The 115,343-nt window shown below is 43.0% G+C and carries 111 protein-coding genes, 1 pseudogene and 1 other annotated feature (2 of these 113 cut by a window edge); of the genes and pseudogenes, 90 read left to right on the plus strand and 22 right to left on the minus strand.

The window, feature by feature from the left end:
- From CSV76_RS07580 to CSV76_RS07620, 9 genes are all read left to right on the plus strand, one after another.
- Window positions 1-686: the 3' portion of a polyprenyl synthetase family protein gene (locus CSV76_RS07580; protein ID WP_099625172.1), read on the plus strand. The gene continues 199 nt to the left of window position 1, outside the view; only the last 686 of its 885 coding nucleotides appear in the window; the start codon falls outside the window, past its left edge; it ends in the stop codon at window positions 684-686.
- A 137-nt stretch (window positions 687-823) separates the two neighbouring features.
- Complete coding sequence (gene dxs, locus CSV76_RS07585) at window positions 824-2,722, plus strand: 1-deoxy-D-xylulose-5-phosphate synthase (protein WP_099625313.1); 1,899 nt, start codon at window positions 824-826, stop codon at window positions 2,720-2,722.
- Entirely contained in the window at window positions 2,719-3,543 is an 825-nt protein-coding gene (locus CSV76_RS07590) for a TlyA family RNA methyltransferase (RefSeq protein ID WP_099625173.1), read from the plus strand. The genes dxs and CSV76_RS07590 overlap by 4 nt, the downstream gene beginning before the upstream one ends.
- A gap of 77 nt (window positions 3,544-3,620) precedes the next feature.
- The gene (gene ahrC / locus CSV76_RS07595) at window positions 3,621-4,070 is read left to right on the plus strand and encodes a transcriptional regulator AhrC/ArgR (RefSeq protein WP_085428934.1); all 450 of its coding nucleotides are present in this window, start codon (window positions 3,621-3,623) and stop codon (window positions 4,068-4,070) included.
- 17 nt (window positions 4,071-4,087) lie between these two features.
- On the plus strand, window positions 4,088-5,788 hold the full coding sequence (gene recN, locus CSV76_RS07600; protein WP_085426113.1) for a DNA repair protein RecN: 1,701 nt from the start codon (window positions 4,088-4,090) through the stop codon (window positions 5,786-5,788).
- A 109-nt stretch (window positions 5,789-5,897) separates the two neighbouring features.
- Window positions 5,898-6,851, plus strand: a complete 954-nt coding sequence (locus CSV76_RS07605) for a SpoIVB peptidase S55 domain-containing protein (RefSeq protein WP_085426114.1) — start codon at window positions 5,898-5,900, stop codon at window positions 6,849-6,851.
- A 229-nt stretch (window positions 6,852-7,080) separates the two neighbouring features.
- The gene (gene spo0A, locus CSV76_RS07610; RefSeq protein ID WP_085426115.1) at window positions 7,081-7,875 is read left to right on the plus strand and encodes a sporulation transcription factor Spo0A; all 795 of its coding nucleotides are present in this window, start codon (window positions 7,081-7,083) and stop codon (window positions 7,873-7,875) included.
- 799 nt (window positions 7,876-8,674) lie between these two features.
- Entirely contained in the window at window positions 8,675-10,228 is a 1,554-nt protein-coding gene (locus CSV76_RS07615; RefSeq protein WP_158232759.1) for a flagellar assembly protein A, read from the plus strand.
- Window positions 10,221-10,940: a glycerophosphodiester phosphodiesterase gene (locus CSV76_RS07620; protein WP_099625174.1), complete on the plus strand. Its 720-nt coding sequence runs from the start codon at window positions 10,221-10,223 to the stop codon at window positions 10,938-10,940. Before CSV76_RS07615 ends, CSV76_RS07620 begins: the two co-directional genes overlap by 8 nt.
- Window positions 10,941-10,959: 19 nt before the next feature.
- Here CSV76_RS07620 and CSV76_RS07625 read toward each other — a convergent pair whose 3' ends face one another.
- Window positions 10,960-11,202: a DUF2627 domain-containing protein gene (locus CSV76_RS07625; protein ID WP_085426118.1), complete on the minus strand. Its 243-nt coding sequence runs from the start codon at window positions 11,200-11,202 to the stop codon at window positions 10,960-10,962.
- A gap of 211 nt (window positions 11,203-11,413) precedes the next feature.
- Here CSV76_RS07625 and CSV76_RS07630 point away from each other — a divergent pair, with 211 nt between their 5' ends.
- The 9 genes from CSV76_RS07630 (at window position 11,414) to CSV76_RS07670 (ending at window position 23,306) form a co-directional block, all read left to right on the plus strand.
- Window positions 11,414-12,508 carry a Leu/Phe/Val dehydrogenase gene (locus CSV76_RS07630; RefSeq protein WP_099625175.1) on the plus strand — a complete coding sequence of 365 codons (1,095 nt, stop codon included), beginning with the start codon at window positions 11,414-11,416 and terminating at the stop codon, window positions 12,506-12,508.
- Between the two features lie 102 nt (window positions 12,509-12,610).
- Window positions 12,611-14,038 (plus strand): dihydrolipoyl dehydrogenase, encoded by a 1,428-nt coding sequence (lpdA, locus tag CSV76_RS07635; protein ID WP_099625176.1) that lies wholly within the window; start codon window positions 12,611-12,613, stop codon window positions 14,036-14,038.
- Window positions 14,039-14,051: 13 nt separating this feature from the next.
- Window positions 14,052-15,056 (plus strand): thiamine pyrophosphate-dependent dehydrogenase E1 component subunit alpha, encoded by a 1,005-nt coding sequence (locus tag CSV76_RS07640; protein ID WP_085426121.1) that lies wholly within the window; start codon window positions 14,052-14,054, stop codon window positions 15,054-15,056.
- On the plus strand, window positions 15,056-16,039 hold the full coding sequence (locus tag CSV76_RS07645; RefSeq protein WP_085426122.1) for an alpha-ketoacid dehydrogenase subunit beta: 984 nt from the start codon (window positions 15,056-15,058) through the stop codon (window positions 16,037-16,039). Before CSV76_RS07640 ends, CSV76_RS07645 begins: the two co-directional genes overlap by 1 nt.
- Window positions 16,040-16,057: 18 nt before the next feature.
- Window positions 16,058-17,380 carry a dihydrolipoamide acetyltransferase family protein gene (locus tag CSV76_RS07650; RefSeq protein WP_099625177.1) on the plus strand — a complete coding sequence of 441 codons (1,323 nt, stop codon included), beginning with the start codon at window positions 16,058-16,060 and terminating at the stop codon, window positions 17,378-17,380.
- A 479-nt stretch (window positions 17,381-17,859) separates the two neighbouring features.
- Window positions 17,860-19,518, plus strand: a complete 1,659-nt coding sequence (locus tag CSV76_RS07655; protein WP_158232760.1) for a methylmalonyl-CoA mutase family protein — start codon at window positions 17,860-17,862, stop codon at window positions 19,516-19,518.
- Complete coding sequence (scpA, locus tag CSV76_RS07660) at window positions 19,511-21,667, plus strand: methylmalonyl-CoA mutase (RefSeq protein WP_099625179.1); 2,157 nt, start codon at window positions 19,511-19,513, stop codon at window positions 21,665-21,667. Before CSV76_RS07655 ends, scpA begins: the two co-directional genes overlap by 8 nt.
- A gap of 32 nt (window positions 21,668-21,699) precedes the next feature.
- A complete protein-coding gene (meaB, locus tag CSV76_RS07665) occupies window positions 21,700-22,749 on the plus strand; it encodes a methylmalonyl Co-A mutase-associated GTPase MeaB (RefSeq protein ID WP_099625314.1) in 1,050 nt (349 codons plus the stop codon).
- A gap of 116 nt (window positions 22,750-22,865) precedes the next feature.
- Entirely contained in the window at window positions 22,866-23,306 is a 441-nt protein-coding gene (locus tag CSV76_RS07670) for a BrxA/BrxB family bacilliredoxin (protein WP_085426126.1), read from the plus strand.
- Window positions 23,307-23,562: 256 nt separating this feature from the next.
- On the opposite strand, the gene prli42 is transcribed toward CSV76_RS07670, so the two are convergent.
- Window positions 23,563-23,658, minus strand: a complete 96-nt coding sequence (prli42, locus tag CSV76_RS17265; protein ID WP_158232612.1) for a stressosome-associated protein Prli42 — start codon at window positions 23,656-23,658, stop codon at window positions 23,563-23,565.
- A gap of 123 nt (window positions 23,659-23,781) precedes the next feature.
- Between prli42 and mce the strand changes: the two genes are divergently transcribed.
- The 6 genes from mce to rnz all read left to right on the plus strand — a co-directional run bounded on the left by mce (window position 23,782) and on the right by rnz (window position 29,646).
- Window positions 23,782-24,189 carry a methylmalonyl-CoA epimerase gene (mce, locus tag CSV76_RS07675; RefSeq protein ID WP_085426127.1) on the plus strand — a complete coding sequence of 136 codons (408 nt, stop codon included), beginning with the start codon at window positions 23,782-23,784 and terminating at the stop codon, window positions 24,187-24,189.
- Window positions 24,190-24,192: 3 nt separating this feature from the next.
- Entirely contained in the window at window positions 24,193-25,740 is a 1,548-nt protein-coding gene (locus tag CSV76_RS07680) for an acyl-CoA carboxylase subunit beta (protein WP_085426128.1), read from the plus strand.
- 18 nt (window positions 25,741-25,758) lie between these two features.
- Window positions 25,759-26,883, plus strand: coding sequence for a M20/M25/M40 family metallo-hydrolase (locus CSV76_RS07685; RefSeq protein WP_099625180.1), 1,125 nt, complete (start codon window positions 25,759-25,761; stop codon window positions 26,881-26,883).
- 36 nt (window positions 26,884-26,919) lie between these two features.
- A complete protein-coding gene (locus tag CSV76_RS07690) occupies window positions 26,920-27,384 on the plus strand; it encodes a chemotaxis protein CheW (RefSeq protein WP_085426130.1) in 465 nt (154 codons plus the stop codon).
- A 107-nt stretch (window positions 27,385-27,491) separates the two neighbouring features.
- On the plus strand, window positions 27,492-28,682 hold the full coding sequence (locus CSV76_RS07695; RefSeq protein ID WP_085426131.1) for a DNA polymerase IV: 1,191 nt from the start codon (window positions 27,492-27,494) through the stop codon (window positions 28,680-28,682).
- A gap of 16 nt (window positions 28,683-28,698) precedes the next feature.
- Window positions 28,699-29,646 carry a ribonuclease Z gene (rnz, locus tag CSV76_RS07700; protein WP_099625181.1) on the plus strand — a complete coding sequence of 316 codons (948 nt, stop codon included), beginning with the start codon at window positions 28,699-28,701 and terminating at the stop codon, window positions 29,644-29,646.
- A 272-nt stretch (window positions 29,647-29,918) separates the two neighbouring features.
- Here the strand turns inward: rnz and proC are convergent, their stop codons facing one another.
- Complete coding sequence (gene proC, locus CSV76_RS07705) at window positions 29,919-30,728, minus strand: pyrroline-5-carboxylate reductase (protein WP_099625315.1); 810 nt, start codon at window positions 30,726-30,728, stop codon at window positions 29,919-29,921.
- 72 nt (window positions 30,729-30,800) lie between these two features.
- On the opposite strand from proC, the gene CSV76_RS17270 reads away from it, so the two are divergent.
- Window positions 30,801-30,944, plus strand: a complete 144-nt coding sequence (locus tag CSV76_RS17270; protein WP_158232761.1) for a hypothetical protein — start codon at window positions 30,801-30,803, stop codon at window positions 30,942-30,944.
- A 90-nt stretch (window positions 30,945-31,034) separates the two neighbouring features.
- On the opposite strand, the gene CSV76_RS07710 is transcribed toward CSV76_RS17270, so the two are convergent.
- Both CSV76_RS07710 and CSV76_RS07715 read right to left on the minus strand, forming a co-directional pair.
- Window positions 31,035-32,141: a TFIIB-type zinc ribbon-containing protein gene (locus CSV76_RS07710; protein ID WP_099625182.1), complete on the minus strand. Its 1,107-nt coding sequence runs from the start codon at window positions 32,139-32,141 to the stop codon at window positions 31,035-31,037.
- Window positions 32,142-32,151: 10 nt separating this feature from the next.
- A complete protein-coding gene (locus CSV76_RS07715) occupies window positions 32,152-33,291 on the minus strand; it encodes an SPFH domain-containing protein (RefSeq protein ID WP_085426134.1) in 1,140 nt (379 codons plus the stop codon).
- A 191-nt stretch (window positions 33,292-33,482) separates the two neighbouring features.
- On the opposite strand from CSV76_RS07715, the gene CSV76_RS07720 reads away from it, so the two are divergent.
- The 3 genes from CSV76_RS07720 (at window position 33,483) to CSV76_RS07735 (ending at window position 36,928) form a co-directional block, all read left to right on the plus strand.
- Window positions 33,483-34,424, plus strand: a complete 942-nt coding sequence (locus tag CSV76_RS07720) for an MBL fold metallo-hydrolase (protein ID WP_085426135.1) — start codon at window positions 33,483-33,485, stop codon at window positions 34,422-34,424.
- The gene (locus tag CSV76_RS07725) at window positions 34,411-35,166 is read left to right on the plus strand and encodes an SDR family NAD(P)-dependent oxidoreductase (RefSeq protein ID WP_099625183.1); all 756 of its coding nucleotides are present in this window, start codon (window positions 34,411-34,413) and stop codon (window positions 35,164-35,166) included. Before CSV76_RS07720 ends, CSV76_RS07725 begins: the two co-directional genes overlap by 14 nt.
- A gap of 496 nt (window positions 35,167-35,662) precedes the next feature.
- Entirely contained in the window at window positions 35,663-36,928 is a 1,266-nt protein-coding gene (locus tag CSV76_RS07735) for a YbfB/YjiJ family MFS transporter (RefSeq protein WP_099625184.1), read from the plus strand.
- A 120-nt stretch (window positions 36,929-37,048) separates the two neighbouring features.
- On the opposite strand, the gene CSV76_RS07740 is transcribed toward CSV76_RS07735, so the two are convergent.
- Complete coding sequence (locus CSV76_RS07740; RefSeq protein WP_099625185.1) at window positions 37,049-37,798, minus strand: MerR family transcriptional regulator; 750 nt, start codon at window positions 37,796-37,798, stop codon at window positions 37,049-37,051.
- A 149-nt stretch (window positions 37,799-37,947) separates the two neighbouring features.
- Here CSV76_RS07740 and CSV76_RS07745 point away from each other — a divergent pair, with 149 nt between their 5' ends.
- From CSV76_RS07745 to CSV76_RS07755, 3 genes are all read left to right on the plus strand, one after another.
- Entirely contained in the window at window positions 37,948-39,627 is a 1,680-nt protein-coding gene (locus CSV76_RS07745; protein WP_099625186.1) for a hypothetical protein, read from the plus strand.
- Window positions 39,628-40,290: 663 nt separating this feature from the next.
- Window positions 40,291-41,085 (plus strand): gluconate 2-dehydrogenase subunit 3 family protein, encoded by a 795-nt coding sequence (locus tag CSV76_RS07750; RefSeq protein ID WP_158232770.1) that lies wholly within the window; start codon window positions 40,291-40,293, stop codon window positions 41,083-41,085.
- 28 nt (window positions 41,086-41,113) lie between these two features.
- A complete protein-coding gene (locus tag CSV76_RS07755) occupies window positions 41,114-42,871 on the plus strand; it encodes a GMC family oxidoreductase (RefSeq protein WP_099625187.1) in 1,758 nt (585 codons plus the stop codon).
- Between the two features lie 133 nt (window positions 42,872-43,004).
- Here CSV76_RS07755 and CSV76_RS07760 read toward each other — a convergent pair whose 3' ends face one another.
- Window positions 43,005-43,700 carry a pseudouridine synthase gene (locus CSV76_RS07760; protein WP_099625188.1) on the minus strand — a complete coding sequence of 232 codons (696 nt, stop codon included), beginning with the start codon at window positions 43,698-43,700 and terminating at the stop codon, window positions 43,005-43,007.
- Between the two features lie 184 nt (window positions 43,701-43,884).
- On the opposite strand from CSV76_RS07760, the gene CSV76_RS07765 reads away from it, so the two are divergent.
- The 3 genes from CSV76_RS07765 (at window position 43,885) to CSV76_RS07775 (ending at window position 46,959) form a co-directional block, all read left to right on the plus strand.
- Window positions 43,885-44,406: a GNAT family N-acetyltransferase gene (locus CSV76_RS07765; RefSeq protein WP_099625189.1), complete on the plus strand. Its 522-nt coding sequence runs from the start codon at window positions 43,885-43,887 to the stop codon at window positions 44,404-44,406.
- Window positions 44,407-44,679: 273 nt separating this feature from the next.
- Window positions 44,680-44,880 carry a cold-shock protein gene (locus tag CSV76_RS07770; protein ID WP_085130578.1) on the plus strand — a complete coding sequence of 67 codons (201 nt, stop codon included), beginning with the start codon at window positions 44,680-44,682 and terminating at the stop codon, window positions 44,878-44,880.
- Window positions 44,881-45,150: 270 nt separating this feature from the next.
- A complete protein-coding gene (locus CSV76_RS07775; RefSeq protein WP_099625190.1) occupies window positions 45,151-46,959 on the plus strand; it encodes a M3 family oligoendopeptidase in 1,809 nt (602 codons plus the stop codon).
- A gap of 160 nt (window positions 46,960-47,119) precedes the next feature.
- Here CSV76_RS07775 and brnQ read toward each other — a convergent pair whose 3' ends face one another.
- From brnQ to CSV76_RS07790, 3 genes are all read right to left on the minus strand, one after another.
- Window positions 47,120-48,421 carry a branched-chain amino acid transport system II carrier protein gene (gene brnQ, locus CSV76_RS07780; protein ID WP_099625191.1) on the minus strand — a complete coding sequence of 434 codons (1,302 nt, stop codon included), beginning with the start codon at window positions 48,419-48,421 and terminating at the stop codon, window positions 47,120-47,122.
- A 250-nt stretch (window positions 48,422-48,671) separates the two neighbouring features.
- Window positions 48,672-48,924 (minus strand) — a binding site (T-box leader).
- A 193-nt stretch (window positions 48,925-49,117) separates the two neighbouring features.
- Window positions 49,118-49,822: an anthrone oxygenase family protein gene (locus CSV76_RS07785; RefSeq protein WP_233204433.1), complete on the minus strand. Its 705-nt coding sequence runs from the start codon at window positions 49,820-49,822 to the stop codon at window positions 49,118-49,120.
- A gap of 42 nt (window positions 49,823-49,864) precedes the next feature.
- A complete protein-coding gene (locus tag CSV76_RS07790) occupies window positions 49,865-50,422 on the minus strand; it encodes a TetR/AcrR family transcriptional regulator (protein ID WP_085426146.1) in 558 nt (185 codons plus the stop codon).
- Between the two features lie 263 nt (window positions 50,423-50,685).
- On the opposite strand from CSV76_RS07790, the gene CSV76_RS07795 reads away from it, so the two are divergent.
- From CSV76_RS07795 to CSV76_RS07845, 11 genes and pseudogenes are all read left to right on the plus strand, one after another.
- Entirely contained in the window at window positions 50,686-51,597 is a 912-nt protein-coding gene (locus CSV76_RS07795) for a DsbA family oxidoreductase (RefSeq protein ID WP_099625317.1), read from the plus strand.
- A gap of 14 nt (window positions 51,598-51,611) precedes the next feature.
- Window positions 51,612-51,917, plus strand: a complete 306-nt coding sequence (locus CSV76_RS07800; RefSeq protein ID WP_085426147.1) for a monooxygenase — start codon at window positions 51,612-51,614, stop codon at window positions 51,915-51,917.
- A gap of 101 nt (window positions 51,918-52,018) precedes the next feature.
- Window positions 52,019-52,756: a pirin family protein gene (locus CSV76_RS07805; protein WP_158232762.1), complete on the plus strand. Its 738-nt coding sequence runs from the start codon at window positions 52,019-52,021 to the stop codon at window positions 52,754-52,756.
- Between the two features lie 193 nt (window positions 52,757-52,949).
- Window positions 52,950-53,933: pseudogene (locus tag CSV76_RS07810) on the plus strand (ring-cleaving dioxygenase).
- A gap of 16 nt (window positions 53,934-53,949) precedes the next feature.
- The gene (locus tag CSV76_RS07815; RefSeq protein WP_198166196.1) at window positions 53,950-54,546 is read left to right on the plus strand and encodes an NADPH-dependent FMN reductase; all 597 of its coding nucleotides are present in this window, start codon (window positions 53,950-53,952) and stop codon (window positions 54,544-54,546) included.
- 154 nt (window positions 54,547-54,700) lie between these two features.
- Window positions 54,701-55,225, plus strand: a complete 525-nt coding sequence (locus tag CSV76_RS07820; protein ID WP_085426150.1) for a YceI family protein — start codon at window positions 54,701-54,703, stop codon at window positions 55,223-55,225.
- A gap of 96 nt (window positions 55,226-55,321) precedes the next feature.
- The gene (locus tag CSV76_RS07825) at window positions 55,322-55,771 is read left to right on the plus strand and encodes a MarR family winged helix-turn-helix transcriptional regulator (RefSeq protein ID WP_085426151.1); all 450 of its coding nucleotides are present in this window, start codon (window positions 55,322-55,324) and stop codon (window positions 55,769-55,771) included.
- Window positions 55,772-55,849: 78 nt separating this feature from the next.
- Window positions 55,850-56,785 (plus strand): ring-cleaving dioxygenase, encoded by a 936-nt coding sequence (locus CSV76_RS07830; RefSeq protein WP_099625193.1) that lies wholly within the window; start codon window positions 55,850-55,852, stop codon window positions 56,783-56,785.
- Window positions 56,786-57,015: 230 nt separating this feature from the next.
- Window positions 57,016-57,369 carry a hypothetical protein gene (locus CSV76_RS07835; protein ID WP_099625194.1) on the plus strand — a complete coding sequence of 118 codons (354 nt, stop codon included), beginning with the start codon at window positions 57,016-57,018 and terminating at the stop codon, window positions 57,367-57,369.
- 166 nt (window positions 57,370-57,535) lie between these two features.
- Window positions 57,536-58,405, plus strand: a complete 870-nt coding sequence (locus tag CSV76_RS07840; protein WP_099625195.1) for a conserved phage C-terminal domain-containing protein — start codon at window positions 57,536-57,538, stop codon at window positions 58,403-58,405.
- 152 nt (window positions 58,406-58,557) lie between these two features.
- Window positions 58,558-60,021 carry an MDR family MFS transporter gene (locus CSV76_RS07845; RefSeq protein WP_085426156.1) on the plus strand — a complete coding sequence of 488 codons (1,464 nt, stop codon included), beginning with the start codon at window positions 58,558-58,560 and terminating at the stop codon, window positions 60,019-60,021.
- A 65-nt stretch (window positions 60,022-60,086) separates the two neighbouring features.
- Here CSV76_RS07845 and CSV76_RS07850 read toward each other — a convergent pair whose 3' ends face one another.
- Window positions 60,087-60,926, minus strand: coding sequence for a pyridoxamine kinase (locus tag CSV76_RS07850; protein ID WP_099625196.1), 840 nt, complete (start codon window positions 60,924-60,926; stop codon window positions 60,087-60,089).
- Window positions 60,927-61,095: 169 nt separating this feature from the next.
- On the opposite strand from CSV76_RS07850, the gene bluB reads away from it, so the two are divergent.
- Complete coding sequence (gene bluB, locus CSV76_RS07855; RefSeq protein ID WP_099625197.1) at window positions 61,096-61,758, plus strand: 5,6-dimethylbenzimidazole synthase; 663 nt, start codon at window positions 61,096-61,098, stop codon at window positions 61,756-61,758.
- A gap of 238 nt (window positions 61,759-61,996) precedes the next feature.
- Here bluB and adhP read toward each other — a convergent pair whose 3' ends face one another.
- Window positions 61,997-63,010 (minus strand): alcohol dehydrogenase AdhP, encoded by a 1,014-nt coding sequence (adhP, locus tag CSV76_RS07860; protein ID WP_099625318.1) that lies wholly within the window; start codon window positions 63,008-63,010, stop codon window positions 61,997-61,999.
- 477 nt (window positions 63,011-63,487) lie between these two features.
- On the opposite strand from adhP, the gene CSV76_RS07865 reads away from it, so the two are divergent.
- From CSV76_RS07865 to CSV76_RS07895, 7 genes are all read left to right on the plus strand, one after another.
- Window positions 63,488-64,072 (plus strand): uracil-DNA glycosylase, encoded by a 585-nt coding sequence (locus CSV76_RS07865; protein ID WP_085426159.1) that lies wholly within the window; start codon window positions 63,488-63,490, stop codon window positions 64,070-64,072.
- A gap of 589 nt (window positions 64,073-64,661) precedes the next feature.
- Window positions 64,662-65,486, plus strand: coding sequence for a transporter substrate-binding domain-containing protein (locus CSV76_RS07870; protein ID WP_085426160.1), 825 nt, complete (start codon window positions 64,662-64,664; stop codon window positions 65,484-65,486).
- Between the two features lie 63 nt (window positions 65,487-65,549).
- Window positions 65,550-66,191 (plus strand): amino acid ABC transporter permease, encoded by a 642-nt coding sequence (locus tag CSV76_RS07875; protein ID WP_085428940.1) that lies wholly within the window; start codon window positions 65,550-65,552, stop codon window positions 66,189-66,191.
- Window positions 66,192-66,205: 14 nt separating this feature from the next.
- Window positions 66,206-66,931 carry an amino acid ABC transporter ATP-binding protein gene (locus CSV76_RS07880; protein WP_085426161.1) on the plus strand — a complete coding sequence of 242 codons (726 nt, stop codon included), beginning with the start codon at window positions 66,206-66,208 and terminating at the stop codon, window positions 66,929-66,931.
- 462 nt (window positions 66,932-67,393) lie between these two features.
- Entirely contained in the window at window positions 67,394-69,004 is a 1,611-nt protein-coding gene (locus tag CSV76_RS07885) for a catalase (protein WP_099625319.1), read from the plus strand.
- A gap of 267 nt (window positions 69,005-69,271) precedes the next feature.
- Window positions 69,272-69,562, plus strand: a complete 291-nt coding sequence (locus tag CSV76_RS07890; protein WP_233204434.1) for a hypothetical protein — start codon at window positions 69,272-69,274, stop codon at window positions 69,560-69,562.
- 80 nt (window positions 69,563-69,642) lie between these two features.
- On the plus strand, window positions 69,643-70,092 hold the full coding sequence (locus tag CSV76_RS07895; protein ID WP_099625198.1) for an SgcJ/EcaC family oxidoreductase: 450 nt from the start codon (window positions 69,643-69,645) through the stop codon (window positions 70,090-70,092).
- A 73-nt stretch (window positions 70,093-70,165) separates the two neighbouring features.
- Here CSV76_RS07895 and CSV76_RS07900 read toward each other — a convergent pair whose 3' ends face one another.
- Both CSV76_RS07900 and CSV76_RS07905 read right to left on the minus strand, forming a co-directional pair.
- Window positions 70,166-70,489, minus strand: a complete 324-nt coding sequence (locus tag CSV76_RS07900; protein ID WP_099625199.1) for an ArsR/SmtB family transcription factor — start codon at window positions 70,487-70,489, stop codon at window positions 70,166-70,168.
- 2 nt (window positions 70,490-70,491) lie between these two features.
- Window positions 70,492-70,917, minus strand: coding sequence for an SRPBCC family protein (locus CSV76_RS07905; RefSeq protein ID WP_099625200.1), 426 nt, complete (start codon window positions 70,915-70,917; stop codon window positions 70,492-70,494).
- 443 nt (window positions 70,918-71,360) lie between these two features.
- On the opposite strand from CSV76_RS07905, the gene CSV76_RS07910 reads away from it, so the two are divergent.
- Together CSV76_RS07910 and CSV76_RS07915 are read left to right on the plus strand one after the other, a co-directional pair.
- Window positions 71,361-71,588, plus strand: a complete 228-nt coding sequence (locus CSV76_RS07910) for a helix-turn-helix domain-containing protein (RefSeq protein ID WP_143560359.1) — start codon at window positions 71,361-71,363, stop codon at window positions 71,586-71,588.
- Window positions 71,589-71,951: 363 nt separating this feature from the next.
- On the plus strand, window positions 71,952-72,182 hold the full coding sequence (locus CSV76_RS07915) for a hypothetical protein (RefSeq protein WP_099625201.1): 231 nt from the start codon (window positions 71,952-71,954) through the stop codon (window positions 72,180-72,182).
- Between the two features lie 274 nt (window positions 72,183-72,456).
- Here CSV76_RS07915 and CSV76_RS07920 read toward each other — a convergent pair whose 3' ends face one another.
- A complete protein-coding gene (locus CSV76_RS07920; RefSeq protein ID WP_099625202.1) occupies window positions 72,457-73,140 on the minus strand; it encodes an MOSC domain-containing protein in 684 nt (227 codons plus the stop codon).
- 287 nt (window positions 73,141-73,427) lie between these two features.
- Here CSV76_RS07920 and CSV76_RS07925 point away from each other — a divergent pair, with 287 nt between their 5' ends.
- From CSV76_RS07925 to CSV76_RS07945, 5 genes are all read left to right on the plus strand, one after another.
- Complete coding sequence (locus CSV76_RS07925) at window positions 73,428-74,261, plus strand: squalene/phytoene synthase family protein (protein WP_099625203.1); 834 nt, start codon at window positions 73,428-73,430, stop codon at window positions 74,259-74,261.
- 27 nt (window positions 74,262-74,288) lie between these two features.
- Window positions 74,289-76,049 (plus strand): sensor histidine kinase, encoded by a 1,761-nt coding sequence (locus CSV76_RS07930; protein ID WP_099625204.1) that lies wholly within the window; start codon window positions 74,289-74,291, stop codon window positions 76,047-76,049.
- The gene (locus tag CSV76_RS07935) at window positions 76,018-76,743 is read left to right on the plus strand and encodes a LytR/AlgR family response regulator transcription factor (RefSeq protein ID WP_085426171.1); all 726 of its coding nucleotides are present in this window, start codon (window positions 76,018-76,020) and stop codon (window positions 76,741-76,743) included. The genes CSV76_RS07930 and CSV76_RS07935 overlap by 32 nt, the downstream gene beginning before the upstream one ends.
- A 137-nt stretch (window positions 76,744-76,880) precedes the next feature.
- Entirely contained in the window at window positions 76,881-78,335 is a 1,455-nt protein-coding gene (locus tag CSV76_RS07940) for a carbon starvation CstA family protein (protein ID WP_099625205.1), read from the plus strand.
- A 190-nt stretch (window positions 78,336-78,525) separates the two neighbouring features.
- Entirely contained in the window at window positions 78,526-78,981 is a 456-nt protein-coding gene (locus CSV76_RS07945) for a helix-turn-helix transcriptional regulator (protein ID WP_099625206.1), read from the plus strand.
- Between the two features lie 52 nt (window positions 78,982-79,033).
- Here the strand turns inward: CSV76_RS07945 and CSV76_RS07950 are convergent, their stop codons facing one another.
- On the minus strand, window positions 79,034-79,813 hold the full coding sequence (locus CSV76_RS07950) for an NRDE family protein (protein ID WP_085426174.1): 780 nt from the start codon (window positions 79,811-79,813) through the stop codon (window positions 79,034-79,036).
- A 220-nt stretch (window positions 79,814-80,033) separates the two neighbouring features.
- On the opposite strand from CSV76_RS07950, the gene CSV76_RS07955 reads away from it, so the two are divergent.
- The 8 genes from CSV76_RS07955 to CSV76_RS07990 all read left to right on the plus strand — a co-directional run bounded on the left by CSV76_RS07955 (window position 80,034) and on the right by CSV76_RS07990 (window position 88,157).
- Entirely contained in the window at window positions 80,034-80,786 is a 753-nt protein-coding gene (locus CSV76_RS07955) for a DUF2087 domain-containing protein (RefSeq protein ID WP_099625207.1), read from the plus strand.
- 79 nt (window positions 80,787-80,865) lie between these two features.
- Window positions 80,866-81,279: a pyridoxamine 5'-phosphate oxidase family protein gene (locus CSV76_RS07960; protein ID WP_085426176.1), complete on the plus strand. Its 414-nt coding sequence runs from the start codon at window positions 80,866-80,868 to the stop codon at window positions 81,277-81,279.
- A 201-nt stretch (window positions 81,280-81,480) separates the two neighbouring features.
- Window positions 81,481-82,731: a Y-family DNA polymerase gene (locus tag CSV76_RS07965; protein WP_099625208.1), complete on the plus strand. Its 1,251-nt coding sequence runs from the start codon at window positions 81,481-81,483 to the stop codon at window positions 82,729-82,731.
- Between the two features lie 172 nt (window positions 82,732-82,903).
- Window positions 82,904-84,664 carry an ABC transporter ATP-binding protein gene (locus CSV76_RS07970; protein WP_099625209.1) on the plus strand — a complete coding sequence of 587 codons (1,761 nt, stop codon included), beginning with the start codon at window positions 82,904-82,906 and terminating at the stop codon, window positions 84,662-84,664.
- A complete protein-coding gene (locus tag CSV76_RS07975) occupies window positions 84,657-86,429 on the plus strand; it encodes an ABC transporter ATP-binding protein (protein WP_085426179.1) in 1,773 nt (590 codons plus the stop codon). Before CSV76_RS07970 ends, CSV76_RS07975 begins: the two co-directional genes overlap by 8 nt.
- Before the next feature lie 130 nt (window positions 86,430-86,559).
- On the plus strand, window positions 86,560-87,270 hold the full coding sequence (locus CSV76_RS07980) for a cytochrome c biogenesis CcdA family protein (RefSeq protein ID WP_085426180.1): 711 nt from the start codon (window positions 86,560-86,562) through the stop codon (window positions 87,268-87,270).
- Window positions 87,271-87,301: 31 nt separating this feature from the next.
- On the plus strand, window positions 87,302-87,631 hold the full coding sequence (locus CSV76_RS07985) for a thioredoxin family protein (RefSeq protein ID WP_085426181.1): 330 nt from the start codon (window positions 87,302-87,304) through the stop codon (window positions 87,629-87,631).
- Window positions 87,624-88,157: a CcdC family protein gene (locus tag CSV76_RS07990; RefSeq protein ID WP_099625210.1), complete on the plus strand. Its 534-nt coding sequence runs from the start codon at window positions 87,624-87,626 to the stop codon at window positions 88,155-88,157. The genes CSV76_RS07985 and CSV76_RS07990 overlap by 8 nt, the downstream gene beginning before the upstream one ends.
- Before the next feature lie 535 nt (window positions 88,158-88,692).
- On the opposite strand, the gene CSV76_RS08000 is transcribed toward CSV76_RS07990, so the two are convergent.
- A complete protein-coding gene (locus CSV76_RS08000; protein WP_085133516.1) occupies window positions 88,693-89,103 on the minus strand; it encodes a DUF2621 domain-containing protein in 411 nt (136 codons plus the stop codon).
- A 133-nt stretch (window positions 89,104-89,236) separates the two neighbouring features.
- On the opposite strand from CSV76_RS08000, the gene CSV76_RS08005 reads away from it, so the two are divergent.
- From CSV76_RS08005 to CSV76_RS08025, 5 genes are all read left to right on the plus strand, one after another.
- The gene (locus CSV76_RS08005; RefSeq protein WP_085426183.1) at window positions 89,237-89,458 is read left to right on the plus strand and encodes a DUF1659 domain-containing protein; all 222 of its coding nucleotides are present in this window, start codon (window positions 89,237-89,239) and stop codon (window positions 89,456-89,458) included.
- Window positions 89,459-89,481: 23 nt separating this feature from the next.
- Entirely contained in the window at window positions 89,482-89,700 is a 219-nt protein-coding gene (locus tag CSV76_RS08010; protein ID WP_085426184.1) for a DUF2922 domain-containing protein, read from the plus strand.
- A 67-nt stretch (window positions 89,701-89,767) separates the two neighbouring features.
- Window positions 89,768-89,896: a YvrJ family protein gene (locus CSV76_RS08015; protein ID WP_085426185.1), complete on the plus strand. Its 129-nt coding sequence runs from the start codon at window positions 89,768-89,770 to the stop codon at window positions 89,894-89,896.
- A 119-nt stretch (window positions 89,897-90,015) separates the two neighbouring features.
- Complete coding sequence (locus tag CSV76_RS08020) at window positions 90,016-90,606, plus strand: SCO family protein (RefSeq protein WP_085426186.1); 591 nt, start codon at window positions 90,016-90,018, stop codon at window positions 90,604-90,606.
- A gap of 20 nt (window positions 90,607-90,626) precedes the next feature.
- Window positions 90,627-91,310, plus strand: coding sequence for a lytic transglycosylase domain-containing protein (locus CSV76_RS08025; protein ID WP_085428942.1), 684 nt, complete (start codon window positions 90,627-90,629; stop codon window positions 91,308-91,310).
- A 181-nt stretch (window positions 91,311-91,491) separates the two neighbouring features.
- Here CSV76_RS08025 and CSV76_RS17275 read toward each other — a convergent pair whose 3' ends face one another.
- The 3 genes from CSV76_RS17275 to CSV76_RS08035 all read right to left on the minus strand — a co-directional run bounded on the left by CSV76_RS17275 (window position 91,492) and on the right by CSV76_RS08035 (window position 92,592).
- On the minus strand, window positions 91,492-91,635 hold the full coding sequence (locus CSV76_RS17275; RefSeq protein WP_158232763.1) for a hypothetical protein: 144 nt from the start codon (window positions 91,633-91,635) through the stop codon (window positions 91,492-91,494).
- Window positions 91,636-91,649: 14 nt separating this feature from the next.
- Window positions 91,650-91,904 carry a GlsB/YeaQ/YmgE family stress response membrane protein gene (locus tag CSV76_RS08030; RefSeq protein WP_085426187.1) on the minus strand — a complete coding sequence of 85 codons (255 nt, stop codon included), beginning with the start codon at window positions 91,902-91,904 and terminating at the stop codon, window positions 91,650-91,652.
- A 139-nt stretch (window positions 91,905-92,043) separates the two neighbouring features.
- Complete coding sequence (locus tag CSV76_RS08035; protein ID WP_099625212.1) at window positions 92,044-92,592, minus strand: cysteine hydrolase family protein; 549 nt, start codon at window positions 92,590-92,592, stop codon at window positions 92,044-92,046.
- Window positions 92,593-92,947: 355 nt separating this feature from the next.
- Here CSV76_RS08035 and acnA point away from each other — a divergent pair, with 355 nt between their 5' ends.
- From acnA to CSV76_RS08050, 3 genes are all read left to right on the plus strand, one after another.
- Window positions 92,948-95,662, plus strand: a complete 2,715-nt coding sequence (gene acnA / locus CSV76_RS08040) for an aconitate hydratase AcnA (protein ID WP_099625213.1) — start codon at window positions 92,948-92,950, stop codon at window positions 95,660-95,662.
- A 367-nt stretch (window positions 95,663-96,029) separates the two neighbouring features.
- Complete coding sequence (locus CSV76_RS08045) at window positions 96,030-96,455, plus strand: acyl-CoA thioesterase (protein WP_099625214.1); 426 nt, start codon at window positions 96,030-96,032, stop codon at window positions 96,453-96,455.
- The gene (locus CSV76_RS08050; RefSeq protein WP_085426190.1) at window positions 96,455-96,772 is read left to right on the plus strand and encodes a hypothetical protein; all 318 of its coding nucleotides are present in this window, start codon (window positions 96,455-96,457) and stop codon (window positions 96,770-96,772) included. The genes CSV76_RS08045 and CSV76_RS08050 overlap by 1 nt, the downstream gene beginning before the upstream one ends.
- Window positions 96,773-96,793: 21 nt before the next feature.
- Here CSV76_RS08050 and CSV76_RS08055 read toward each other — a convergent pair whose 3' ends face one another.
- Both CSV76_RS08055 and plsY read right to left on the minus strand, forming a co-directional pair.
- Window positions 96,794-97,087, minus strand: coding sequence for a HesB/YadR/YfhF family protein (locus CSV76_RS08055; RefSeq protein WP_099625215.1), 294 nt, complete (start codon window positions 97,085-97,087; stop codon window positions 96,794-96,796).
- Between the two features lie 28 nt (window positions 97,088-97,115).
- On the minus strand, window positions 97,116-97,718 hold the full coding sequence (gene plsY / locus CSV76_RS08060) for a glycerol-3-phosphate 1-O-acyltransferase PlsY (protein WP_099625216.1): 603 nt from the start codon (window positions 97,716-97,718) through the stop codon (window positions 97,116-97,118).
- A gap of 231 nt (window positions 97,719-97,949) precedes the next feature.
- Between plsY and parE the strand changes: the two genes are divergently transcribed.
- From parE to CSV76_RS08130, 14 genes are all read left to right on the plus strand, one after another.
- Window positions 97,950-99,965 carry a DNA topoisomerase IV subunit B gene (gene parE / locus CSV76_RS08065; protein WP_233204436.1) on the plus strand — a complete coding sequence of 672 codons (2,016 nt, stop codon included), beginning with the start codon at window positions 97,950-97,952 and terminating at the stop codon, window positions 99,963-99,965.
- Window positions 99,962-102,388 carry a DNA topoisomerase IV subunit A gene (gene parC, locus CSV76_RS08070; RefSeq protein WP_099625218.1) on the plus strand — a complete coding sequence of 809 codons (2,427 nt, stop codon included), beginning with the start codon at window positions 99,962-99,964 and terminating at the stop codon, window positions 102,386-102,388. Before parE ends, parC begins: the two co-directional genes overlap by 4 nt.
- 335 nt (window positions 102,389-102,723) lie before the next feature.
- Entirely contained in the window at window positions 102,724-104,874 is a 2,151-nt protein-coding gene (locus CSV76_RS08075; protein ID WP_099625219.1) for an acetate--CoA ligase family protein, read from the plus strand.
- 19 nt (window positions 104,875-104,893) lie between these two features.
- Window positions 104,894-105,337, plus strand: a complete 444-nt coding sequence (locus CSV76_RS08080) for a MaoC family dehydratase N-terminal domain-containing protein (RefSeq protein ID WP_099625220.1) — start codon at window positions 104,894-104,896, stop codon at window positions 105,335-105,337.
- Window positions 105,338-105,351: 14 nt separating this feature from the next.
- On the plus strand, window positions 105,352-105,777 hold the full coding sequence (locus CSV76_RS08085) for a MaoC/PaaZ C-terminal domain-containing protein (protein WP_099625221.1): 426 nt from the start codon (window positions 105,352-105,354) through the stop codon (window positions 105,775-105,777).
- Window positions 105,778-105,807: 30 nt separating this feature from the next.
- Window positions 105,808-106,968 (plus strand): thiolase C-terminal domain-containing protein, encoded by a 1,161-nt coding sequence (locus tag CSV76_RS08090; protein ID WP_085426198.1) that lies wholly within the window; start codon window positions 105,808-105,810, stop codon window positions 106,966-106,968.
- 11 nt (window positions 106,969-106,979) lie between these two features.
- Window positions 106,980-107,417, plus strand: coding sequence for a Zn-ribbon domain-containing OB-fold protein (locus CSV76_RS08095; protein ID WP_085426199.1), 438 nt, complete (start codon window positions 106,980-106,982; stop codon window positions 107,415-107,417).
- 31 nt (window positions 107,418-107,448) lie between these two features.
- The gene (locus CSV76_RS08100; protein ID WP_085426200.1) at window positions 107,449-108,645 is read left to right on the plus strand and encodes an acyl-CoA dehydrogenase family protein; all 1,197 of its coding nucleotides are present in this window, start codon (window positions 107,449-107,451) and stop codon (window positions 108,643-108,645) included.
- Between the two features lie 20 nt (window positions 108,646-108,665).
- Window positions 108,666-109,799 carry an acyl-CoA dehydrogenase family protein gene (locus CSV76_RS08105; RefSeq protein WP_085426201.1) on the plus strand — a complete coding sequence of 378 codons (1,134 nt, stop codon included), beginning with the start codon at window positions 108,666-108,668 and terminating at the stop codon, window positions 109,797-109,799.
- A gap of 18 nt (window positions 109,800-109,817) precedes the next feature.
- Window positions 109,818-111,305, plus strand: a complete 1,488-nt coding sequence (locus CSV76_RS08110) for an aldehyde dehydrogenase family protein (protein WP_099625222.1) — start codon at window positions 109,818-109,820, stop codon at window positions 111,303-111,305.
- A gap of 148 nt (window positions 111,306-111,453) precedes the next feature.
- Window positions 111,454-112,896 carry an MFS transporter gene (locus CSV76_RS08115; RefSeq protein WP_099625223.1) on the plus strand — a complete coding sequence of 481 codons (1,443 nt, stop codon included), beginning with the start codon at window positions 111,454-111,456 and terminating at the stop codon, window positions 112,894-112,896.
- A 33-nt stretch (window positions 112,897-112,929) separates the two neighbouring features.
- A complete protein-coding gene (locus CSV76_RS08120; RefSeq protein ID WP_099625224.1) occupies window positions 112,930-113,703 on the plus strand; it encodes an electron transfer flavoprotein subunit beta/FixA family protein in 774 nt (257 codons plus the stop codon).
- Window positions 113,704-113,733: 30 nt separating this feature from the next.
- Window positions 113,734-114,720, plus strand: coding sequence for an electron transfer flavoprotein subunit alpha/FixB family protein (locus CSV76_RS08125; protein WP_099625225.1), 987 nt, complete (start codon window positions 113,734-113,736; stop codon window positions 114,718-114,720).
- Window positions 114,721-114,863: 143 nt separating this feature from the next.
- Window positions 114,864-115,343, plus strand: partial view of a helix-turn-helix domain-containing protein gene (locus CSV76_RS08130; protein ID WP_099625226.1) — the start only. The gene runs 1,515 nt beyond the window's last position; 480 of the gene's 1,995 nt are visible here — the first part of the coding sequence; its start codon is at window positions 114,864-114,866; the stop codon falls past the right edge of the window.

Genomic DNA, 115,343 nt, shown 5'->3' on the forward strand with positions numbered 1-115,343 from the left:
CATTGAAAGTGGCAGCTTCTGTCGAATTGATACATACATATTCATTGATCCATGATGATCTACCTTGCATGGATGACGATGATTTCAGAAGAGGAAAACCTACGAACCATAAAGTGTATGGAGAAGATGTGGCGACACTTTCTGGAGACGCTATGCAAGCAATGGCATTTCAGGCGCTCGCGGACCTTCGTGAAACACCACCTTCTGCTGCGATTGAACTCGTTGGGTTACTCGCGAAAGCTTCAGGTGCACAAGGGATGGTCAAAGGACAGGTCCTTGACATGAAAGGTGAACATCAATTATTACCTTTAGCTGAATTAGAGGAAGTTCATATTCATAAAACAGGCGCATTACTCTCATACTGTATTGAAGCAGGCGCTGTACTAGCACAAGCTTCAGCAGAACAACGCGAGCAACTAAACCGTTTTTCTCGCAACATTGGATTAGCTTTCCAAATACAAGACGATATTTTGGATGTTACCGCTACGACCGAGCAATTAGGTAAGCCGGCAAATAGTGATACATCAAGCGAAAAGTCGACGTATCCTTCATTACTTGGACTAGACGGAGCGCGTGAACAATTAAAAGCGCGTCATGAAGAAGCCCTAGATGCGTTACAGTCTATTGGATTAGAAGAGTCAGTTTTGCGTTTGTTAGCGGATTACATCATTGAGCGAAATATGTAATTTGAAACCGTTATATTTGTGTCGTACGTTGTTACTGTTATAATGTAGAAACAAACTACAGCTACTTGATTTGATGAACAATAAATAGCGCGTACGAATGGAAAGACCTACTTACTAGATGAAGGTGTGTGATCATGATGGATCTAACAACGATTACCAATCCATCTTTTATAAAAGAGCTCGATAAAGAACAATTGGAAGCATTGGCGGCAGATATTCGTCATTTTTTGATTGAGAATTTATCGGTGACTGGCGGGCATATCGGGCCGAATCTGGGTGTTGTCGAATTAACGATTGCATTGCATAAAATATTCGACAGTCCAACCGACAAGTTTTTATGGGATGTAGGACATCAGTCATATGTCCATAAAATTCTGACGGGCCGAGCTGGCGAGTTTGATACTCTTAGAAAATATAAAGGATTGAGCGGATTCCCTAAAATGGCGGAGAGCATACATGATGTATGGGAAACCGGCCATAGTTCAACATCTTTGTCAGCGGCTATGGGAATGGCGGTTGCACGAGATATTAAAAAGGAAAATAGTTTTGTCATCCCGATCATTGGTGATGGAGCTTTGACTGGCGGTATGGCGCTTGAAGCATTGAACCATATCGGTCACGAAAAGACGAATCTCACGGTCATTCTAAATGACAATGAAATGTCTATTGCTCCAAACGTTGGTGCATTGCATTCGATACTTGGAAAATTACGTACGGCTGGAAAGTATAATAACGTTAAAGACGAACTGGAATTCTTGTTGCGTAAAATCCCAGCAGTAGGCGGCAGAGTCGCGACAGCTGCGGAACGTGTGAAAGACAGTTTGAAATATTTGGTAGTTAACGGAGTCTTCTTTGAGGAGCTTGGATTCACGTATTTAGGACCGATTGATGGCCATGACTTTGTGGAATTGGAGCGTTCTCTTCAATATGCGAAGAAAATGGAAGGACCGGTATTACTTCATGTGATTACGAAAAAAGGTAAAGGGTATAGCCCAGCTGAGTTAGATAAAATCGGTACATGGCATGGTACGGGGCCTTATAAGATCGAAACGGGAGATTTTGTGAAATCCCCTGTAAAAGGTCCTGCTTGGAGTGCGTTGATTTCTGAAACAGTGCGTAAATTGGCGAGAAAAGATCGACGCATTGTCGCGATTACGCCTGCAATGCCTGTCGGATCAAAACTTGAATCTTTCGCTGCAGAATTCCCAGATCGATTCTTCGATGTAGGAATTGCCGAGCAACATGCGACGACGATGGCAGCAGGACTTGCCGCGACTGGAATGAAACCGTTCCTAGCGATTTATTCGACATTCTTACAGCGAGCATACGATCAAATGTTGCATGATGTGACACGTCAGAAGCTCAATGTCTTTATAGGTATTGACCGTTCGGGACTTGTTGGTGCGGATGGAGAAACACATCACGGTGTATTTGACATTGCGTTCTTGCGTCATTTGCCAAACTTGGTCATCATGATGCCAAAAGACGAGAATGAAGGTCAACATATGGTGAAGACCGCTATCGATTATGATGAGGGCCCAATCGCTCTTCGTTTCCCACGTGGAAATGGTTATGGTGTACCGATGGATGAAGAGCTTCATACGATTTCAATTGGTACGTGGGAAGTTTTGCAAGAAGGTGAAGACGCGACGATCTTGACATTTGGAACTACAATTCCAATGGCGTTCGCTGCGGCTGAACAACTAAAAGCACAAGGCAAACATGTCGCGGTTGTGAATGCGCGTTTCATTAAGCCTATGGATACGGATTTACTAGATGAGCTATTTTCGAAAGGTAAACCGATCATTACGATTGAAGAAGCTGTACTTGCTGGAGGATTCGGCAGTGGTGTAATGGAATATGCAGAACAAGTCGGTCATACAGGTACGATCTTTGAGAGAATCGGAATTCCGGATGAATTCATTGAACACGGCGGTGTGGATAAATTATTAATTGAAGTCCATATGACACCAGATCATGTGGCGGAAGTAACTGCAGCGGCTATTAAGCAGGCAGCGGAAAGAGAAAGAGTATGAGTGGTGCACCTGTGAAAAAAGAGAGAGTGGATGTATTGCTTGTGGAGCGTGGTTTGACAGAATCACGTGAGCAAGCAAAACGTTCCATCATGGCGGGACTTGTATACACTGATACGTCTAGAATTGAAAAAGCAGGAGAGAAAATCGCGGTTGATGCGCCATTGACTGTAAAGGGTCCTGCGATTAAATATGTAAGTCGTGGTGGCTTGAAATTGGAAAAGGCATTGGTGTCTTTTCCTATTTCCGTGAAGGAAAAGATTGTTCTCGATATCGGTGCTTCGACAGGCGGCTTTACAGATTGCGCACTACAAAACGGAGCGAAACATTGTTACGCGCTAGATGTAGGGTATAATCAGCTCGCTTGGAAGATCCGACAGCATGATCAAGTGACCGTGATGGAGAGACAGAACTTCCGTCATGCGACTGTAGATATGTTTACAGAAGGGTTACCGGAAGCTGCGACAATCGACGTTTCATTCATTTCGTTATCACTAATTTTGCCTGCTCTAAAGAAAATTATTGTACCAGGCGGACAAGTTGCGGCGCTCGTAAAACCACAATTTGAAGCGGGTAAAGATAAAGTCGGTAAAAAAGGGATTGTCCGTGATCCTGCTATCCATCTTGAAGTCTTGGAAAAGATTGCTAAGATGGCGGTGGCGGAAGGATTTTCAGTAAAAGGGGCTACCTATTCGCCTGTTACAGGTGGAGAAGGCAATATAGAGTTCTTGTATTATTTAGTAGCTGAAGACGAAGCGACAACTGATTTCACGACAGATGACTTTAAAAATTTAGTCAAACAGGCTCATAATGATTTAACATAACGCGCAATGAGTTGCGCGTTTTTTATATGATTAGTATACTTTTGTTTATGAACCCAAGACGATCGGAGTGAATGAAATTGAATAAAGGACAACGGCATCTACGTATTAGAGAGATTATTACAAATCATGAAATCGAGACACAGGATCAATTGGTCGAAAGTCTGAAAGATGCTGGAGCAGATGTCACGCAAGCTACAGTTTCGCGTGATATTAAAGAAATGCACTTGATTAAAGTACCTTCTCCGTCAGGGAATTATAAATATAGCCTACCGCCGATCCACCGCTATAATACGGAAGAGAAATTGAAGCGTATGCTAGAAGACGCGTTTGTCGGAATCGATAGTGCAAGTCACTTCATCATGCTGAAAACGCTTCCCGGTAATGCGCAGGCAGTAGGGTCGCTTGTCGACAACTTGGACTGGGATGAAATGCTTGGAACGATTTGCGGCGACGATACATGCTTGATCATTTGCCGTGAAGAATCTCAAACAGAGTATGTAAAAGATAAACTATTATCAATGCTATAAGTGAGGTGAGGATTTCTTTGTTAAGCGAACTTTCGATTAAAAACTTTGCTATTATTGAACAACTTGAAATCGCATTTGACGACGGATTAACGGTGTTGACCGGTGAAACAGGTGCCGGGAAGTCAATTATCATCGATGCTGTCCAACTACTCGCTGGTGGCCGTGGATCACAAGAATTCATTCGTCATGGTGCAAAAAAAGCTGAGCTTCAAGGACTTTTCACTATCGATCAAAATATCAAAGCCGTGTCAGAGAAATTGACGGAATTTGGCATCGATACAGAAGAAGGTATTGTAATTTTACGTCGAGATATTAGTGCTAGCGGGAAATCCGCTTGCCGTGTCAATGGTAAACTCGTAACGATTGCTATATTGCGTGAGATTGGTTCTTTGCTAATCGATATTCACGGACAGCATGAAAATCAAGAATTGATGAATGAAAAGCGCCATATTCATTTGCTGGATTTCTTTATTGGTGAGCCAATTGAGCGAGCTATGTCGACCTATACCGAACTTTATGATAAATATAAAAAACTTCAGCAACTTATTGCTACGAAAACGCAAGACGAACAACAAATCGCACAAAAAATTGATCTGTACAAGTTCCAATTGGAAGAAATCGACGCGGCTAATTTAATCGTCGGCGAAGAAGAAGCACTGGAGTCTGAACGTGTGAAGCTCCAGCACTTTAACCGTCTATTTGATCGCTTGAACACATCATATGAAGCATTATCGCTGGAATCGCACGGTCTTGACTGGGTTGGTAATTCGATGAGTGATCTTGAAGAAGCTGCGTCAATTGATGAAGAGCTAAAAACTATATCTGAAACGGTCAATTCGTCATTTTATGCGCTACAAGATGTCTCGCATGATTTAAAACGAATGATTGATGGCATGGAATTCCAGCCGGATCGATTGGAATTTGTCGATGATCGATTGGCATTATTTTTGACATTGAAGCGTAAATACGGCAAATCGTTAGAAGATATTTTGATTTATCGCGATAAGATTGCTGATGCACTCGATCAACTTGTCAATCGTGACGAAAGATTGCATCAAAATCAGGAATTGTTGGCACAATACGTAGAAGATCTCGAAATTGAAGCGAATGAATTATCTATTATTCGTAAAAAAGCGGCGCTGTCTCTCGAAAAAGGGATTGAAGAGCAACTAAAACAATTATATATGGAAAAAGCGACATTCAAAGTACAAATTAGTCAAAAACAGCCGCATCAATTTGACGCCAATGGATTTGACGAAGTGGTGTTTATGATTTCCACGAACTTGGGTGAACCACTCAAACCGTTAGTACGAGTGGCGTCGGGTGGCGAATTATCTCGAATGATGTTAGCGTTAAAAACTATTTTTTCTCAACATCAAGGTGTGACATCGATTATTTTCGATGAAGTGGATACGGGTGTGAGCGGACGTGTAGCACAATCCATTGCTGAAAAAATTTCCATGATCTCTAGCCATTCACAAGTGTTATGTATTTCGCATTTACCACAAGTAGCTGCAATGGCCGATCATCACTATTTGATTAAAAAAGATGTGCATGATGGTCGGACAACTACGGCAATTCATGATGTTATGCAAAGAGAACGTACGGAAGAATTATCGCGTATGCTTTCAGGTGCAGAAATTACGACTTTAACGCTTCAGCATGCAGAAGAATTATTAGTATTAGCTGAACAGCGCAAACAGGAATTTCGTAAATAAAGTGTAATGTACAAGGTTTTCCATGGGAATGGGTACTGTTTATTTTACCCTTTCATACTTTCCCGACGAAAGGACATACCAAAGGTATATTTCGTTGAGGAGGTGAAACATGGGATGGAATAAATCTTTCAAAACACTTTTAGCTCTTGTCTTGATGCTCTGCCTTGTGCCTGGAATTTCATTAGCCGAAGAAGAAACGCTCATTCCAATGGGAGACTCCATTGGTATTCAAATGGATTTGAGCGGGATTTATGTAACGAGTGACGTTAAGATTGATCAGCAGGAATGGCTGAAAAAAGGCGATATTATTCGCCAATTGAACGGTAACGATATGAAGCAACTTGTTAATTTTGAACGTGCTGTGCAAAAGGACAGCGCTACGATGATGCTCGACATTTTGCGAAATGGTAAACACGAAACCATTCAAGCAGATCGGTCGCTCATTAAGCGCGCCACACCCTTCCTTAAGGACCGAACGGAAGGTACCGGAACATTAACTTACGTCGACCCGAAAAGTGGAACATACGGAGCGCTGGGACACCAGATCATTGATAGTACGTTACAGTCTGCTCCGCCGTTTGAAAAAGGCGCCATTTATTTATCGGAAATTAGTCAGATTAAGAAAAGTTCTCCAGGATTTCCGGGATATAAAATTTCCTCCATTATTGATCAGAATAAGTTCCTCGGAAATATTCAAATCAATAATGTGTATGGAATATTTGGTAATTGGAAAAATGCATACAATAAAGTATTGGCTGAACCCCTTGAAATTATGCAGCCGTTTGAATTGATGATCGGTCCAGCAGAAATATTTACTACGGTGGAAGGTTCTACTGTAGAGAAATTCACCATCCAAATTACGAAGATAGAAGAAGAACAATTCCAAATCCAAGTAACTGACAAAAAATTACTGAGTAAGACGGGTGGGATCTTGCAAGGAATGAGCGGGAGCCCCATTATCCAAAGCGGTAAATTTGTCGGAGCCATTACGCATATGTTTGTGGACGAGCCGGAAAAAGGGGCCGCGCTTTTCCTGAAAACGATGCGAACAAATGAAAAGTAAAAAAAAGCAGCCTGTGCGTAAAAATGCACAGGCTGTTTTTTCGTATATGTGTTCGATACGAAGAAAAGCGAAGAAAGTCGAAATAGGTAGAAAGCATCGTTCATAAGTAACATTTCATCCAAATTTTTAAGATAAAGTAGTAATTACCAAAAATATGACTTACGATAATAAGAGAAAAACAGCGGGAAAACGAAATGTATCGCCGATCTTAAATCAGGGGGAATGGGTAATGGAAAAAGTGAAAGTGGCAATTGCTGACGATAATAAAGAACTTGTGAAAACGATGATGTCTTATTTTGAAAAGCACGACGAAATAGAGGTAATTTGGACAGCGAATAATGGGCAAGTGTGCTTGACAATGTTAGAAGAAGAGCGTCCTGACATTTTATTGTTGGATATTATCATGCCACATCTTGACGGTATTGGGGTGCTGGAGACGTTGAATGAGACGAATAAAATGGGGGATATGCAAATCATGATGTTGACGGCATTTGGACAGGAAAATGTCATGTCACAAGCCGCAACTCTTGGTGCTTCGTATTTCATGTTAAAGCCTTTCGAATTCGACCGACTGATCGGGCAAATCTTCAAGGCAGCCGGGAAGCCGAAGAATACTATGCCTACGTTTGTCGTGCAGGAATCTCCACAGCAAACAGGTGTCGTGACGCAAAAGGTGCTCGATACTGCGATTACGTCGATGATCAAAGAAATCGGCGTGCCCGCCCATATTAAAGGTTACGCGTTTTTACGCGAAGGCATACAGATGGTGTATAGTGATGTGGAATTGCTTGGTTCCGTCACGAAGATTCTGTATCCGGATATCGCGAAGAAGTACAATACGACACCGTCTCGCGTCGAACGGGCGATTCGCCATGCGATTGAAGTGGCGTGGAACCGTGGAAATTATGACTTGATTTCGAAGACGTTCGGTTATACGGTGCATCATTTGAAGAGCAAGCCGACGAATAGCGAGTTCATTGCAATGATTGCGGATAAGATCCGTTTGGAGCATATGGTGAGCTAACGTAGTGAAAAAATAAATAAGGAATGACGTAAACCAACTAATCGGGTGTGTTAGTTGGTTTTCATTTGTTGAGGTTGAGGAGTGTAATGTGTTGGGGTAGGGGATTTGCGCTTCGGAGGGGACGCGTTCCGGAGGGCGGGCGGTGAACCACACCCCTGCGCTGCGCTCCGGCGGGTGTTTCACCTGTCCCGCTGATCCTCTCGGAGTCGCCCCTCCTACGCTACAATCCCTTGCATTGTAAGTAGAAGATACTTTTTGTTGCGCATTAAAATAAGTGTTGTAATCGATTTTGAACTGTAGGACTTGGATCTAAAGAAGTTAAAACAGAACAATAATTCACATACTACCTACAGTGAGTTATATAAGTACTACCACTATCAATGTAGGATGGAAGCGGAAGCTGGCGGCGAAGTGCAAGGATGTGCTCCTAACGCTTCGCTTGTACTCGCAAAAGCCGTCCTTCGTTACGGCTCTTCCCGCAGGATCAGCTCGAAAGGAGAGACAACCAAAAGGGAGCTTGCGACCTGTTTGGCTCACCGAGAGCCTATGGGAAAGCGTCCGCCAGCTGGAGCTTCTATCCCATCGTACTTACTAAGTAACTCACCTCTTTTAAGTATTTGATCTTGACCTAAACTATGCAATAAGCGAATCTAGGAATAAAGTCAGTATTTTTATATAGCACAATGAAAAAGAGCGAATGCTGTGAGGAATGGCTTATTTACATGGGTTAAACGCAAAAAGTGCTATCTCTAGCGCGCTGGTATCTTCTATACTAGTAAATAAAGAGGGAGGGATTTCGTTGTTAGTAGAGAATGATTACTTTGATCTTCTAGAAGTGAACAATACTATCATGATGAACACCAAAAAAGCGGGATATCCACTAAAGTCATTTGACGCGCTGGCTGCCGATATTCCTAGGCTGAAACTGAACTCATTCAAGGAGCTGATGAAAGCTCTTCAAACGGTGGGCGTGCATGAGATCGGCACGTATTCCGCTCCTTGTGAAGTATATATATCACCAAGCAAAATGAAGGTGGAACTGTATATTCATGCAACAAACGAAGAGTTTCTTAAAGATAAGGAACAATTTTTGAAACAAGCTGAAGAATTGCTTGACCAAAAAGAAGTAAACTATGACAAAGAGAGTCTGCTTGGCTTGGCGTATCTACCAAGTAATCCGATGGTTATTGCAGTAGGCAAAGAACCCGTTAAAGGGGAGAGCGCACAAGTCGAGTATATCGCGATGCCGGACCGTAAACCGAATCTTCGTGAGGACGGTTCTGTCGATCACTATGAACTGAACTTCGTGACATCGATTGCGAAAGATGAATGGTTAGGGGAAAAGACGCCTGCTAAAGAAGGATTTGAAGGTCATAACGTTTTTGGTGAACCGATAGCGGCTAAAAAAGGCGAGGACATTAAATTGGTCTATGACCGTAAATCGGTCGGAGAGTTTGAAGAAGACGGAAAGATCGTCTTGCGTGCTTTACATGGCGGTGCCTTGGAAGAACTGAACGGTGCAATCAGTGTCGGTAAGCAACTAATCATTCCGGATGATGTAGGTACCAAAACGGGTTCAATTACATTTGACGGATCTGTGCGTGTAATGGGAACGGTCTCAGCTGGCTTTTCTGTCAATGCGACAGGGGATATTTCCATCGAAGGAAAAGAAGGCGTGACAAACGCCAAGGAAATCTATTCTGAAGAGGGCGATGTCTATATTAAAGGCGGCGTGTTCGGTGGAGGAGAAACGATTATCAAGGCAAAGAAAAACGTATTCGTGAAACATGCGAATAATTGTAAAATCTATGGAGAGCAAGTCAATGTCGGTCTCTATTCACTTGGCTCTGAACTATACGGGAACCATATTTGTGTCGATAAACATAAAGGCCGCATCATCGGTGGTCTTGCGGAGGCACTATTTTCTATCGAATGTGCAACGGTCGGAAATAACTCTGAGCGTTTGACGAAACTGATTGTCAAAGGGGTTAATAAAGAACTGGAGCTCGAAGAAATTCAACAATTGGCAGAAAAGCTAAAAACTGAGCACGAAGAACTGAAGAAAATCCGGCTGACGCTTGATAAAATGTCAAGTATCAAAGCAAGTCTTCCGGAAGGCCAGTTTGACATGCTAGAAAAGACCTTGCAAGCAAAGCAACAACAAATTATGTCGCTCGATCAAACAGTTAAAAATAAGTTGCAGCTCGTGCAAGTAGCTAGCACACCTAAAATAGAAATCACACGCGAGGCACATCCGGGCGTGCAGATAGTAATAGGTGGTAAAGTTAGTATGTTGAATCGTATAACGAAAGGCGTTTTCGAATTAACGAGCGAAGGAGTATTGAATGTCTGACAGTCAAATTTTTGCCCACCGCGGTGCTTCTGGAAATTATTTTGAAAATACGATGCGTGCATTTTGGGGAGCCGTACAAAAAGGTGCGGATGGAATTGAATTGGATGTTCAACAGACGAAGGACGGACAACTGGTCGTTATTCACGATAATGAGTTATTGCGTCTTGCTGGGATTGACCAGCGCATTGATCAATTGACATCGCAGGAACTGCAACACATCAAAATTGGCAAAAGCGGATATCGCCGAATGTTTGGCCATTCCATCCCTGCGTTATTTGATGTGGTTTCTTTCTGTGCGGAGCATAACTTAGCACTAAATGTCGAATTAAAGGAAACGGTGTACGGGCAAGCTGCTGTACTAGAACAAATACTTCATTACGTAGAACCGTTATCAGCCGTACATCTTTCATCCTTCGATTATGAAACAGTGCGTTTAGTAAAAGAGCTGGATCGTATCGTGGAGACTGCTTTATTACTCCGAAAAAAATCGGTCGACTGGCAGAATCTTGCTTCGTATGATGTCGATGCATTTCATTTTCATAAGCGATTATGGAAAGACCCGTATAAAAGTCACTTGATTGAAAGTGGAAAGACGTTGCGGATGTATGGAATAACGGGGACGGAATCGTTTTTATCCGAGACACCTGAAGTAACGGGTTGGATTACAGATTATCCTAAACGTGTCCGCAAAAAAATAAAAGGGCCAAGGTAACTGCTGTACCTTGGTCCTTTTATTTCAAGTCCTTTTTAAATCTGTCAGCTGCTCGTCCACTTCTACGATCGCGGCGCAATAAGAAGCCTGCAAAAAATCCAAGACCCGCGGCAAATAGTATGAATCCGCCTAAAAATTGCATCCAAATGAATGGGAATGGCGAAAATAAATGGCCGAACAAGGAATCACGCATTAGTTTTATTCCCAGAGCCGCTGCAATCCCTGGAATTAACAGCACAATAAACGCAGCAAGACGCACCATATGATTCAACCCCTTACTTATTTAATTTTACCGTGTGGTCATAGATTGTCAAGGACTCTGCCATCATGTACGATATAGGTAGATGGTTTATAAACACCCCGTGAGAATGATGTCCAAAATGTGTCAGAGTTGCATTCTCGCCACAAGAAATTTAGAATCAGTACCATACGCACGAATCTTTAAAGTCTTTTACTAGCCTGGAGGGATATTGATGGAATTATTTACGTACATGGAAGATCACGACTATGAGCAACTGGTACTTTGTTACGACAAGACATCCGGATTGAAAGCAGTAATCGCGATTCACGATACGACGCTTGGACCAGCACTTGGTGGCGCACGCATGTGGACATATGCAAGCGAAGACGCAGCTATTGAAGATGCATTGCGTTTAGCTAAAGGCATGACGTACAAGAACGCTGCGGCTGGTTTGAACCTTGGTGGTGGAAAGACAGTTATTATTGGAGATCCTAAAACAGATAAAAACGATGAGCTTTTCCGTGCATTGGGTCGTTACATAGAAGGTCTAAACGGACGATATATTACAGCAGAAGACGTAGGGACAACTGAATACGATATGGACATGATCTACTTGGAAACAAATTTTGTTACAGGTATCTCTTCAGGAGAAGGTACTTCAGGAAATCCATCCCCCGTTACTGCACTCGGTATCTACAAAGGAATGAAAGCCGCTGCGAAAGAAGCATTTGGCGATGATTCACTTGAAGGCAAGACGATCGCAGTTCAAGGCGTTGGAAACGTAGCTTACACAATGTGTGAGTACTTGCATGCTGAAGGCGCGAAGTTAATCGTTACGGACATCAATGAAGCAGCAATACAGCGTGCAGTAGACGCATTTGGTGCAACAGCTGTTGCGCCGGACGATATTTATTCACAAGAAGCTGATATTTTTGCTCCATGTGCTCTCGGTGCAGTCATCAATGACGAAACGATTCCACAACTGAAAGTAAAAGTAGTTGCAGGTTCTGCCAATAACCAATTGAAAGAGCCAGAGCACGGTGATCGCTTGCATGAAATGGGGATCGTCTATGCTCCAGATTACGTTATCAACTCAGGCGGCGTGATCAACGTAGCGGACGAATTGATCGGCTACAATAAAGCTCGGGCACTAAAGCGTGTAGAAGGAATTTACGACACAATCTTAAAGATTTTTGCTATCTCTAAACGCGACGGTATTCCATCCTATCAGGCTGCTGATCGTTTGGCAGAAGAGAGAATTGCAAGAGTTGGTGCAACAAGAAGCACATTCTTGCGCAGTGAAAAAAGTATTATATCAAATAAGTAAGTTACAGTAAGAGTCATAGCGGTAGGCGGGAGATACCTGCCCACCGCTTCACTCGCCTGTTCATTTTTATGTGAATGCTGTAAGCGAAAGGAGTCCTTTGCGTTGAGTAAAGAATATGATGTAGTAATTTTAGGCGGGGGAACTGGCGGATATGTTGCGGCCATTCGCGCGGCTCAACTAGGTTTGACAACAGCCATTGTAGAAAAATCCAAGCTCGGCGGTACGTGTTTGCACAGCGGGTGTATTCCGAGTAAAGCGATGCTGAAAAGTGCGGAAGTCTATCGCGTGACACGTGAAGAGGCGAATGAATTTGGCGTGAATACTGGTGACGTTTCACTGGACTTCTCACAAGTACAAAAACGTAAAGGTAAAATCGTTGATCAATTGCATGCAGGAATTGAAGGCTTAATGAAAAAAGGAAAGATCGATGTCTATCACGGAACGGGTAGAATACTAGGGGCTTCTATTTTCTCTCCAATGCCTGGAACTATTTCCGTGGAAATGGACGACGGTGAAGAGAATGAGATTTTAATTCTTAAAAACCTCATAATTGCAACTGGATCGAAACCAAGATCATTACCAGGACTCGAAGTGGACGAGAAATCCGTAATGACATCCGACGGAGCTTTATTAATGAATGCGCTTCCATCTTCAATTACGATCATCGGCGGGGGCGTCATCGGTATTGAATGGGCGTCTATGCTAGTGGATTTCGGTGTGGATGTAACGGTGCTCGATCGTCTTGACGAGATACTAGCGACAGAGGATAAAGAAGTTGCGGTTGCTATGCATAAAGCGCTCAAAAAGCGTGGTGTGAAATTCATTTTAGGTGCAGAGATTTTAACAGATTCATTGCAGAAAAATGATAGTGACGTGACGATTTCCTATAAACTTGGTGATGAAGAGCAATCTATCACGAGTGAGAAAATGATGGTGTCTGTTGGACGCGCTCCAGTTATCCAAGATATTGGTTTGCAAAACACAGATATTCAAGTCGATAAGGGCTCGATTCAAACGAATACACATTATCAAACAAAAGATGACCATATATATGCAATCGGTGACGTGATTGGTGGACTTCAACTGGCACATGTGGCAGAACACGAAGGATTGCACGCAATCGAACATATTGCTGGAAAACGACTAGATCCGATGAATTATGATCTGGTACCACGCTGTGTTTATTCGTATCCTGAAACGGCGGCAGTTGGCTTGACGGAGCAACAAGCGAAAGATCAAGGGTTCGATGTAAAAATCGGCAAGTTCCCGTTCAAAGCAAACGGCAAAGCATTGGTTAACGGTCATGCAGATGGTTTCGTCAAAATTATTGTGGACGAGCAGACAGATGATATTATCGGTGTCCATATGATGGGTTCGCATGTAACGGATCTAATTTCTGAAGCGGGCTTGGCGATGGTGATGAATGCAATTCCTTGGGAAATATCCTCGGCTGTCCATCCGCACCCGACATTATCAGAAGCGTTCAGTGAAGCGGCATTAGCAGTTGAAGGGCTAGCCATTCACATGTAAAGGAGGAAGTGGAATGAGTAATCGGCATATTGAATTGGGTTTGACAGATGAAGATGTGTTACAGATGTACGAGACGATGCTGATGGCACGTCGTTTAGATGAGAGAATGTGGTTACTGAATCGCGCGGGGAAAATTCCATTCGTCATTTCTTGTCAAGGACAGGAAGCTGCGCAAGTAGGGGCTTCATTCGCTCTCAATAACGAAAAAGATTGGATCGCACCGTATTACCGCGATATGGGAGTTGTCTTGCATTTCGGCATGACGCCGAAAGAATTGATGTTATCGGCTTTTGCCAAAGCAGAAGATCCGAACTCCGGCGGACGGCAGATGCCAGGTCACTTTGGCCAACGCAAGAATCGTATCTTGACAGGATCTTCACCTGTTACAACACAATTACCACATGCTGTCGGCGTAGCATTAGCCGCGAAAATGAATAAACAAGATTTCATCACGTTCGTGACGCTTGGAGAAGGTTCTTCCAATCAAGGAGATTTCCATGAAGGCATGAACTTTGCGGGTGTGCATAAATTACCGACTGTAATTATGGTGGAAAATAATAAATATGCAATCTCTGTACCTATAGAAAAACAAATAGCGTGTGAAAATGTCTCTGACCGTGCGATTGGTTACGGTATGCCGGGCTATACAGTAGACGGACGCGATCCGTTGACAGTGTATGAAGTGGTGAAAGAGGCTGCGGATCGAGCTAGAAACGGTGACGGGCCAACGTTGGTTGAAGCGGTATGTTATCGATTGACGGCGCACTCTTCTGATGATGATCAACGTCAATACCGTGATGCAGAAGAGTTGGAAGACGAAAAGAAAAACGATCCGTTATTGTCATTCATTCAATATTTGCAAGAAGTAAATGTTTTGACGGAAGAGAAGTTTGAGGAGATTGAAGAACGTGTGAAACAACAGGTCGATGAAGCGACAGAGTATGCGGAACAGGCGGAATATGCGAAGCCTGAACATGCACTGCGCCATGTCTATGAAGAAAAGGGAGGCGAAGCATAATGGCCAATCGTTCATTTATAGATGCGATCAACATGGCAATGAGAGAAGAAATGGAACGCGATGATCAAGTATTCGTTCTTGGTGAAGACGTCGGACGTAAAGGCGGCGTGTTCAAGGCAACAACTGGTCTATACGATCAGTTCGGCGAATACCGTTCGCTAGATACGCCATTAGCTGAGTCTGCAATTGCAGGTGTGGCGATTGGGGCTGCGATGTACGGTATGCGTCCAATCGCAGAAATGCAGTTTGCTGATTTCATCATGCCGGCGGTCAATCAAATCGTCTCAGAAGCCGCGAAGATTCGTTATCGTTCGAATAATGATTTCACGTGTCCAATCGTGATTCGTGCTCCATTCGGTGGAGGTGTTCACGGCGCTCTTTATCACTCGCAGTCTGTCGAATCGATGTTTGCTTCGACACCTGGCTTGAAAATTGTCATCCCATCCACACCTTACGACGCAAAAGGCTTGCTAAAAGCAGCAGTACGCGATGAAGATCCCGTATTGTTCTTTGAACATAAGCGAGCGTATCGCCTGATTAAAGGGGAAGTACCGGACGATGATTATGTATTGGAGATCGGTAAAGCGGATGTGAAGCGTGAAGGTGATGATCTCACGATTATTACGTATGGTCTGTGCGTTCATTTTGCACTACAAGCTGCAGAACGATTGGCTGAAGACGGGATCTCTGTTCACATTCTCGACTTGCGTACGGTGTATCCATTAGATAAAGAAAGTATTATCGAAGCGGCTTCAAAAACTGGTAAAGTGCTATTAGTGACAGAAGACAACCTAGAAGGCAGCATCATGAGTGAAGTTTCCGCTATCATTGCAGAAAATTGTTTATTTGAATTGGATGCGCCAATCAAACGACTAGCAGGACCTGATGTACCTGCGATGCCATATGCCCCTTCTATGGAAAAGTTCTTTATGATGAATCCTGAAAAGGTCGAAAAGGCAGCAAGGGATTTAGCGGAATTTTAACTAAGGAGGCGTAACGAAATGGGCATTGAAAAAATTACTATGCCGAAACTGGGTGAAAGTGTTACAGAAGGAACCATTGAAAAATGGCTCGTCGCTCCCGGTGATAAGGTAGCTAAATATGATTCACTTGCAGAAGTAACGACTGATAAAGTTACAGCGGAAGTACCTTCTTCATTCACAGGCACCATCACGGAAATCATCGCAAAAGAAGGCGACACGATTGAAGTGGGTGAAACGGTTTGTTTAATTGAAATTGAAGGTGCTTCAAACGAGCCAGTGCGTGTCTCGGCACCTGAAGTAGAAGCTCCAGTTGAAAAACCGGCTGAGAAGCCCGTACAGCAAGCGCCAAAAGCGAAGCCTGCACAACCTGCGACTGGCGGTAAATCAGCGGGTAGATATTCTCCAGCTGTATTAAAGTTGTCTCAGGAAAACGGTATTAATTTGTCTCAAGTAAGTGGTACGGGTCGTGAAGGACGCATTACGCGAAAAGATATTCTGGCGTTTATTGAAAACGGCGGGGCAGACTTACAAGTAGCGCCACAAGAGACTCCTGCTCAAGAAGAGCCGCTACAAGAAGTTGCATCGTCCGATAAAAAGGTAACTGAACAACCAGCTTCGTCGAACGTTAAGCTTGAAAACGGAGATATCGCTATTCCGGTAACGAGTGTACGCCGCGCGATTGCGAATAATATGGTTCGTTCCGTAACCGAAGCGCCACATGCATGGATGATGATAGAAGTGGATGTCACAGAACTCGTCTTATTGCGTGATAGTATAAAGAAGGAATTCAAAGAAAAAGAAGGCTTCAATTTGACGTACTTCGCATTTTTCATCAAAGCTATTTCACAAGCTTTGAAAGAATATCCGGAAATGAACTCGATGTGGGCGGGCGATTCGATCGTCATGAAAAAGGATATCAACATCTCGATTGCGGTGGCAACGGACGATGCGTTATTCGTTCCAGTCATCAAAGAAACCGATGAAAAGACGATCAAAGGAATCGGTCGTGAAATTCACGAGCTGGCAGGAAAAGTACGTAATGGTAAGCTGAAATCGACGGAAATGCAAGGTGGCACGTTCACTGTCAACAATACGGGCTCATTCGGTTCTGTCCAGTCGATGGGGATTATCAATTATCCGCAAGCTGCTATTTTGCAGGTGGAGTCGATCGTCAAGCGTCCAGTTATTATGGACAATGGCATGATGGCTGCGCGTGATATGGTGAATCTGTGTCTGTCACTTGATCACCGTGTGCTAGACGGCCTCGTTTGCGGACGTTTCCTAGCGCGTGTGAAAGAGTTGTTGGAAGGCATGGCGAAAGATAAGACTTCAGTATATTAATAAGTAGCGACCTCCAAACTTGGTTTGGGGGTTGTTTTTTTTGTTTAGTAATAAAAGATTAGTTTTGAAAAAAAACAGGGGGGAGTAAGTTTGTGTGTATGAAGGGATAGTGGAGGCACTTATATCACTTACTGTAGCTAGTGTGCGAACTAATGTTAGTCTGGACTTATTTAAGTTCAAGTACAGAAGTTAAAATTTCATTACAACACTTATTTTAATGCATAACGAAAACATCATCCACTTACATTGACAAGGATTGGAGCGCGAGTCCTCTAGGTAAGCGTCCCCTCCGAAGTGCCAATCCCTACCCCAAAACTCTGCCGACTATCCCATGCATAAAATGTCATAAATTTGTATGGTTATGAAAAATTAGACGGAAACTTCTGATTTTCCTCTTCCTTCATAACCGACACTACGGTACACTAGAATTATTGATGGTTTAAAAAAGGGGAAGGAGCACCATTATGCCTATACATAATATGAAAACATTTACATTCACAGCCCCAAACTTTACCGAATGGAAAGAAGCGGCTGTTCTATCACTGAAAGGGAAGCCTTTTGAATCGTTATACACAAAAACAATCGAGGGCATTGAACTCAATCCACTTTACACAAAAGAGGACCTCGATCAATTAGAGGTCTCACGCGTAACCAAGCCTGCATTTGGCTGGACGATCGCACAACCTGTAAGTGCAACAAATGGGGAACAGTTTGTGCAACAGATGAAGGAATCATTGGCACGCGGCAATGAAGCCATTGCTTACAACGGACTAAAATCTTTAGTCTGGACGGAGCAGGACATCAAACAAGTAGCAGAGTTGATCACGCAATATCCGATTTTATTCACCGAAGTGCAAAGCGATGATCCAATCTTGCAAGCCTTCACATATATAGAAGAATCGAAGCGTCAAGACGTTACTGGAATATGCATTAGTGCAGTCCCGGTACTACCTGAAGGATTCCCAGGAGTTCGTACGAAAGGTGCCGATTTATGGACAGCGCATCACGAAGGTGCAGACGCGGTCACTGAACTTGCGTTATCACTATCACTCGCAGCTGAACTAGCGGATGAAGCTTCTTCATTTGAAGAATTTACAAACGACTTCTATGCACGATTTGCTTCGGATACACATTTTTTCATGGAAATCGCAAAGTTCCGTGCATTCCGGGTGTTGTGGAAGTTATTTAATGAAGCCTATGGAGTGGAAAATGCCAAACAAGTACCTTTACTTGGTATTACTTCACTGCGCTCCTACTCGAAGCTCGATCCATATGTAAACTTATTACGTGGCGGCAACTCTGCATTCGCGGCTATTTTAGGCGGCGCAGATTGGTTGACGGTATTGCCACACGACGTATTGACAGGTACGTCTCCAAGTTCGAATCGTTACGCACGCAATATTCAGTTGATTCTGAAGGAAGAGACACATATCGATCAAGTTCTTGATCCTGCAGGCGGTTCATACTATATCGAGTCGTTGACGACAGAATTAATTCGTAAATCATGGGCGAAGTTCTTAGAGATTGAAGAGAATGGCGGTTATCAAGCGTTCTTGCAGTCTGGTGAATTAAGCAAGCTTTACGCGCAGCGTCAGAAAGAAATGGCGACAGGTAAGAAGACGTTGATCGGTACGAATGTCTATGCAGAATTGACGGATGTAAATTATGCAAACGAATCTACCGTAACAGTTTCCAAACGATTGGCAGTGCCATTTGAAAATATACGTTCTAAACAGAAAGAAGAATTACCGAAAACGGTCTTACTAAACTTTGGCGCGTTGAAAGATTATAAACCACGCGCAGATTTCGTCAGCGGATTTTTGGCAGTTGGCGGGATCGAAGCGACGTGGAGCCCTTCTTTCGAGACGAACGAACAAGCGCTCAGTTGGATCGAAGAACAACAGCCGGATTATGCGGTAATTTGTGCGTCCGCTGCGGACACAGAAGAAGCGGTAACGAACTTCCTCGCTTCGTATAAAGGGAATTGTCCAATTGATACAGCAGGGAAATATCCAGCAGAAACAGCAGATCAGTGGCTTGCAAATGGACTGAATGGTTTCATTTTTGCAGGACAAGACAAGATCGAAAAATTGAATTCTATTATTATGCAAACAAAAGGAGGCCGTTCCGTTGAGTAAACCTGATTTCCGTAAAGTTAATATAGAGCAATCACTCAATGAACTCTCACAGCAAACTTCGTCAAAAGAGAATTTTTTAACGAATGAAGGAATCAATGTAGCGCCTGTCTATACAGCAAAGGACATTGAAAACACTGAGCATTTGAAAGACTTCCCAGGTATTGCACCGAACACACGCGGACCGTATCCGACGATGTACGTGGCACGTCCTTGGACGGTTCGTCAGTATGCTGGTTTCTCTACAGCGGAAGAAAGTAACGCGTTTTACCGTCGGAACTTGGCGATGGGGCAAAAGGGACTTTCTGTTGCGTTTGACCTTGCGACTCACCGAGGGTATGACTCCGATCATCCTCGTGTAACGGGTGACGTAGGTAAAGCGGGAGTTGCCATTGATTCTATTGAAGATATGAAGATTTTATTCGCAGGTATTCCACTTGATCAAATGTCGGTATCAATGACGATGAACGGTGCGGTTTTGCCGATCATGGCGTTCTATATTGTGGCAGCTGAAGAGTCGGGAGTGGCGCCTGAAAAGCTTTCGGGTACTATCCAAAATGATATTCTAAAAGAGTATATGGTACGTAATACGTACATCTTCCCACCGGCTATGTCGATGCGGATCATTGCGGATATTTTCTCGTATACATCTGAAAACATGCCGAAATTTAACTCGATTTCGATCTCGGGTTACCATATGCAAGAAGCGGGAGCGACAGCGGATATCGAGCTGGCGTATACACTTGCAGACGGCTTGGAATATGTTCGTACTGGCTTAAAGGCGGGAATAGATATCGATTCATTCGCACCACGTTTGTCATTCTTCTGGGCAATCGGTATGAACTATTATATGGAAATAGCAAAAATGAGAGCGGCACGGAAAATTTGGGCGCAGATGATGCAGTCATTTGAACCGAAAAATCCGAAGACACTTGCATTACGTACGCATTCTCAAACGTCGGGCTGGAGTTTGACGGAGCAAGATCCATTCAACAACGTAACACGTACATTGGTCGAAGCTAACGCATCCTCTATGGGTCACACGCAGTCATTGCACACGAACGCATTGGATGAAGCAATCGCATTGCCGACAGATTTCTCGGCTCGTATTGCACGGAACACGCAGTTGTTCTTACAAGAAGAGACGATGATGACGAAAGTAATCGATCCTTGGGGCGGTTCGTACTATGTGGAGAAGTTAACGGAAGAGTTAATGGAGAAAGCATGGGAATTAATTGGAGAAATCGAGTCGCTCGGTGGCATGGCAGAAGCAATTGAAACCGGCTTGCCGAAAATGAAAATTGAAGAAGCTGCGGCGAAGCGCCAAGCGAAAATTGATTCCAAAGCGGAAACGATTGTCGGTATGAATAAATATCGTCTCGATACGGAAGATGCGATTGATATTCTCGATATCGATAATACGATGGTACGCCAGAAGCAAATTGACCGCATTAACGATATGAAAGACAAGCGGGATGAAAAAGTAGTTCAAGCAACGCTTACAGCCATCACGGAAGCGGCTAAGAGCGGCGAAGGGAACTTACTTGCATTGGCAGTAGACGCAGCAAGAGCGCGTGCAACAATCGGTGAAATCTCGGATGCAATTGAATCCGTATCCGGTAGACATAAGGCGGTGATCCGTTCAGTGAGTGGTGTGTATAGCGCGAACTTCTCGAATGAAGAGGAAATCCAAGAAGTAAAAGATATGACCGATGAGTTCCTTGAAAATGAAGGGCGTCGTCCACGTATTTTAGTAGCGAAAATGGGTCAAGACGGACATGACCGCGGAGCGAAAGTAATTGCGTCTTCGTTTGCTGACTTAGGATTTGATGTCGATATCGGACCTTTATTCCAAACACCTGAAGAAACAGCTCTACAGGCAGCGGAAAACGATGTGCACGTGATCGGTGTAAGTTCACTTGCGGCAGGTCATAAAACATTGGTTCCGACATTGCGTGAAGAACTGAAGAAAATCAATCGTGAAGACATTTTAGTCGTTGTAGGTGGCGTTATTCCGGCACAGGATTATGATTTCTTGCGCAAGAATGGTGCAGCGGCAATCTTTGGCCCAGGTACGGTTATTCCAGTGGCGGCTCAAAAAGTCATTGAGGAGATTTACCGACAGCTCGGCTACGAGGAAGTGACGGATTGACAGAAAAACAAAACGGACGAGATGAATCAGCAATGCATGTGATGCGCGGAATTAAATCCACTCACGATGGATTTGTTGCCTCTTCCCGTAAACGCTTTGTTAAGAAAGATCCATCTCATAAAAATTTGGATGTATTGAAGCAGGAAATAGAAAATGGCTCACGTCTTTATTTGGCACGCGGTATTACATTGCTCGAAAGTACGAAACCGAGTGATAAAGAGGTTGGTCAGGAAGTGTTGACTAGCCTTCTGCCAAATACGGGCAACTGTATTCGAATTGGGATTACGGGTGTACCGGGTGCAGGGAAAAGTACATTTATCGAGGCGTTCGGTTTGATGCTGGCGGATATGGGACATAAAGTGGCGGTACTCGCGATTGATCCGAGTTCTACGTTGACTGGCGGAAGTATCTTAGGTGACAAGACTCGTATGGAGGAGTTGGCGCGGCATAAAAACGCGTTTATCCGTCCTTCTCCGTCAGCTGGGACGCTTGGCGGCGTGCATAAGAAGTCACGCGAAACGATGTTGCTTTGCGAAGCGGCGGGGTATGACGTGATTTTGATTGAAACGGTCGGAGTCGGGCAAGGCGAAACGATTGTCCGAGGCATGGTCGATTATTTCATGTTGCTCGTGCTGACTGGTGCGGGTGATGAACTGCAAGGAATGAAAAAAGGAATCATGGAGCTGACAGACGGTGTCGTCGTGCATAAGAATGACGGCGCGAATAAACCGCTCGTCAAAAAGACAGTACGCGAATATACACGGATCATGCACATGCTCCAACCGGCTTCTCCTGAATGGACATCGAAAGTGCAACCGGTGTCTTCTATAGAAAAAACAGGCTTGGAAGCGGTATGGGAAACCATTTTGGAGTTCGAACAAGAAATGAAAGATAAGAATCATTGGGATACAAGACGTCAACACCAGACACGTGATTGGTTCCATGCGATGATTCGTGATCACTTGATTGACTCATTCTTTTCAGAGCAAGGCCGTAAATCGCAGGTGAAGGTACTCGAAGAAGAATTGCTAGATGGACATCTAACAGTGACAGGGGCAATTGATCGATTGTTTTCTTCTTGATTCTTGCGTAAATATGCTATGATTAAAGAGGATAGCTAATTATGATTAGGGAAGCTCCGTAGCGGAACTGAACGCGCTATCACAAATATATATACCAAGAGAGGAGATATTGTAAAATGACTATGAACTTTGATTTTTACATGAACGATATGACTAGCCAAGCGAGATCCGAAATGGAGGCTAGCGGCTACAAGCAATTGCAAACACCTGAGGACGTGGAGGAAGCATTCAAGCAACCAGGTACGACGTTAGTAATGGTGAACTCGGTATGTGGATGTGCCGGCGGAATCGCTCGCCCAGCAGCTGCACACGCAGTACACTACGACAAGCGCCCTGACCACTTGGTGACGGTATTTGCTGGACAAGACAAAGAAGCAACTGCACAAGCACGCATGCACTTCGGCGAAGACCACATCCCATCCTCTCCATCATTTGCTCTTCTAAAAGACGGCAAATTGATCGGCGAAGTAGGACGTTTCGAAATCGAAGGACATGATCCAATGTCTGTTGTTGTGAATCTTCAAGAACAGTTTGAAGAGCACTGCGAAGAACTGTAACAAACAAAAGCGGAATGCGCCGTCTAGTCTCGACAGACGCTGGAGGGCCTGAAGCAAAAGGCCGAACTTGCCTTTTGAATCAGGACCGAAGCGATCCGAGAGACTGGCGCATGTAGCTAGATGAAACAAAAGCGGAATGCGCCGTCTAGTCTTAACGGACGCTCGGGTGCTTAAAGCAATTCAGAAGATCGGCGCATTCCGCTTTAGTTAAAAAAAAGCAGTTCGCATACAGTAGTATGCGAACTGCCCTTAATTATTAGAAGAACATGCTGAGACCCATGAACATAGTAGACGCGATCATGGCAGCAATCATCAAGTAGACAACTGTTTTTTGAATTTTTTTATTACTCATGCAGCAAAACTCCTTACGCATTGGAATAGGTTTGTCTCTATTTTAACAGAAATAAGGATTTTCACAACTAGAATGGCTGTTCTATGTACACATACTAGATACGTAGTAAAAGGGGAATGTCTTATGAACAAGGTAGATCATATTGGGATTGCTGTGAAAAGTATTGAGGAAACATTACCATATTACATAGATACACTCGGATTGACAGTTTTAGCGATCGAAGAAGTGGCTAGCCAAGGTGTTAAAGTGGCGTTCATTGATTCGAATAATGTCAAGATTGAGTTGCTTGAACCGATGACAGAGACAAGCCCGATTGCGAAGTTTATAGAAAAACGCGGTGAAGGGGTTCACCATATCGCATTCGGAGTGACAGATATTCGTTCAAGAATGAAGGAATTGGAAGAAAAAGGCGTTCAACTACTTTCAACTGAACCCAAACCAGGTGCTGGCGGAGCAGAAGTTGCATTCTTGCATCCGAAATCATCTTATGGCGTTCTGTATGAATTATGTGAAAAGACTAAGGGGGAATAATAGATGAATATTTACGATAAAATTAATGAACTGTACGACAAGAAACGTGAAATTGAGCTAGGCGGCGGTGATGATCGAATTCTGAAGCAGCACGAAAAGGGGAAACTGACTGCTCGTGAACGGATTGAATTACTACTTGACGAAGGTACATTTGTCGAATTGAATCCATTTGTTGTGCACCGCACACGCGATTTCGGTATGGACAAACTAGAAGGCCCTGGCGACGGTGTCGTAACGGGTTACGGTAAAGTCCACGGTCGTCCTATTTATTTATTCTCCCAAGACTTCACGGTATTCGGTGGCGCACTTGGAGAAATGCACGCAATGAAAATTGCCAATGTTATGGATTTGGCAGCGAAAAACGGTGCTCCATTCATTGGATTGAACGACTCAGGTGGCGCACGTATTCAAGAAGGTGTTCTATCTCTTGACGGCTACGGTGAAATATTCTATCGTAATGCGATTTATTCTGGAGTTATTCCACAAATTTCTGTAATTCTTGGGCCATGTGCGGGTGGCGCGGTGTATTCACCGGCGATCACGGACTTCGTAATTATGACGGATAAAACAAGCCAAATGTTTATTACGGGACCAAAAGTTATCGAAACAGTAACAGGTGAGAAAATCACTTCTGAAGACCTAGGTGGAGCAAAAGTCCACAACACGATCAGTGGTAACGCGCATCTTCGTGGAGCAAGTGAAGAAGAAGTACTGGAAAAAACACGTGAATTATTAACATATCTACCACAGAACAATACAGAAAAGACGCCGATTCAGCCATTCGAAGAGCAGGATGATTATCGTGAAGATTTGGCGGATGTCGTACCTTATGAAACGATCCGTCCATATGACGTGCGTAGAGTATTGGAGCAAGTAGTGGATGAAGGGTCATTCTTTGAAATTCAGCCTGAATTCGCAAAGAACGCAGTAGTCGGCTATGCACGTATGAAAGGTGAAACAGTAGGATTTGTTTGTAACCAGCCAAAAGTAATGGCAGGCGGACTAGACATTAACTCTTCTGATAAAATCGCACGTTTCATCCGTACATGTGACTCATTCAATATTCCATTGATCACTTTTGAAGACGTGACAGGCTTCTTCCCGGGTATAAAACAAGAGCACGGGGGAATCATTCGTCACGGGGCGAAGATTCTATATGCATATTCAGAAGCGACAGTACCAAAAATCACATTAATCTTGCGTAAAGCTTTTGGTGGCGCATATGTTGCGCTGAATTCTAAATCAATCGGTGCGGACTTAGTCTTCGCTTGGCCGAACGCAGAAGTAGCTGTAATGGGTGCTGAAGGTGCAGCGAACATCATTTTCGCACGTGATATCGCAAAGAGTGAAGATCCGGAAGCAACGCGTGCTGCGAAAATCGAAGAATACCGTGAAAAATTTGCAAATCCATATGTTGCGGCTTCACACGGCATGATCGACGATGTAATTGATCCACGCGAAACTCGTATCAAATTGCTTCAAGGACTTGAAATGATGCGCAATAAGCACGAAGATCGTCCGAAGAAAAAGCACGGCAACATTCCACTATAAATAAAGGAGTCTTACATCTTGAATACACAACGATTACTTCAAGAATTTTTGGAGTTAGTAAAAATTGATTCTGAAACTAAAAACGAACGAAATATTGCAGACATTCTGACGAAGAAATTGCAGGAATTAGGCTTTGACGTGACCGAAGATGATACAGCGGAAAAGACAGGACACGGTGCAGGTAATTTAATTGCCAACTTGCCGGGTACAGTGACTGACGCGGATCCGATTTTCTTCACATGTCATATGGATACAGTCGTTCCAGGACAATCTATTCAGCCAATCGTCAAAGAAGATGGCTATGTCTACAGTGACGGCACAACGATTTTGGGTGCTGACGATAAAGCTGGGATTGCCGCTCTTCTGGAAATGGCGAAAGTCATCCAAGAGTCAGAAAAGCCTCATGGCCCAATCCAGTTCATTATCACTGCTGGTGAAGAGAGTGGATTAGTCGGAGCGAAAGCGATGAGTCCTGACTATTTGAAGGCGAAATACGGCTTTGCGGTCGATAGCGACGGAGAAGTAGGCGGCATTGTTACGGCTGCTCCTTATCAGTCGAAATTATGGACGACGATTTACGGTAAGACAGCTCACGCTGGTGTGGCGCCTGAAAAAGGGATTTCTGCTATTTCACTTGCAGCTAAATCCATTGCGGGCATGAAACTAGGTAGAATCGATGAAGAGACGACAGCGAATATCGGTCGTTTTGAAGGCGGGAAAGCTACGAATATCGTTTGTGAAGAAGCTTTCATCCTGTCTGAAGTTCGCTCGATCAATCCTGATAAAATGAAGCAACAAATCGACTTAATGGTCGAGAAGTTTGCTTCGACTTCTGAATCGTTAGGTGGTAAAGCGGAAACTGAAACACAACTCATGTATCCTGGTTTCTCGATCGGGGATGACGAAGAAGTCGTGCAAGTAGCGATGAAATCCATCCGCAATATCGGTCGTGAACCTAAAATTATGACAAGTGGAGGCGGAAGTGATGGCAATGTGTTCAACGGTATGGGTGTTCCAACTGTCACATTGTCTGTCGGTTATGAAGAGATTCATACGAAAAATGAACGCATGCCGGTGAAAGAGTTGGAGAAGCTGACTGAATTATTGCTTGAAATTGTCGGTAATGCAATTCACACGGCGTAATAATCTCAACCAAGAGCCTTGAAAGAAGGTGCAACTATGCAAACTGTGATAGTACGGACAGGCAATGAAGAATATGCACTGCCGGTAGAATCGGTGATTTCCATCGAGAAACTGGAATACGTCACACCGATTCCTCATCTTCCCCCGTATTTACTTGGACTGATGAAATCGCGTGGTGAACTGGTGCCTATTCTCGATTTAAGTCAAATCCTATATCATCAAGCGACACCACGGGATATCGAATCCCATGTAGTTGTCGTGAAAACGGATCAGCTTGAAGTTGGTTTATTAGTGCTAGACGCAAGAGAGATCTTGGAATTGCCAGAGGACCGGTTAACTTCTACCGCGTTAAAAGCCTATTCAAAAACACCTTACTTCGTGACTGTAGCGAATTTGGAAGATCGCGTCGTAACTGTCATTGATCCGAATATTATGGCGGACACACTTCATGGAATGGATGAAATCTCTAGCTATATGAAGGAACAGCATCAATCAAATTAGTAGGCAAAAAGAACATACATTTGTTAAAATGGAGGAGTGGCAGACTGAAGTCGGTTTGCCGCTTTTTCCTATTACATAAATATTTCCCAGGAAAGAAAGGTGTTTACATGACGGATCTGACTATCGCTAATCCACGTGTCATTATGCATCTTGATATGAACAGCTTCTTTGCCTCTGTTGAACAGGCTGCGAATCCTAAGCTGAAAGGAATTCCACTTGCGGTCGCCGGTAACCCGAAAGAACGCAGAGGAATTCTCGTGACATGTTCATATGAGGCAAGGGCATTCGGTGTTTACACGACGATGACTGTTGGAGAAGCTAAACGCCTCTGTCCAAATTTAACGATTATTCCACCACGTCATGAATTATACCGGCAGATGTCTGATTCCGTTTTTGAAATCCTCCGAAGTTATACAGAATGGGTGGAACCTGTTTCCATCGATGAAGCGTATATCGATACGACGGAGATTGGTGGATTGACACGTGCCTATGATTTGGCCCGGGAAATCCAGTTGCGTATTTTAGCAGAACTCGATTTGCCATGCTCAATTGGCATTGCACCGAATAAATTTTTAGCAAAGACTGCTTCTGACATGAAGAAGCCGATGGGAATTACAATTTTACGCAAACGTGAAGTACAGAAAAAACTTTGGCCATTGCCCGTTATAGAGATGCATGGAATCGGCAAGCGGACGGAAGAGAAATTGCATAGTGCGGGTATCAAGACGTTGGGTGATTTGGCTACTGCTGAAAAAATCACGTTAGAAGCATTACTCGGAAAAAATGGGCTGCGCTTGAAACAACGTGCAAACGGTATCGATACGCGGCCAGTTGATCCAGAAAGCGCGGAAGAACGCAAAAGTATCGGCAGCTCCACGACACTGCCAATTGATTTGACTGAGTTTGAAGAATGCGTGCCCATATTCGAACGTTTGGCGAAAAAAGTGGCCGCACGATTGGAAACGAAACTTTTGGCAGGCATGACGATCAGTATCCAAATCCGCTACGCCGATTGGCAGAACACGACGAGGAGCAGAACGCTTCAGCAAGCTGTCTATCTTGAAGAAGATATTACGAAAGTGGCACTGCAATTGTTTCGGCAACACTGGAATGATGAGCCAATTCGATTGCTTGGCATAACGGCGGCCAACGTCATTGAACGTTCCGAAATGGTCAAACAACTGACGTTCGATAATTATGAACAACAGGAAAAGGAATATGAAATGGATCAGCTCATGTCGAGCCTGACGCAACGTTTCGGAGATGGTATTATTAAAAAAGGATTTACGAAGAATTAGGAAGGAGGGAATGAATGTGGACATAGAATTTTTGGGGACAGGCGCAGGAATGCCTTCAAAGCAACGCAATACATCTGCACTCGTTCTCGACCTGACAGATGAGAACAAGGAAAATTGGCTGTTTGACTGTGGAGAAGCGACGCAACATCAATTATTGCACAGTGCGATCAAGCCAAAGAAAATCACAAAAATCTTCATTACGCATTTACATGGTGACCATATTTTCGGATTACCTGGTTTTCTCAGTTCGCGCGCATTTTTAGGCGGCGGTGATCCCGTTGATCTGTATGGGCCAGCAGGCTTGAAAGAATGGTTGCAACATACCTATAAAGTGACGGGTACATACTTGCCTTACAAGCTGAACGTTCATGAAATTCATGACGGCATGATTCTTGAAACGGATGAATTCAAGGTTTACGCGAAAGAAGTCCAGCATGTCATCCAAAGTTTTGGCTTTCGTATTGAACAAAAAGAGTTGCCGGGTACATTGTTGATCGACAAAGCGATTGAACAAGGTGTTCCGAAAGGTCCGTTGTTACAGCGATTGAAAGACGGCCTTGATGTTGAGCTCGACAATGGGCAGGTTGTTTACAGCAAAGACGTCACGACAGAGAAGAAAAAAGGCTTTGTTATTACAGTCATTGGGGATACGTCGTATTGCGCGGCTTCCGTTGAACTGGCACAAGACGCAGATATCCTCATTCACGAAGCAACATTCACCGATGAATACGCTGAAGGCGCGAAAGAATTCGGTCATTCAACTATTGTGGAAGCGGCGACTGTCGCGAAAGAAGCAAACGTTAAGAATTTAATTGCCAACCATATTAGCGCACGTTTTATGCCAAGTGAAATGCCCGCATTCATTGCGGAAGGTACTGAAGTGTTCGAGGCTACTTCCATTGCGGATGATTTTGCGCGTTATCAGTGGAAACATGGCGAATTAACGAAGTTAGTGAAAAATTAAAGTGCTATCCAAGAAGTCGTCTTGCATGAGACTTTTTGCGATGGCGCTTTTTTATTCGTTTTGAGGGCGAGGGTTTGATTGGTCCAGCGCTCAATGTTTCCGCGTTACCGCTCTATGAGGCCGCTTGACTGCTCTATCAAGCCTCGCGGGCGCTCTATTAGCCGTCGCGAATGCTCTATGCAGCTTCAATTCCGCTCATAGCACCCAAAATTCCGCTCATAGAAAAAGACGCTTAACGGAATATCCTATCCCGCAAGCGTCTTCATCTACTATTATTTCCCAGAACCAAGTTGACGTGATCGATTTTCTGCACTGATCAAGCAGTCCGAAATAATTGTCTTAAAGTTATGGTCTTCTAAAGAACGCAGACCTGCTGCGGTCGTACCGCCAGGACTCGTCACATTTGTCCGCAACACACTTGGTTCTTCACCAGTCTTTTGCAACATGGATGCCGCTCCGTAAATGGTTTGAACAATGAGCTCCCTAGCATCCGCTGCATCTAAACCTTGGGCTACCGCTGCTTCTTCCATCGCTTCGACGAGGTAATAAATATATGCCGGGCCGCTGCCGGAAAGGGCTGTGACTGCATGCAGATCATCTTCTTCGACGACTTTAACGATGCCGATTGCATTTAACAAGCTCAAAATGGATTGTTGCATTTTATCTGACACTGCTTTATTGAATGCGATACCGCTTGCCGCTTTTCCTATAGTAGCGGACGTGTTCGGCATCGAGCGCGCAATCGGACGTTTGCCAAGGCCGTTTTCAAATGTCTCGATGGAAATGCCAGCAATGACCGAAAGGACCGTCGTGTCTTCTCCGAGATACGGGGCGATATCCTGCATAACTTTCTCTACGTCTTTAGGCTTTGTCGCGAGAACGACCAAGTCCACATTCTTAATGAAATCCCGGTCTTCGCACACTTTTGTAATGCCGTAACGTGACTCGAGTTCATCTAAACGATCTTTGTCTGAACGGTTCATAACATAGACGTTTTCTTCATATAGTACTCGTTTATTTACGATTCCCGCAATAATAGCTTCAGCCATCTGTCCGGCTCCTACAAATAAAATTTTCTCCATTTCCAACATCCTTCCCAAAATAAAAAAGCGCTCTCGTCCCATAGTTCAGGACGAAAACGCTCGGTTTCCGCGGTGCCACCTAAATTTGCTGTTTCCGACAGCACACTTCACGTCTTCTTTATCGCAGAAGATACGGTCGTGTTTCCACAACAGCTCGGAAGGAGGTTCGAAGGGGAGTGGGATACATGGCTCGCAGCCTTGGCCATGCTCTCTTAAATCCATCCACCCTTTACTAATCTTCCTCATTGCCCGTTCCATACTATTTTTATGATTATGTCATGTACAAACTGAAAAGTCAAACCGCCCTTAACTGTCAATGAATAAGTAGACGATGAATATAACAATCAGAATGGAGATGACGAGCGAAGTGATCTTCATCGCGCTCAGTGGATAATTGCCCGATACTTTTCCGGTTTGTCCATTGACAATGAATTGATAAATTTTCTCCTTGAAATGAAATGAAGAAATCCAGATCGGCAATAATATATGCTTGTACGTGATGTCTTTGTAGTCGGTTGAAAGACTAGCTACTTCCACGATATCACCTGCAACGGAGCGTTCGATACCGTTAACGATTCCTCGTGTCATGATGTCTTTCGCTTTAGAGAATCCCTGTTGCAATGAAACGGAATAACGCTCAGCGAGGAATCCCGACATGTATTCTACTTTATAATCCGTCAAACTTGTCAATTGAAAAGGTTGTACTTTCTGCAATAATTTCGGTTCGACGGTGTGAGATGCTTTAATGAGAATATCATCGAAAAACTCGCGATAATTGCCGCTTTCTTGATGCCAGCGGATTTTCCTCACTTGCTCGGTCACTTGTCTTGCTTTGCCGTCTTCATACACCGTCCGAGTTTCAGTAACATAATAGTAATTTCCGACACGCACGACATATTGTGAAGAGGTTTGGCTATCATACGTCCAGTATGGTAAGTAAGCGCCAGAGATTTTATTGAGTCGATAAGTTTTCTTTAGTGTATTGGGTGCGAAAAAATGCCCTTTGATCCATTCTTTGAACTTCGCTTGGGCTTGTTCATTTGAGACTTGGAATGGAATCAATAATCCAGGCTGGATCCCCGCGTCCTGATCGGTCACTGTAATATGGGAGGAACCACAAAACGAACAGAAATCCGCGACGACATGTGCGTCGAGTACGGATTCCGCTCCACAGTTGCCACAAGAGAAAACACGTTTCTCTTCATTCCATAGATGTTGTAGATTATTTCCTGCTTCATTGAAATCCAATTCTACGTGGTGGTCGAACGTTGCTTCGATCGGCATTTCATGACCGCAAAATGGACATTTCAAGCCAAGTGTTTCGGGATCGTATTCCGTATTTCCGCCACAGGAAGGACATTTGATATTTTGCGTATCTTCTACGACAGTGTTTTGTTCATCAAATGAAGTCAACGAACATCCCTCACTTTACGTCTAACGTCTCACCGCATTCTGCGCAGAATTTCGCACCTGGCAGATTGGCGTGTGAGCAGGCAGGACAAATTTTCTCCGCGACTTGAGATGTACCGCAAACGCTACAAAACTTTGCATCTTTCGGAATCATAGTCTCGCACTTAATACACGGTACTTTATCGGTTTCGACAGACTTTCCGCACTGACCGCAGAACTTCGCATCTGCATTGATTGTTGCTTGACAATGCGGGCATGATTTCGTTGCAGCTTGTGCTTGGGGCTGCTGTGTTTGGTTCTGATTCATCGCATTGGCCATCACTTGACCCATGCCCATTCCAGCGCCCATACCGACACCTGCACCTGCCATGCCGCCTTCATTTTGTGCCGCGTCACGCATAGCTTCCGCAGCTTGATATTGCTGGTATTGTTGCATATTACCAAGCACACCCATCGACGTGCGTTTATCCATCGCTTCTTCGACTTCTTTAGGCAATGACAGATTTTCGATATAAAGTGACGTGATTTCGAATCCAAATGCTGCGAAACGAGACATCATTTTCTCTTTACCTTTATCACTTAATTCGTCGTAATGCATCGACAGGTCGAGCGCTGGTATTTGCGACTCCGCGAATAGATCAGACAAACCTGAAATAATCATTTTCTTCAACTGTCCTTCGACTGCATTCGTATCATAAGAGCTATTCGTTCCAAATAGTTCACGTAGGAAAACAGTAGGCTCTGCCACGCGATACGAATAAATTCCGTACCCACGAAGACGAATCATGCCAAAATCAGGATCGCGCATCATGATCGGGTTCGCCGTTCCCCATTTTTGATTGATAAACTGCTTTGTATTAATGAAATACACTTCTGCTTTAAATGGCGAATCAAAGCCGTATTTCCATGACTTTAACTTGGTGAGGACGGGCATATTCTGCGTGTAGAGAATGTGGCGGCCGGGTCCGAAAACGTCTGCGATTTCGCCTTCATTGACGAAAATTGCCACTTGTGATTCTCTGACGGTTAGTTCTGCTCCCATTTTAATTTCATTATTATGAACTGGGAACTGATAGACTAATGTATTGGCGTCTTGCGCTTGCCATTCGATTACTTCGATGAATTGGTTTTTGAACATATTAAAAAATCCCATAGTGATCCCTCCAACTCGACATGATATTTGCAAATCATGCGATTTCTTGTAGTATACCATACGTAGAATCGGGGAAATGGTTTCATTTTGCAGGAAAATACTTTCTGTAAATGAGTGAACTAGACGTGACGCTCATGAAAATAAAGGGTACAATAGACTGAACAGTCATTCATTTATGAGGGGGAAGTTTTATGATTACGAAAATTATTACACCGACGCCATTTGCGGTTGGTGATGTGAACTGCTTTTTATTAAAAGGCGACACGCTGACGCTCGTGGACGCGGCTACGAAAACACCTGAAGCACGTGAAGTATTGCAGATGAAATTAAAGGAAATGGGCTATACGTTTCATGATATAGAGCAAGTATTCGTCACGCATCACCATCCCGATCACTGCGGTCTGGTAGAGCAGTTCGACCGCGCGGAAATTCTAGGTCACCCATACTTAAACTACTGGTTATCACGTGACGCAGAATTTCTCGATCGCCACGACCGCTTTTACGAACAGTCTTTACTAGAAGAAGGCGTGCCGGATGAGTATTCGAAATGGCTTCAACGTTTCCGCCGATCGGTCGACATGATGGGCGATCGTCCCGTTGACCGAATCATGAATGAAGGCGATGATTTGCCAGGGCATCCAGGTTGGAAAATCCAAGAGTCACTCGGCCACGCGCAAAGTCATTTATCGTTGTTCAATGAGCAGCAAGGTATTCTTATCGGTGGGGACTTATTGCTTGAGAAAGTGTCATCAAATCCATTAATTGAGCCTCCATTAAAAAAAGAGCAAGGACGTCCGAAGTCGTTGCTACAATATAATGCATCTCTGAAACGTTTGTTGGATTTGCCGGTATCACTCGTCTACGGTGGACATGGTGGCGAGATTATGAACGCCCATGAACTCATTACGGAACGCCTAGCGAAGCAACATGACCGTGCAATGAAAGTGCTCGCGATGCTAGACGAATCGAAGACAGTCTATGACGTAACTAAGTTATTATTCCCAGCCGTTTATGAGAAAGAACTCGGATTGACACTGTCTGAAACGATCGGACAATTGGATTATTTAGTAGCCAATGAATTCATTTCGGAAACAACCGACTCTGTAGGGGTTCATCACTATGTCCGCATCTAAAACGGTACTGATCACGGGTGCAACGAGTGGTATTGGGTTCGAACTTGCCAAGCGTTTGTCGGTGTTGAAGAACTACCGCGTCATCGCCACAGGACGTAATGCGAAAGCGTTAGAAGAACTGCGTACGCTTGGCGTAGAAGGATACTGTGCCGATCTGCGCGATACGAAGCAACTCGACTGGTTATTATCTTCTATCGAAACCCCTGACCTTGTCGTTTTCTCAGCTGGAGTAGGGAAGTTCCACTTGGCATACGAGACAACGGATGAAGACACGCAGGCAATGCTAGAGACAAATGTCCGTGTACCGATGCAACTGACTGCTCGCGTAGTACCTGCAATGATCAAGCGTAAGCACGGGCACTTACTTTATATAGGCTCACAGGCAGGGAAAGTAGCCACGCCGAAAACATCAGTCTACGCCGCAACGAAGCATGCACTGATCGGCTACACGAACGCCGTACGCATGGAAGTCGCACCGTATAACATCGACGTATCCGTCATCCATCCAGGACCAATCGACACGCCATTCATCGAACTCGCGGACGTCACCGGCGGCTACAAACAAGCAATGGGCAGCCAGCTACTCTCAGTCGATACAGTGGTCTCTGCCGTCATGGACACAATCGAGCGACCTAGACGTGAAATAAACTTACCGAAAATCACTGGCTTAACGAGCAGACTTTACGCACTCGCACCGAGTCTAGTAGAAACTATCGGAAAACCATTCTTCTATAAGAAGTAAGAATTATATAGAGCGCTGTCGCTAAAAGTCGTGAAGTTACGACTTGTGGCGGCAGCGTTTTTAGCGTTGTGAAGAAAAGCAGTAACGTCATCTAGTATGTAGTTTAATACGATCGTTAACACACTAAACTAGTTGATCTTCGTTCCAGGCGGCGACTCCAGCGGGAACAGCGCGCGCTGAAAGCCCCGCAGGTAGCGAAGCGGACGAGGAGATTGAAGCCGTGCCCGCGGAAAGCGTCCGCCTGGAACGAAGATCAAAGGTATCCATCTCCTCACTTTCTTCAAAGGTAACAATAATAGAATTATGTAAAATAAAAAGAAGTTGGAATAATCTAACATGAATGCTATAGTGTTAGGGATAGAATTCACACTTTAGACATAAAATACACAAACTCAGAATTCCTGCCGAAGCTACTACGACTTAACACCCTGACGCAATTCTGAATGAATTCTCTCACAAAGAATGAAGCACAACGCGAAGAAAGGGTGGAATTCTTATGTTAGCCAAGGAGCACGAACAAAATATTTGGAAATATGCATTTGCGAGTGTCGCCGTCACCGTCAGTTCTCTCGGATTTGGACGGATGTCGTACGGAATTATTATGCCCTTCATGAAAGAAAATTTGGAGATGTCCTATAAACAAGCCGGACTACTCGCCACGACCGTGTCGATCGGCTATTTGATGATGGTGATCTTTGTCGGATTGCTCGTCACGAAATTCGGTGCCAAAAAGCTTGTCATCTTCGGAACTGGACTCGTTTCATTCGGATTATTCATGCTGTCATTTATCACAGGGTATGGCTGGACGCTTTCTGCGATGTTATTACTCGGAATTGGAACCGCTTTCACCTACACGCCGCTTATTACTATATTAGTCGGTTGGTTTCCGAGAAAGCGCGGCATGCTGATTGGATTCCTTGTCAGCGGCATGGGGCTCGGAACATTAATTTCAAGTGCTTTAATTCCATTCTTCACGACGTGGTTCGGGGATATGGGCTGGCGCTATTTATGGTTCTTCTATGGCGCTGTGTCAATCGTCTCCATTATAATCGCGATGATCATCTTGCGTGACCCACCGATCCCATTATTGCCGAAGGAGACGCAGAAACGTTCATTTTGGACGAAAGTATACTTCAATAAACGCGTACTTCGCGTCGCTTTCATTTACGGCCTTGTGGGCTTTGCCTATTTGGTGCCGCAAAGCTTCTTGTTCAGTTATATTCTCGAAGTAGGGCTGACGAAGTTTCAGGCGGGGCAGATCATGGCAATCAGTGGAATTATGGCGATCTTCAGTGGGCCTTTATGGGGCGGGGTTTCGGACCGTATTGGTCGTAAATCGGCTTTGCTTACAACTCTTGGTATTGGAGCAGTTTCTCTAATCATTCCGGTGATGTTCCCGGTCTATATCGGACTCATCGTTAGCCAATTCCTATGGGGAGCAACGATTGTCGGGATGCTGTCGCTCTGTCAAGCGCTGTCTACGGAACAAGTCCATCCGACGTACGCACCTGTCGCACTTGGCTATGTGACGTTTTTCTTCGCAGGAGGACAGTTGCTCGGTCCGGGTATCGGCGGCTGGATTATTGATCGTTTTCAGCAAATACCGCTTGCACTTATTATGTGTAGTGCATTGCTTGGCATAGCGTTCTTGCTGTCGATTCGAATGAAAGCCCATGCGGTCGATTTGGATGTGACGGAGTTAGAAGCGAAACCTGTGCTGGACAACTTTTCTATAAAAGAGACATCTGCCAAGGAAGTGTGAATGGATCGGTAGTACTCATTTTTGTCAAATGAAATTACACTTCTTACTACAACTATATAGGAAGAAAAATAAGCGCCGACAATCCCATATAGGAATGTCGGCGCTTGTTTACTCTTCGTATTATTTGCTCTTCTCGGCATAGATCTTCATAGCATCGCGCATGAATGTTGCCAAGCCGTTTCCAAATTGGTCAATGTTCTGCATGAAGCGTTCATCATCCACATACAGTTGCCCAAGTCCTTTAAATGCATCTAACGAGTAATGGTGGCCAGTGTGCTGATTTAAGAAGTCATACCATTCATTGATACCTACTTGTGCCTCTACAGATTCAGGTGACGTATCTTTCAGCATGGCCAATTTTTTATAGATCGCTGTCATCTTCTCGCCCATCTCATGTTGTTCTGAAGTAGATTTGTTTTCAATGGCAGCAGTCGATTGATCCACTATTTCATCGCCCCATTTACGACGCGCTTCCTCTTTATACGAATTATGACTGAAATCAAAGCCATCAAATTTTTCTTTATTAGACATCTGTTTCTCTCCTTTCTCAAATTTAGTAGTCTTGTCAATTGTGGCAATCAGTCTGTCGATCCGCTCGCGTCTTTGCAGCAACATATGGCGTTGGAGCTTCAGCGCTTCTTGACGATCAAATGATGGACTACTAATCATTTCTTTTATTTCTTTAAGTGGGAAGTCGAGTTCTTTGAAGAACAGTATTTGTTGCAATGTATCCAGATTTTCAGCTGAGTACAGACGATATCCAGATTCCGTCATCTCATCCGGCGTTAGGAGACCGATTTTGTCATAATGATGCAGTGTGCGTACACTAATTCCTACTAATTCAGCAACTTCCTTTACCATCCATTTCATTGTATGCACCTCCCTACAATTACTACTTTAAAGTATAACGTTACGTAAGAGTCAATAGAGAAGATGAATATAAATTTGAAACGGTTTTCGATCTTATACGTATACAGAGTATGAAATAAAAATCTTGTTCCTAGAAAAGAGTGTTGAATATGTGGAGTTTACTATTATTTTCGTTACTCGCAGGGGTCGTGGCAAGTGCTATTATCGTTCCATTCCTTTCGGTAAATAATAAAAATGAGAAGTTGTCATTTAACCGATGGGTTGCTTTCGGAACACTTGCTGTGATTGCTACGATTGGTGTATTCGTATTTTATTATATAACGAATTTGGATCGTAACTGGACATCGCTTTGGACATTGCTTCTTATAGTGACTATTTTAGGAGCCGTTGTTTCTCAAGGTTTAGAACGCAAAGTCAAACTGGTCGTGTCATTTGCTGCGCTTCTAGTCGGTGTGTATATCTTAAGTGCGCCATTGTTTAATGCGAATAAAAAGTATGAAACGGTTGCGATGGCGCAAAAAGTAGAGATCACAGCGTTTGATGAAACGAAAACGCCTGCGAGTGTACCGCCGAAGTTTGCACGCAATAAAATGAAAAAAGCGTTCGGTCAAGTCCCGGATACGAGCTATTATGAACTGGGTCATTTGCAAATTCAAAAAGTACAAGATGAATTCGTCTACATTGCGCCTGTAGAGTTTTCAGGTTTCTTTAAGTGGTTCAACGGGAAAACTACACCAGGTTATTTTACGATGAGTGCAACGGATTCATCGGATAATCCTAAATTTATCAAAACGGAAATGGCGTATACAACTTCTTCCTATTTGCATAAAAAAGTGTATCGTAAAATGCGTATGGATATGCCGGATTTGATTTTTTACGGAGATGTTCAATTGGAAATTGATGATGAAGGCAAGCCGCATTATATTCGCACATACGGGGAATTCATAACGGCACGTAATGGATTTAACGCGAAGGGAATTGTCATGTTGAATCCGGAAACGGGTGCTACGAAGAAATATGCATTGAAAGATGTTCCGGAATTTATTAACGGAGCGATTTCGCCTGAAGCGGTAAGTCTTCAAAATAGTTATTTCGGAAACTATATTCATGGTTTTTGGAACTCTGTAGTCGGGAAGAAAGACGTGAAACTTCCTTCAGACGAAGGAACAGAAGCAAATGTTAGCCCGATCTTTGATGCGGATGGACATATGTATTACTTTACGGATTTCACTAGCCCGAAAGAAGGCGTAGATTCGATGCTTGGCTATGCATTAACCGATGGCCGAACAGGGAAAGCAACGTATTACACGGGGAACTTGGAAGAGTCCTACATGGATTCACAAGGTGCGCTCCAGATTATTGAGAAGAAGTTTATTGAGAAAAAATGGAGCGGGGAAATGCCCGTCTTGTATAATTTCTACGGGGAAGCTAGTTGGTTGACGCCGGTATTAGATTCGAACGGATTCTTGCAAAATTATTTCATTGTTTCCGCTGCGAATCCTGAGATCTCTGTATTTGCGAATTCACCAAATGAAGCGTTGAAATTATATAAAACAGCGCTCCAACGAGGTGGTAGTACAGTAGATGGAAGTTCAAATGCAGAAGAAGCGAAAGCGAATGTCACGGTTGCACGGGTGTTTAAAGAACGTGTAGGCGATTTCACGCTTGTCTCATTCCTAACAGAAGACGGCCGAAACTTCCTTGTTTCATCGGAAGTGGCACCACTTTCAATTTATGTAGAAGTAGGCGATCAACTGATTGTGACGTATTTGGAAACAGGTGAGTTATTCCTTCCTGTAAAAGCATTAATGAATAAGAACGTGAAATGAATATTTCTTATACCCCGGCATCGCAACTTGCGGTGTCGGGGTATTTTTATAATAATATCAAATAAATCACCTTAAAATATATTAGTAAATTCAATGAGAAGAATACGCTACAAGTTTATCGTGAATATTGTTCGGTGATGAATGGTTTTCATCAATGAATAATTATAAAATTCAATAAAAAACTTTTGTACTGCTTTTACGTAATGACGACATTCCCTATAAACGGAAAAACATTATAATATAGAGTTTTAAATTAAAATATCAGGTCAAATTTACTGTGGAGAGTTCTTCTAAATAGAACCACGTTTTTTAAAAATAATCTAATGGCATAACCAGCAAGGAAATGTGTTTTTGTTCATAAGATTTCGCTTATAAGAAATTCAATCAATTATACGTTTCTAGCAAATTAGTATTTATTATTACATAATGTATTATTTAGCAAAATGAACTATGGTAAAGTCGGGTTATTGTAGCGGTCTTTAGTTCATCTTGCCGAAAATGGTAATGTTCTAACAAATCGACAAAATATGGAAGTGAATACAGTTCTGCATTCATTGAAGTAAATGGTTTAATCTCAAATGAAATTTCAGAACATAATGAATAACCGCGCAATTTTACAGTACATAACAATGCACAAAAACTTTTATGCATAGGAGTGATGAAATGGCTGACAACAACAATCCAAAAACAGAAAGTCATGATCCAGGACGTAGAAATTTCTTGAAAAACACCGGTTTAGTAGTAGGTGGCGTGGCAGGTGGATCTTTGCTGGGCGGCTTATTTACTAATCAGATGAAATCTGATGACGGGAAAAAAGGGGAAAACGAAAAAACTGCTGCTAATGTGGATCCGTCCCACGCACGAGTTTTCTTCGGACGCTTTGAAGACTTTATCGTACTGGCAACGGCTACGGAACTTATTTTCCCTGAAGACGACAGTGGTCCAGGAGCTATCGGGTTGGATGTACCGTATTTTATCGATAAACAACTCGCAGGAACTTGGGGCATAAATGGTGACGACTACCGTCAAGCACCTTTTACCAATCTGGAAGGTTTGAAGAAAATTGAGAAGGCTGATGAAAAAGTCAATCATTCACGCGCGAATCGTGGGAAGATATTCCTTGAAGGATTGCGCTTGATGAATAATGAAAGCACAAAACGATTTGATACTTCATTTGATCAGGCGACAGAAGAGCAACAACATGAAATCATGAGCGATCTTGAAGCGGGTAAGCTCGATATGAAATCCATTCCATCGGATGCGTTTTTCGCACTACTTAAGCAAGCGACGTTGGAAGGTGCATTTTCGGATCCGTTATATGGTGGCAATAAAAACATGGACGGCTGGCGCATGAAAGAATTTGCCGGTGCGCGACCTTCTTATGCGGACGTCATTGAAAGTGAAGACTTCGTCGTACTGGATCCAATCAGTTTGACAGATTATCAACGAAAGAAATAAAATTTAGCGTTTCCAGGAGGTAAGACATATGGCAGTAGAGTTAAAAAAAGTAGACGTCGTCATCGTCGGTTCTGGCTGGGCAGGTGGAATTACGGCGGCCGAGCTGACGAAAAAAGGTTACAACGTAGTAGCACTTGAAAGAGGTAAAGAACAGTCACGTGACGACTTTATCGGTGCGAAAGACGAATTGAAATATTCTATTCGCTACAATATGATGCAAGATTTATCAAAAGATACGGTAACTGCAAGAGGAAGTATGGACGAAGTGGCGAAACCAGTGCGAAATAACAACTATGCACGTTTCGGGAATGACACAGGCGGTGCAAGTGTTCACTGGAATGGCGTGAGCTTACGTTGGTTGCCTTATGACTTTGAGATCCATAGCCAAACAGTAGAACGATACGGCAAGGAAAAAATTCCAGAAAACTGTACGATACAGGACTGGGGAGTTACGTACGATGACATGGAACCGTACTATGATAAATTTGAAAAAACAGCTGGAGTTTCTGGTGAAGAAAACCCTGTTGGGCCACCACGTTCGGACAAGTATCCGAATCCGCCATTGAAAACCACTCCATCGATCGAGTTGTTTAAAAAAGCTTCAACAAACTTGGGGTATCACCCATATCGTTTGCCAGCAGCTAATATGTCTGAGCAATATACGAATCCCGATGGCGAGACAATCAATGCATGTATGTATTGTGCGTTCTGTGAAGAGTACGGATGTGACTTCGGTGCCAAAGGGGATCCAATTGTTACCGTCCTTGAAACAGCTAGAAAAACAGGCAATTTTGAGATCCGCAATGAATCGACAGTTACGGAAGTCATTAATGACGGAACGAAAGCGATTGGTTTGAAATATATCGATAATATTACAGGAAATGAATTTATCCAACTTGCGGATATCGTCGTACTCGCTGGCTTCGTCTTTACGAATAACAAGCTATTATTGAAGTCGAAAATAGGCAAGCCGTACAATCCTGAAACGCAAGAAGGCGTAATCGGTAAAAACTTTACAGGCCACTTCAGTAATATTAGTACGTACATTGGTGCACGTGGTTTCTTCGATAATGAAAAGTGGAATTTATCGATGGGTACAGGTGCGCTAGGTGCAAAAGTAGATGACTTTGCGGGAGATAACGTGGATCATACAGACCTTGATTTCCTTCACGGTTATGAAATCCGCTATTACCATTTAGGTCAGCGTCCTATCGATAATAACCATGTACCAGAAGGCACGCCTGCTTGGGGTAAAGAATACAAAGAGAAGAACTTGTTTTATCATAACCGCAGCTTGATCATTCGAGCGAAGACTGCGTTTCTGCCTAACCGGTACACGTACTTGGATTTAGATCCTACGTATAAAGATGAGCTAGGCGATCCGTTGATTCGTGCAACGGTGCACTATGAAGAGCAAGATATTAAACGCGCGCAGCATGGTGTAGAAACATGTAAAGAAATTATGACAGAAATGGGTGCGGATATTATTGACCTAGTCGATGTTCCGGATGATGTGAAGTTTGACAGTAAGTTCTACACAAATCACTTCCTCGGCGGTGCGATCATGGGTGAAGATCCTGAGACATCCGCTGTCAACTCGTACTCGCAAATGTGGGATATGGAAAACTTGTTCGTGCTAGGTGGATCTTCATTCCCACACAACAGTAACCATGACCCGACTGAAACAATCGGTGCGTTTGCTTACCGCGCTTCAGAAGGTATGATCCAGTATCTTGAAGGCGAAGGCGGCTTGTTAGTGGAAGCTAAACAAACGAGTAAAGCGTAAAAGAGTAATTATATAAATAAATAATGTATTTAAAATAGCCTAGTGTCGCAAATGCGATACTAGGCTATTCTTTAAATTTAATAACATACAAACGGATAACTATAACGTGTTAATTGTGTATGTATTCGTATAACTACTTTAACCCTGCGATCTCCTCTTCAGTCAAATAGCGCCAATGACCGCTCTCCAATGATCCAAGCTCAATATGTTTGATTCGTACCCTCTGTAAATGCGTTACAGTATATTGAAAACGTCTGCACATTCTACGGATTTGTCTATTCAATCCTTGGGAAAGCGTCATACGAAACGTATAGTCATCGATCTGAGTGACCGGACAAGGATTAGTCGTGGTGTACCCTTTAATTCTTGGGTTGTAAATATCTACACCGTTTGATAAGTCTTCTATAAAGGTGCCCGTAATCTTTTTATCAACAATTACTACATATTCTTTTTCTTGCTGATTTTCTTCTTTCATTAACGCATTCACAATACTTCCGTCATTCGTTAATAAAATCAGACCTTCCGTTTCTTTATCTAGACGGCCAACGGGAAAGATCCGTTCAGGATAGGAAATGAAGTCGATAATATTACCAGCAATAGCAGGAGACGCTGTACACGTAATGCCACTTGGTTTATTGAGCATGATATATACGTCTTCGGAAGTATGTGCGATTAGATGACCATCGACTTCAACTTGATCGTTCTCTTCAACTAGATACGCATGGGAAGCAATCTTGCCGTTAACTAAAACTTTTTCAGCTGTAATATACCGCTCTGCCTGTCTTCTCGAACAAAACCCTGAAGAACTAATATATTGATTCAATCTCAACATGTCCGCTCCTGTCTTTCTATAACGTTTCTTTTAGTATATCATGATTGCTCTTTTGACTACGCACGGCATTCGGATAGGTATTCGATATGAAGCAAATGGAGAGCGTTTTGATATAATGAAGGAAACGTCTAATGAGTAGGACTGACTGCACGAGGAAATACAGACTCAGGAGGGTAATATATTGACGATAGAATTTGTGAAATTAACGGAACCTACAGCTGCGCTGATCCACACGCTGAATCGCTGGGGGAATGATATGTATTTGAAACCTTTGAATCAACCGAATCCAAGTAAAGAAGCATTAGAGCAAGAATATACTCTCACTATAGAAGATGTTATTCAAAAGTTAGCATATCAACATACATTCCTTATCTATTTGGAGGATCAGCTAATCGGTGAAATGAGCTATACAGTGGACCCTGATCATTTACTTAAAAAAGAACCCGGGACGGCGTGGATCAGTATTTCCATTGGGGAACGTCAAGGACGAGGGAAGGGCATTGGTTTTACGGCGCTCGACTACTTGGAACAACAAATTAAAGGACAAGGTCTTAAGCGAATGGAATTGGGTGTATTTGAGTTTAACGAGCCCGCTTTGAAACTGTATAAGAAATTAGGGTATCGAGAAATCGGCCGGATAGAAAACTTCACGTATTACGAAGGGGATATGCGTGCGGATATTCGTATGGAGAAATGTTTCTAATTTTAAGAAAATAAAATTATTTTATTGGTTGATCTAGCTTGATCTAACAAGGTTTTAATAGCTAGTATACGAAGATTGCAGTAGCAAAATACGAAGAAGTAATCATTTGGGTTGCTTTTTTATTTAATGTCTGTTATATTTAAAGAGTATTATCTTTGTTCTTTTTCAGATCGAGAATATATTTCATGGAAATATATTTTGTTTTTCGTCTAAAGTTTTGAGCAAGTATAGTAACATCATTGTGTGGACATCCACACTAGGAGGCAATTAATTATGGAACAAGGTACAGTGAAATGGTTTAACGCAGAAAAAGGTTTTGGCTTCATCGAGCGCGAAGCAGGGGAAGACGTATTCGTACACTTCTCAGCTATCCAAGGCGACGGTTTCAAATCTTTAGACGAAGGTCAAAGTGTAACATTTGAAATCGAACAAGGACAACGTGGCCTACAAGCTACTAACGTTCAAAAAGCTTAATTTAAGCTTTAGAAAGGCCCTCTATGGAGGGTCTTTTTTTTATGATTATATTTATTTTACATAAGAAGTAAAAGCGTACTAATTCATTTGAGAATTAGTACGCTTTTTGAATATAAAGGTTAAACCAAATATGGGTAGAGAAAAATAAAAGCGCAATAGTAATCATACATTTTATGCGTAATTTATGATTTATCAGAAAATTAGTTAACAAATCTTTCTTAATTCACTAATAAAGTTTAAAATGGAAGGATATAAGGAGAGTGACATCCATTGAAATATGAAAACACATGGGATTTAGAAACTATTTTTGCTGGGGGAACCCAGTCTGAAGAAGTACAAACTAAGCTTTCGGCTGTAAAAGAAGATATTGTCGTGTATGCAGATCAATTAAAAGCGTGGAATTATGATCCAGCGAACGGTGCTTCTACACTAGCTGAATTATTAAAACAGCAAGAAGTCATTGGGAAAGGTTTAGGGCAGGTTGGCACATTCATCAATATGTGGCGAGACGCTTTCATGGATGATGCGCATGCAAGCGTTGTCAAAGGCCAGGTGATGGAGTTAGGTAGTGAAATTCAGCAATTGTCTACGATCTTTACGAAGAAACTTGTAGCGATTTCGGATGAAAATTGGGGAAGTCTTCTGCAAGATGATATGTTACACGAAATCAGCTTTGCGTTGAATGAAATACGCGAAGAAGGTAAACGTTTATTATCTGAAGACGAAGAAAAGTTGATTGCTAAATTAAATAAAGATGGCCTTGCAGCATGGAGCGATTTGTATAATACGGTGGGCTCCACGATGACGGTTCCTTTTACAGATAAAGACGGTGACACAACGGACTTATCCATTGGTCAAGCGATGAACAAAATGTACGCTGATCCGGATCCACAAGTGCGTGCAGACCTTTTTGACAGTTGGGAGAAAACGTGGTCGACGAACGGACCGATCTTTGCGGATATCTTGAATCACTTGGCAGGTTACCGTCTGACATTGCAAGAAGTACACGGGAGAACAGGCCATTTAGAAGAACCACTTGAATATAATCGGATGTCCGAAGAGACGTTGTCCGCGATGTGGTCGGCAGTGGACGCGCAGAAACAAACGTTTATTGATTACTTAGGGCAAAAAGCAGATTTATTCGGCGTAGAAAAACTTGGTTGGCAAGACGTGGCGGCTCCTGTTGCGGTAGGGGAAACGAAACCGACTCGTTTCACTTACGATGAAGCATGCGATTTCATTATTGAAAATTTCGCTTCATTCGGACCGAAACTCACCTCCTTCACAAAGCATGCACTTGAAAATCGCTGGGTTGAAGCGGAAGATCGTTCGAATAAGCGCCCAGGCGGTTATTGCACAAGCTTGCCTGAATTCAAAGAGTCGCGTATTTTCATGACCTTCACAGGTTCACCAAGTGATACGAGTACATTAGCGCATGAACTCGGGCATGCCTTCCATAGTCACGTCATGAAAGATCTACCCGAACTTAATCAAGGGTATGCGATGAACGTGGCGGAAACGGCCAGTACGTTTGCTGAGACCATTATTGCAGATGCTACGGTGAAAAATGCTGCATCGGATGAAGAGAAAATTTCTTTGCTTGCCAATAAATTAGAAGGTGCAACGGCTATGTTTTTAAATATCCGTGCCCGCTTTATATTCGAGGATAAATTCTATACGGAGCGCGCAAATGGCATCGTTTCGGAAACTCGTTTGAATGAATTAATGGTCGAAGCGCAAAAAGAAGCATTCGGTGATAGCTTGTCTTCTTACCATCCACATTTCTGGGCAGCGAAATTACACTTCTTTATCGATAGTGTACCGTTCTATAACTTCCCGTACACATTTGGGTATTTGTTCAGCTTAGGGATCTACGCGGAATACTTGAAACAACCTGAAGGATTTGAAGAGAAGTATATCGCGTTATTGCAAGATACAGGATCGATGAAAGTAGAAGATTTAGCGAAGAAGCATTTAGATGTAGATATTACAAAAGAAGATTTCTGGGCGGCTGGCATTGCGCTCGTTGCGAAAGACGTAGAAGAGTTTGTTGAACTGACGGACGCCTTACAGAAGTAAACTTGAAGGAGTGAAGTCCGATTACAATCATTATCATGGTGATCGTCGGTGTATTGATGGTGGTCGCGGGGTATAAAACTGCGCAAAAGATCAATAAAAGGTAATAGAAAGCGAAAAAATCCCGATTCTCTTATTTAAGAATCGGGATTTTTGATTGGATTTATTGATTTTCTTGATTATTAAACTTATCCATAATGTAACCAACAATGGCAGCGACGAGCGCGGGTAAAGCCCAGCCAAGTCCTTGTTCGAAAAATGGAATAAATTCTAGCCAGTCAGTCAAGCGATCCGAACTGTACCCTATGCTAGTCAGTATTTCGTATAACGCAAAAACAGTTGTGATAAATATGGAAAGTCGATACATCATCTTTCCGCCACCTGCAACGTGTTGGAATAACGAAAGAATGACTAGCACGATGGAGATCGGATAAATAAACACTAATAAAGGTATAGCCAAAGCTAAAATGGCATTCAATCCTAAATTGGATACTAACAACGCGAACAATACAAAAATAGCGACATACGCCTGGTAACTCAATTTTGGGTGAATTTCATTGAAAAATCTTGAACAGGCATTAATTAGACCGACACAAGTTGTTAAACAAGCCAACATGACAATGATTCCGAAAAGTAGTCCGCCGCCGCTTGGGAACAACATGCGAGCTGCTTCCGTTAATACTTCTGCGCCATTTCCAAAAGATTGTTCATTTGGAATCACTTTGCCGATCCACCCGAGTGAGAAATAGACAGTGGCCAATCCGATACTTGCGATGAAGCCGGCACCGAGAGTCCCTTTAACAAGCTCCGCCTTCGATCTGGAACCTTTGTCTTTTAGCGCGTTGATCACGACAATTCCAAACGCCAGCGCTGCGACAGCGTCCATTGTGAAATAGCCTTCCAAGAAGCCAGTTACGAATGGGGCTGATGCATAATCTGCTTGTGGAGCAGAAGATATGTTATCAAATTTGATGAAAGCTTGGACAACGAGTACCCCTAAAACTAGCAAAAGAATAGGCGTTAAAAATTGGCCAATTCGATCCACGATTTTTTTAGGGTTTAAGCTGATGTAATAGGTTAAACCGAAAAATAATATAGAGAATATAAGCAATGGGATGCTGCCATTCACTTCAACGATTTGTTTGAACCCTAACTCATATGCAACATTTGAAGCTCTCGGTATACCGTAAAAGGCTCCAATGGACATATAGATAATGATGGCAAAAATCATTCCGAACACTTTATGTACACGGTTACCCATCGACAATAGTCCGTTATCAGACAAGGCGATCGCCATGATTGCCATGAAAGGCAGTAGTACGCCTGTGATGAGGAAGCCCGTAATGGCGGGTGCAAAGTTCGTGCCTGATTCTAATCCAAGAAATGGTGGAAAGATGAGATTTCCAGCTCCGAAGAATAAGGAGAAAAGCATGAATCCTGTGAATAGTATGTGTTTTTTACTCACTATAATACCTCCTGGTGTGTTTTGTGTGTGCCTAGAGTAAAATGATAGTACATAATATTACTATATAGAGTTATTGTAATCTAGAATATTGCGACTTCGCAAAATATAGTGTCAATTGTATCGATAATTTACCCAATACCGATGATTCGACATATACGTTTCACCGCAAAATTGATTCCGATCAATCGGGTACGATGTGCAGCTTACATCTTCATTCCTTTATTTTTGCGCATAAAAAACTCGCCCCCTAAATAGGGACGAGTCTTTACTCGCGATACCACCCATGTTCGAAAATCTTCGTAAAACGATAGAAAAATTACAATCACTATCATCATACGATTATACATGTTCCATTTAACGGCGGAAGTCCGGCAAAATTTACTATTTTCAACTTTGCATCTTGGAGATGATTTTCCGACACGATCTGTTCATCAGCTTTCACCAAATGCTGACTCTCTTGGGAACAGGATTCCTATCGTACTCTTTCTCGTCACTGAATATTATATACTACAATACAATTTAACAGACAACTATTAGAAAGGTCAATACCTTTTAATATATTCGGAATATTGAAACGCGTTCACATATTGGAGTAAGAGGGAAGATAATACAACGATAGAAAGTTTAGTATTTTTATTGTGTTTTGGAAGAGTTTCATTCACTAATTACTGGACTTTATGGCTTTTAAACGCATTTTCAATAATATGTACTAAGCAATGCTACGATTAGTGTAGAGACACTTAAAATGCAAGTAATAGTTCGCAAGTTGTTCAGTAATGTCCAACTAGATTCAAAACGTACTCTTAATTCATTCCATTTAGCATCGCTTGCAGGTAATTCTGCAGAGATAATGGCTTTATTTAACGGAAGATTTCCTAAGAAAGTGATAAGTAAAGTCGCGATATAGAAGATCAATGCGATCGATCCTAAAACAATTTGAGAAGACTGCTGCGTCAAAACAGCTACTACAATAAATCCAATTTGCGCTAGAAGAGCACCGTTTGAAATGATAAGGAAAAGTGGATTGGCTACGGATGAAGTCAAGTGTCTAATGGCAAGAACGAAAGTACGATCTTCTGCTTTACGTAGACCGGGCATGACGGAGTTGGCGTATGCAAAGACGATACCAGCCATCATTCCGGTTGTGAGTACAGCGAGACCCGCTAAAACTGTAAAGAGTAATGACTTATTATCTTCGATTGGCTCATTTTGTTCAGCCATCAACCCTTCACTCAATTCCGTGGATTTTAGTGCGGCCGGTTGCGAAAAACTGAATTGCTGTAACGGGTGGTCATTCATCTCAGGATGGGGTACATTATCCGAAGCAAATGCTGTCGATGGCAATAGCGATAGGCAGAAAATGACTAAGACAGCACGAAACCCTGTAAATAATCCATTCATATGTGTGTATATCTCCTTTAGTGTGTGCATGTCACGCGTTATTCAATTGTCATGCTTGTGAAGTAAATGAGGAATAGCTAATTGAATAAATTCTTCTGGTGTGATCTCGTTACTCTTTCTTTTCCATTCTACAGAAGCTCCATAGATTCCCCAGCTCAAGATGACAGCGGTAATCTTCAACCCTTCATCTTCTTCTGTTTTATGTTGTTTTAACAGCATTCTATAAAAAATGATTTCGAGCTGTTCTCGAATATTCCGAGCAATCGTATCTTCGTATCCCCTGTGACAACGGTTCGATAAGGATTTTTGGAAGTTCGTGATCGCTACAAAAATACTCGTGATCACTTCTTCGTTTAATTCATTGCCTTGATAATTGCTGCAATCCAAATTCACTACTAACACTTCAGATAATACCTTTTCCAATAAGTCATATATATCCTCAAAGTGATAATAGAACGTTGCACGATTAATCATCGCTTCCGCCGCAATATCTGTAACCGTAATATCTTTAAATTCTTTTTTACCCGACAGTTCCATAAAAGTATCCATGATTAATTTACGTGTACGTAGAATTCGTGGGTCCGTCTTCGGTTGATTCATGTCGTTTTCCCTCCTACTTTTCCGACAATGTCTTCAATGTGTTGTATAAGCGACAAAACCAAGGTTCTATTGGTGTTGATCATTTTCATTATGGTATAGAATTTAGTTGTAGGCAAATGATTAGCGCGTAAAGCAGAGGATGCGAAACGTAATTAAATTTTGCGCTAGCAGTGGAAATTAGAAAAAATAGATTCGAACGGAAGAAAGCGCGGATTCCGTAAACTATAGAAAAGGGGAATAATACATTGAAAAACAACAATAATATGATGTGTGATATGGAAACAGGAATATGTGGAGAAGCAGGAAGCGATGAAATGGAAATAATCGATTTTAATCAGACAGCAAAAGAGATTAATTTGTATTATGTGACGGATCCTATATGTTCTCATTGTTGGGCGATTGAACCTGAGCTTCGTCGATTTGTAGAACAATATGGTCATTATTTCAACATGCATACGGTGATGGGCGGTTTATTGGAAAAATGGCATGACGGGCCGATCGATCCTGGAAATGGTATTTATAAGCCGGCTGACGTGGCGGGTCATTGGAGAGAAGTTGGAGAACATTCAAGAATGTCGATTGATGGTAGTTTAATGGTTGATAATCCAGTCCAATCTTCGTATCCTCCGTCTCGCGTATTTAAAATTATTCAAAAGAATCATGGCGACACATTGGCATCTGCCTATTTACGACGTACAAGAGAAGAGCTTTTCGTATTCAATCAAAATATTTCAGAACGCGCTGAGATGGTTGGAATCGTCAATGCACTTGGCCTTGATGGAGAAGCGATTGTCAATGAAGCTGAACAACCAATCGGACAACAATTATTGAATGAAGACTTTGCACAAGCTAGAAGTTTAGGTGCAACGGGTTTCCCAAGCATTATTATGATCAATGCAAAAAATAAAGGCTTGAAAATTGTAGGGGGTCGTCCACTTGAATCCTACGTCGATGGATTAAAAAAAGTTCTTGACGTGGACACACTACAACCAAAGCCACAACCAGCAATTTCTAGCTTGCTTGAAAAAGAAAGACTACTTTTCTCAAAAGAAATTGAAGTGATGTACGATGTAGAACAATCTGACGTAGCTTCTTATGTAGAAAAAGAACTTTCACCGAATCCATATCAAGCAAAAGAAATACTAGGAGAAGTCTATTTCACAACTACTGAATGAAAAGGAGAATGAACATGAGCTACATTGCACAAGTTGATTTTAAAATGGATGGACCGTTTGGAGAAGAAATGGCAGAAGGGTTTGCTGATTTGGCGAAAAGCATCAATGAAGAAGAGGGATTCATTTGGAAAATATGGACGGAAGATCCTGAAGCCAAAGAAGCCGGTGGGATTTACAATTTCGAAACAAAAGAATCGGCTGAAAAATATGTAGAGATGCATACAAAGAGATTAGCTAGCTTTGGTATTACGGGCGTTAACGCAAAAATCTTTGCTGTTAATTCTACATTGACTGCGATCAATAAAGGACCTGTAAACTAAATTACTAGAAGTATTTCTGTAAAACACGTACTATAACATAAAATCGACTTCCTTTTGGATAGTCGATTTTATTGTATACGATGAAAAAGGAGGAGTTACGATTGTTACAAAAACTCGCAGCAGGAAATCATGCCGTGCCATTTAGAGGACCTTTCACTATTACACGCGTTCAACCAGGCGATATTCTTGGCGATGAAACAACAGACACAGCGTTTGGCCCATTAGCAATCATTGACCATGCGGTGATGAAAAAAGGGTTAACGATTAAAATGCACCAGCATATCAATGATGAAATTTTAAGCTATATTGGCTCTGGCGTCATGCATCATCGTGATTCTGCAGGATTTGAAGCGCCGATTGCTCGTGGGAAATTAATGTTGATGAATGCAGGAGCAGGGTTTTGGCATGAAGAAAAAGTAAAAGAAGATGAAGTAGAAATGCTTCAAATCTTCGTGCGACCGAATGAAACCGATCTATCACCGGAAATTCAATTTCATGATAAACCGGTAGACAATAAGGATTGGTATGTCATGGTAGGGCCTGAAGGTAGCGAAGCCCCATTGTATGTACGACAACAAGTCTACATTCTAGACGCGCATCCTAAAGCAGGTGAAGTGGTTGACGTTCCAAGCTATTCAGGTCTCACTCCTTTCCTATACGTCATGAATGGAGAGATTACGATGGAGCATCTGACAATTGGCAAACAAGAAGCGGTAACCGATCCAGTCAATCCACTACCATCGTTTGTCGCGAATGAAGATACTACACTTGTCCTGTTCTTTGTTGAAATGACTGCGACTATGTCTATGGGTGGAACTATTAGTGGGTTGAAGAAGTAGCCACGAATAAATGAATTTACAATTTTATGTGTTGACAATGAAATTTACCCGTGTTATATTTATATTGAATTCGAGATAGGTTAATTAATTGCAAAAGCAATTGACGCTAATTTAAAGACAATCTCTTTTTTTTAAACAAATTTGTCTCGAATTAATAGTATATGAAAACGAGCTAATATATAGGAGGATGTATATGAACCATTTAAAAGGAATTCATCACGTAACAGCTATTACGAGTAGTGCAGAAAAGAATTATGATTTTTTCACCTTGTATTAGGAATGCGTCTCGTAAAGAAAACTGTCAATCAAGATGATGTGCAAACCTACCACTTATTCTTCGCAGACGATAAAGGCTCGGCTGGAACAGATATGACATTTTTCGATTTCCCGGGTATTCCAAAAGGTACGCATGGTACGAATGAAATTTATAAAACTTCATTCCGTGTACCGACAGATGCGGCACTTGATTACTGGATGAAACGTTTTGAAAAATATGAAGTACAACATAATGGAATCGAAGAAGTTTTCGGTAAAAAGACGTTTTCATTTGTAGACTTTGATGATCAACAATATATGTTAGTTTCCGATGAGTTGAACGAAGGTATTGAGTCAGGAACACCTTGGCAAAATGGTCCCGTACCATTGGAGTTCGCCATTACAGGTTTAGGACCTATTCATATTCGTATCGCTGAATTTGATAAGTTTAAAGGTGTTTTGGAAAATGCAATGTTCATGCGAAAATTTTGCAAGTGAAGGTTCATTCCATTTATTCGAAGTGGGTGAAGGTGGAAATGGCGCGCAAGTCATCGTGGAACATAATGAAACGTTACCTGAAGGTCGACAAGGATTTGGTACAGTGCATTACGCAGCTTTCCGCGTGGAAGATACGAACGTATTGCATGAATGGATAAATCATATGCAATCATCGGATTTTAGAACTTCAGGCTATGTGGATCGCTTCTTCTTTGAATCTTTATACGCAGCAGTCGCGCCTGGCATTCTATTTGAATGGGCAACAGATGGTCCTGGATTCATGGGAGACGAACCGTATGAAACAGTTGGGGAGATTCTTTCATTACCACCATTCCTTGAAGGACACCGCGAAGAAATTGAAGCAAAAGTTAGACCGATCGATACAGTACGTAGCACACGTACATTTGATAAAGAGTATTTGTAAGGAGTTGGAATGAACAATGAGTTTTTTCAGTAAATTATTTGGAACAAAACAACAGGAGGAAATAAAAATGACAAAATCAAATATCGGTATTATTTTAGGATCCACACGTGAAGGACGCGTAAGTCCACAAGTAGGAGCATGGGTAAAAGAATTGGCAGACAAACGCGGAGATGCGAATTACACGATTATTGATATCGCGGATTATAAATTACCACTTCTGGGCGAAGCAGGCGGCGATGCATCAGGCGCAGCAGCATGGTCAGAAATTATCGCAAAACAAGACGGGTTCGTATTCATCGTTCAAGAATACAATCACTCCATTTCGGCTTCACTTAAAAATGCATTAGACTACCTTCGCGTAGAGTGGAACGACAAAGCAGCAGGTATCGTTTCATACGGTTCAGTTGGCGGAGCTCGTGCAGCAGAACATTTACGTGGTATTTTGAGCGAATTATCCGTAGCGCATGTTCGTGTTCACCCGGCATTATCATTGTTTACAGACTTTGAAAATGGCACAGAACTTAAAGCTGCTGACGTACAGGCCGCTTCAGTAAACCAAATGTTAGACCAAGTAATTCCTTGGACAACAGCATTGAATACAATCCGTAAATAAGCTAAAGGTATAAAGTTTTCTATATAGGTCATAGTAATAGAGTGTTTACACTTAAATACAACGATTTCAGATACAACCAAATTGAATATATTGAATTCGAGACAGTTACATTGTATAATGGTCTTAATACGTAAATAAAAAGGAGAGTTTTAACATGACAAAATGGAATGTAGATGCAGCGCACACGAACGTAGGGTTTTCAGTAAGACATATGATGGTATCCAATGTAAGAGGTAGCTTCACTGGAGTGGAAGGATCGGTTACTGGAGATCTAGACAATTTAACAGATGCGAAGATTGACTTCAAGATTGATGTGAACACGATCAATACAAATAATGAAGATCGTGATAACCACCTTCGTTCAGCTGATTTCTTTAATGTAGAACAGTATCCGACTATCACATTTGATTCGACTGAAATTGTCAAAACAGGAGAAGACGAATACGATGTAACTGGCGATTTGACAGTTAAAGATGTTACGAAGAAAACTACATTTAACGTATCGCGTACGGGAGCTGGGAAAAATCCTTGGGGTGTGGATGTAGTTGGATTTGAAACAGCTATCAAAATTTCTAGAAAAGAATATGGTTTAACTTGGAACCAAGCGCTAGAAACAGGCGGCGTATTAGTAGGCGACGATATTAAAATCACAGTAGAACTTCAAGTGAATCCAGCATAACGAATAGACGATACTCGCCTCTTTCTGATTGAATAGGATTACTTGAGCCACTAGTTAGTGAATGAAAAAATAGTAAAACTAAGTGAGATGATAAGTATGAATGCAAAAGATCAACTGGAAGAGGCATTATCTCTGAAATTATTCGTTGTTCTAACCCGTGCTGTAGAGTCAATAAAAAAGCGTGTCATTGAAGATATAAAATGTTTGGGTTTAAACCCGACAGAGTTCGCGGTTCTGGAATTCATTTACAGCAAAGGTGATCAACCGATACAAAAAATTGGTGAGAAAGTGTTAATTGCCAGTAGTAGTATTACGTATGTGGTCGATCAGTTGGAAAAGAAACAGTTGTTAAAGCGAAAACCGTGTCCGAAAGATCGTCGGGTCATCCATGCTACGTTGACCACTGAAGGAACCGAACTGATGAATCAAGTCTTTCCAGAACATAAAAAAGCGATGAAAGAAATTTTTAGTGGATTAGACGTAAAAGAAAAGCAAGAAGTAATTGAACAGCTGAAAAAAGTAGGCTTTCACGCGCAAAACTTGTAACTTTTCATTTGATACCTCGAATTCATACTAGATTAATTGACTTTAATTATATAGTGAATAACAAAAGGAGTGGGAAATATGATGAAGCAAACTAGTGGTATCCATCACATTACAGCTATTGTTGGGCATCCTCAAGAAAACGTCGATTTTTATGCAGGCGTTTTAGGTTTACGTTTAGTGAAAAAAACAGTGAACTTTGATGATCCAGGTACGTACCATTTATATTTCGGTAATGAAGGCGGCAAACCAGGTTCGATTATCACGTTCTTCCCATGGGCAAATGCCTATCAAGGGAAAATAGGAGATGGCCAAGTAGGTGTAACTTCTTATGTTGTTCCTCTTGGAGCACTAATGTTTTGGGAACAACGCTTAGCCAAATTTAACGTGGATGTAACGAAGACAGAACGATTTGGTGAGCAGTACCTACAGTTTAATGACCCACATGGTCTTCAACTTGAACTAGTGGAGCGTGCGGAAGGTGAACAGAATGCCTGGACATTTGGAGGCGTGACACCTGAAGTAGCGATTAAAGGTTTCGGTGGCGCTACTTTATATTCTTCACAACCGACTAAAACAGCAGATCTATTGGAAAACGTCATGGGGCTTGAACGGATCGAAAAAGAGGGAGACTATATTCGTTTCCGTTCATCCGCAGACATTGGAAATATTGTCGATCTCAAAGCAACTTCAACGGGTAAAGGTCAAATGGGCGTCGGAACTGTTCACCATATTGCGTGGAGAGCGATTGATGACGAAGATCAATTGGAATGGCAAGACCATGTTTCAGAACATGGGTATGGCGTGACGGCAGTTAAAGATCGAAACTACTTCAATGCGATTTACTTTAGAGAGCATGGAGAAATTTTATTCGAAATTGCGACGGATCCTCCAGGCTTTGCGCATGATGAGTCGGAAGAAACGATGGGACAAGAATTGAAATTACCTGCACAATATGAGCAACAACGTGATGAAATGGAGCGCAGATTGATACCGATTACTGTCCGTGAATTGTAATCCATCAACTCGTCTTGTTCTGAAGTGACTACTTTAAAGAAGTTAGTGAAAGGTGTGTACATGTTCGTCTACTGTTTAACAGACGGCATTTCTATCCTGCACTGACTTCTTTTTTTATATATTTGAAATTTTATTTTAAAAAGGAGTATCCTTATTCAGAAAGCTCTCTATATAGCTAGTGAAGAGGCAAATAGCTGCCACTTACAACAAGTTAATAGGGGGAAACTAGTATGCAAATTAACCATGAATCGTTTCTACAATTTCATCCACAGACAGCGGAGAAGATCGGACTCAATGAATCGATGTTCTTGCAGCAAATCCACGAACTGTCTTTCGGTCCGTATGATACGGAAGAAGGGACGCAGTGGGTGCGCAGGTCGTATAAAGAGTGGCATGCTGTGATGAGTTTCTGGTCAATGGCTACGATTATTCGTGCAATACGAAAACTGGAGAAGTCCGGCTGCATTTATTCGAAGCGACAGAACTTTGGAGAAAAGATGTACCTCGTGGATTATGAAGTATGTAAGTCGAATGCGATACATTTGCTTCAACCGGCGAGCGAGGAAGTAGTGAATATCAACTAATGTGTAATACGAATGAGTGGAGGCTTATGCTTCCGCTCTTTTTTCGTGGAGTTTTGTAGCTAGAAAAAATAGTTTGAATAGGAGTATCCTTATGCAAAAAGCCTTCTATATAGTAAGTGAAGTGGTGAATTGCTATCACTTACATACTTTTTAGGAGGAATTCAGTATGAAGTTATTAATCAATGAACAGCCATTACAATTATTGCCGTCTCTTGTCCATTTAGTCGGATTGAATGAGGCGTTATTTCTGCAGCAACTGCATTTCCGCTCACTCATTTCAAAAAATGTGCGCGACAACTGTCGGTGGGTGTATAAAACGGTTGATCAATGGCAGGAGGAATTTTCATTCTTGTCGTGTATGACGATCAAACGCACGATCTATAATTTGGAAAAGCAAGGATACCTCATTTCGACTTCACAATATAACAAAATGAAAATCGATAAGACGAAATGGTATCGGATTGATTATACTAAACTACCGGTTTTTTCTAGTCAAGAAGATACGTCGGTAGAAGAAACGGTACTAGCAAAAAGTGAACTGGAAGTAGATCATGCGATGTTTCAATCTGATACAACGGACGTTTCACTTCGAAACGCTGTGTCATACCAACATGAAACGAGGGACTGTACCAATGTGAGACGGCCTATAACCAAAGAACTTAAAGAACCTAAAGAAATAAAGAATAAAGAGCTTGTCGAGAAGCCTCTCGACGTTACGCATTTCGTCATTTCGTATTTGAACGAGAAAACCGGTAAGCAATTTAAAACAACATCTGCAGCAACTAAGAAATTTATCAACGCAAGAGTGAAAGAAGGCTATACACAACAAGATTTCATACAAGTCATTGATCTCAAAGTTACGCAGTGGAATAACAATCCTGAATACCGTGCATACTTACGTCCTTCCACGTTATTCAACCCGACGAACTTTGAAAACTATTTGAATGAACAACCGGTAATTCCTACACAAGCTGTGCAAAGGCATGTGTATCGCGCGCCTGTATTGGATTTTAGCCGAGGTGAGAATCTAGGCTAGATAGTGAATGTGAACGAGAAAGTAAATCTTTGAAAAAAGTTGTTCTTTTAGAACCCGAAAGATTGACACATCGCCTATAAAAAAGCATGATAAGAATAAATGAACGGTATCTATATTGCCGAATTCAAGTGATCAACGAAAGAGGTTTTCAGATGGACGAACAGAAATACGAATACTTGGCGGATAATCCGAATATCAAAGTGATACCCATTATGCTTGCACTGATCATCGGTGCATTCTTCGCTATTCTAAACGAAACATTATTGAACATCGCACTTATTACGTTAATGGATCAATTTTCGATTACATTACCTACTGTGCAATGGATGGCGACAGGCTTCATGCTCGTCATGGCAGTGGTCATTCCCATCTCAGCATTACTAATCCAATGGTTCACAACGCGCCAGCTATTCCTTGGTACTATGACCGTCTTCACTATCGGAACGATCGTAGCAGCGAGTGCACCGACGTTCGCAATTCTTTTAACAGGACGATTAATTCAAGCTGTTGGAACAGGCTTGCTCATGCCGATCATCTTCAATGTATTCCTACTCATTTATCCGCCACATAAACGCGGAAAGATTATGGGACTTATCGGACTTGTCATCATGTTTGCGCCCGCAATTGGTCCGACGTTATCAGGCGTCATCGTGGAATACTTAGGATGGCGTTATCTATTCTTGTTAGTCATTCCATTCGCGCTATTCTCGATTGCCTTCGGTTTTAAATACTTGATCAACGTTACCGAAGTCACAAAGCCTAAAATCGATTATCTTTCATTGGTCTACTCATCGATCGGCTTTGGTTCACTCGTCTATGGGTTCAGCTCTGTTGGTAACAGCGCAAAAGGTTTTGCAGATCCGCTCGTCTTACTGTTTATTAGCATCGGAGTGATCGGGATCGTCCTGTTCGTGCTACGTCAGTTGAAGCTAGAAGAACCGATCATGAATATGCGTGTGTTCCGTTACCCAATGTTCACACACGCCGTCATTCTGTTTCTGATCATCATTATGGCGATGTTCGCATCGGAAATTATCTTGCCTATTTACATGCAAGGTCCTCTCGCATTAACTGCTGCCACAGCCGGTTTGATTTTACTGCCAGGCAGTATACTAAACGGTATTATGTCACCATTCATGGGCTCACTATTTGATAAGTTCGGACCTCGTGTGCTGATGATACCTGCTACGATCGTATTGAGTGCAACGATGTTCATGATGAGCCGGTTAACGCTCGAGACGCCGATTTGGGTTGTCGTCGTCAGTTATATTTTACTAATGCTTGCGGTCTCTGCCATTATGATGCCTGCGGAGACGAACGGATTAAATCAACTCCCTAAGAAATTATATCCGCACGGTACAGCAGTGATGTCGACGCTACAACCTGTCGCTGGTGCAATCGGCGTGTCGGTTTTCATTAGTATTATGAACGCGAGACAACTGCACTTCCTAGAGAAGTCTCAGACGCCTACAGATGCGTTAACAGCAGATCTCGCACTCGTTGCTGGAGTAGAGCTTGTGTACTTCATCGCGTTTGCTATGTCGCTCGTGGCGGTCGTGCTGTCATTCATCGTCTATCGTGCAACACCTGAAGATTATGTAGAAGAAAACAAGTAATAGAAAAAACCTCAATTCTTGAATTGGAATTGAGGTTTTTATATATCGTTTTCATGATCTACTTTTCATAACAACATCCGTAAATACGTCTCAAAATTCACTCCCGCCACCATTGGCGTATTTTGTAAAGCGGTATCTTCTATCGCAGCTACGAGGAATTCTTCTGCTAGTTGAATCGCTTGTTCCGTTTTCATACCACGCATACGTCCACCCATCAGCACAGAAGCAAATAAATCCCCAGTACCTGAATAACTTTTGCCGTTGTAAGGGACAGAACTGTAATACGTTTCATTTTCGCTTATATATAGATTCCCAACAGAATGATCTTTACTTGGTGGATGGACACCTGTAATAATAATCTCGGCACCCGTAGCGTTTTGCAACTGCTTACCTGCTTCCTCTACAATATTCAAGTAATCCTCTTCACTAGTGCAACTATGTAGCGTGTCGTAATCATACCCTGTCAACAAACAGCATTCCGTAATGTTCGGTGTAATAATATCTGCTTGTGCCACAAGAACTTTCATCTGTTTGAGAAGTTCGGCGTCAAAGTTATCGTACGCTTTGCCTTTATCCCCAAGCACAGGATCCACGAGTAAAAGTGTTTCGCTCGTATGGAAATGTTCAAGGAAATCTAAAATATGGTGAATCTCTTCTTTACCTGTAATATAGCCCGTTTGAATACCGTCAAAAGAAACGTCAAGCTTTTTCCACTCATTTGTAAAAGCGGGGATTATACGCGTTAAGTCTTCACAGAAATAACTCGGATATTCCGTTTGTGACGATAGAACCGCAGTAGGTAACGGACAAGCTTGAACGCCCATCACCGAAAGCACTGGGATGGCGGCAGTCAGTGAACATTTTCCGAATGATGACAGGTCTTGAATAACAGCAACTTTTTTCATGGAAATCCTCCGTAACTAGCTTTGTATTATACGTATCATAGCATAAAAATCCTGTAGTATACTGGCAGATCTACGGTGGTAGAAAAGTGAATCTAGTCATCCTTTTTGACGCGTGGTACTATCTGCTACAATCAACATATACTATTACACACACTAGGAGGAGAAATACATGTTTTCACAACCCGAAATAGAAGCAGTCTACAAAGCGATTTACACGAGAAGAGATGTCCGAACTTTTTTACCTGACGCCATACCGGAAGACATCGTACATAGAATATTAACCGCTGCCCATCATGCACCGTCTGTTGGTTTCATGCAACCATGGAATTTCATCATCGTGTCGTCTGATGAAGTGAAAGAAAAGTTGGCATGGGCCGCAGATAAAGAACGACAAGCGCTTGCGATCCATTATGAAGAGGAAAAACAAACGAAGTTTTTAGGGCTGAAAGTACAAGGATTGAAAGAAGCACCAATCACTATTTGCGTGACATGTGATCCTACACGTGGCGGATCGCATGTACTAGGGCGTAATTCTATTCCTGAGACGGATGCGCTGTCTACGGCGTGTGCGATCCAAAATATGTGGTTAGCCGCTACTGCCGAAGGATTAGCATTAGGTTGGGTAAGTTTTTATAAGAAAAATGACGTGCGCGATATTTTAAACATTCCTCCTCATATTGATCCCATCGCATTACTGTCGATCGGTTATACGGAAAACTATCCTGTGAAGCCTATATTGGAGTCTGCAAATTGGGAAAAGAGAAGGGAACTAGAGGCATTGATTTTCGAAGATGGTTGGGGTAACAAAAAAGATTCTTCTAATGGCAACTGAAGCAGTTGTACAGTCGTTACACAACGCCGAACGCAAAAACCGCCTATCTCATTAGATGAACATCCTATAGATGTATTTCCAGGGAAATTCTAACCCATACGTATACGCTGGATGTAATAAAATCAAAATAATAAAAGCGTATCAACTAGGCTGTTCATTCACCTAGAAGATACGCTTTTTATATGAAACTATATTTTCGAAAGGAATCTACTTTACTTCATAGCAACTACACGCAAGATCAATCAAACGTCAACACAATGCGTCCGTTAATTTGGCCTTTTTCCATTTTATCCAACACGGTATTCACTTCGGAAAGAGGAGCGGTTTCGATTTGCGCTTTTACTTTTCCGCGAGCAGCGAAATCTAGCGCTTCCTTCATATCGAGACGTGTCCCAACGATCGATCCTTTTACTGTGATCGCGTTCAAAACGGTGTTGAAAATAGGAATTGGTAGTTCGTCATGTGGAAGTCCAACCGCGACGAGCGTGCCTCCGCGCTTAATAGAACGGTATGCTTGCTCAAACGGTACCTTTGAAACAGCTACGCTAATAGCCGCTTGTACGCCACCGATTTGCTGCTGAATCGCTTCCGCTGGATCTTCATTTTTACCGTTCACTGTCATGTCAGCGCCTAGTTTCTTCGCAAGCTCCAACTTTTCATCTGCGATATCAACCGCGACTACATTGAAGCCCATAGCTTTTGCATATTGCAATGCAACATGACCTAGACCACCGATACCGTAAATAGCAACCCAGTCTCCAGGCTTCGCTCCTGATACTTTCAACGCTTTATACGTCGTCACGCCAGCACAAAGAATCGGTGCTGCTTCAACAGAACTTAAATTTTCAGGAATTTTCGCTACATAATCAGCAGCTGCAAGGCAATATTCTGCATACCCACCATCTACTGAATAGCCACCGTTTTCTTGGTCGTGACAAAGGGTCTCTTTACCTGCTAAACAATATTCACATTCACCGCATGCGGAGTAAAGCCAAGGAATCCCGACGCGATCTCCAACTTTTACGGATGTCACGTTAGGTCCGATCGCTTCTACAATACCGACACCTTCATGGCCAGGAATCAACGGAAGTTTTGGTTTGACAGGCCAATCCCCATTAATCGCATGTAAATCCGTGTGACAGACACCACAAGCCTCTAATTTAACGAGCGCTTGTCCTACACCTGGTGTTGGTTTTAGTGTCTCCTCGATTTGTAGCTCTGTTTGGAATTCCTTAACGATTGCTGCTTTCATGGACGTTTGTAGTGCGATTCCTTGTGCATTTTTGCCTTCGATAGCTGATTTCATGAATGATTCCTCCCTTTTCTTGTGTAAAATTTTACATAGTGCCAGAGCATGCCAGTGATGAAAGCGCGCTACTATAGGGGGTTGTATGAAAATTCATCATGATGTACGTCAAATGAGATAGTAAAAATGGTTTGACGCGAGACACCCTTACAATCAGGACGTTTTTCAGCTTGGCTAAAACAGTGTAAACAATCTTTCTCGATAAGACTCTTTGAGTATAGCAAGCTAGCGAATGAATGTAAACTATTATCCAATTTATACATAAAACGACAAAACATTAGTTGATTCTGTTTTGTTATGCGACTTTACATGAAAAAGCTCAACTTATAATTATTTATGCCGTGCTCATGCATGTGCATGCCAATGAATGTAAGTATGTTTACTTGTACGAAGGGAATACTGAAAATCTAGGAGGTTGATAAGATGAATGCTAGTTGTTCAGAAAGTTGGCGGGAAGATCCGACACCAATAAGTCAGCAAGATTGCCAAGAGTGTGGGCTATATAACCAAGGGTCTCGTATGATTTGGGGAGAAGGAAATCCGAAAGCACCGATTATGATCATACTGGATAATCCGGGCGCACGAGAAGACCGTGAAGGCAATCCGATAGTTTGCGGAACGCGCCAAACGTTGAGACGGACCCTATCGACAGTTGGTTTGGAGGAAGAGTGGGTTTACGTGACATATGTTCTGAAGAGACGGCCCCTTCGTAAATATGACAAAGAGAAAGTGCGATCAGTTTGTATTCATCATCTAGAAACTCAATTGCAACAGCAACAACCTTCCCTTGTCGTCTGTTTAGGGAATGTAGCAGTTCAATCCTTTTTTCGAAATACCGAAGTGGACGTCAAAGGATTGCGTGGGGAGTGGCATGAAGTCAGGGGATTTAAAACTTCAGTCGCATATCACCCACTTGCGGTAAGGCGTCGTCCGAATCTATCGACTATGTTTGAGGAAGACTTATCGTTTGTGGCGAAGGCGTTCCGTGAGTTAAACAGAATATATTAATTTGGAGCTACTCCATCCATGTAGAAATAGAGAGGGTATATATAGGCTGGTATGGAATCGGAAGGATGTCTGACTCTATACCAGCTCATTTGGATTATTATTTTAATAGTAAATATAAGGTATTATTGTTTATGATAATTCTTCATATTATTCTTCATAAATACAAGAACTTCCGCATGGAATGAACACTTAACTTCATTATAAAACTAGAAAAGATTATATAAAAATAAAATTAATCGTTCACTTTCCTGACGTTTTATGTTTTAATAGATGATAACTTATATAGAAGAAAGCGAGGGGAAGGTAGTAGGGGACAATAGTTTTCGATCCTACTAGGAGTCTGTTTTAAGTTCAGTATGTAGCGAAAAACTATGGAGGCTATAATAAAAGAAGTATTGCATTACTGTATGCTATACTATTTGTAAGCGCTTTCAAAATAAATGAATAGATCACTGATTTAATAGGGTCTGTTTATTAATAAAATATTAACTTTTATTAGAATTATTGGTTTTCTTACGGAGAAATAGGGTACTATTAAAAGGCATGAAAAATTGGCTAGTTAGCTAACTTAAAAGGGGAGATGGAGAGAATGAAGAAATTTACCATGATGATGTTATTACTAGCTGTATCTGTACTAGTACTTGCGGCGTGTGGAAGTGATGAAGAGAAGTCAACTGAGAGCACGGATGATACCGCTTACAAATTAGTGAACGAAGGTAAATTCACATTTGCTGCGAGCGGTGTGTATAAACCGTTTAGTTATGAAGAAGACGGAGAACTTACAGGTTTTGATATAGAAATTGGAAACGCACTTGCTGAGAAAATGGGACTTGAAGCAAATCCCGTAACGAATCCTTTTGAAACTATTTTACAAGGTTTAGTTGGCAATAAGTTTGATGCAATTATCGGTTCAATGGCGTATACAAAAGAACGCGCGGAGCAAGCAGACTTCACGGAGCCTTACTATTATTCAGGTGGAATGATTTTCGTAGCAAAAGATAATGACGAAATTACATCTCCAGAAGACTTAAAAGGAAAAAAGATTGGTGTCATTGCACAGTCGACATATGAAGAGAGTGCCAAAGAACTATCGGATGATTTACAGTATTACACAAGTGATGTAGTCGCTTTAAAAGACTTAACGGTTAAAGGTCGCATAGATGCCGTTATTACTGCAGATATTGTTGGTTTTGAAGCAATCGAAAATGGATTCGAAATCAAAGAAGTCGACAAGCCGATGTGGGTAGAACAACCTTCTATTGCTGTAAATAAAGAAAATCCAGAACTAACAAAAGCGCTTGATGAAGCATTAAAAGAAATGATTGAAGACGGAACATATGAGGAAATTTCCGATAAATGGTTCGGACGAAATCTTCTGGATATCGATCTAGAAGGTGTCGAGCTATTGGAATAAATACAATCCTTGTCTATTTTCTAGAGAGTTGGTGAGCCGGTGCCTGAGTTTTTACTTACATTTATGGATGTATTCAAAAGTACGTATAAAGGATTTTTAGAAGCAGGTCTATTAACGATTGAGATCACAGCGATTGCGATTGTCATTGGAACCGTCTTAGGTATCTTTTTCGCACTGATGAAGATCTCGAATTCAAAAATACTACAAACGATCGCAAATATTTACATTACACTAATTCGTGGAACGCCACTTATTGTACAGATTATGTTTTTATACTTCGGTATTACTTCAGTTATCGTATTAGATAACTTTTGGGCAGGAGCCATTGCTTTAGGCGTCCACAACGGTGCGTATATTGCAGAGATTTTCCGTGGATCTATTCAAGGAATTGATAAAGGTCAGCGGGAGGCAAGTCTAGCACTCGGTATGAACAGTTCATTGACGATGAGACGAATTGTCTTTCCACAAGCTTTACGACGTGCGATTCCACCGCTTGGAAACCAATTCATCATTACATTAAAAGATTCGTCTTTAGTGTATGTCATCGGAGTATCTGAAATGTTTGGTGTAGCGAACCGAGTAGCTGCTTCGAACTTCAAGCAATTCGAAACGTTTCTCGTTGTAGGTCTTTATTATCTCATTCTCGTTCTTATTTTCAGCGCTCTATTAAAATGGTATGAGAACAAATTGGATGTAGATAAATAATGGAGGCGAATACGATGATTAAAGCAGAAAATATCCATAAGTCATTCGGAGATTTAAACGTGTTAAAAGGTATTGATATGGAAGTACATCGCGGTGAAGTAGTCGTTCTTATTGGCGTCAGTGGATCAGGAAAGAGTACATTCTTACGGTGCTTAAACTTCTTAGAACTGACGAATGAAGGCGTAATTACAATTGATGGAAAGAGTATCAATCAGAAAAAAGATAATTTAGCGAAGGTGCGTGCGGAGGTGGGTATGGTGTTTCAACACTTTAACTTATTCCCTCACAAAACCGTATTAGAAAATGTAATGGAAGCGCCTTTGATGGTGAAAAGAATAGACAAAGCAAAAGTGAAGAAAATGGCACTCGAAATCTTGAAAAAGGTAGGTTTATCCGATAAAGCAGACGTTTATCCGAATAAATTATCGGGTGGACAAAAGCAGCGAGTGGCGATCGCCCGGGCGCTTGCCATGGAACCGAAAGTGCTATTATTCGATGAACCAACGTCTGCACTCGATCCTGAACTCGTCGGAGAAGTATTGCAAGTCATGCAGACGTTGGCAGAAGAAGGGATGACGATGATCGTCGTGACGCATGAAATGAAATTTGCTAAAAATGTAGCAGATCGAGTCATTATGCTAGACTCCGGAGTCATCATTGAAGATGCGGATCCAGATACGTTCTTTAACCACTCCAAAAATGAACGTACGCTGCAATTTTTAGAAATGGTGGATGTGTAAAAACGGGATTAAAACAACTATTCCGAAGTTACACGAGTTACTGAAGCTCCTTAACAACAGGAAACATTTAAATAATGAATAAAATTCTAGAATCCTCAAATCTTGAAACAAGGTTTGAGGATTTTTCGCGCTGTCTTTTTACTGTATAATTGAAACGCAGAAAAAAGAAATTAAGGAAATGAAAGAGCTGATCGAGGATTTGAAGAATAAAGATAAGAAATAGTAAGGCGAAATGAAATGAAGAATTCAATAAGGGATACTAGATTCCCAATCAAAGTCCATAGTTATGAGGTTTTCTATGAAGCACAATATTCAGCTAACCTAGCGTAGCGATATAACCGATCCTCCAAGCATTAGTGTTTATAATTCCACGATCTGGTCATACTGTCAGTAGAAATGGAAAGCACTTTGTCGAGGAGGAATACAGTGGAAAAGAAACAGCATAAACCAAATGACCGTCAAATGGAAGAGCGAGAAATACTTACGACGCGCCAAGGGCATCCTGTACAGGATAATCAAAACATCAGGACAATTGGTGACCGTGGCCCCGCTACGCTAGAAAACTATCATTACATTGAAAAAATCTCTCATTTTGATCGTGAAGAAATACCAGAACGAGTAGTCCATGCAAGAGGTTCAGGTGCTTTTGGTTATTTTGAAACGTATGGGAAAGCTGGAAATGAGCCAGTTGAAAAGTATACCCGTGCCAAAGTGTTTTCGGGTGCTGGGAAGAGAACGCCTTTAGTCGCTCGTTTCTCTACTGTAGCAGGCGCTAAAGATTCGCCCGAAACTGCACGAGATCCACGAGGGTTTGCGGTGAAAATGTATACAGAAGATGGCAACTGGGACCTTGTAGGAAATAATTTGAAAATCTTTTTCATTCGAGATGCAATGAAGTTTCCTGATATGATTCACGCATTCAAAGCCGACCCCGCTTCTAATATATCGCATCCGCAGCGCATGTTTGATTTTGTCTCTCGATCGCCAGAAGCTATCCATATGATCACATTTTTGTTTTCTCCATGGGGTATTCCCGCCACGTACCGTCATATGCAAGGTTCGGGTGTGAATACATACAAGTGGGTCAATGACAAAGGTGAGGCGGTTTTAGTGAAGTATCATTGGGAGCCGAAGCAAGGCATTCGAAATTTAACACAGGAAGATGCCGATGCTATACAGGCGAAAAACGTTGCACATGCGACGCAAGATTTATCTGAAGCGATCGAACGGAAAGAGTACCCTGAATGGGAACTTTTTGTGCAAATTATGGAAGATGGCTACCACCCAGAACTGGATTTTGATCCGCTTGATAATACAAAACTTTGGCCAGAAGAACAGTTTCCTTGGTTGCCTGTAGGGAAGATGGTATTAGACCGCAACCCTGATGATTTTCATATGGACATCGAGCAAGCCGCCTTCGGAACCGGAGTCCTTGTTGATGGAATGGATTTTTCCGACGATAAAATGCTTCAAGGCCGTACATTCTCGTATTCCGATACACAGCGTCATCGTATCGGCACGAATTATCTCCAGCTGCCTGTTAATGCACCCAAAAAAGAAGTTCGGACAAACCAGCAACGTGGTCAAATGGATCATCGAGACCCAAGCGAGTCGGGAGACAATCCGCATATTAATTATGAACCATCCATGCTCGGTGGATTTAAAGAAGCAACAGGAGAAAGTCGTCCTCCGCATCGACCTACGTATAATGCAGCAGCGATGAGCGCACCGATTGACCGACCGAATAATTATGGACAAGCAGGCGAAACGTTCCGACAGTTTGAAGAGTGGGAACGAGAGGAATTAATTACTAACCTCTCCGATGCACTCGCAGCGTGTGATGTGCGTATTCAAGAAGCGATGATCGATCACTTCACACAAGCTGATTTTGAATACGGACGTCTTGTACAAGCAGGTATTGAACGGAAAATGAAAGAGTTCGAAGGGATGGCGGCAGAACGTAAAGTCCCTGGTCGTGATGCGGGTCAATCGAGATTTGGACAAGGCACGCCCGATTCCAAAATGGCTGTGAAAGATGCAGTAGACAAAGGTCATGAAGCAGATCCTTATTGATGAAAAGGAATAGCTCTTTCTATCCAAGTTAAAATGTATGGTGAATAGCATCTGTATAGGTAACAAATGTGATTGTGCAAGCACTTACATTTGCGTCTTATATAGATGTTTTTTCATTTTCAAATCCTGATTTTTGTATTGACAGTTTTATGCTGTATTCAACAAATTAAATAACAGAGTAGTTAGATAGTTTACCAGAAAAATGATATACTTTATTTTAAGAAGTGTCTAGAGGAGATTGCGCTGAATGATCAACCTGTGCAAAAGATGAAAGAGCTAGTAGATCAGAATATTAGTTATCATAATAAAAACATCACTGACATCCCACTAAAAAGATTGGGAGGTGAAGTTGTGAATAAGTTCTTTTGGATTCCATTACTAGTTTCATTTGGAACGATGGTAGTACTATATGTAATAGGTTTTACAGCGAATATAGATGTTCTACTATTTAATTTCTCACTTTCGCATACTGAAATTTCACTACTACCGATCGGTGTTGGCATGGTAATGGGGTTTATTAGTGAAACTATTATCAAATCGAAATCACATGCCAACTAGTAAAGCATGTAGTGGCTAACCGTTGTACAGGAGACGAAGTAAGGGAAATACTATAATTCGTAATAAAAGGGGATCAGTGCATGAATATTTCTAACGTAGATGAAATCACTAGTCTGTATCGAAGATTAATAGACGCATGGAACAACGGTGATGCAAAAGGAATGGCTGAACTATTTACAGAACAAGGAATTCAAATTGGTTTTGATGGTAGTAAAATGGTTGGCCGAAAGGAAATTTTATCGCACCTTACATCAATCTTTGAAAAACATCCCACAGCACCTTTTGTAACGAAAGAGAAAGACGTTCGTGTAATCGGAACGGATACCGCAATCGTACAAGCTATTGCAGGGATGATTCCACCAGGTAAAACAGATATTGAGCCCGCAGTAAATGCCCTTCAAACTCTAGTTACCGTTAACAAAGACGGCAATTGGAAAGTTGAGCTCTTCCAAAATACACCTGCACAATTTCATGGAAGACCAGAATTAGTTGAGCAAATGACAGATGAGTTAAGACAAGTAATGAAATAATGACAAAGTCGTAACCGAATCATGTAAAAGGAACCGAGAGATTTGTATTTCCTACTCTCGGTTTCACTGATGACTAATCATTATGTTTCTCTACATATTCTTTGAGTGCGAGTAGGTTTTTATCCCAATATTGTTCAAAGAAACGAAGCCAGTCCTTTAGTTCAATCAATGGTTCAGAATTAAGCATATAACGTGTTTCACGTCCAACCTTTTGACGGTGGACGAGGCCCGCATCAAATAGAATGTGAAGATGCTTATTTACTGCTGTGCGGCTTATAGGATAGAATTCCACAATATCGGTTATGGATAATTCTTTTTCAGCAAGCAGTTTTAACAGACTACGACGAGTGGGATCGGAAATTGATTGAAAAATGTCTTGCGTAGATGGTTTCTCCACATTTAAGCCTTTACTAGATCAGGAAGTCTCTCTTTTACAATACGTTCCCAACCGCTTTCCATAAATCCACGAACGACTGTATGAGGTTGTTCAAATTCGGTTACTTTATTGGCATCCCAGCCAGAGTGTATTAATGTAAGCTCCGTTTGCTCTTCATTCAATTTTTTTAATTCAATTAAAACATGCCAATCTTTACCCCAATCAAAGCCCAAACGAGTAGGGGGTTGAAGTTCTGTTACTGTACAAATAGAGTCACCGAATTGCCCTGTATGAAGTACAAATTCATGTCCTATAATGGGTTTAAGTGAATTTGGCATCCACCACGCTGCAATCCCTTCTGATGTAGAAACAGCTTCCCATACTTTTTCAAGTGGCGCATTAAGCACAATGGTTTTACAGATATCTTCTAATTTCTCCTGTGAATTCATCATTCAAACCTCCGATTCATTTAACACTTTAAGGTGTCATGTTTTATTGTACTACCTAATAGTGTTAGGTAAACAATTTTTATCTAATTAACATAAGTTTTGTTTGGAAATAAATAATAAGTCAACAATTTTAAAATGAAATGAGCTGTTATTTTACTTTTTTTACTTACTAGACACAAATATGTACTAGGAAAAGTAGAAAATTAGGGATATGGAGCATAGTAATCTTCATAGAAAAGAAGTATATTCATTATATAGGTTAATATAATCAGATTTCATATTCTAGTATAGTTGTTTTACAGTAATTTAATTACATTATTTAACAATTAAATATTTGGGCGTTTTGAAAAATATTAAAATTAGTCTTTTTACCTAATTTTTTATATTGTATAACCAGTATTTGTACTTTACTTATATATAAAATAGATAAGGCGGGGATAAATTTGAACGAATTCGGAAATTACCTACAGGAATTGCGTACACAAGGACAGATGTCTTTACGTTATTTAGCAGAACGCGCTAACCTGAGTTATTCATTCATTGATTCTCTAGAGAAGGGAAGATATAAACCCACACGTGAAGCGGTTTATACATTATCAGAAGAACTAAAAACCGATGCAAGTATGTTATTGAAATTAGCGGGGTATGCACCCAGTGAAAAAGTTGATTAAGAATTACCTTCCTTCTAAGATAAAAAATCTCCGAGCGATGTAAACGCGAGGCATGATGGAACGAACTCTCTTAGGATCGATTAAAATAATCTATGATAAAAAACGGTTTTCAAAAACTCTTTTATACATGTAACATAGTTTATAAAAATAATCGATAGACTCATTTATGTAAATATTAACAATTGTCAATAGTGTTTTATCTAAAATTATCGTATACTTACTATTAAGTAGTTTTTCTATTCGGAATAATCTGTTGCTGGCCATGCATAAATGGTGAGTAATTGTATATTTGCTGAAAAATTAGTAGCAGATTCTTCTCCAGTCCACAAAGCCTCTTAGCTAACTACAAAGGAGATGGGCGATATGCCAGCTTATATGGTGAATGAGTATTATGTATTTACTTCATTTGAAGATATGTCTTCTCTAATTCATGACATTATCCATTATTCTCTTCTGCCTGAACAACAGCATCACCATTCATTTTCTGTGCTAACAGGTCGCTTAGATAAACAGGCACTTCAATTCAAATCAGATCAAGGATATTCTATACCTGTCCGCTATGAAAGTGAAGACGATATTTACTATTCACTTTGACTAATTTGTTAGTAGAATTGAATAGTATGATTCGGAATCTACTTATTTCATAGACTTTCAAACCGATCAAAGTTGGTGAATTTACTGACTCGTGACGTCAATGTTTCTACTAGAGAAGATGCATCTAAATAAAAGGCATTCCTTCGCTTAGAGCCGAGTGAAGGAATGCCTTTTATTAGTTTTTAGAATACTTCGAACGAACATCATTGGCACCATAAAAAGAGCATTGGTTCTTCGCAAAAACAACGCCATAAAATCATAACATCCACAGACTCTATTCTTTCCCAGAAATCCGCTCACTACTATCAACTTCCTGACCCGCCATACGCTTTTCAAACGTCTTGCGCCAGCTCGGAGATAATTCTTCAATTTCTAGCAACCGGCGAACACCTACTAAGTCCTGTTTATCATGATGCATCAGACGATTCGCTTCTGCCACCGTAATAGCCTGCGCCTGGCATGTTAACTGAACTAATTTATCTTCGGGAGAAACCATTCCTTCTTGCAGCACCCGGAAATAAAATCCCGTATAGCCTGTATCCTGCACAAGTAGCGGCATGTCTTTTCGTTCATACACAAGCCCTAACTTAAAACACGGCTGGCGCGGCTGACTCACTTGCACAATTGCTTCACCAAGCTGAAACGAGTCCCCGATACAAACGTCTTGCTCCGTGATACCCGAAATCGTCAAATTCTCGCCGAACGCACCATACGAAAGCGGCCGATCCAGCGCGCGTTCCCAGTAGCTATAATGCGCAAACGGATACACACAAACCGCTTTATGCACACCCCCATGATGAACAAGATCCCCTTGGCCATCTCCTATAAAATTAACAGAAGATAAAAACACTGCCTCATGTACTGGCTCCTTGAAAAAGCCAGTCAAAACACTCTTTTTCCGAAAGTCCGTTTCTTTTGGTTTCCCTACATTCAATGAAAGAACCTTAATTGTTTCCATAGAATCTACCTCCTATGTATCTATTTAGTGTAAGTGTATCATCATCCAATATTTTTAGTAAACGTCTCTCTAGCTGAATATATAGCTTTATTAAGTTGAAAAGTGAATCGCAGCGAAACGGTGCTAACCCAATCTCCATTCATTAATCACCGTCGTATCCGTCCCATAACAATCCAACATTTCCTCCTCATCTACCTTCCAAGTCGCACCCCCAACCCAATCAATGCTATAATAAATCCATTCTATATATTCACTACCTGTGCAAAGATTGATGGAGGGAACCTTACATGAAAACCGAAGCTAAACTACAAAAAGAAGCTATGAAAGTCCTTAAAGAGACAAGCCGTACATTCTACATACCGATCAAACTTCTTGAACCGAACGTTCGTGAAGCGGTAGCGTCTGCGTACTTGTGCATGCGCGCAATCGACGAAATCGAAGATCATGAACAGCTCGACGTGACGATCGTGATCGACTTGCTGAACAAAGTAAGCGACATACTCGACCGCACGATCGCGACAGGAGAATCAATGGCCGCTGCACTTGAAACGTTATTCGCACCATACCGCGAGCAATTGCCGGAAGTGACATTGCGCTTAGCTGATTGGGTAGAGTTCTGCCCAGCGACAGCACGCAATAAAGTTCTGGAATCGACTGCGATCATGGGTCGAGGCATGGCAGAATGGGCTGGAAAAGACTGGGTCATTCATACACGTGAAGACCTCGATGATTATACGTACTACGTGGCGGGGCTCGTTGGCGTAATGCTAGCCGATATTTGGCGCTGGTATGACGGCACGGAGACGGATCGCGACTTGGCAATTGGCTTTGGCCGTGGATTGCAGTCGGTCAATATTCTGCGTAACTACAAAGAAGACGCAGTACGTGACGTCAATTTCTTCCCAAATGACTGGAAGTTGCCGGAGATGTTTGCGTACGCTGAAGAAAATTTGGCGCTAGCGGATGCGTATATTGAAGACATTCATACAAAGACGATTTTAAACTTCTGTAATATTCCTTTGGCTCTGGCGCATAGTACGCTGGATGCACTGAAAGAAGGACGCGAGAAGATGACGCGCCTGGAAGTAGTTTCGGTCGTCAATAAAGCGATACAAAAGTAAGCGTATAGTAGGGAAAGGGGGAAAGCGATGCTAGATTTACTGATCATCATGATCGAACGAGTCGGAATGATTGTGGCAGTCGCTTTCCTTTTGACTCGTTTCCGATTTTTCCAGAATATGATTCACCAAGATGGTTTGGATCGTCGGCAAGAGCTGACGGCCATTCTATTTTTTGGGTTATTTGGGATTTTTGGTACTTATTTTGGCATGGCGCTTGATATGCAAACGCTTCATTTCGAGAATATGTCATGGCAATTGCATTCTGATGAAGCAATTGCGAACTCCCGTGTCATCGGCGTCGTCGTGGCGGGATTGCTTGGCGGTTATCGACTTGGTATCGGTGCCGGTTTAATTGCCGGGATTCACCGTATGTCACTAGGCGGCTTTACTGCAATTTCATGTGGTGTGGCGACGATTATTTCCGGGATAGTCGCAGGATACTTCTATAAAAAGAACAAGCACATCAGTCCACTCATGGCATTCGGAATCGGTGCAGCAGCGGAAGCGTTGCAAATGTTACTCATTCTCGTGATTGCTCAACCGCTCGAGAAAGCGCTCACATTAGTGCAGGCGATCGGTTTACCAATGATTCTCGCAAATGGTCTTGGGACGGCGCTGTTCATGCTCATTGCGTACAGCGTGATAAGTGATCAAGAGAAAGTGACTGCATTGCAAGCGCAGAAAACATTGCGTATTGCAGATCAGACGCTTGGCTATTTACGGACAGGCATGCGAAAAGACACAGCTACGGCCGTCTGCGGCATTCTGATGGATGAGCTCAAGCCCGGTGCTGTCGCGATGACGAATAAAACAGAGATTCTCGCATTCATTGGAACAAAAGGAAGTATTGCGCACGGACCGATTCAGACAGACATTACACGGCAAGTAATCCAAGAAGGCAAGCTCATCGTGACCGATTCTATCCTGAATGAATCCCCCGACGTACCCACGTTTGGTGCGGTTGTCATTGCGCCGCTTAAAACACGTGGTGAGACGGTTGGGACATTGAAATTATTCTATCCTTCGCGTAAAGCAATTACGGATGTGACGATCGAATTAATCGCAGGACTCGCTGAATTACTCAGCAATCAACTCGAAATCGCTGAAGCGGATCACGCCTATCAACTTGCGAAAGAAGCGGAAATCCAAGCACTGCAAGCACAGATCAGTCCGCATTTCTTATTTAATTCGTTAAATATTATCATTTCATTGATCCGGACAAATCCCGATGAGGCGCGTAAATTACTATCGTCATTGTCATTCTTCTTGCGTCAGAATCTTGAAGGTACGACTGCGAAGATGGTGACGTTACAACAGGAATTAGCGCATGTTGAAGCGTATTTGATGATTGAAGAAGCGCGTTTCATTGATAAATTGAAGATTTGTATCGATACCGATCCGCACGTTATGCAGGTGAAGATTCCGCCACTGACGTTGCAACCGATTGTGGAAAACGCGATGACGCATGGTATTAAAGATCTTGATGAACATGCGATTGTCCATATTTCTATTCATGAAATCGATGACGCGATTCATATTATAGTAGAAGACAATGGAAAAGGAATCGACAGTGAGCGACTGTCACGGCTTGGCGAGGAGAAGGTCATGTCTGAAAAAGGGACAGGTCTCGGTCTGTATAATGTCAATCGGCGCCTCATTATGTCGTTTGATGAGCGTTCAGCGCTGGCTATACAGAGTACGCCGAATGAAGGAACGAAGATTTCCTTCCAGATTCCGAAGGTGGAGGTGGAGGATCATGACGGAAATCCGAGCATTGGTCGTAGATGATGAACGGTACGCGCGTGAAGAGTTGATTTATTTATTGGGACAATTTCAGTCGGTTCACATTGTCGGGGAAGCGGATTCGGGTGAGGCGGCGATCGTCAAGGTGATGCAACTGCAACCAGACATAGTATTTCTCGACATTGAAATGCCGAAAGTCGATGGCATGGAAGTAGCAAAGACGCTTGGCGCACTGAAAAAAGTACCGTTGATCGTCTTCGCTACTGCTTATCCGCAGTTCGCAGCGGAAGCGTTTCGAATTCATGCGACGGACTATTTATTAAAACCGTATGATGAAGATCAGTTGCGCCAGACGATTGAACGTGTGGAAGAATTGCTTCACCCGCCGATTGCTACGCTACCAAAACGAATTGATCGGCTGCCTGTTGAAACGGAAGGCGAGATCCACTATATTCCGGTGCAAGATATTCTGTATGTGCATCGTGATGATAAATGGACGAAAATTGTTACGGTGGCGAAAGATTACGAGACGCGCATGACATTAAAGGATTTGGAGCAACGGTTGATTCCTGCGTCGTTCTTTCGTATACATAAAAGTATTATTGTCAACTTGGCGCACGTCAGCAGTTTGACGCCTTGGTTCAACGGAGCGTATCAGCTGGAGATCGATCAGCGAGCAGAAAAGCTGTCTGTCAGTCGCAATTATGTCAAAGAATTACGTCAACGTCTAGAAGGATAATCATCTCGTAACCTGTTAATCTCCTGGAGTGCATCTTACTTCGCGATTTTGACATGTTACGAGATTTTGTCATGAATTGGACACCTTTCTATTATAGTTATTGTAAGCGTTATCACTATAAGGGAGGGAAAGAAGCTATGATTACATTTTTATTCTCTATCGTATTATTAATAGTCGGATACTTTACGTATGGTAAGTACATCGTCAAAATGTTCGGCGTTAAGGAAGACCGTGCGACACCAGCGTATACAAGCGCAGACGGAGTCGACTATGTGCCGATGAGCACAAGCAAGAACTCATTGATCCAGTTACTAAATATTGCAGGAGTTGGACCGATTTTCGGACCGATCATGGGTGCGTTATATGGTCCGGTTGCATTTATCTGGATCGTTGTCGGCGCGATTTTTGCAGGTGCTGTACATGATTATCTAACAGGTATGATTTCGATCCGAAACCGCGGAGCACACTTGCCTGAACTGGCAGGAAAATTTCTCGGGAAATTTATGAAGCATATCGTCAATGCATTTGCGTTATTATTACTCGTCTTGGTCGGTACGGTATTCGTTTCGGCACCAGCAGGACTGCTGTACAACTTGATGAACGGTTGGATGGCAATGGGTATTATCGTTGCACTTATTTTCCTTTATTTTATTTTGGCTACATTATTACCGATCGATAAAATCATCGGTCGCTTCTATCCTATCTTCGGCGCACTACTTGTAATCAGTGCAGTCGGAATCGGTGGCATGATGGTAATCAAAGGCGTTCCAATTCCGGAATTAACATTTGCGAACTTGCATCCGGATAATATTCCGATCTTCCCGTTATTATTCTTAACGATTTCATGTGGCGCATTATCTGGCTTCCATGCTACCCAGTCTCCGATCATTTCTCGGACAACAAAGAAAGAAAGCGAAGGACGAAAAATTTTCTACGGTATGATGATTGCAGAAGCTATTATCGCAATGATCTGGGCAGCGGCTGGTATGGCGTTGTTCAACGGTATTACATTAAGTGAATTACTTGCAGCTGGCGGACCCGCAGTGATTGTTAGTGAAGTATCCACTGTCATGTTAGGTGCGGTTGGTGGTACACTCGCTATCCTCGGAGTCATCATTCTACCTATCACATCGGGCGACACGGCTTTCCGTAGCGCGCGAATGATTATCGCAGACTACATTAAATATCCACAAGCGAAAATCTTGAGCCGTCTATGGATCGCACTTCCGATGTTCGCTATCTCTATTGCACTGACACGTATAGACTTCAATATTCTATGGCGCTACTTCTCCTGGGCGAACCAGTCCACGGCAGTCATCGCGTTATTCGTAGGTGCTATGTATCTCTTCATTGCCGGCAAGAACTACTGGGTCGCACTCATACCCGGAACGTTCATGCTGATGGCCACGATGACGTATATACTAAACGCGGCCATTGGATTTGGATTACCGATGAACGTAGCCCTTATAGGTGCAACTGTCATCTCGATCTTCCTCGTCGCCCTATTCTTCAATGCCGCAGTGAAAGCCCGTGCTGCTCAGATTCCGCTGGAAGAAGATATTACAGGCTGGGAAATCACACGAACTGTTTAAACGAATGAATACAACCTGTTGAGCTTCGGCTTAGCGGGTTTTTTTTATGGAGATATATAAAGACGCTCCGATATGATACACTACTAATTAAAGAATGTTTTTACACAATAAGAGTCTTTTATACAATTAAAATAACTAATGATACTAATAGTGTAAATATACACTATATATGTAAAGGAGGAATTCGACGTTGAATAAGCAGACAGTCATAGACTTGGTGTCGCCTCGCTTGAAATTAATTCGGACGGAAATGGATTATACGCAAGATCAGATGGCGGAGATTATGGGGATTTCTAAGAAGACGCTTGTACAGTTGGAGAAAGGTCGCCAGGAGATTGGCTGGTCTACAGCGGTCGTCGTTTGTGCGTTATTTCGCGAGAGTGCTCTGCTGCGTTCGGTCATGGGTGAAGATCCGATTGAGCTAGCTGAAATGGCTGTGCATGAAGAGATTCATTCACGGGAAACTGCAGCGAGCGCATCCGTTAATTGGTGGACGGAAGTGGGTCAGTGGCAGCAATATAAGTTACAACAGCATACAGCAGGTGGACATTACCGCATTATCGCAGCGGACAATAAGCGGTTATTTGGTACGGGAGACCGAGAAAAAGCGTTAGCTGAATTCAAGAAATATATGGATATGTCGTAGTTGTTATATGAAAATAATTCATGAAAAACAGAAGAAAAACGACTGTACTCTTTTACGAGTATGTCGGTTTTTCGATGTGGAATGAGAATTTCTGTGCAGTTGTAAATAGACCTTTTTCATATATGCGTTCTTCGAATTCCACATGATCGTCGCAGTCGATCGATAGCACTGTCGTACATCGTGTACCGTAATCTTTCGACGCAATGAATATAGAAGACAACAAGCTTTCGAGATCTTCTCCGACGCCTGTATCAGGCAGTTGTTCAGTCGGGAAACGTTCCGCTCGTTGCATCATAGCGAATAACACGTCAGGATCGATTGTCGTAGTCTGCTCCAAATACTCCGCAAGCAACGCTTTCGTTTTATCTACTTTCGGCCATGGTGTATCGAGCAATGCGTTGCTCAGTCCGTGTGTGCCGTGCGTGATATGTTGGATCGATTGTTCGATATTCGAGTAATAGAACATCTCTTCAGCTGATCCAGCGAGCACGTTGCAGCCTGCGTAATCGTCTCGATTCGTATGCAGTTGCTCCATGAATGATTGCGCGGACAAATCCGATTGTAAATAGGAAGAGACGATATGACCGCGCGAACGCTTGCCTGTTTCCGGTCGCGTGAAGTCTCGGTAGTTCGTTAATGCGGCGACTTTTCCTTCTGTATTGACGCCAAGCCACGTACCCATTTGTTCTAAATCACGTCCTGCCAAGACGTTCGGGTAATCGCTCCAAAAGTCTGCTGGTGCTGTTGGACGACGATACGCTTCGTCTCGGTTCGCCATCAGAACCAATTTATACTTCGGATGGCTTTGTAATTGGAATGCCAGTAAACACATGTCACTCACCTCGTTTAGTTATGTATGAAATTAGTGTATCATGGGCAGTTTTGTTTGGCGACTGTACAGACAGCGAGATAAACACAATGACAAACAAAACAACTGATTGTTTGTAACCCTATTGAAGTTACGAATTGTACGAGGTATCATAAGAGTTAACGAACAAACAATTATTGAATTTGTTTGTGGTGAATTAAAACGTGATAGGAGTGCGTACTACATGGAAATCATTGAAACGTTCTGGGGTGCTTCATTAGATGAATTAAAGCAGGGTTATATAGAGAGCAACACTTCGTATGATTGTTTGTTATGTGGCAAGCAAATGGAAAAAGGCGTGATTTATCCGTACGAGAATGCGTTGTATGAAGCGGAGCGATTTATGCATGTACATATCGAACATTCCCATCAGTCGGTGTTTGCGTATTTGCTTGAGCTCGATAAGAAATGGTCGGGGATTACGGATCATCAAGGGGATCTATTGCGTTTATTCTATCAAGGGAAAAGTGATAAGGATATCCAGGAAGAATTGGAGATCGGCAGTGCGACGACGGTTCGGCATCATCGGTTTGCGTTGAAAGAAAAAGAACGTCAGGCGAAAGTGTTTCTTGCGATGATGGAGTTATTGAGAGAGCGAGAACAATACGTTCCGGCTTTCATTCCGCCACATAAAGCATCGCAGTTATTTCATGATGATCATTCGGTTGCGGAGGAAGAACAGCAAGCGATACTGCGAACGTTTTTCCCTGATGGAATGGATGGTCAGTTAAAAGAGATGCCAGCGACAGAAAAACAGCGACGTATTATTGTCCAGGAAATCAGTAAACGCTTTGACGGAGATATTTCGTACAGTAAGCATGAAGTGAATGATCTGCTGTCAACAATACATGAAGATTTCATTACATTGCGTAATTATTTAACCGAATATGGCTATTTCGGTCAGACGCGTAACGGCAATCAATATTGGCTAAAGTAAGCTTCCGTTTGAATGTTATCAGGTTTAGAAATTATGCAGGTGGGAAGACTAGGAGTAATCGCGAAAGGAGCGGAAGTAAATGACTGCAAAAGACACAGTGATTAAAATTTTGAACGAAAGTATGACGGGCACAATGGCAACGGTGGACAACAACAAGCCGTATAGCCGCTACATGACATTCATGAGTGATGGATTGACATTGTATACACCTACTAATAAGAAAACGGAAAAGGTGGATGAGCTGGAGGATAATCCCCACACGCACATTCTACTTGGATATGACGGTGAAGGATTCGGTGATGCGTACGTGGAATATTCTGGTCATGTAACGATTTCCGATGATGAATCATTGAAGGAAAAAATCTGGAACGATCATATGAAAGCATGGTTTGATGGACCAGAAGATCCGAATTTGGTTATTTTGAAAATCGAACCGGAAGCGATCCGTTTGATGAACAAAAAAGGCCAACCGCCAGAAGATATTTCCCTGTAAATAATGAGTAGGCTATAAAAGTATAGTTGAATACTATATCCCGAAAGTGAGAGGTTATACTCCCACTTTCGGGATATTTTTACGTAGCTGGCAAGTTAGCCAAAAATATGTGCAAAACCCGCAGATTTCCATTGCTTGAAGAGGTCAAATGCGGGTATACTCTATATAAGAACACTTGTTCTTTTGAGGAGTGAACGTCATATGAAGCCGTTACCGAATAAAAAAATAGCCTGTCTTGACATGCGTAGCTTCTACGCGAGTTGTGCTGCGGCAATGGAAGGGCTCGACGTCATGAAGGTGCCGATTGCGATCGTCGGTAATATCGAGCGCAAAGGCGGAGTCGTGTTAGCTGCCTCGCCGCCACTGAAAAAGGAGTTCGGCATTACGACTGGCATGCGTTTGTATGAGATTCCGGACGATCCGAGCATTCGTTTGATTGAACCGAAAATGCAGTTTTATATAGATGTCTCGATGGAGTTGACGAGATTATTGAATCGCTATGTGCCAAAAGAAGCGATTCATGTGTATAGTATCGATGAAAGTTTTGTGGACTTTACGGGCACCGAAAAGCTTTGGGGGCCTCTCGAGAATTTGATTTTCCGGATCCAAGACGAGTTGTACCGGCAATTCGAGTTGCGTTCAGCTTGCGGCGTCGGGCCGAATATGTTGCTGTCGAAACTTGCGCTGGATTTGGAAGCGAAGAAAACAGGGATCGCGCACTGGACGTATGAAGACGTGCCGGAGAAGTTGTGGCCGGTCGCCCCGCTTCATAAAATGTGGGGGATCGGCAGAAGAGTGGAGCGAACGCTTGAAGACATGGGTGTTTATTCGGTCGGTGATCTCGCACATACGCCACTCGAAAACTTGGAGAAGAAGTTCGGTGTGATGGGCAATCAATTGTATTATCACGCGCATGGCATCGATTATTCCGAACTTGGTTCCGTCCTGATCGAGGGGCAAGTGAGTTACGGCAAAGGCCAGACGTTGTTGCGCGATTATACGACGACGGACGAAGTATTAGCCGTTTTGCTTGAGATGTGTGAAGATACCGCGATGCGCGCACGCCTTGCAAAAAAGAAAGGACGTACGATCACGTTGTCGTTTGGCTATTCGAAGCATGCGTTAGGTGGCGGCTTCCAGCGACGCAAAACGCTGCCGGAAGCGACGAATGAAACGCTGGCGATTTATCGTGTGTGCCAAGAACTGTTTGAAACGTTCCATGATGGCAGACCCGTCCGCCATATTTCCGTTAACTTGTCGAATCTTGAAGAAAACGACAGTTTCCAGCTGAGTTTATTCGAACCTTCGAACTGGAAACAGCAAAAAATCGGTCAAGTGATGGATGAAATTCGTGTGAAGTACGGATTAGCTGCCATTCTTCGCGCGGTTTCCGTTACGCCAGGCGGTACAGCCTATAGAAGAAATCAATTAATTGGCGGTCATTATAAGTGAAGAAACTAGCAAATGGACTAAGGGATCTAGTGGAGTACGGATAATATACTTCAGAAACTGAAACATTCAAGTTCCGTAACTTTCGATATGATACGAACTTTGCTAAAATCAAATAGCAAGCACCAATAAAAATACTGCAATCGATGCAATGCAGATCAAAGGAGGAAAGCCAGTGAAAGTATTACTGGATTTACGCTGGTTTTTTTCCGAGAGAAAAAAACAGTACAGCATAGGAATCACCGCGCTAATGATTGTCGCGTTACTGCAATTGGCACCCCCGAAAATCATCGGTTATATTGTCGATGCGGTGGCGAAAGATGAACTGACCGGAGCCATGCTGACACGCTGGATGATTATTCTGATTGTGGCAGGCGTCTTGATGTATGTCTTGCGTTATGTATGGCGTGTGATGATTTTCGGATCCTCTGTGTATCTCGCGCGCGTCATGAGAGAACGGCTGTTTATACACTTCACACGCATGTCGCCTTCATTTTATCAGCGACGACGCGTAGGGGATTTGATGGCACACGCAACGAATGACATCAACGCAGTGCAGCAAACGGCAGGTACAGGGATTCTGACACTTTTCGATTCGATTTCGACAGGTGGATTCGTCATCCTCATGATGGGCTTTTCAATTAGTTGGAAATTAACGTTGATCGCCCTCGTACCAATTCCCGTGATGATCATCCTGACGAGTTATTATGGACGATTATTACGTAGTCGTTTCCGCGTAGCGCAGGAAGCATTTTCCGATTTGAACGACAAAGCACAAGAGAGTATTTCAGGTATCAAAGTGCTAAAGACGTTCGGTCAACAAAAGGAAGATGTTGAATCGTTCACGAGACGTTCGGAACAAGTCGTCAAGGAAAATATGCGTGTGGCGAAAGTCGATGCGCTGTTTGATCCGACGATTGCCGGAATTTTCGCGATCTCATACGTCCTATCCTTTTATTTCGGGACACGTTTTATTATGTCGGGTGAATTGTCGATCGGTGATTTGGTTGCGTTCACTTCCTATTTAGGACTTCTGACATGGCCGATGTTGGCGATTGGTTTCTTGTTCAATATCGTTGAACGAGGAAATGCGTCGTACAGCCGAATTCAAGATTTGCTTTCGGTTGAGCAAGGCATTCAAGATCGTCCGAATGCGGTGAGTCAATTACCGCACGGAGATATCGTCTTCGCTCTCGATACGTTCTCGTTCCCAGATGATAAGCGGGCATCGTTGCGCAATTTACACTTTACGATCAAGCAAGGGGAAACACTGGGCATTATCGGAAAGACCGGCTCAGGGAAAACCGCAATTCTCAAGTTATTAATGCGAGAATTCGAAGGGTATACAGGAACGATTACGTATGGTGGCATTCCGATCACGCGGTATAAGAAGGAATGTTTACGCCAAGCAATCGGTTATGTGCCACAAGACCATTTCTTGTTCTCGACGACACTCGGTGAAAATATTGCCTTTACGAACCCGAAGATTGATCCAGAGAAAATTGTGGCGGCTGCGAAATCCGCGCATATTCACGAGGACATTCTGACATTTGAAAAAGGCTACGAGACGATGGTTGGAGAACGTGGCGTGTCATTATCCGGTGGACAGCGTCAGCGTGTGTCGATTGCACGTGCGTTGCTTATGGATCCGGAGCTTTTATTGCTGGATGATTCATTATCCGCCGTCGATGCTCGGACAGAAGAAGCGATTCTTCGTTCATTGAAAGAAGAAAGAATGGGTAAGACGACTATCATTACGTCGCACCGCTTAAGTGCGATCCAGCACGCTCATCAGATTATTGTTCTTGATGAAGGTGAAGTCGTTGAAATTGGCGACCATGAAAGTTTAATCGCACAAAACGGAATATATAAAGAAATGTACGATCTGCAACAGCTAGAGTCGATCGTAGAGCAAGGAGGCGGCGCAGATGAATAACAAACAGAAGATGTCCGCCAGGGATCAGTTCAAAACATTCATGAGGCTAGCGAAATACGTCTTGCCGATGAAGAAAAGTGCACTGATCGCGACTCTATTATTGCTGTTGACGGTAACATCGACGATTCTTGGACCTTTAGTGATCCAACGATTCCTCGATGACTATGTCGTACCTCTAAACTTCCCAGCGAAAGAAGTATGGATTATTGCACTGATCTACATCGGACTACAACTCGTCAATATTGTCGGGTCGTATTTCCAAACATTGCGATTCCAAGAGCTCGCACTCGCGATCATCCAGCAAATCCGTATCGATGCGTTCTCGAAAGTTCAGAAGCTTGGACTGCGGTACTTCGATCAGACACCAGCTGGCGGAATCGTTTCACGTGTAACGAATGATACCGAATCAATCAAGGAAATGTTCGTCAGTGTGGCGGTTACGTTCATGCAGGCGATCTTCGGAATTGTCGGCGTCTACATTGCGCTCTTTACGCTAGACGGAAAACTCGCGCTCTATACGCTCATCCTGTTGCCGCTATTCCTAATTCTTGTATCGGTCTACCGCTATTACAGTGCAGACTTCTATCAAGATATCCGAGAACGGCTCAGTCAGTTGAATGCGAAAATCTCCGAGTCCTTATCCGGTATGGGCATGATTCAAGCCTTTCGCCAGGAGAAACGCTTGTCTGACGAGTTCATTGAAGTCAATGAAGGACATTACCGCGTCGGACTGCGAAATATTCGTTTCGATAGCTTGATGCTTGGGCCGTTTATCGACTTGATGTATGCCTTATCCATCGTGGCAGTACTGAGTTATTTCGGAACGGCCTCGCTTACATCGGTCGTCGACGTCGGGATTATCTATGCGTTTACTACGTTGCTAAGACGTCTATTCCAGCCGATCAATCAAGTGATGCAACGTTTGTCGATGTTCCAACAAGCGATTGTATCTGCGTCACGAGTATTCGCGTTGATAGATAATCCGGAAATTGAACCGAAACAAAAAGCAGCATCTACACAAGAGATTCAAGAAGGTACGATCGAATTCCGTAATGTAACGTTCAGTTACGACGGCAAAAATGATGTACTAAAAGACATTTCCTTTACCGCGAATGCAGGCGAAACGGTCGCACTTGTCGGTCATACAGGAAGTGGAAAGAGTTCGATTATCAATCTATTCATGCGTTTCTATGAATACGAGCGCGGCGACATCTTCATTGATGGAGTATCGCTAAAGGACTATCCAATAGAAGAACTGCGGAAGAAAGTAGGACTCGTCCTGCAAGATCCGTTTATGTTTTATGGTGATATCGCAAGCAACATTCGCCTGCATAACGAAGAGTTGACAGATGAAGACGTGCGAGAAGCTGCAGAGTTCGTTCAAGCCGATCACTTCATTGGAGAGTTGCCGAATGGTTATGAACAAAAAGTGACAGAACGCGGCTCGACATTATCAAGTGGTCAGCGTCAATTGATCGCGTTTGCGCGGACGATTGCGATGAATCCGAAAGTGCTCGTGCTGGATGAAGCGACAGCGAACATCGACACGGAAACAGAAGTCGCGATCCAAAAGAGTCTGGAGAAAATGCGCGAAGGACGTACGACGATTGCGATTGCTCACCGTCTAAGTACAATCGCCGATGCCGAATTAATTCTCGTGCTCCACCACGGCGAAATTGTCGAGCGGGGGACACACGCAGAGTTACTTGCGCAAAAGGGATTGTATTACACGATGTACGAATTGCAGAATGGTACGCAAGATTAAGCACGCACGATTGTCAAAAAGATTTCACAATCTAATGAAGCGTAATCTAGCCTTTTGTTTGGTACGATAGAGTGGGAATGTTGGCGATTGCCGACATTCTACTTGTCCTACTGTTAAAGGAGGAATTTTGTTGGGGACGGATGTTAATATTTTCTTTGCGTTTGGAGCAGGTTTCCTGAGTTTTATTTCTCCATGCGTATTACCACTATACCCGGCCTTTATATCGTATATCACCGGCATGTCACTGGATGACCTCGGGGATAAGAAAAAGGGAATGAGCCGTGCAGGTATGCTGCATACGCTATTCTTTTTACTCGGATTCTCGATTGTATTTATTATCTTAGGATTCAGTACATCCTTTATCGGATCGATCTTCTTACAATATCAAGATTTGATTCGTCAGCTGGGTGCGATTTTCATCATTATCTTTGGATTGATGACGATTGGATTATTCAAACCGGAATTCCTTATGAAAGAGAAAAAATTGCAATTTAAGAATCGTCCTGCGGGTTATCTCGGTACCGCGCTGATCGGTCTAGCGTTTTCAGCTGGATGGCAGCCATGTATGGGGCCGATCATCGGCGCTATCATCTACCTAGCAGCAACTAATCCAGGATCTAGTATGTTGTATATGATGTTGTATGTACTCGGCTTTGCTATTCCTTTCTTCTTCTTGTCTTTCTTCATCACAAGAATTGGCTGGATTCGCAAACACAGTATGACCATTACCAAAGTCGGTGGTTACTTGATGATCATTTTCGGTATTATTCTGTTCTTCAACGGAATGGTCTATTTCACAAGTTTGTTGAGCCCGATATTTGGGGATTTCCAAGGATTTTAATTTAGTCTGGTAAGCAGAAAAGAGGTGTAGTATGAAAGAAATTACTTCTTTTGAAGAGTGGCAACATATATGGAAAGAGACGCCACAGTTTCTATTGTTCGTGAAGACCAATAATTGTTCCGTTTGTGAAGGACTTTACCCGCAGGTGGCGGAACTCGAAAGCGACTATCCTTTCGATTTTTATCGTGTTAACGCAGCGGAAGTTCCAGAAATGGCGGGACAGTTGTCACTCTTTACTGCGCCGGTCGTCTTATTATTTAACGAACAGAAAGAATTGACGCGTTTCGCACGAATCGTGCCAATGAATGAGTTGAAAAGACGCCTCGATGAGCTAGTGCAGTGGGGGAACGTAGATGAATAAGATACAAGAAATGATAGATTATGTTTTTACCACTATTCCTTCAATCTATTTGATTATCGGTTCAACGGTCGTCTTTCTCGTGATGACGACATTCGTCTACACGATGCGGGCGAAGGCGTCGAATAAGCCGATTCAGGCGAAGAAGATTATTTTACCGCCACTGTTCATGTCGACGGGAATGTTCATGTTCTTGTTCGACGAGTTCCAGGTGCCGTGGACGCAAGTAGTCGAAGCGAGTTTGGTTGGCGTGATATTTTCCACGTTCTTGATTTATACGACGAAGTTCGAGCTCAAGCATGACGGAATTTATTTGAAGAAGTCGAAGGCGTTTTTGATTATTCTGCTCAGCTTGCTGGTGATTCGCATGGTAGGTAAAATTGTGCTGAGTAACTCGATCGACGTCGGCGAGCTCGGCGGCATGTTCTTCATCCTAGCGTTCTCGATGATTCTGCCATGGCGGATCGGGATGCTGGTGAAGTATAAGATGCTTGAGAAGAGTATGGTAATGAAGAAGTCGTCCTTGTGACGGCTTCTTTTTTGTGCATGGAAATGAAGGGGGAGGCTGGCGGTAGTTTTGGGGAGGGGATTGGCGCTACGGAGGGGACGCTTTCTTAGAGGACTCACAGTGAGCCAACCAGTTGGGCTGAGCATTTGGTAGTCACCTGAATCTTCCATTGCAAACCTTACGTTTATAGTGGGTGGATACAGATCACCCCCATTGGCGATAGTAAGTGAATAGGTATGACCTTTGAACTTGTTTTTCAGTTCAAGGGCCGATCGTGTTTAGAAGTATTTACTATCATAACTTTAATGAGCAACAATACGTACATATTCCTTACATTGCCGGGATTTTCGTTCCGAGCGGCGACTCCCGCGGGAATAGCATGAGTCTTGAGACCCCACAGGTAGCGCAGTGGACGAGGTGGCTCAAGCCATGCCCGCAGGAAAGCGTCCGCTCGGAACGGAAATCCCCTTCCCAAAATGAATGCAAGCCTTACTATTTTCATTTCTAGACAAAAAACAGGACGCCCCATCAATAGGGACGTCCTGTTTTTGCATAGTCACGTAAATAAGTGCTCATAAGGCTGAATATCAATTTCCATCTGCTTGAGCTTCTTGCGCAAGAAATTATGGTCGCGCTTCGGTGTAGCCAGAATATAGCCCTTGATAATATGATCAAATTCAATAGTTTTGGCACGGTCTTCTAACGCAATCTCGCCGATCTTGGCACCGATCTTCTGCTTCGCCACATCACGGAACAACTCCGGCACAGGCGTAACCAGTTCGTTGAGCATACTCTTCGCTTCATCATTCCATAAATGCAACGACTCGTTGACATAATGCTCTTCCCAATCCAACGTCGATTTTCCGTCTTCTTTCGGCAATACTTTCAGGAACTTCCGGAACATGAAGAATCCGCCGATAGCGAATAAGCCGATCATCACAATACCCCAAAATATAATAAACCACATAAATAGGTCTGGCACGGTTTTTTCACCTCTTCCATTCTATCTTCCATTATAAAAGCAATTGAGAAATATTTCACTACTAACGTATCCTTTTCGTCATTTGTCTCTATATAGCGGATGAAAGGAGGTGATAGACATGGCAGCAGGACTAGAATTCAGCCAGGCTACGGCAAAGGTTCACTTTAACGCAGGCGTAAACGAGAGAGGTCACTTCATTCGCAAGATTAAAACGTACAAATTCATCAACGACGACGCAACACCGGCGAATATGTACACCGCTTTGACACAACTTGCATCATTATCTAGCTATCCATTAATTCAGCTTGAGAAAGTTGTAACAGAAGATCTTCATAAATAAAACCGTAAAGGAGGAGAACGCACATGGCAAAAGTATTGGAATTGACATTCTTAACCGCGGCGAATAAACCGGTAAAGTTAACGGTAGACGAACCGTACACGGGTATTACGGAGGCACAAGTGGAAGCCGTTATGCAACAAGTGATCGCAAACAACATCTTCGTCATTGAAGAATCCCCGCTCGCCAAAATCAAAAGTGCGCGTATCATAGCGCGCGATACAGAAATGCTCGTGAATCGATAACACGCTGCCGGTTTTCAGTCTCGTACTGGAAGCCGGCTTTTTTATTGAATGAAAGGAGGAGTGGACAATGGAGAACTGGTTACAGCTTATACAAGATGTCGGATTCCCGATTTTCGTATCGTTCTATCTGCTACATCGATTGGAAGTCAAACTGGAAGCGATCCATGGCGTTCTCTCAGATATCAAAAACCGATAACTTCATAGGAACTTCATGAATCTGCCATGGTTTAGCCAAAATGGAAGACACCTTCACCTTGTATGACTTGTGAACTTTCGTTATGATAAAGTCATTAGTTAAAGGTGGGGGAATCGAATATGTATAAAAAGTTTTTAATACCGGTTACATTGATCTTTGTGCTGATGTTGAGTGCCTGTGGTGGCGGATTTAAACCAGATCATAAATACAAGGTGGATTCGTTTGAGTTTACCAATCAGAACAATGAAACAGTAACCGATAAAGATTTGGAAGGCTCCGTATGGCTGGCACAATTCGTCTTCACGAAGTGTACAACTGTTTGCCCACCTATGATGAGCAATATGGTCACGTTACAGGAAAAATTAATTGACAATAAGATCGAGGATTACAACATTGTGTCATTCAGTGTAGATCCAGACGTAGATACACCGGAAGAACTCGGAAAGTATCTCGACCTGTTCAGCGCGCCAGATGAAAGTAAATGGCAAATGCTGACAGGATACGATATGAAAACGATTGAAAAATTTGCAGCTTCATCGTTTAAGCAATTAGTAAAGCAAATTCCGAACGATGATCAAGTACTCCATGGCGTTTCATTTGGATTGGTCAATCAAAACAATGAAGTGGTAAAATTATATGGTGGGAACGAAGACGTACAATATGATACAATCGTAAAAGACATTAAAGCACTCATCAAAGAAGGCAAGTGATGAACGGAAGGGGTGAGGCAATGAAGAAATTAAAGAAGAAGAGGCTTAGTCGATCGGGACGCGTTATGGTCGCTTTTTTGGTTTTATTAGTTCCTGTTGCTGTCACACTCTTTACGATTTCTGCCATTCTTTGGGTGAATTTCGGAAAACACGACACGATTGCAGAAACGGCTACGGCATTATTTCATATTCAAGACCGCAAAACGGGAGAAGCTGTCCCACAGGAATTTATTCCAATCTATATCGCGGCGGCTGAAAAATACAGCATTCCTTGGACGTTGCTTGCGGCGCATCACCGTATAGAGACCAGGTTTTCCACGATGAAAACCGACGTCTCACCGGTTGGGGCAGAAGGGCCGATGCAGTTCATGCCATGCACCTTCGTCGGCTGGGACTATCCCGGCTGTAAGGAGTTAGGCAAGGGAGATATACCTGAACGGGACAAGATCGATCCAGCAGTAATCAAGGAGTACGGTGGCTATGGCGTCGATGCGAACGGTGACGGAATAGCCGATCCATTCGACATAGAAGACGCCATCTTCAGCGCAGCGCATTATCTGTCGGATAGCGGGGCGGCTGACGGCAATATAGAAAAAGCAGTGTTCAACTATAACCGCAGTGATCAGTATGTAGAAGATGTCTTATGGTACTACCATGAGTTTGAGGAGCAACGCCAAGCATCAGAAAAACAAGCGAAAAAATAAAACGCAGAGCCAACAACCGAACTTCGGTGGCTCTGCGTTTTTTAGTTTGTTGATGGAATGAGTGGGTCTATGAGCGGTTAAAGAAGCTGATAGAGCACTCGCGTAGCCAGATAGAGCGGTTAGCGGGGAGGATAGAGCGAAAATCGCGTGACATAGAGCGGTTATGGGATTCTAAGAGCGCTCAAGTGAATCTATGATCGCCTAGAGCGTTATAACGATCCAAGCGATTCATCCACGACGCAAAGTCGATCAACGTCACCTTCACATCTCCCAATCCCTCTGCTAAAACAAAAAAACGTGAAGCCCACCCAAAAGGTGACTCCACGTTTGATGTGTAAATTATGATGCTTTGCGCATACTCTTCATAATCAAGCTTACGATGAATACAAGTACAATCGCACCGATTAAAGCGGGTAAGAAATAGAAACTAGAGATCTGTGGACCCCATTCTCCTAATAGTGCACCACCAATCCATGCACCTACAATACCTGCAATGATGTTACCAATAATACCGCCGGGAATATCTCTACCTACAATAAGTCCAGCTAACCAACCAATGATACCTCCGATAATTAAGAACCATAAAAAGCTCATGTTGCTCATCTCCTTTTTTAGTATGTGACGTTATGTAGCTCTCGCTTAGTCTTTGTATTACCGACTTTTTCATACATCAAACATTTTTCGATAAAAAAAGTTCAGACAGGTGAAATTACCTGCTGAACTCATGATCAGTTTACTTGGCGATAACCGTTGCGCCTAGTGTGTTTTGGAAGTGCGAAAGCGCCCATTCGTGACCTGCTGGATTAAAACTTGCGACGCCTCCTTCATGAACAACTATCGTGTAACCGAGGTTGTACGCATCGACAGCGGTATGTAGAATGCAAATATCCGTGCAGACACCCATGAGATGAATTTCGGTTATTCCGCGTGAACGCAATTGGATATCGAGGTTCGTTCCAGCAAATGCGCTGTAACGTGTTTTGTCCATCCAGATGATATCGTCTGAATGCTTCGTATACAGATCATGTAATTTACCATACAAGTGGCGGCCTTCCGTACCTCGGATATTATGAGGAGGGAATAGTGCACCTTCAGGATGATAAGGATCATCCACTTCATGCAGGTCATTGATGACGAATACCGGAAGCTTCTGTTCGACATACTCTTTTGTGACATCGACAATATACTCTTCAAGCGCGATGCCTGGATCACCGCAAGTGAGTGCACCATCTTCTGCAACGAAATCGACTGTGTAATCTACTACTAGCAAAGCTTTATTCATACAAATCCACTCCTTTTCTTCATTTTGTCATAGTGGCGGCTTGATGTCTAAACATATGTAAAGACACCGTAACGATCATTATTTTCTACAAAGTTATAAATAAATAAAAACTATTCTAACATTTTATATAGGAAGTAAATGTAATTTATGTTGTTTTTATCGAAAAATAGAGGGCTATTTGAGAATCATATTAGCTAATTGAGAATTCTTAAGGATATTTTGATTAGTCATAAGATTTTCTTATGTGTACAGATAAATTATATGTATTTTACTATTGTTCTTTGGTATACTAAGATGGAGTAGAGGAAAGATGTAAACTTTTCATCTTTCAGTACATAAAGGGAGGAAACAAAAAATGGCAAAAAGCAACTTGCATAATAGCCGTCAGTCTTTCACAGTAAACGACAAGACGTATAACTACTACCGTTTGAAAGCTTTAGAAGAAGCAGGACTAACAAAAGTATCTAAACTTCCTTATTCTGTAAGAGTATTACTAGAATCAGTACTTCGTCAACACGACGGATACGTAATCAAGGACGACCATGTTGAAGATTTAGCTAAATGGGGCACTGTACAAAACGCAGACGCTGAAGTTCCATTCAAACCTTCACGCGTAATTCTACAAGACTTCACAGGAGTTCCTGTTGTAGTAGACTTGGCTTCATTGCGTTCTGCAATGAATGAATTAGGTGGAGATCCAAACGAGATCAACCCTGAAATTCCAGTGGATCTAGTAATTGACCACTCGGTACAAGTAGATAGCTATGGTACGCCACAAGCTCTACAAATGAATATGGAACTTGAATTCGAACGTAATGCTGAGCGTTACCAGTTCCTAAGCTGGGCACAAAAAGCATATGATAACTACCGTGCAGTACCACCTGCTACAGGTATCGTTCACCAAGTAAACCTTGAATATCTTGCAAACGTTGTTCACGCTGTTGAAAACGAAGATGGATCATTCGAAACATACCCAGATACATTAGTTGGAACGGACTCCCACACAACAATGATCAACGGTATCGGCGTACTTGGATGGGGTGTTGGTGGTATCGAAGCTGAAGCAGGAATGCTTGGACAACCTTCATACTTCCCAATTCCAGAAGTTATCGGTGTAAAATTGGTTGGAGATCTTCCAGACGGAACAACTGCAACTGACTTAGCGCTTAAAGTAACTCAAATCCTTCGTGCACAAGGTGTTGTAGGTAAATTTGTTGAGTTCTTCGGCCCTGGCGTTTCTAAATTGCCACTTGCTGACCGTGCGACAATCGCAAACATGGCGCCTGAATATGGGGCTACTTGTGGATTCTTCCCGGTTGACGAAGAGTCACTTAACTATATGCGCTTAACAGGCCGCGACGAAGAACACATTGCAGTAGTGAAGCAATACTTGATCGAAAACGATATGTTCTTCACTCCTGAAAAGGAAGAGCCGACATTCACTAAAGTTGTAGAAATCAACCTTAGCGATATCGCTGCAAACCTTTCAGGTCCAAAACGTCCACAAGACTTGATTCCATTGACTGAAATGCAACAGTCTTTCAAAGACGCAGTTGTAGCTCCAGAAGGAACACAAGGCTTTGGCTTAACACCAAAAGAGCTTGAGAAAAAAGGCACAATTAAGTTCGAAGACGGACGTAAAGTTGAGCTTAAAACGGGTGACGTTGCAATCGCAGCTATCACTTCTTGTACAAACACATCTAACCCTTACGTAATGTTAGCGGCTGGATTGGTTGCGAAGAAGGCTGTTGAAAAAGGACTTACACCTCCTGCATACGTTAAAACTTCATTGGCGCCAGGTTCAAAAGTTGTTACTGGCTACTTGAACGAATCAGGTCTATCTGATTACATGGATCAAATCGGATTCAACACAGTAGGTTACGGATGTACTACATGTATCGGTAACTCAGGCCCATTGCTTCCAGAGATCGAAAAAACAATTGGCGACGAAGATCTTCTAGTTACATCTGTCCTTTCAGGTAACCGTAACTTTGAAGGACGCGTACACCCATTCGTTAAAGCGAACTACTTGGCTTCACCTCCACTAGTTGTGGCATACGCACTAGCTGGAACAGTGAACATTGACTTCGCAAAAGATCCAATCGGAACGGATAAAGACGGTAAAGACGTATTCTTCAAGGACATCTGGCCTACTACACAAGAAGTCAACGATGTATTGAACGCTACAGTTACACCTGAATTGTTCCGTAAAGAATATGCTCGCGTATTCACTGAAAACGAAGCATGGAACGCAATTGAAACAACTGACGATTCTCTATACGATTTCGATGAGTCTTCAACATATATTCAAAACCCACCGTTCTTCGAAAACCTTTCGAAAGAACCTGCGGACATCGAGCAGCTTAAAGGCTTGCGTGTAATCGGTAAGTTCGGTGATTCTATCACGACTGACCACATTTCACCTGCTGGCGCTATCGGTTTGAACACACCTGCTGGAATCTACTTGCGTGAAAATGGCGTTGAGCCACGTAACTTCAACTCGTACGGTTCACGTCGTGGTAACCACGAAGTCATGATGCGCGGAACGTTTGCGAACATTCGTATTCGTAACCAAATCGCAGCTGGCACTGAAGGTGGATTCACTACGTACTGGCCAAACAAAGAAGTTATGCCGATCTATGATGCAGCTATGAAGTATCAAGAAGACGGTACGGGTCTAGCTATCCTTGGTGGTAAAGACTACGGAATGGGTTCTTCACGTGACTGGGCAGCAAAAGGTACAAACTTGCTTGGTATCAAAACAGTTATCGTAGAAAGCTTCGAACGTATTCACCGTTCTAACCTAGTGATGATGGGTGTACTTCCACTTCAATTCATCAATGGTGAAAACGTTGAGTCTCTAGGCTTAACTGGTGAAGAAGAAATCTGTGTTAATATCGCTGAAGGCGTAAAACCACGTTCAATCCTTAAAGTAGTAGCGAAAGCTCCAGACGGCAAGGAAACTGAATTTGAAGTACTAGCACGTTTCGACTCTGAAGTTGAAGTGGACTACTACCGTCACGGCGGAATCCTTCAAATGGTTCTACGTAATAAATTAGCAGCAAAGTAATAAGAAATAGATGAAGATGCCCGGCTTAGCCGGGCATCTTTTTTTGCGTTTTCATCGGCTTAGTGAGGGCAATCGCGGTTGCCGCTCATAGATTCGGTCGAGTGCTCATAGAAACGCGTAAGTGCTCTATGACGACCGTTAATCGCTCTATCAAGACCCCTAGTCGCTCATAGACACACGACAAGCGATCATAGAGACCCCGCAACCGCTCATAGCCTACCACACATCACGCGTCTCATTTTATCTAAACTTCACATAGCTAAAGAGTATAACTAAGTCAGTCACTAACTAATTTCTCCACATATCACAATGTCTATCACAAGCAATCCACTTTCCCGTTCGCTATACTAGACCATGAGGTGATCACATGTTTGCCAGTGAAAAAGAAATCGAAGTACGCTACGCAGAAACCGATCAAATGGGCGTCGTCTACCATGCCAACTACTTAGTTTGGATGGAGATTGGCCGTACCACGTTGATCAAAGACTTGGGATACGAATACGCACAGCTAGAGCGCGAAGGCTACCTATCGCCCGTGACGGAGCTGTCCGTGAAGTACAAGACGTCCATTACATACGGCGAGACCATTACAGTCAAAACATGGGTGGAGTCGCACGGCAAGCTCCGTACGGTTTACGGTTATGAAATCCTACACGCCGACGGATCGATTGCTGCAACAGCCGTTTCCGAGCACGTAGTAGTAAAAAAAGACAGCTTCCGCCCAGTATCAATGCGTAAAATTCATCCGGAGTGGGACGCTATGTACACGAAGATTCAGCGAGTGGAAGGCTAATGGCGTTCGGAATTGATCGACAGCAATTAAGAGAGTGGAAGCATGCGGTAAAGTGTGGAGAAATAGCATTTTTGACACATTACTGGCTAGATGACCGTTTCCCAACCGTCAATACAGTCACAAAAGCAGGTTGCAGTGATGTCGAAAAGCTCATAAAGTGGGGAAAACAATACGGATTGCAGCCTGAATGGATCCATGCACGCGAAGAATATCCACATTTCGACCTTCTAGGAGAGCGGCAAGTGGATATTTTGAAGCAAGAAGGGCAATTACACCAATTAACACGATTAAAAAATGGTAAGCATAACTCATTATAAGAGTTATGCTTACCATTTTAATTATGCTACGTGATAGTCAAAGGCTATTTCGTCAGTTGATGAGTCCATATCGATATACAAATCATGCCCATCAAAGAACCAAACATCGCGTTCTTCTACATAATAATGAACACCATTTATGACGTTTTCGAACGCTAATTCGTCAGGATCTTCTTTCGTAAGCCCCATGGAGAAACCTTCGTGTAACTTACTAGAGCCACCATAACGTGCGTAAAACTTTATATAATCGCCTGAAGAAACATCCATTTCTTCTTCAAACCACTGTATTGCTTGTTCGGACAGGTGAATTTTCATGCTGTAAACATCCTTTCCAGTAGAGTACCTATAGCCATTTCACTTTCGGTTCAGTTCCGTTTTTAATTCGACTCATATTATCGCGGTGACGGTAAAAAATGAAGAAGCCCATCAGTGAGACGACTAAAAATAAATACAGGTCGCCGCCCATAAAATAATAAATGAGACAGTAAATCGGTCCCAATACGGATACGATGATGGATGTTAACGATACCATCTTCGTTAGTTTTAACGCAATCAAAAACGTAATGACGACCAATAAAAATATAGGCCAATTATAGCCAAGTAATACACCACCTGAAGTGGCAACTGCTTTTCCGCCTCGAAGTCCTGCGAAAATAGGGAAGATGTGGCCGAGCACTGCAACAATTCCAAGAAGTAATGGATGAATCGCTGTGTCGTGGAAAAATGGTACTAGCGGCAAGAGGACGGCTGCTGTTCCTTTGAGAATATCTAGTAATGTCACGACGATGCCGGCTTTTTTCCCGAGCACGCGAAATGTATTTGTTGCCCCCATGTTTCCACTGCCATGCTGTCTAACGTCAGTTCCATAAAAAAGCTTGCCGATCCATAGTGCGGAAGGGATCGAACCGAGCAAATAGGCTGCCAGAATGATCAAGTAATTTTCCATAGTGAACCCCTTTATGCATGATAAAATATTTTAGTATAAGTGTAGCAGATGCATAAGTTCTGGACAATAATAGAATTCTAGAGGAAGATGAAGAATAGACGAAAAGCGGAATTTCCGTTTAAATCGTTCAGAACGTTGTCACGGTTTGCTCGTTGCATTCCGTACATTTCTTCTATACAATAGGTTGAGCTGAAACAAAACGTTGATTTGACAAGGTTTATCAGAAGATGTATGATTAAAATAACAGAACATTTGTTTGACGGGGGTTTCATTTTGACGAAACAGAAAATACAAAATACGTATGATGATAGTTCCATTCAAATTTTAGAGGGCTTAGAAGCAGTACGAAAAAGACCCGGAATGTATATCGGTTCGACTGATACGAGAGGACTTCACCACTTAGTCTACGAAATCGTCGATAACTCAGTGGATGAGGCGCTAGCTGGCTTCGGTAATGAAATTGATGTCACGATCCATAAAGACGGCAGTGTGAGTGTGCGAGATTACGGGCGCGGTATGCCAACGGGTAACCACGAGTCGGGCAAGCCAACTGCTGAAGTCATCATGACCGTTTTGCACGCGGGCGGAAAGTTCGGTCAAGGCGGCTATAAAACGAGTGGTGGATTGCACGGCGTAGGGGCATCCGTTGTCAATGCGTTATCCGAGTGGCTAGAAGTGACGATCTATCGTGAAGGCAAGAAATTCCTTCAGCGCTTTGAAAATGGAGGAAAACCGGTCACGACGCTTGAAGAAATCGGTAAAACGAAAGAAACCGGCACGACGATTCATTTCAAACCGGATACGACGATCTTCTCTACGATTAAATATCAATATGACACACTGGCAGAAAGATTGCGTGAGTCCGCTTTTCTATTGAAAGGTTTAAAGATTACGCTAAAAGAAGAAAGTACGGATAAACAAGATGTTTTCCATTACGAATCGGGTATTGAAGCGTTCGTTACGTATTTGAATGAAGAAAAAGAAGTGTTGCATGAAGTAGCGTATCTAGAAGGCGAAGTCGACGGCATTGAAGTCGAGTTTGCGTTCCAGTTCAGCGATGGCTATGCCGAGACGATTCTTTCATTCGTCAACAACGTCCGGACGAAAGACGGTGGAACACATGAAACCGGTGCGAAAGCCGCGATGACACGTGTCGTCAATGAATACGCACGTAAAGCTGGCTTATTGAAAGAAAAAGATAAGAATCTCGATGGCTCCGATATTCGCGAAGGGATTGCAGCCATTGTTTCCGTCCGTATTCCAGAAGAAATCTTGCAGTTTGAAGGTCAAACGAAAGGAAAACTTGGTACAAGCGAAGCACGAACGGTGACAGATGCCGTCATTTCGCAAAAAATGCTGTATTTCCTTGAAGAAAATGCGGAACTGAGCGCAAATCTTGTCCGTAAAGCGATCCGTGCACATCAAGCACGTGAGGCTGCACGAAAAGCGCGTGAAGATGCGCGTTCAGGCAAGAAGCGGAAAAAATCCGATACGTTGTTGTCGGGTAAATTATCTCCGGCGCAATCACGTAACGCAGCAAAGAATGAATTATATCTCGTGGAAGGTGACTCAGCGGGCGGTTCGGCAAAACAAGGACGTGATCGTACGTTCCAAGCGATTTTGCCGTTGCGTGGTAAAGTCATCAATACAGAAAAAGCGAAACTTGAAGATATCATGAAAAATGAAGAAATTAACACGATCATCCATGCAGTTGGTGGTGGAGTCGGTGCGGATTTCCAAATTGAAGATGCTGCGTACGATAAAGTCATTATTATGACCGATGCCGATACCGATGGTGCACACATTCAAGTGTTGCTATTGACGTTCTTCTATCGCTATATGAAACCGTTAATTGAAGCGGGTAAAGTGTATATCGCACTGCCACCTTTATTCAAAGTATTTAAAGGGACCGGTAAAAGTGAAAAGCTTGCTTATGCGTGGACAGATGACGATCTTGCAGGGGCTATCGAAAAAGTCGGTAAAGGCTATATGCTTCAGCGCTACAAAGGTCTTGGTGAGATGAACGCCGATCAATTATGGGAAACGACAATGGATCCGTCAACACGGACATTGATTCGAGTAACGATTGAAGACGGAGCAAAATCCGAGCGTCGCGTGACCACATTGATGGGTGATAAAGTGGAGCCACGTCGTAAATGGATCGAAGAAAACGTTGATTTCGGCTTGATTGAAGAACATAATATTTTAGACAATGCATTTATACATGTTGAGGGGGATACGGAATGACACAGTCAGAAACGTTTCAAGATCTGCCCTTGGAAGAAGTAATTGGTGATCGTTTTGGGCGTTATAGTAAATACATTATCCAGGACCGTGCGATTCCAGATGCACGGGACGGATTAAAGCCAGTGCAACGTCGTATTTTGTATGCGATGTTCCACGAAGGCAATACACATGAAAAAGCGTTCCGTAAGTCCGCGAAAACGGTCGGTAACGTCATCGGTAACTATCATCCACACGGTGATACATCCGTTTATGACGCGATGGTCCGGATGAGTCAGTCATGGAAACTGCGTCATGAAATGGTGGACATGCAAGGAAATAACGGTTCGGTCGACGGTGACTCCGCGGCTGCAATGCGTTATACCGAAGCACGTTTATCCGCTATTGCGAGTGAAATGCTGCGCGATATTCGCAAAGAAACGGTCGATTTTGCGTTTAACTTCGATGACACGGAACTCGAGCCTACCGTCTTACCGGGACGTTTTCCGAACTTATTGGTCAACGGCAGTACAGGTATTTCCGCAGGATATGCAACCGATATTCCACCTCACGCATTGCATGAAGTCATCGATGCGGTCTTGATGCGCTTAAAGAAGCCGGATGTCAGCGTAGATGAGCTGATGACCGTTATTCCGGGACCAGACTTCCCGACAGGCGCGATTATCCAAGGAACAGACGGAATCCGCACAGCCTATAAGACAGGAAAAGGCCGTTTTATCATTCGTGCATTATGGGAAATCGAGCAATTAAAAGCCGGTAAATCTCAAATCGTCATTACGGAAATTCCGTATGACGTCAATAAAGCGAATTTGGTCAAGAAAATGGATGAACTGCGCCATGATCGTCGATTGGATGGCATCGCGGAAATTCGTGATGAATCCGACCGTACCGGAATGCGTATTGTTGTCGAGTTGAAGAAAGAAATGGACGGCACTGCGATCATGCAATACTTGTTGAAGCATACCGATCTACAGATCACATACAACTTCAATATGATCGCCATTGCAGGCAGACGTCCGATGCTAATGTCTCTTCCAATGCTTCTTGACGCGTATATCGATCACCAAAAAGACGTCATTACACGACGTTCTACTTTTGATATTCGTAAAGCTAAAGATCGATTACATATCGTAGACGGCTTAATGAAAGCTTTATCCATTCTCGATGAAGTCATTAAGACCATTCGCGCGTCAAAAGATAAAAAAGATGCAAAAATGAACTTGATCAATGCGTATGAATTCACGGAAGTTCAAGCAGAAGCCATCGTTTCATTGCAACTTTATCGACTGACGAATACGGATATTACGGAATTAAAGCGTGAAGAAGAAGAATTGCGCAATTTAATTGAAGAATTAGAAGCGATTCTTGCAAGCGAAGCGAAGCTTAAATTCGTGTTGGTAAAGGAAATCAAAGCGATCCGCAAGCAGTTTGCTGAACCACGTCGTTCCGTAATTGAAGAAAAAATCGAAGAGCTAAAAGTAGATCTTGATATCTTGATTCCGAGCGAAGAAGTCATGGTATCCGTCACAAAAAGTGGTTATGTCAAGCGCACAAGCATGCGTTCATACTCCGCGTCTGCTGGCAAAGGCCAAGAAATGAAGGAGTCCGACTATACTCTATTCGAATCTGCGATGAATACACAGCATCACTTGCTGTTGTTCACGTCATTCGGTAACTACATCTACCAACCGGTCCACGAGCTTCCTGAGATACGCTGGCGTGATTTAGGACAGCATATATCGAGTATCGCGGGACTCGAGCCAGGCGAAGAGCTAGTAGACGTCATTGGGCTAGAGAAATTCGACGAAACAAGCAGCATTTTAACTGCGTCTTCCAATGGAAACGTAAAAATATCCAAATTGATCGATTACCAAGTACAGCGTTTTAACCGTTCATTCAAAGCAATGAACGTTAAAAAAGACGATCGACTAGTCGGTGCACGGATTGTCACAGGCGAAGAAGACGTATTATTAGTAAGTAAACAAGCCTATGCCCTACGATTCGCGCTGTCAGAACTCGCCATTACCGGCATCCGTACCGGCGGCGTTAAAGGAATCAATCTGAAAGCCGACGACGCACTCGTGGCGTTTGAAGTCATTACACCACAAACGCGGAATATCTTTATTGCTACACAGCGTGGATCAGTGAAGCGAATGAATATTTCTGAGTTTGAAGTTAGTTCTAGAGCACTTAGAGGCGTAACGGTTGTAAAAGAATTGAAGTCTAATCCACATCGAGTGATTGCGATGAAGACGGTGAAAGACGATGAGGAAATGGTTTTGTTGACGACACGGAATCACAATATAGAAATCGATCCGATGTCGTTGAAGAACACAACCCGTCAGTCGACAGGCAGTGCTGTCGTAGATGAGGCGAAGGACGGCAAGATTGTGCAAGTTTCTACGGTGAAAAAAGAACGTAAATAAGTTTCATAAACATAGAGTTGTCCGCTAGTCGTTATATCCGACTGGCTGGGCAGCTCTTTTTTGCGTTCCATACAGGAAAAAAGCGGTGATCTTTCTTCCATGTCGTGGTGATCTCGCATAGAAGTCGGGTGTATCTATTCTAGTCAGAAAATAATGAGAATGAAAAACACTGTATTCCCAATGCTTCATCAGGACGTCTTCAAACTTATCCAGTGCTAATAACATTAATTACTTAATCTCAAAAAAGTAAAAATAGTAAAAGACAGGCTTTGCTATGATTTGATACAAGTTAGACAAACAACTAGCAGATATGAGAGTGGAGAGGTGAAGAGTATATGAAATTGATAAATGAAGAGGTTGTATCGAACTTAGAATTGGATCCATTATTCCATCCACGTACGATTGCGGTTTTAGGAACTTCCGAGAATCCAAATAAAATTGGATACTTGCAGCTAAAGGCGCTACTTGACGGAGGGTTTGCAGGAGATATTTACCCGATCCATCGCAGTGCGCAGCAAATTGCAGATTTGATGTGTTACCCAAGTGTTAAGGATGTACCGAATACAGTAGATTTAGCTATTCTCTGTGTGGGGATCGACCAAGTGGAAAAATGTTTGATCGAGTGCGGTGAAAGCGGTGTCAAAGCGGCAATCGTCTTCGCTTCAGGCTATTCCGAAATTGGGGAAGCGGGTCTAGTAGCTCAACAACGTCTAAAAGACATTTCCGACAAGTACAATATCCGCATTATCGGACCGAACTGTGTCGGCTTACTCAATACAACGAATGGGTTGATGGGAACTTTCTCGCCAGGATTGACGAATATGCCGTTGAATAAAAAGCGTGAAGCAGGCTTCGTCACACAAAGTGGAGCGTTCGGCGTGTTGACGTATATCGCCGCTGCCCAGCAAGGTTTAACATTCAACTATTTTGTCAGTGTTGGTAATGAAGCTGACGTAGGCTTTGCGGACGTCATGGAATACATGCTGCATGACCCGAACACGACAATCGCAACCGGCTATCTCGAAGGAGAGAAAAATCCTGAGAAGTTACGCAAGCTAGCGAAATTCGCACTCGAGATCAACAAACCAATGGTCATCATGAAATCAGGACGAAGCAGTGCAGGCAGTCGAGCCGCAGCGTCTCACACAGGTTCACTAGCGGGCGCTGATCAAGTATATGACGGATTCTTCAAACAAACCGGTATTGTTCGAGTGGAAGATTACGTAGACATTATTTCTTTCTCTAAGCTATTCATGTCGAAGAAGACACCGAAAGGAAGAAATGCGGTCATCATTACGAGCTCCGGCGGAAGAGGAATCAACGAAGCCGATCGCTGTGAATCATACGGGTTGAACATTCATCCGCTAAGCGATCAAGTGAAAAAAGAAATCGAGAAAAACATTCCTAGTTATGCAAGCGCTTCCAACCCGATTGATCTGACTGCAGCGGCATCGATTACTCATCCCGAGCTATTTATTGAACCATTGAAAGTGCTCGTCAACGATCCGGACACAGACATCATCATCTTCTCCGAATTCCCAATGGGCTGGGATGAAAACACGCCCGAGTTACAAGAATTTGTGCAGCTTTGCGAGAACTCCGATAAGTTCGTTCTAGTGACGACATTCCCACTTGAAGGCATGTCCGTTCCTAAAGGTGTCGGTTATTTAGAAGATCACGGTATCGCGTTCGTTAGAGGTGATATGAACCCGATCCGCTCACTTGCCAAGCTCGTTGAATATAGAGAAACCTACGAGAAAGCTAAAGAACAGCGAATGCAAGCGGAACCTAAGAAAATCAATAAAAAGAATATCCGCCACTTATTACTAGAAAACCAGACGTTAAGTGAGTCGCAGTCAAGCGAAATCTTGAACGAATACGGAATTCGGACAGCAAAACGCGCAATCGCACAATCTGCTGAAGAAGCGGTACGGTTTGCGGACAATATCGGCTATCCTGTCGTGTTGAAAATCGATTCACCTGACATTCCGCATAAGACGGAAGTAGACGGTATTCGCTTGAACGTACAAAACGCGGAAGAAGTCAGAAAAGCGTATGACGAAGTGTATCAAAATGCTACACGAAACTGTCCAACCGCCACTATTCACGGTGTGTCCATACAAGAAATGTTAGCTGAAGGCGTGGAGGTCATTGTAGGCGTTACGAATGATCCGACATTCGGTCCGGTTATCATGTTCGGTCTCGGTGGTGTATTCGTTGAAGTGTTCAAAGATGTATCATTCCGCGTCGCACCGATCACGAGACAAGATGCGATCGACAAAATGGAAAGTCTCAAAGGCTATGAACTATTAAAAGGTGTACGAAATAAAAAGCCCGTCGACCGAGAAGCAATCATCGACGTGTTGCTGAAAGTGTCCGAATTGATTCAAGACTATCCGAATGAAATACAGGAAATCGATATCAATCCGCTCATCGTGTACGAAAACGGCATTGTAGCGGCAGATGCATTGATTATTACAAAGTAACTCATGAGGAGGATGGAAAATGGACTTAGATCAAAATGTCATTGGCTTAACGAGTAATGAATACGTCTTTGAAGTAGAACGACGACATGTCGGTCAATTCGCTGCGGCGATTGGCGACGATCATCCACTTTATACAGACGAAGAGTACGCCAAGCAATCGGCTTACGCAGGACTGATCGTACCGCCGACATTCCCGATCGCGATGAATGACGGCGAGACGGAAATGCCACTCGATCTCGACCAGCGCAGAATGTTGCACGGCGAGCAGGAATTCCTGTACTACAAGCCAATCCGCATTGGAGACCGACTGCGTTGCCAGATCAAAGTAAGCGATCTGTATGACAAAGAAGGCAAAAGCGGAAAGATGCAGTTTTTGAAGCTCGATACGGAAATGAAAGATGAAACGGGCGAACTGGTTTGTATTAGCCGCATGAATATCGTCTATCGCGCACTAGCGAACTAATGGAGGGACCTCATATGATCAAAGATTGGGTGTTGGAAGAACTAACTGTAGATCAGAAACTTGAACCGATGGTGAAGCCACCGATTACGAAAGTACAGCTCGCCCAATATGCAGGTGCATCCGGAGATTTTAACCCGTTGCACCTCGACGATGACTTCGCAAAAAAAATCGGCATGGACGGTGTCATTGCACACGGTATGCTCGTAATGGGTTTCCTTGGTGAGTACGTCATGAAAATTGCCGGCCAGGAAGCACGCGTCGCAAATTTAAAAATGCGTTTCGGCAAAATGACAGTACCAGGTGACGAAATTCGTTGCTTGGGTGTAGTGGAACGAACATACGAAGAAGAGGGCAAGCGATGTATCGCGCTTGAACTGACTGCCGAGAAAGTATCCGGAGAAGTCGTCGGATCAGGGAGCGCCATCTTGCAATTAACGTAAAAGCTATCGTGAAATAGGAGGAATATGACTATGGGAACTATTAAAGACCGCTACGCCATTGTAGGCGTAGGAGAGAGCGAACGCTCAAGAAAATCGGGAACAACGCCTCTTCATTTAGCACTCGATGCTGCAAGAGTCGCGATAAAAGATGCAGGTTTGAAAGCGACGGACATCGACGGATTCATGAACTATAACGAAGGAGATTCTTGTACTTCCCATCAACTGGCAACGTATCTCGGTGTACGACCGAAATACGTCAAAGATATCCAAGGTGGCGGAGCGAGTACTGAGATGCTGATTGCGGATGCCGTGGCGCTCATTGAAGCGGGGCAGCTCAATACCGTATTGATCTATCGTTCATTAAACGGAAGCTCAGGAACACGTGTAGGACGCGGCTATGACCCAGATATGCTTCAAGGTGCACTGGCTGGCGGGAGCTTCGTCATTCCGTATGGTTCAGCGAGTCCGTCACAATGGTTCGGTATGTATGCGACGCGTCACATGCATGAAACGGGTATTACGAAAGAGCATCTCGGACATGTGTGCTTGAGTTTCTATGAGCATGCACAGCGTAATCCAAAAGCTTTCTTACACGGTAAGCCGTTAACGATGGAAACATATCTTGCTACACCGGATATTAGTTCGCCATTTAATATCCATGATTCGTGCCTCGAGCTAGATGAAGGCAATGCGATCATCGTGACGTCTGCAGAAAAAGCGAAAGACTGCACGTCAAAACCCGTCTATATTATGGGAATGTCCGCACGCCAATGTCATCCGCACGTACACTACTGGAATGACATCGACCAAGTCGCTTCGGATTATGTAGCGAAAGAACTTTATGAAAATGCGGGTGTAACTCCAGACGATATCGACGTGGCGTCGATCTATGACTGTTTCAGCTGGGTCGTAATGCGCCAGCTTGAAGCCTATGGATTCGCGAAACGCGGAGAAGTAGGAGATTTCGTTGCAGAAGGTAATTTGAAGATTGGCGGAAAATTGCCAACTAACACAGCGGGTGGCATGTTATCCGAAGGCTATACGCACGGAATGAATAATGCGATTGAAATCGTTAGACAGCTGCGCCACGACTATGAAGGAACCGACCGCCAAGTAGAAGATTGCAAGATCGGTATTTGTACCGGTTGGGCTGGACCGGATATTGCAGGCGCTATGATCTTACGAAACTAGGAGGAATCACTATGACACAAGCAACGACAGCATACCAAAAACCCATTCCATTGAAAGATATAGATAATGCCCCGTACTGGGATGCAGCAGACAACCATCAATTGGCACTGCAAAAATGTGAGGACTGTAATGCTTATTCACAACCACCAGGCCCTACGTGCGCAAAGTGCGGAAGTGAAAATGTCCGCTTTGAACAGTTAGGTGACGATATAACAGCGACAGTCTATTCATACGTCGTGTCCTACCGTCCATTCCTGCCGGGCTTCCAAGATGAATTGCCGACCATCATCGCACTCGGACAGCTCGATCAAGTACCGGAAGTGAAAATTATGTGCAACATTTTACAGTGTGAGGAAAAGGACTTGGAGATCGGCATGCCAATCCGCATGACATGGATTGATATTACGGAAGACCGTGCATTGCCACAGTGGATTCCAAGCACGAACTGATCGATAGACGACATAGAAAGGATGAGCGAGTATGGATTTCTCTTTCACGAAAAAAGAAGAAAAATTTAGAGCTGAATTACGAACGTGGCTCGAGGCCAACCTTCCTGAAGGCTGGCTAGAAGGCAAGCGAGACTTACCGGAAGATCTCGATGAATACTCCCGCGTATTACGCGCATGGCAAAATACATTGTACGAAGGTGGATGGGCAGCGATCGCGTGGCCTAAAGAATACGGTGGACGCAACGCCAGCTTGATGGAAGAGATCATCTATCATCAAGAGATGGTGCGCGTGAAAGCACCGCCACTCATTAACTATATCGGGATCCACATGGTAGGTCCTACGTTGATCGACATCGGCACTGATGAACAAAAAGAAAGATATTTGAAGAACATCTTAACAGGGGAAGAAATTTGGTGTCAGGGCTATTCAGAGCCGGGCGCAGGGTCGGATTTAACGGGACTTAAAACACGTGCCGTAAAAGACGGTGATCGTTGGCTCATTAATGGTCAGAAAGTCTGGACAAGTTTTGGTCACGTGGCGGATAAATGCTTCTTGCTGACGAGAACGAGTACGCATCCAGAGAAGAAACACCGCGGTATTACCGTATTCATGATGGATATGCACCAGCCAGGCGTCGAAACGCTTCCGATTGTTCAGATGGATGGAGAGTCAGAATTTAACGAAGTGTATATGACAGATGCTGTAGCGACAGATGCAGATATCGTTGGACAAGTGGACTCAGGCTGGCATGTATTGATTGCCTTAATGCTCCATGAACGTACAGGGATCGGCGCAGAACTATTTACACTCGAAAAACAATTCAACGATACGGTGGAACTGGCACAGCAGTATAAAGTAAATGGCCGTCCATTAATCGAAAATCCAGCAGTTAGACAGAAATTGGCGAATTTCTATGCCCGCGTGCGTGGATCGCTACTCAATTACTATAAAAACTTAACAACGACGATCAAGAACGGTCAACCAGGTGCAGAAACGTCTATCGATAAATTGGTCGTTACGGAGCTACATCAAGCACTTTCTGCATTTGCAGTGGAAATTCAAGGACACCAAGGTGTGTTATTGGATAAGGATGCTGTAGCGGATCCGAAGTGGCAGCATTTATTCCTCGCTTCATTCGGACAGACAATTGGTGGCGGTACGAGTGAAGTGCAACGCAATACGATTGGCGAGCGGGTACTCGGATTACCAAAAGACATGGGACGTTAATAGATGTGGAGGGATGAACTATGGACTTTTCATTAACAGAAGAGCAAGAAATGTTTCGTGGACATATTCGCAAAATGCTAGATAAATTTGGCGGCACACAAGTAGCTCGAGAAATGATCGATCAAAATCCGCAAAATTTGGAGAAAGTGTACAAGACGCTAGCTGAACTCGGATGCAGCGGCATCAACATTCCAGAAGAGTATGACGGCATGGACCTCGAGGCACTCGATCTCGTTCCAACGTTTGAAGAGATGGGCCGTTCATTAGTACCCGGCTTATTCATGGAAACTTCTGCGTTGGCAGTGCCGATTCTCAAGAAATATGCGACAGAAGAGCAAAAACAACAGTATTTGCCGGCGATCGCCTCAGGAGAAAAATGGATTTCATTCGCAGCACTAGAACCATTCAACGACTTCTCCCCGGCAGGGATCCACTGTACATTGGAGCAGAAAGATGGACAGTACGTACTAAACGGCATAAAGACGCTTGTGCCGGAAGCAGAACTTGCGGACGCATTCCTCGTGCTCGTTCGCACAAACCAAGAAGATCTAGAAGACGGACTTACGCTTGTGTTGATCGATAAGACGGATGCACTGAACATCGAGAAACAATCATCGTTTGACGAATCCAAACATGTAGCGAAAATGGAATTCGGAAATCTAGTCATCACTCAAGAGCAAATCATAGGCGAAGTAAATAAAGGTTGGACGCAGCTTCAAGAAGGTCTATTGTACTTTAACGCTGCACTTAGTTCATACATTGTCGGCGCAATGGAACAAGTCGTCCATATGGCGACGGAATATGCGAAGATCCGGGAGCAGTTCGGTCAAGCGATCGGACGTTTCCAAGCGATCAAGCACAGTATTGTAAATATGAAAGTGAATCTCGAAATCGCTCGTTCACTGAGCCATTATGCCAACTGGGTAGTCGATACAGAAGAATTTGACCGTGAAGCAGCAGTATATAGCGCCCGTACATATGCGACGGAGAAATTCATCGAAGTGTCGGCACATAATATCCAAGTCCATGGCGGCATCGGATTCACAGAAGAAATCGATTGCCATTTATATGTTAAGCGCGCCCGCTATTATGATCAGTATTTAGGCTCCACCCCTTTCTATCAAGAAAAAGTAGTCGCGTCACTAGGCTGGTAATTTGAAGGAGGAAAACATATGACGAATGTATCCGAGAAATCCAAATTGACGACATACGGTAATATCATCAATGGCAAGTCCGTACAGGCAAAGGACGGGGCAGTATCGAACAGTATTGATCCGTCTACAGGTGAAGTGTGGGCGAAGATTCCGTCCAGTAAGAAAGAAGATGCGGAACTTGTCATTCAAGCGGCACGTGGAGCGTTTGAGGACTGGTCGAATCTACCGGCACGTACACGCGGAGATTATATGCGCAAGATCGGAGACATGATTTCTGACAATGCTACAGAGTTACTGGAGCTCGAAACACGCAACAATGGCTGGGTACTCGATGAATACGGCTATCTCGCGGAAGTGTTGAAGCAAGTTTGGTACGACGCAGCAGGGGCAGCGACATTAGTAGGCGCACAAGGACGTACCGTACAGATGGGTACCGGAGACTTCGGCTTCACGAAGCGTAAGCCATACGGAGTAGTCGTTGGAATCTTACCTTGGAACGCACCGCTGTTTACGTTCACGATCAAAGCAGCCTATGCACTCGCAGCAGGAAACACCGTCGTGATCAAGCCAGCGGAAAGTGGAGCGGTTGGATCTTTACGGTACGGTGAATTAATTGCACAAATACTACCTCCTGGCGTACTCAATGTCATTTCAGGAGCAGGTCGCGAAATTGGGGATTATCTTGTCAGTCACAAGGAAGTGAATAAAGTGAGTTTGACGGGCTCTAAGGCAACGGCTGAACGAATTACGAAGGCTACTGCCCATTCACCGAAGTCATTGATTTTTGAGCTCGGCGGTAAGTCACCGAATATCGTCTTTGAAGACGCCAATATCGACCAAGCGGTACACGGCTTGATCAACGGAATCTTCACACCAAACTCCGGTCAAATCTGTGTAGGTGGGTCACGCATGTTAATCCAGCGTTCCATTTACGATGAAGTGGTCGGACGCTTGAAAGAGTTGATGACGGACAAGGAATTCGTTAAACACGGTAATACGCTCGATACGACGAATACAATGGGGCCAATCGCCAATGAAGCGCAATTCAAGTCGGTTTGTGGCTATATCGACGAAGCGTCAAAAGACGACTACGAGGTTGTCTTCGGTGGACAGTATGGCGGGGAAGCGGTTCTACCAGGTCAACCGGAATTTGCGGACGGCTACTGGGTACAGCCAACGCTCGTAAAGGTAGCGGATAACAGCACAAGACTAGCTCGTGAAGAAATTTTTGGTCCAGTGGCGGTTGCGATTCCGTTCGATACGGAAGAAGAAGCGATTCAAATTGCGAACGATACGAACTTCGGCTTAGCGGCTGGAGTGTGGACGCAGAATTTGGGTCTGGCTCACCGGATGATTGATCAGCTTCAAGCGGGCAATGTATGGGTCAATACGTACGCTAGAGTGGGAGCGGATCTGCCGTTTAGTGGTGTAAAGGAAAGTGGTTACGGTACAGACTCGATTCTTGATTATACACAGGAGAAAGCATGTGTCATCAATATAGGCTAATCCACTAGTAACGATAAGATCTGTGACGGGAGAGCTTCGGTTTTGCTGCAAGCATGCCTCCTTTCGCAGATTTTTTAACCTCAGCTAGATTTGACATAATAAATAAAGCTTACAAACTAGTACAACATCGATAAAGGGAGGCCACTATATGAGTGAAGCGGCATTGAAGGATCAATCGATTAATAGAGGTTTTTTGTTCATCAGTTTCGGAGCGTTCTTTATTATGTTAAGTTTAGCGACCCATCTTCCAGCTTATCCGCATATGATAGCGGAATTTAATCTAACGCCAGGCTATGCCGTGTGGATGCAACTTGGTTTGGCTATCGGATTGACAGGTTTCCAGCCGTTGCTCGGATGGATCGGCGATTCGTTCGGATTAAAGATCGTGATCTTAATCGGCGGGATCTTTATGGTCATCGGTTCATTGCTTGTAGCATACTCGTTTTCATTTTGGGTGCTTGTTCTCGGCTTGTTCTTTAAGGGCATCTCAGGAGCAGCGATTGCACCATCGGGAATTGCCTATGCTGGAAAATTCATGGTCGGTACACAGCGGGCTAAAGCAATTGGAACGTTTGCGGCATTCATTACGATCGGTTCAGTGTTCGGACCAATTATTAGCGGCATGATTGTCGATAATGCCAACTGGCAAGCGAGCTTTATGTTCACTGCGGTTCTTGGCGGAGTAGGAATTGCGCTCTTTGCTTTTGTCCCACATGTCAAAGTACCAGCAAGAAAGAAGCTGGATGTTCTCGGATTAGCTTTCGTCATCGTTTTATTATTAGGTCTACTGACGATTCCGACATTTATCAACAGCTTCGGTATCGAATCGGGTATGTGGATTCCATCATTGCTAGTGTTCATTTCGGCATTGATTATCTTGATCTTCGTAGAGAAGAAACAAAAAGCACCATTGCTTGATTTGAAGTATGCCGTGAACCGTAATTTCTGGGTTCCGACGACGATTGCTGTATTCATTTTCCTAGGGTACACAGGCATCATGTACTTACTGACATTCTTTGTTCAGAACGTACAAGGTAAAGCGGCTACGACGGTCGGATTTTTACAGATGGCGGTATTCCTCGGTACATCAGTCGCAGCGTACTTCAGCGGAAGAATTTTGAAGAAACTTTCCGCCCGAACGATTATAGGCTCGGGAATTCTCGTATTTGCTTCGGGGATTATCATGTTGAATTTCGTTACGCTTACGACATCGTTCATCTATTTGTTCATTTCGATGAGTCTGATCGGGCTTGGCGTCGGTTTCCAAACACCTGCAGTGAAAGGCTTGATCGTTTCGGAAGCGTCAATTGAACGGATGAACGTCGTGACATTTACGAATACAGTCATTGAAAGTCTGGCACAGAGAATGGGCGCATCGTTTGCTTTAGTCGCTTTCTCGATCTTCAGTGCAAGTGGTAACAATGTCGGAGCGGTAGTCAGTACTTCCTGGGTCATCATGGGCTTCGTCGTCATCGCCTTGTTGTTCTTACCGTTGATTCCGCGAACTATTCCTGGAATTCATACGAATGAAGATGACTTACTCGGGACGAAAATCATACCGAAACCTTTAAAAACCGAAGAAATCAACTAAATTTGCTGTTGCGTACAGAGAGGAGTCTTTACTATGAATATTTATGTCTTACTGAAAAAAACATTCGACACGGAAGAAGCCATTGCCGTGTCAGGCGGCAAAATTGATGAGAGCGGTGCAGAATTCATTATTAATCCTTACGATGAATACGCCGTCGAAGAAGCTATCCAGCAGCGTGATGCGCATGGTGGCACGGTAACCGTCGTCACGATCAGTGATCAAGATTCGGAGAAGCAACTACGCACGGCGCTCGCTATGGGAGCCGATCACGCAGTACTCATCAATACAGATGACGACCTTGACGAAGGCGATCAGTTCACGACAGCGAAAATCCTTGAGAAATTCTTTGAAGATAAAGAAGTGGATTTGATCCTTGCAGGCAACGTAGCGATTGACGAGGCAAGCGGCCAAGTCGGTCCGCGTCTTGCTGAACGTTTGGACATGCCGTTCATCACGACAATTGTCAAACTAGAAATCGCTGACGGTGTAGCGGCAATTGAAAAAGACGTGGAAGGCGATCTAGAAAGAATCGAAGTATCACTTCCTGTTCTCGTTACATGCCAGCAAGGATTGAATGAGCCGAGATATACATCACTACCAGGCATTATGAAAGCGAAAAAGAAGCCTCTTGAGCAATTAGAGTTAGATGATCTAGATTTGGATGAAGACGACGTGGCGGCTAAGACAGCAACTATTGCGGTGTTCTTACCTCCTACAAAACAAGCTGGACGTATTCTAGCTGGCGAAACAGAAGTCCAAGTGAAAGAATTGGTCGATTTATTGAGGAATGAAGCGAAAGTAATGTAACTACGCCTATAGACGGAAAGGAGTTTTATCATGAGTAAAAAAATACTAGTAATCGGTGAATTGCAACAAGGAGATCTACGAAAAGTAAGTTATGAGACGATCGCAGCCGCGAAACAATTGGATGTCGATGCGGAAATTATCGCATTGGTCATGGGAGACGGTGATTTACAAAAACCGGCTCACGACATGATTCAGTATGGTGCCGATCGTGCGATTACAGTAACTCACGCAAACTTAAGTAATTATACTTCTGAAGGCTACGGTCAAGTCATTATGGAAGTGATGCGAGAAGAAAATCCATCGGGTATCATCATGGGCCATACTTCCATCGGTAAAGATGTCACTCCTAAAATCGCCAGTCGCTTAGAGCTCGGTTTGATCTCAGATGCCGTAGCGATTGAAAAAGAGGACGATCAAGTAGTCTTCACTAGACCGATCTACTCTGGTAAGGCGTTCGAGAAGAAAGTGATGAATGACGACGCACTACTGTTCGCCACCATCCGTCCGAATAATATTTCAGCATTACAGCACGATGCAAGCCGTACAGGCGATATCGCTGCAAAAGAAGTGGATGTCAAAGATTTGCGAACGATTGTCAAAGAAGTGATCCGCAAGAAAACGGAAGGCGTCGACCTATCCGAAGCGAAGATCGTTATCGCAGGCGGACGCGGCGTTAAGAGCGCAGAAGGCTTCAATGCATTGTATGAGCTAGCAGAACTGCTTGGAGGCGCTGTAGGGGCTTCTCGTGGCGCGTGTGACGCAGATTACTGTGATTACTCCTTGCAAATCGGTCAAACAGGTAAAGTCGTCACGCCAGACCTTTATATTGCGGTAGGGATCTCAGGTGCCATTCAGCATATGGCCGGGATGTCGAACTCCAAAGTAATTGTCGCCATCAACAGTGATGCAGAAGCGAACATCTTCAACATGGCGGATTACGGAATCGTCGGAGATCTATTTGAAGTCCTTCCGTTACTTATTAAAGAAATAAAACTAGAAGGCGCGCTCGTATCTTAAATTGTAACAAGCCGTACAGTTCAACTCGTGAACTGTACGGCTTGTTTTGTCTCAGCTGCTTTTATTCTTGTAAGAGCATATAGATAATTCTGTAATCTCATGATATACTACTTGGAAATTACGGTTTATCGGGGGGACATTTTTTGATCAATTACGATTTACTGTTGAATGACACGAACTACGAACTAATCCACCATCAATCAATCGCTAATAAAATCGATCGATTCCAAGTAATCATTATTCATGATCGCCAACCCAACTTTTTTGATTATAATTATTTATTAAACTTTCCTTCTGAGAATGTACGAAAAAAAGTAGATGCCAACCGCATTTTTCCAAGAGTAAAAAACGAAACATTCGTCGTCCGTCAGCAAAACTACGAGGACAATGTTGATTTATTTTTCAAGATGCGTGTAGATGCCAGACGTGAACTACTCGCGAAAGCGACAGAGTTCATGATTGCTAAATTTTTCAGCACTTATGAAAGTCATCTGGCGCCGTTACTTGCGGATAAGCCGACACTCAAATGGGACATTATCAATAAATTACATGATAAATACGATAAAATGCTACGTGCACACGTCGGACTTAACGATGAAAATTCTTGGAATGTATTCAGCACG

This window comes from Sporosarcina sp. P17b (assembly GCF_002743115.1).
Lineage (GTDB): Bacteria > Bacillota > Bacilli > Bacillales_A > Planococcaceae > Sporosarcina > Sporosarcina ureae_C.

Coding starts and splice junctions, on each gene's coding strand:
- CSV76_RS08020 (WP_085426186.1), top strand. CDS start 90,016: ATGTATAAAAAGTTTTTAATACCGGTTACATTGATCTTTGTGCTGATG.
- mce (WP_085426127.1), top strand. CDS start 23,782: ATGAACAAGGTAGATCATATTGGGATTGCTGTGAAAAGTATTGAGGAA.
- CSV76_RS08115 (WP_099625223.1), top strand. CDS start 111,454: ATGAGTGAAGCGGCATTGAAGGATCAATCGATTAATAGAGGTTTTTTG.
- CSV76_RS07890 (WP_233204434.1), top strand. CDS start 69,272: ATGAAAGAGCTAGTAGATCAGAATATTAGTTATCATAATAAAAACATC.
- CSV76_RS08055 (WP_099625215.1), bottom strand. CDS start 97,087: ATGAAAATTCACCTGTCCGAACAAGCAATACAGTGGTTTGAAGAAGAA.
- CSV76_RS07935 (WP_085426171.1), top strand. CDS start 76,018: ATGACGGAAATCCGAGCATTGGTCGTAGATGATGAACGGTACGCGCGT.
- CSV76_RS07740 (WP_099625185.1), bottom strand. CDS start 37,798: ATGAAATGGATGGTAAAGGAAGTTGCTGAATTAGTAGGAATTAGTGTA.
- CSV76_RS08100 (WP_085426200.1), top strand. CDS start 107,449: ATGGATTTCTCTTTCACGAAAAAAGAAGAAAAATTTAGAGCTGAATTA.
- CSV76_RS07605 (WP_085426114.1), top strand. CDS start 5,898: ATGGGATGGAATAAATCTTTCAAAACACTTTTAGCTCTTGTCTTGATG.
- meaB (WP_099625314.1), top strand. CDS start 21,700: ATGCATGTGATGCGCGGAATTAAATCCACTCACGATGGATTTGTTGCC.
- CSV76_RS08080 (WP_099625220.1), top strand. CDS start 104,894: ATGGACTTAGATCAAAATGTCATTGGCTTAACGAGTAATGAATACGTC.
- CSV76_RS08125 (WP_099625225.1), top strand. CDS start 113,734: ATGAGTAAAAAAATACTAGTAATCGGTGAATTGCAACAAGGAGATCTA.
- CSV76_RS07750 (WP_158232770.1), top strand. CDS start 40,291: ATGGCTGACAACAACAATCCAAAAACAGAAAGTCATGATCCAGGACGT.
- plsY (WP_099625216.1), bottom strand. CDS start 97,718: ATGGAAAATTACTTGATCATTCTGGCAGCCTATTTGCTCGGTTCGATC.
- CSV76_RS07850 (WP_099625196.1), bottom strand. CDS start 60,926: ATGAAAAAAGTTGCTGTTATTCAAGACCTGTCATCATTCGGAAAATGT.
- CSV76_RS07655 (WP_158232760.1), top strand. CDS start 17,860: ATGAAAACATTTACATTCACAGCCCCAAACTTTACCGAATGGAAAGAA.
- CSV76_RS07905 (WP_099625200.1), bottom strand. CDS start 70,917: ATGAATTCACAGGAGAAATTAGAAGATATCTGTAAAACCATTGTGCTT.
- CSV76_RS07630 (WP_099625175.1), top strand. CDS start 11,414: ATGGAATTATTTACGTACATGGAAGATCACGACTATGAGCAACTGGTA.
- CSV76_RS08045 (WP_099625214.1), top strand. CDS start 96,030: ATGTTTGCCAGTGAAAAAGAAATCGAAGTACGCTACGCAGAAACCGAT.
- CSV76_RS08010 (WP_085426184.1), top strand. CDS start 89,482: ATGGCAAAAGTATTGGAATTGACATTCTTAACCGCGGCGAATAAACCG.
- CSV76_RS07625 (WP_085426118.1), bottom strand. CDS start 11,202: ATGGTGCGTCTTGCTGCGTTTATTGTGCTGTTAATTCCAGGGATTGCA.
- CSV76_RS07875 (WP_085428940.1), top strand. CDS start 65,550: ATGGATGTATTCAAAAGTACGTATAAAGGATTTTTAGAAGCAGGTCTA.
- CSV76_RS07830 (WP_099625193.1), top strand. CDS start 55,850: ATGATGAAGCAAACTAGTGGTATCCATCACATTACAGCTATTGTTGGG.
- CSV76_RS07680 (WP_085426128.1), top strand. CDS start 24,193: ATGAATATTTACGATAAAATTAATGAACTGTACGACAAGAAACGTGAA.
- bluB (WP_099625197.1), top strand. CDS start 61,096: ATGTTTTCACAACCCGAAATAGAAGCAGTCTACAAAGCGATTTACACG.
- spo0A (WP_085426115.1), top strand. CDS start 7,081: ATGGAAAAAGTGAAAGTGGCAATTGCTGACGATAATAAAGAACTTGTG.
- CSV76_RS07845 (WP_085426156.1), top strand. CDS start 58,558: ATGGACGAACAGAAATACGAATACTTGGCGGATAATCCGAATATCAAA.
- CSV76_RS07690 (WP_085426130.1), top strand. CDS start 26,920: ATGCAAACTGTGATAGTACGGACAGGCAATGAAGAATATGCACTGCCG.
- CSV76_RS08050 (WP_085426190.1), top strand. CDS start 96,455: ATGGCGTTCGGAATTGATCGACAGCAATTAAGAGAGTGGAAGCATGCG.
- CSV76_RS07795 (WP_099625317.1), top strand. CDS start 50,686: ATGATGTGTGATATGGAAACAGGAATATGTGGAGAAGCAGGAAGCGAT.
- acnA (WP_099625213.1), top strand. CDS start 92,948: ATGGCAAAAAGCAACTTGCATAATAGCCGTCAGTCTTTCACAGTAAAC.
- CSV76_RS07880 (WP_085426161.1), top strand. CDS start 66,206: ATGATTAAAGCAGAAAATATCCATAAGTCATTCGGAGATTTAAACGTG.
- CSV76_RS07645 (WP_085426122.1), top strand. CDS start 15,056: ATGGCCAATCGTTCATTTATAGATGCGATCAACATGGCAATGAGAGAA.
- CSV76_RS07725 (WP_099625183.1), top strand. CDS start 34,411: ATGTCCGCATCTAAAACGGTACTGATCACGGGTGCAACGAGTGGTATT.
- CSV76_RS07930 (WP_099625204.1), top strand. CDS start 74,289: ATGCTAGATTTACTGATCATCATGATCGAACGAGTCGGAATGATTGTG.
- CSV76_RS07955 (WP_099625207.1), top strand. CDS start 80,034: ATGGAAATCATTGAAACGTTCTGGGGTGCTTCATTAGATGAATTAAAG.
- CSV76_RS07670 (WP_085426126.1), top strand. CDS start 22,866: ATGACTATGAACTTTGATTTTTACATGAACGATATGACTAGCCAAGCG.
- CSV76_RS07985 (WP_085426181.1), top strand. CDS start 87,302: ATGAAAGAAATTACTTCTTTTGAAGAGTGGCAACATATATGGAAAGAG.
- CSV76_RS08110 (WP_099625222.1), top strand. CDS start 109,818: ATGACGAATGTATCCGAGAAATCCAAATTGACGACATACGGTAATATC.
- CSV76_RS07990 (WP_099625210.1), top strand. CDS start 87,624: ATGAATAAGATACAAGAAATGATAGATTATGTTTTTACCACTATTCCT.
- CSV76_RS07920 (WP_099625202.1), bottom strand. CDS start 73,140: ATGGAAACAATTAAGGTTCTTTCATTGAATGTAGGGAAACCAAAAGAA.
- CSV76_RS07650 (WP_099625177.1), top strand. CDS start 16,058: ATGGGCATTGAAAAAATTACTATGCCGAAACTGGGTGAAAGTGTTACA.
- CSV76_RS07915 (WP_099625201.1), top strand. CDS start 71,952: ATGCCAGCTTATATGGTGAATGAGTATTATGTATTTACTTCATTTGAA.
- CSV76_RS07835 (WP_099625194.1), top strand. CDS start 57,016: ATGCAAATTAACCATGAATCGTTTCTACAATTTCATCCACAGACAGCG.
- CSV76_RS07785 (WP_233204433.1), bottom strand. CDS start 49,822: ATGAATGGATTATTTACAGGGTTTCGTGCTGTCTTAGTCATTTTCTGC.
- CSV76_RS08105 (WP_085426201.1), top strand. CDS start 108,666: ATGGACTTTTCATTAACAGAAGAGCAAGAAATGTTTCGTGGACATATT.
- CSV76_RS08000 (WP_085133516.1), bottom strand. CDS start 89,103: ATGTGGTTTATTATATTTTGGGGTATTGTGATGATCGGCTTATTCGCT.
- CSV76_RS07770 (WP_085130578.1), top strand. CDS start 44,680: ATGGAACAAGGTACAGTGAAATGGTTTAACGCAGAAAAAGGTTTTGGC.
- CSV76_RS07815 (WP_198166196.1), top strand. CDS start 53,950: ATGAGTTTTTTCAGTAAATTATTTGGAACAAAACAACAGGAGGAAATA.
- CSV76_RS07745 (WP_099625186.1), top strand. CDS start 37,948: ATGTGGAGTTTACTATTATTTTCGTTACTCGCAGGGGTCGTGGCAAGT.
- parC (WP_099625218.1), top strand. CDS start 99,962: ATGACACAGTCAGAAACGTTTCAAGATCTGCCCTTGGAAGAAGTAATT.
- CSV76_RS08120 (WP_099625224.1), top strand. CDS start 112,930: ATGAATATTTATGTCTTACTGAAAAAAACATTCGACACGGAAGAAGCC.
- CSV76_RS07820 (WP_085426150.1), top strand. CDS start 54,701: ATGACAAAATGGAATGTAGATGCAGCGCACACGAACGTAGGGTTTTCA.
- CSV76_RS07840 (WP_099625195.1), top strand. CDS start 57,536: ATGAAGTTATTAATCAATGAACAGCCATTACAATTATTGCCGTCTCTT.
- CSV76_RS07695 (WP_085426131.1), top strand. CDS start 27,492: ATGACGGATCTGACTATCGCTAATCCACGTGTCATTATGCATCTTGAT.
- dxs (WP_099625313.1), top strand. CDS start 824: ATGGATCTAACAACGATTACCAATCCATCTTTTATAAAAGAGCTCGAT.
- CSV76_RS08025 (WP_085428942.1), top strand. CDS start 90,627: ATGAAGAAATTAAAGAAGAAGAGGCTTAGTCGATCGGGACGCGTTATG.
- CSV76_RS07590 (WP_099625173.1), top strand. CDS start 2,719: ATGAGTGGTGCACCTGTGAAAAAAGAGAGAGTGGATGTATTGCTTGTG.
- CSV76_RS07895 (WP_099625198.1), top strand. CDS start 69,643: ATGAATATTTCTAACGTAGATGAAATCACTAGTCTGTATCGAAGATTA.
- CSV76_RS08005 (WP_085426183.1), top strand. CDS start 89,237: ATGGCAGCAGGACTAGAATTCAGCCAGGCTACGGCAAAGGTTCACTTT.
- CSV76_RS07950 (WP_085426174.1), bottom strand. CDS start 79,813: ATGTGTTTACTGGCATTCCAATTACAAAGCCATCCGAAGTATAAATTG.
- CSV76_RS08075 (WP_099625219.1), top strand. CDS start 102,724: ATGAAATTGATAAATGAAGAGGTTGTATCGAACTTAGAATTGGATCCA.
- CSV76_RS07925 (WP_099625203.1), top strand. CDS start 73,428: ATGAAAACCGAAGCTAAACTACAAAAAGAAGCTATGAAAGTCCTTAAA.
- CSV76_RS07885 (WP_099625319.1), top strand. CDS start 67,394: ATGGAAGAGCGAGAAATACTTACGACGCGCCAAGGGCATCCTGTACAG.
- CSV76_RS07965 (WP_099625208.1), top strand. CDS start 81,481: ATGAAGCCGTTACCGAATAAAAAAATAGCCTGTCTTGACATGCGTAGC.
- adhP (WP_099625318.1), bottom strand. CDS start 63,010: ATGAAAGCAGCAATCGTTAAGGAATTCCAAACAGAGCTACAAATCGAG.
- CSV76_RS07790 (WP_085426146.1), bottom strand. CDS start 50,422: ATGAATCAACCGAAGACGGACCCACGAATTCTACGTACACGTAAATTA.
- CSV76_RS07975 (WP_085426179.1), top strand. CDS start 84,657: ATGAATAACAAACAGAAGATGTCCGCCAGGGATCAGTTCAAAACATTC.
- proC (WP_099625315.1), bottom strand. CDS start 30,728: ATGGAGAAAATTTTATTTGTAGGAGCCGGACAGATGGCTGAAGCTATT.
- CSV76_RS07825 (WP_085426151.1), top strand. CDS start 55,322: ATGAATGCAAAAGATCAACTGGAAGAGGCATTATCTCTGAAATTATTC.
- parE (WP_233204436.1), top strand. CDS start 97,950: ATGATTAAAATAACAGAACATTTGTTTGACGGGGGTTTCATTTTGACG.
- CSV76_RS08035 (WP_099625212.1), bottom strand. CDS start 92,592: ATGAATAAAGCTTTGCTAGTAGTAGATTACACAGTCGATTTCGTTGCA.
- CSV76_RS07755 (WP_099625187.1), top strand. CDS start 41,114: ATGGCAGTAGAGTTAAAAAAAGTAGACGTCGTCATCGTCGGTTCTGGC.
- CSV76_RS07735 (WP_099625184.1), top strand. CDS start 35,663: ATGTTAGCCAAGGAGCACGAACAAAATATTTGGAAATATGCATTTGCG.
- CSV76_RS07870 (WP_085426160.1), top strand. CDS start 64,662: ATGAAGAAATTTACCATGATGATGTTATTACTAGCTGTATCTGTACTA.
- CSV76_RS07720 (WP_085426135.1), top strand. CDS start 33,483: ATGATTACGAAAATTATTACACCGACGCCATTTGCGGTTGGTGATGTG.
- CSV76_RS07960 (WP_085426176.1), top strand. CDS start 80,866: ATGACTGCAAAAGACACAGTGATTAAAATTTTGAACGAAAGTATGACG.
- CSV76_RS08095 (WP_085426199.1), top strand. CDS start 106,980: ATGACACAAGCAACGACAGCATACCAAAAACCCATTCCATTGAAAGAT.
- CSV76_RS07620 (WP_099625174.1), top strand. CDS start 10,221: ATGTCTGACAGTCAAATTTTTGCCCACCGCGGTGCTTCTGGAAATTAT.
- CSV76_RS07640 (WP_085426121.1), top strand. CDS start 14,052: ATGAGTAATCGGCATATTGAATTGGGTTTGACAGATGAAGATGTGTTA.
- CSV76_RS07715 (WP_085426134.1), bottom strand. CDS start 33,291: ATGGGATTTTTTAATATGTTCAAAAACCAATTCATCGAAGTAATCGAA.
- CSV76_RS07800 (WP_085426147.1), top strand. CDS start 51,612: ATGAGCTACATTGCACAAGTTGATTTTAAAATGGATGGACCGTTTGGA.
- CSV76_RS07940 (WP_099625205.1), top strand. CDS start 76,881: ATGATTACATTTTTATTCTCTATCGTATTATTAATAGTCGGATACTTT.
- CSV76_RS08030 (WP_085426187.1), bottom strand. CDS start 91,904: ATGAGCTTTTTATGGTTCTTAATTATCGGAGGTATCATTGGTTGGTTA.
- CSV76_RS08085 (WP_099625221.1), top strand. CDS start 105,352: ATGATCAAAGATTGGGTGTTGGAAGAACTAACTGTAGATCAGAAACTT.
- prli42 (WP_158232612.1), bottom strand. CDS start 23,658: ATGAGTAATAAAAAAATTCAAAAAACAGTTGTCTACTTGATGATTGCT.
- CSV76_RS08015 (WP_085426185.1), top strand. CDS start 89,768: ATGGAGAACTGGTTACAGCTTATACAAGATGTCGGATTCCCGATTTTC.
- CSV76_RS07865 (WP_085426159.1), top strand. CDS start 63,488: ATGAATGCTAGTTGTTCAGAAAGTTGGCGGGAAGATCCGACACCAATA.
- CSV76_RS08090 (WP_085426198.1), top strand. CDS start 105,808: ATGGGAACTATTAAAGACCGCTACGCCATTGTAGGCGTAGGAGAGAGC.